This is a genomic window from Kitasatospora sp. NPDC057904, assembly GCF_042887925.1.
Taxonomy (GTDB): Bacteria; Actinomycetota; Actinomycetes; order Streptomycetales; family Streptomycetaceae; genus Kitasatospora.
Map to the genome: position 1 here is coordinate 110,197 of NZ_JBHVOL010000013.1, position 115,343 is coordinate 225,539.

Here is a 115,343-nt window from a genome sequence, read left to right on the forward strand (position 1 = left end):
GTGATCATCCTGGCGCTCGGCACCCTCGTCCTCGGCTACCACCCGCGCGGCGGGGCCGGCGCGGTCGCCGCCTCGATCGGGCTGACGCTGTTCATGAGCTGGGCGCTCGGCTGGCTGTTCATCGCGGCGGCGGCCTGGCTGCGCCGCGCCGAGCCGATCCAGAACCTCGCGATCATCGCCGTGCTCCCCCTGATGTTCGCCTCCAGCGCCTACGTCCCGACCGCCGACCTCCCGGACTGGCTCGCCGCCGTCGCCCACGTCAACCCCCTGACGTACGCCATCGATTCGACGCGCGCCCTCGCCCTCGGCCTCCCGGGGACGGGCACGGCGGTGCCGGCCCTGCTGCTCGGCACCGCCGTGGCGGCGCTCGGCGCATGGCTGGCGGTGACGGGCTTCCGCAGGCCACTCACCCCACGCTGAGCAGCGCAGCCGGTGCGCAGGAAGTCGAAATAGCCGACTTCCTGCGCACCGGCATTCCGTGATCCGGCGACACCAACCCCGCCACTCCGCGCCACCCCGACCCGAGCACACTCACAGGAAGTCGACCCGCCCGACTTCCCACGCACCGGCACTTCGTGATCCGGCGACAGCAGACGGGCTTGGGCGGAGCAGGACACGAACGTCAAAGCGCGGTTGCGGCGGCCGCTTCCCGCAGAGCGAAAGCCGCACGTTGGGCGATCGGGTCGCCATGCTCGAAGGCCGCCGTTTCGACCTCCCGCTCAGCAAGCCGACGCAGTGACCGGATCGCTCGGACGCGGTCGGTGTCGAAGGCGCCCGGCATGGTCCGGCCGATGGCCGAGCCGGTGTGGCCCCGTGCCAGTGCGTCAGCACGATTCGCCGCGGTCGCCGTCCACCAGCACCTCCTCGATCCGCGCCGCGCAGCCCGTCGGTGCCGGGTACCTCGTGGCGGCCGTGCCACGCCCTTGACCTCAACCGCGCTTGAGGTCCTAGCTTGGCGATCATGACGACCGCAAACACCCCGAAGAACGGCACCACCGCCCTCGGCCAACGGCCCATCGCCCTGGTCGCCTGGGGCGCCACCGAGGCGATCCTGCGACACTCGCAGGCGGCCCTCGCACGCATCGACGTGACCCAGCCCCAGTGGTGGGCGCTCAACAACATCGTCCGGGCCGAGCAGGGCCTCGCCAGGGAGGAGATCCGCGCCGTGGCCGTGCCCTACGGCATGGGCCCCGAGGTGATCGTCCACGCCGTGGACGCCCTCGTGCACAGGGGCTGGCTCGGCATCGGCACGGACGACCGGCTGACCCTCACGGAACAGGGCCGTGAGGGCCTGACGACGGCGAAGGAACACATGAACCGGGTGCGGACGGATTTCCTCGGCGACATCACGGAGGCGGAGTACGCGGCTGCGGTCGCCGTGCTCCAGCGCATCACCGACAACCTGGCCCAGGAGCCGTTGTAGCAGTACTGGGCCCAGCGCCGTGCGCAGGAAGTCCACCGGGCCGACTTCCTGCGCACCCGCATGCGGGACCATACGGTCATGGAATTCCTCTGCTACCACCGCGACCGGACCGGTTCCCTGCCGCTGCGCCACGAACTGCTGGAAGACCACTGGTCCTACATGGACCGGTTCGCGGAGGAGATGATCGCCCGCGGCCCGACCCTCGACGACGACGGCGCGCCGACCGGCAGCCTGCACATCGTCGACCTGCCCGGCCCCGCCGCCGCCCGTGCGTTCGCCTTCGAGGAGCCGGGCTACCAGGCCGGCGTCTACCGGGACGTGCTGCTGCGGCGGTGGCGCAACCTGCTGGGCCGCACCATGTGGGACTTCCCGGGCGGCCGGACCGGCGGCAACCGGTACCTGGTGCTCGGCCTCGGCACGGGCGAGGCGGCCGACCTCGCCGTCCCGGCCGACCGGGACGAGCTGATCGCCTACGGGCCGCTGCTGTCCGACGACGGAGCCACCTGGCTCGGCACGGCGGCGCTGCTCCGCGCGCCGGACCGGGAGACGGCACGCGCCGTCCTGACCCCGGACCGGTACGCCCACATCGAGGTGCACGCCTGGCAGTTCGGCGGGCGGCGCTGACGACCCCGGGTGCTCGCCGACTACGAGCTGCACGGGGACCCGCTTGCGCGGGTCGGTCTCCGGTGGTTCTAGAACGCTTTCGCGCGGCGACGCGCCTGCACGGCCCGTCTTGATCAGCCACCTGAATCTCCAGACCACCCGCGGCTACGTCGCCGTGTTCGACGAGGACGTCGTGCGCCACTACATGGCCTACCTCGCCGAGCGGCGCGAGGTCAGGCCCTCCGAGGAGTACCGCGAGGCCACGACCGCCGAGTGGGAGGAGTTCGAGGAGCACTTCGACAAGCGCAAGGTCGAGCTCGGCTCCTGCGCCCGTCCCTATGGCACCCCCTGCCAGCACGAACACGCCTGCATCCGTTGCCCGATGCTCAACGTCAACCCCAAGATGCTCGGCCGGCTGAACGAGCTCGAAACCGACCTCCTCACCCGCCGCGAACGCGCGGAGGCCGAAGGCTGGTTCGGGGAGATCGAAGGTCTGGACCTCACCTTGCGCTCCTCCGCTCGATTAGGGACGAAACGGAGCGATTCACTCGCAGGCCCGTCATCGACCTCGGCATTCCCGCGCCACGAACAACCCCATCCCCACCGAAGACAGTTTGAATGCCGACATAGCCACGTTCGCCGCAAAGCGCTTTGCCCACTGGTCAGTTCATGTTCGTGAAGACAATCACATCATGGGGTAGATCTGGAAGACTGCTGCCCGGCGCGAGCTGGCGTCAGGGCAGGGAACCTGGAGGAGGGGGAGAGCCGCTGTGGAGCCGGTCCTCATCGTTCTGATCATCTTGGTGGCACTCGTCATCAGGACGTTGTTCAAAACGGTTTACATCGTTCGGGAGGCCAGCGCCGCCATCGTGGAGCGCTTTGGGCGCTACACCCGCACGCTAGACCCCGGTCTGAACTTCGTCATCCCGATCATCGACAAAGTTCGCTTCCGGGTCGACCTGCGTGAACAGGTCATGGCGGTTCCGCAGCAGCAGGTGGTCACGCAGGACAATCGACGCGTCGACATCGACATCTTTGTCTCCTACCAGGTGTCCGATGCAAGGGCCGCCACCTACGGCGTGACCAGCTACGTCCAGGCAATCGAGCAGCTCACGGTCGCCACGATGCGCCGCACCATCGACGGCATGGACCTCGAACGGGCCTTGAACTCCCGAGAGGAGATCACCATGGACCTGCTCGCTGCGCTTGATCGGGACACCGCCCGCTGGGGTATCCGGGTCCACCGAGTCGAGTGCAAGATGGGCGCACTGCCTACGCTCATCCAGGATCCGACACCGCAGCAGGCTCACGCTGACCGGTACAGGGGTCCCGTCGCCCCGACACATGGTGATGGGGTGGCGCCTGGTACGCCGCAATCGCTCGTGCGGTCGGGCATCGCCCCCGGGCACCGTCCGCTGCGGCAGGATGATCCTCGCCGTATCGGCCGCTACCGGCTGACGGCGGTACTGGGGCAAGGCGGAATGGGCACGGTCTACCTCGGCCAGTCGCCGGGGCAGCGCCTGGTCGCGGTAAAGGTCATCCGGCGGGAGCTCTCCGAGGATACGACCTTCCGGAAACGCTTCGCCCGCGAGATCGAAGCCGCAGGCCTCGTCGGTGGGTTCCACACCGCGTCAGTGGTCGACGCCGATCCCCACGGCGACCCGCCCTGGCTGGCCACCGAGTACATCCCCGGCCCATCACTGCACGAGGTCCTCAGCCAGCAAGGGGCCCTGCCCCCGAGGACCCTGCACACCCTCGCTGTCGGCGTCGCCGAAGCGCTTGAGCGCATCCACGCCCGCGGCATTGTCCACCGCGACCTCAAGCCAAGCAACGTCATCATCTCCAGCTCGGGACCCCGCATCATCGACTTCGGCATCGCTCGCGCCCTCGACAGCATCGGACTCACCAGTACCAACTATGTCCTCGGCACGCAGGGGTTCCTCGCTCCGGAACAGCTCACAGGCGCGCCGATCACACATGCCACGGATCTCTACGCCTTCGGCATGGTGTTGTGCCATGCCGCAGGAGCCGCGCCGCTCCCGGACGGCGAATCCCTGGAATCTGCTCTCAGCTTGTTACCCTCTCGGTTTGTCGGTGTCATCACCCGGTGCCTCGACCACGATCCCAGCCGCCGTCCGACTGCGACCGACGTACTCGAACTGCTATCCCGAAGCGACCAGTCGACAGGCGATTGGTTGCCGCTCCCAGTGCGCACGATGGTTGACCTGTACAACCCTCTTACCATCGCAGCACCTTGAAGCCCCCGCGCGTTCGATGGTGATCAATCTGCGGATTCGCCCTCCCAGTGGGCTCTGATCCGGTAGACCGCCTTGCGCGGCGCGAGTGCACCTGACGGACACCGTGTTGCATCGGAACCCAGGTGATCACCGGTGAGAGAACATTCGCCGCCGAACCGGCCCGCCGCATCGCTTGATTGAGTGAAGTGCAGAGAAGCGCCCCACGTCGTAACTGTGGCGCTGCTGCTCGGCGTCAGGGCCTTCCGTCGGCTCCCCGCCGATCGGGGCCGGGAGCGCGGAGCGGCGGCGGCCGCGCAGCCCGGTCGCGGCGGACAGGACGACGGGGGCCGCGGCCAGGGCGAAGCACACGGGCAGGGGCAGCCGCCCCACCAGCAGCCCGGCGCCGGCCGTCGCCGACGACGAGCCGGCGTTGAGGGCCGTGTTCACCCATGCGCCCGCCTTGGTGCGCGCGCCCGGGCGGGCGCACTCGTCGGCGATCAGATACGCCGTCGTGACGGCCGGGGCCACGAAGAGCCCGCCCAGTGCCGCACCGACGATGAGCACGTAGGGGTGGGGCGACAGACCGGTCGCCGCCAGGACGAGCCCCAGCGCGACCGCGAGCACCGACAGCCGGAGCCTGCTGGAGCTGCGCCACGGGACGGCGCCGTAGACGAGACCGCCGACGGCACTGCCCGCCGACAGCGCCGCCAGGACCCACGGCACCGCGTCCGGGACGTGCCGTGCGTCGGCGACCGCGATCACCAGGAGGTCCAGGGCTCCCAGGGCCACGCCCACGCCCGCCGCGACGGCGATCGCCTGCCCCGGCCCGGGACGGCCGCCCGGCCGGCCGGGCGTTCCGCCGTCCTCGGTCTTCCCCGCAGCGGCCCAGCCGCCGGCCGCCGGGGAGGTGGCCAGCGCGAGTGCTCCCGTCAACGCGAGGGCGGCGCTCACCGCGAGACCCACCGACGGCACGGCCACCTTCACCAGCACACCCACCAGCAGGGGTCCGGTGACGAACAGGAGCTCCTCGGCCACCCCGTCCAGGCTGTACGCGCGCTGCAGCAACCCCCGATCAGGGACGAGGGCGCTCCACAACGACCGCATCACCGGACCGAGCGGCGGTGTGGCGGCCCCGGCGGCGCCGGCGAGGACGCCCAGCACGACCGCCGACGCGCCCGACCACGCAGTCGCCAGCGCCAGCGCGGTCAACAGCGCCGCGTAGCCGGCGGCCATGACCGGCAGCACGCGGCGCGGTCCGTACCGGTCCACCAGGGCAGCGCGGGCTGGAGAGAGAAAGACACTGGTGAGGCCGAACACGGCCATGACGCCGCCGGCCGCGGCGTAGGAGTCGGTGGCCCGTCGGACCGCCAGGACCAGTGCGAGAGAGACCATTCCGTACGAAAGGCGGCCCAGCAGCGCCGCGCCGAACGTGCGGCGGGCGTAGGGGATCCGCAGCACGGCCGCGTACGACCGTGCCGTGAGAGGCGAAGACATGAACGTGTTCCTCGGGAATGCGCGAAGACGTGTGCGTGGGCAGCAAAAGGCCGCGCCCGGACGGGACGCAGCGACGGCGGCTTCTACGCACAGAGGAGGAACATGCCTGCGAACGTATCAGATCTTGCAGCCGAAAGAGACCGGGGCGCCTCCCGCACTGTGCGCGCACGGTGCGGGAGGGGCCCGGCCGTTGGCGTTCTCAGGCCTCGGTCCGGACGGCCGAGGAGTACAGCGGCCAGCCGTCCTGGTCCGGGCGGCACGTCACCTCGGCGAAGCGGCCGGACTCCCGCAGCAGCGCCGGCACCGTCGCGCCGTGCAGGTGCCCGTGCTCGACCACCAGCGCGCCGCCCGGCCGCAGCATCCCGGCCGCCGCCTCCACCACCTGCCGCACGACCCGCAGGCCGTCGGCGCCGCCGAACACGGCCTGGCGGGGCTGGTAGCGGCCGAATTCGTCCGGCACGTCGGCCGTGTCCGGCATGAACGGCGGGTTCGCGAGCACCAGGTCGGCCCCGGCCGCCAGGCCGGTGAGCGCGCCCGCCCGGTCCGCCGGGCCCTCGTGGACGGTCACCCCGGTGTCCCCGAGCGCGGCCCGACGGGCCGCGTTGCGGCGGGCGAAGTCCGCGGCGACCGGATCGAACTCGACCGCGTGCACCCGGGCGTCCGGCCGCGCGTGGGCGAGGGCCAGCCCGATCGCGCCGGAGCCAGCGCACAGGTCGACCACCGTCGGCGCCTGCGTCTCCGCGACGGCCTCCAGGCCCGCCGCGAGGACGAGCTCGCTGTGCACCCGCGGCACGAACACCCCCGGCCCGACGAGGAGTTCCAGCCCCCCGAACACGGCCCGCCCGGTCAGGTGGCCGAGCGGCACGCCGTCGGCTCTCCGGCCGACCAGGTCCCGCAACCGCCGCACCGATCTCCCGTCGAGCTCCCGCCGCGGATCCAGCCCGCCCGGCTCCACCCCGAGCACCCGCGCGGCCAGCTCCTCCGCCTCCCGCCGCGCGTCCGGCCCCACCGCGCCCTTCTCAAGTATCAGCACGGCCTCGTCGAGCAGATCCCCGAGCATCGTCGTCCCCATCCGTAGCCTCCAGGCCCCACCGCACGGCACCCACCGCCGCACGCTACCGCCAACTGTGCGGCCGCGGTGGCTAGGTGAGCGTCCAAATCTCTTGTCCTGAACGGTGGTTGGACGCTCGGGAACCTACGGTCGGCCTGGAGTCCCGGCCGTTCGCCTGCCTCCGAAACATCATCTGCGTGCCCTCAGGCTCACTCGCATGAGCTCGATCAGAGCCTCACGGCTCGCGTAGTGGTCGGCTTGCGGTCGGCGAAGTGCGCGCGGACCGCGTCAAACCGCGACGTCGCGGGAGCCCGGGGTGGGCTCCCGCGACGCGGGGGTGGGTGCGGGCGGGCCGGGGTCAGTCGGAGAGGCCCAGTTCGTTGTCCAGGAGGTCGAACATCTCGTCGTCCGACGCCGAGTCGAAGTCGAAGGCGTCGGCTTCGGAAGCGGCGGTACGGGAGGCGAGCCACTTCGTGCGCAGGACCTCCAGGCGGGCGGTGACCTGGGCGAACAGCTCGTCGTCGGAGACGTCGAGCTCCGTCGTGCCGAACGCCTGCTCCAGGCGGTCGAGTTCGGCCAGCAGGGCGGCCGGGCCCTCGGTGGGTTCGGGCCGCAGGCCGAGGCGGTCGAAGAGGTGGTCGGCCAGTTCCGCCACCGTCGGGTGGTCGAAGACCAGGGTGGCCGGCAGCCGCAGGGCCACCAACGCGCCCAGGCGGTTGCGCAGTTCGACCGCCGTCAGGGAGTCGAGGCCGAGGTCCTGGAAGGCCCGCTGCGGGTCCACCCCGGAGGCGTCGGTGTGGCCGAGGACCGCGGCCACCTGGCGACGGACCGCCTCCAGCAGCGCCTCGCGCCGTTCGGCGCCCGGCAGTTCGGACAGCCGCCGCACGAACTCGGCGCCGCCGCCCGTCCCGCCGTCCGCGCCCGCGGCCGCGCCGCGCCGCACCGGCACCCGCACCAGGCCCCGCAGGAGCGGCGGAACCTCGCCGCGCCGGCTCAGGCCGGCCGGGTCGAGGCGCAGCGGCAGGACGGCGGGTGCCGTGCCGGCCGTGGTCGCGTCGAACAGGGCGAGGCCGAGGTCCGGCGTGAGCGGCGGCATGCCGGCCCGGGCCAGTCGTTCGGCCTCGGCCTCGGTGAGGGTGCCGGTCATGCCGCCGGTGCCGGTCCAGGGGCCCCATGCCAGGGAGACGGCAGGCAGGCCGAGGGAGTGGCGGTGGCGGGCGAGGGCGTCCAGGAACGCGTTGGCGGCCGCGTAGTTGCCCTGGCCGGGGTTGCCGAGCGTTCCCGCCGCCGAGGAGAACAGGACGAAGGCCTCGACGCCCTCGGCGGCCCGGTGGAGGTTCCACGCGGCGTCCGCCTTCGGGCGCAGGACGGCGCCGATGCGCTCGGGCGTGAGCGAGCCGATCGTCCCGTCGTCCAGGACGCCGGCGGTGTGCACCACCGCGCGGACGTCGTGGCGGGCGAACAGGCCGGTGACGGCGGGCCCGTCGGCGACGTCGCAGGCCTCGACGGCCGTCTCGGCGCCGAGGTCGGCCAGTTCGGCGACCAGTTCGGCGACGCCGTCGGCGGCGGCGCCGCTGCGGCTGACGAGGAGCAGGCTGCGCACGCCGTGCTCGGCGACCAGGTGCCGGGCCACCAGGCGGCCCAGGCCGCCGGTGCCACCGGTGATCAGCACCGCGCCCTCGGTGGGCCAGCTCGGGGCCTCGGCCGCGAGCTCCGCCCGTGCGAGGCGGGCGGCGGACAACTCGCCGTCGTGCAGCAGGAGTTGCGGTTCGTCGACGGCGAGGGCGGCGGGCAGGAGCCGCGTCTCGGCGGTGGCCAGGTCGAGCAGGCCGAACCGGCCGGGCTCCTCCGAGGCCGCCGAGCGGACGAGGCCCCAGGCCGCCGCACCGGCGAGGTCGGTGCCGGACACCGCGCCCCGCGTGACGAACACCAGCCGCGAGGCGGCGAACGCGTCCTGCGCGAGCCACGTCTGGACCAGCTCCAGGACGGCGGTCACCGTGAGGTGCACCGACTCGGCGCCGCCGGAGGGGAGTTCGGCCAGGACGACCGGCGGCACCTCGGACGTCGCCGCGAGTTCGGTCAGCGCCTGCGCGGTCGGCTCGACGGCCGCGAACGCCACGTCCGCGTCGGCGGGCATCTGCACCGGCACCCAGTCGAGGCGGAACAGCGCGTCGTGGCCCGCCGGGCGGGCGGCCGCGCCGAGTTGTTCGGCGGCGATCGGCCGGACGGTGAGCGAGCCGACCGACGCCACCGGCCGGCCTTCCGGGTCGGCCGCGGCGAGCGCCAGCCCGCCGGACGCCGACGGCGTCAGCCGGACGCGGAGTGCGGACGCCCCGGAGGCGTGCAGCGCGACGTCCTCCCACGCGAACGGCACCCCGGCGCCGCCTTGCCCGGCAACGCTCGCCTCACGACCGGCGCTCACGGCGAGCGTGTGCAGGCAGGCGTCGAACAGGGCCGGGTGCAGGCCGTAGGCGCCGCCCTCGACGCCCTCGGGCAGAGCGACGTCCGCGAAGAGCTCGTCGCCCCGGCGCCAGACCATCCGGAGACCCTGGAACGCGGGACCGTACCCGAACCCGGCCTCCGCCAGGCCGTCGTAGAGGCCGGTCAGGTCGACCTGCTCGGCGTCGGCCGGCGGCCACACCGAGGCGTCGAACTCCGCCGGTGCCGCGCCCGTCCCGAGCACGCCGCTGGCGTGCAGGGTCCACGGGTGCAGGCCGCCCGAGCCGGGCCGCGAGTGCACGCTCACGGACCGGCGGCCCGCGTCGTCGGGCGCCCCGACGGCGACCTGGAGCTGAACGGCTCCCGTCCCCGGGAGGACCAGCGGCGCGGCGAGCGTCAGTTCCTCGACGGCGTCGCAGCCGACCTCGTCACCGGCGCGCACGGCCAGCTCGACCAGGGCCGTGCCCGGCACCAGGACCGAGCCCATGACGACGTGGTCCGCCGCCCACGGGTGGGACCGCGCCGACAGGCGGCCGGTGAACAGGAGGCCGTCGCTGTCCGCCAGCTCCAGCGAGCCGGTGAGCAGCGGGTGTTCGGCGTTCCTGAGCCCGGCGGACTCGGCTCCGCGGCCGGCGGGCAGGCCGCTCGGCCAGTAGTCGCGGTGCTCGAACGGGTAGGTCGGGAGTTCGGCGAGGTGGCGGCCGGCTCCGGCGAGCAGCGTGCGCCACTCGACCTTCGCGCCGTGGACGTGCAGGCTCGCGAGGGCCTGGACGAGGTTCGCCTCCTCGGGGCGGTCCTTGCGGAGCGCGGGGGTGGCCACGGTGTCGGCGTCCTCGGGCAGCGCGCCCGCCGTGAGGGCGGTGAGGACGGCGCCGGGGCCGAGTTCGAGGTAGCGGCGGACGCCGGCCTCGTGGAGGGTCCGGATGCCGTCGGCGAAACGGACGGCCTCGCGGACGTGGCGCACCCAGTAGTCGGGGGTCGTGATGTCCTCGCCCAGGGCACCGGTCAGGTTGGAGATCACCGGGAGCGAAAGAGCGCTGTACGTCAGCCCGTTGAGGACCGTACGGAAGTCCTCCAGCATCGGGTCCATCAACGGCGAGTGGAAGGCGTGGGACACGCGCAGGCGCGTGGTCCGGCGGTCGGCGAAGTGCTCCTCGATCGCCGCGACGGCGTCCTCCGCTCCCGAGACGACGATCGAGCGCGGGCCGTTGACGGCGGCGATCGACACGAACTCGCCGATCAGTGGCAGGACTTCGTCCTCCGTCGCCTGTACGGCGAGCATCGCGCCACCGGACGGCAGCGCCTGCATGAGCCGGCCACGCGCGGTCACCAGGGCGCAGGCGTCGGCCAGGCTGAACACCCCGGCCACGTGCGCCGCAGCGACCTCACCGATCGAGTGCCCGGCCAAGAACTCGGCCCGCAGGCCGAGGGATTCGACGAGCCGGTAGAGCGCCACCTCGACGGCGAACAGCCCGGCCTGGGCGTACGCGGTCTGGTTCAGCAGTTCCTCGTCCGAGCCCCACACGACGTCCCGAACGGGAAGCTCCAGCGCCTCGCACACCTCGTCGAAGGCCTGGGCGAACACCGGGAAGCGGTCGTACAACTCCCGCCCCATGCCCAGCCGTTGCGAGCCCTGACCGGAGAACAGGAACGCGCTCTTGCCGTCGCCCGCGACCCCCCGGGCCACCTCCACGCCGTCGACGAGCACCGTGCGGTGCGGCAGCGCCGACCGCCCGGCCAGCGTGAACGCCACATCCGCCGAAGGCAGTTCCTCGGCATCCGTGAGCCGCGCGAGCTGTGCGTCCAGCGCCGCCTCCGACTTGGCGGACACCACCCACGGCACGAGACCGGGTGCGGCCCCCTTGTCCGGCTCCGCCGACTCGGGCAGTTCCAGGATGACGTGGGCGTTGGTGCCGCTGATCCCGAAGGACGACACGCCCGCCCGGCGCGGGTGGCCGGTGGCCGGCCAGTCGATGCGCTCGGTGAGCAGCTCGACGGCGCCGGCCGTCCAGTCCACGTGCGAGGAAGGCGCGTCCACGTGCAGCGTGCGCGGCAGCACGCCGTTCTGCATTGCGAGCACCATCTTGATCACGCCGGCGACACCGGCCGCGGCCTGGGAGTGGCCGATGTTCGACTTGATCGAGCCGAGCAGCAGCGGGACTTCGCGGTCCTGACCGTAGGTCGCCAGCAGCGCCTGCGCCTCGATCGGGTCACCGAGTGTGGTCCCCGTGCCGTGCGCCTCGACGGCGTCCACGTCGCCGGACGTCAGCCCGGCGCTCGCCAGCGCCTGCCGGATCACGCGTTGCTGCGACGGACCGTTCGGCGCCGTCAGACCGTTGGACGCACCGTCCTGGTTGACGGCACTTCCCCGCAGCACTGCGAGGACGCGGTGGCCGTTGCGGCGGGCGTCCGACAGGCGCTCCAGCACCACCATGCCGATGCCCTCGCCCCAGCCCACACCGTCCGCCGCCTCGGCGAAGGCCTTGCTGCGGCCGTCGGCGGCGAGGCCGCGCTGCCGGGAGAACTCGACGAACGTCGCCGGGGTGGACATCACCGTCACACCACCGGCCAGGGCCAGCGTGCACTCGCCGCTGCGCAGGGCTTGCGCGGCCAGGTGCATCGCGACGAGGGACGACGAGCAGGCCGTGTCGACCGTCACCGCCGGGCCCTCCAGGCCGAGGGTGTACGAGACGCGGCCCGAGGCCACGCTGCCCGCGCTGCCGCTGCCCTGGTGGCCCTCGAACTCACCGCCGCCGAGCAGGTTCGCGTAGTCGGCGTACATGACGCCCGCGAAGACGCCCGTCCGGCTGCCGCGCAGGGACACCGGGTCGATGCCCGCCCGCTCGAAGGCCTCCCAGGAGGTCTCCAGCAGCAGACGCTGCTGCGCGTCCGTCGCCAGCGCCTCGCGCGGGCTCATCCCGAAGAACGCCGCGTCGAACGCCGCCGCCTCCCGCAGGAACCCGCCCGTCCGGGTGTAGGACGTGCCGCTGTGGTCCGGGTCCGGGTCGTACAGCGTCTCGACGTCCCAGCCGCGGTCGGCCGGGAACTCCGACACCGCGTCCACGCCGTCGGCCACCAGCCGCCACAGGTCCTCCGGCGACGCCACGCCGCCCGGATAGCGGCAGGCCATCCCGACGAGCACGATCGGATCATCGGACGGGACGGGCACGGCCGCCGGAAGCGGTTCCGCCGCCTCCGAGGCGCCGAACAGGCCCTCCAGCAGGAAGCCGGCGATCGCGTGGGCGGTCGGGTAGTCGAACACGACGGTGGCCGGCAGCTGGAGACCGGTCACGGTCCGCAGCCGGTTGCGCAGTTCGACCGCCGTCAGCGAGTCGAAGCCGAGGTCCTGGAAGGCCCGCGACGGATCCACCGTCGACCGGCCCTCGTGGCCGAGCACGAGCGCGATCTGGTCGCGCACCAGCTCCAGGACGGCCTCGCGCCGCGCGTCGCCGCCCAGCCCCGACAGCCGCCGGGTCAGGTCGACCGCGGCGGGGGCCGTGGCCGCCCGGCGCGCCGGGGCCCGGACCAGGCCGCGCAGGAGGGTGGGGACGTCACCCCGGTCCCGCAGGGCGGGCAGGTCGAGCCGGACGGGCAGGACGGCCGGCTCGGCGCCGGTGGCGACCGCGTCGAACAGCGCCAGCCCGTGCTCCGGGTCGAGCGGCGGCACGCCGGCGCGGGTCATCCGCTCCCGCTCGGCGTCGGTGAGCGTGCCGGTCATGCCCGCCACGTCGGACCACGGGCCCCAGGCGAGCGAGACGGCCGGCAGGCCGAGGGCGCGGCGGTGGACCGCCAGGGCGTCCAGGTAGGCGTTGCCCGCCGCGTAGGCGGCCTGGCCCGCATTGCCGAACGTACCGGCCATCGACGAGAACAGGACGAACGCTTCGACGTTCCCGGCGGCCCGGTGCAGGTTCCACGCCGCGTCCGCCTTCGGGCGGAGGACGGCCGAGAGCCGCTCGGGGGTCAGCGAGCCGATCACGCCGTCGTCAAGGACGCCCGCCGTGTGGACGACGGCACGGATGTCGTGCCGGGCGAACAGGTCCACGACAGCGGCCTCGTCGGCCACGTCACAGGCCTCGACCCTCGACCCCGCGCCCAGCTCCGCCAGCAACTCCTCGACGCCCTCGGCCTCCGCACCCCGGCGGCTCACCAACAGCAGGTCACGCACGCCGTGGTCGGCCGCCAAATGCCGGGCCACGAGCTTCCCGAGACCTCCGGTACCACCGGTGATCAGGACCGTGCCCTCACTCGGCCACGCCACCGCCGTCTCGGCCGCTGCTTCCGTACGCACCAGGCGCGCAGCCAGGACTTCACCGTCGCGGACGAGCAGCTGCGGCTCATCCAGGCCCAGAGCCTCCGGCAGAAGCACCTCGTCCCCCGCCAGATCCACCAGACCGAACCGGCCCGGCTCCTCCGACACCGCCGACCGCACCAAACCCCACACCGCCGCACCGGACAGGTCCTCGCCCGCCACCACACCACGCGTCACGAACACCAGACGCGAACCCGCGAAACGCTCCTCCGCCAGCCAGCCCTGCACCAGCTCCAGCACCCGCGCCGTCCGCGCGTGCACCTCACCAGCAGCCGCCTCGAAAACGACCACCGGCGGCACATCCTCCGGCACCTCCGCCAACGACCCGACCGCCACGAACGCCGAAGCAGCGCCCGCCTTCACCGGCACCCAGTCCACCCGGAACAGCGAGTCCCGGCCAACCCGCGTCCCGGCCGCGAGCTGCTCGGCGGCGATCGGGCGCACCGTCAGCGCGCCGACCGAGGCCACCGGCCTGCCGTCGGCGTCGGCCACGGCGAGCGCCAGGGCACCGGAGGCCGACCGCGTCAGCCGCACCCGCACCGCCGAAGCACCGGTCGCGTGCAGCGCCACGTCCTCCCACACGAACGGCACGCCGCCGCCCTCGCCGGACCCCGCCAGGGCGAAGCCGTGGAGGCAGGCGTCGAAAAGAGCAGGGTGCAGGCCGAAGCCGCTGCCGTCGGTGCCCTCGGGCAGGGCGACCTCCGCGAAGAGCTCGTCCCCGCGCCGCCAGGCGGCCCGGAGGCCCCGGAACGCGGCGCCGTACTCGAACCCGGCCTCCGCGAGGCCCTCGTACAGTCCGGCCGCGTCGACCGCCTCGGCACCGGCCGGCGGCCACACCGACGCGTCGAACGCCACCGGCACCGCGCCCGAGCCCAGCGCACCGCTCGCGTGCAGCGTCCAGACCGGCTCCGGACCGGTGTCCGCCGTGGAGTGGATGCCGACCGCGCGGCGCCCGGAGTCGTCCGGCTCGGCCAGGCGCACCTGGATCCGGACTGAGCCGTCCTCGGGCAGCACCAGCGGCGCGGCCATGGTCAGTTCCTCGACCAGGTCGCAGCCGGCCTCGTCCCCGGCCCGCACGGCCAGTTCGACCAGCGCCGTGCCCGGCACCAGCACCGAACCCATGACGACGTGGTCCGCGAGCCACCCGTGCGACCGGGCCGACAACCGGCCGGTGAACACCAGCCCGGCGGTCCCGGCCAGTTCGAGCGAGCCGGTGAGCAGCGGGTGGTCGGCATCGCGGAGCCCGGCGGACTCGGCCGTCGGGAAGAACGCCGGGGCGTCCGTCCAGAAGCGGCGGTGCTGGAACGCGTACGTCGGCAGGGCGACCCGGCGGGCGCCCGTCCCGGCGTGGAAGGCGGACCAGTCCACCGGGACGCCGAGCACGTGCAGGCGCGCCAGCGCCTCGACGACGGTCCGCTCCTCGTCGCGACCGCGGCGCAGCGCCGGGACGGCTTCGGCCTCGCCGTCGGGCAGCGCACCCGCGGTGAGGGCGGTGAGGACGGTGTCGGGGCCGAGTTCGAGGTAGCGGCGGACGCCGGCCTCGTGGAGGGTCCGGATGCCGTCGGCGAAGCGGACGGCCTCGCGGACGTGGCGCACCCAGTAGTCGGGCTCCTGGAGGCCTTCGGCCAGTCCGCCGGTCAGGTTGGAGACCACCGGGATCGAAGGCACGTTGTACGTCAGCCCGTCGAGAACAGCGCGGAAGTCCGCCAGCATCGGGTCCATCAGCGGCGAGTGGAACGCGTGCGAAACCCGCAGCCGCGTCGTCTTGCGATCGGCGAAGTGCGCCTCGATCTCCGCGACAGCCTCCTCCGCGCCGGAAACGACGACGGAGGTCGGGCCGTTGACCGCAGCGATCGACACGAACTCGCCCAGCAGCGGCAGGACTTCCTCCTCAGTCGCCTGTACGGCGAGCATCGCGCCGCCGGACGGCAGCGCCTGCATCAGACGGCCACGGGCACTCACCAGCGCACACGCGTCGGCCAGCGAGAACACCCCCGCCACGTGCGCCGCAGCCACCTCACCGATCGAGTGCCCCGCCACGAACTCGGCGCGGACGCCCAGCGATTCGACGAGACGGTACAGCGCCACCTCGACCGCGAACAGCCCCGCCTGCGCGTACTCGGTCCGGTTCAGCAGCTCCTCGTCCGAACCCCACACCGCATCCCGAACGGGAATCTCCAGCGCCTCGCACACCTCGTCGAAGGCCCGGGCGAACACCGGGAAGCGGTCGTACAACTCCCGCCCCATCCCCAGCCGCTGCGACCCCTGCCCCGAGAACAGGAACGCCGTCCGGCCGCTCGTGGCGACGCCGGTCGGCGCTTCGCCGTCCGCCACCGCCCTCAGGCCGGCCAGGAGTTGCCCGGTCCCGTCGCCGACCACGGCCGCGCGGTGTTCGAGCGCGGCGCGGGTCGTCGCCAGCGAGTACGCGACGTCCGCCGGGCGGGCGTCGTCCACGGCCGCGATGAGCCGCTCCGCCTGCGCGCGCAGCGCCTCCGGGGTCGCGGCGGACAGCAGCCACGGCACGACCCCCGGTTCGACCTCCGGCACCTCCGTGGACGGCGCCGCTGCCGGGGCCTCCTCGATGATCACGTGGGCGTTGGTGCCGCTGATCCCGAAGGAGGAGACGCCCGCGCGGCGCGGACGGTCGCCCGGGGCCCACGGCCGGGGCTCGGTCAGGAGCCGGACGGCCCCCTCCGACCAGTCCACGTTCGCGCTCGGCTCGTCGACGTGCAGCGTCGACGGCAGCTCGCCGTTGTGCATCGCGAGCACCATCTTGATCACGCCGGCGACACCAGCCGCGGCCTGGGTGTGCCCGATGTTCGACTTGATCGAACCCAGCAGCAGCGGCTGTTCCCGGTCCTGCCCGTACGTCGCGAGGAGCGCCTGGGCCTCGATCGGGTCGCCCAGCGTCGTGCCCGTGCCGTGCGCCTCGACCACGTCGACCTGGTCGGCGCCGAGGCGGGCGTTGGCGAGCGCCTGGCGGATCACCCGCTGCTGCGACGGCCCGTTCGGCGCCGTCAGGCCGTTCGACGCGCCGTCCTGGTTGACGGCGCTGCCGCGCACGAGCGCCAGCACCGGGTGCCCGTTGCGCAGTGCGTCCGACAGCCGCTCGACGACCAGGAAGCCCGCGCCCTCGGCGAAGCCCGTGCCGTCGGCGGCGGACGCGAACGACTTGCACCGCCCGTCGGGGGCGAGCGCGCCCTGGCGGCCGAACTCGGCGAACACGCCCGGCGTGGCCATGACCGTCACGCCGCCGGTGATCGCGAGCGAGCAGTCGCCCTGGCGCAGCGCCTGGGCGGCCAGGTGCAGGGCGACCAGGGAGGAGGAGCAGGCGGTGTCGACGGCGACGGCCGGGCCCTCCAGGCCGAGCTTGTACGAGACGCGGCCGGCCACGACGCTGCCGTTGCCGTCGCTGCCCGGGTAGTCGTGGTACATCACGCCGGTGAAGACACCGGTGCGGGTGCCGCGCAGGCCGCTCGGGTCGATGCCGGCCCGCTCCAGGGCCTCCCAGGAGAGCTCCAGCGTGAGCCGCTGCTGCGGGTCCATGGCGAGGGCCTCGCGCGGGGAGATCCCGAAGAAGCCGGGGTCGAACTCGGCGGCGCCGTCGAGGAATCCGCCCGCGTGGGTGTGGGACGAGTCCCCGGCGCCCCCGCTGTCCTCGGTGCGCAGCGTCGAGAGGTCCCAGCCGCGGTCGGCGGGGAACGGCGCGATGGCGTCCGCGCCGGACGTCACCAGCTGCCAGAGCTCCTCGGGCGTGGTCACCCCGCCCGGGTAGCGGCAGGCCATGCCGACGATCGCGATCGGGTCGTGGCGGACCTCGGCCGCCGCCCCGGGGTTGTCCGTCGCAGCGTCGGTCTCTTCGCCTGCGGCACGGATCCGGTCGTCGGTGAGGTCGAGCAGGGCGTCGACCAGGCCCGCGTCGCGCAGACGGCGGGTCGGGATCGACTGCAGCGCGGCCCGCAGGTCGGCCTCGGCGCGGGACGCCTCGCCGCTCGCGGCGGCGGTCCGCACGCCCAGCTCGGTGACGATGAGCTCCGTGACGGCCTCGGCGTTCGGGTGGTCGAAGGCGAGCGTGGCGGGCAGGCGCAGGCCGGTGAGGGTGTTGAGCTGGTTGCGCAGGTCGGTCGCGGCGAGGGAGTCGAAGCCGAGCTCCTGGAAGGCACGGTCCGGCTCGATCGCGTCGCCCGACTCGTGGCCGAGCAGCCCGGCCACCCGGGCCCGGACGAGGTCGAGGACGGTCCGCCGCTGCTCCGCCTCCGTCAGCCCGGCGAGCCGGGCCGCGAGGCCGTCCGCCGGGGCGGCCGGTGCCAGGGCGTGCGCCGCCGTGCGGCGGGCGGCCGGGACGAGGGCGCGCAGGAGTGCGGGGACCTCGTCGGTGCGGGCGCGCAGGGCGGCGGCGTCGACCCGGACCGGGACGACGGCGGCGCGCTCGCTGCGCAGACCGGCGGCGAACAGCGCCAGACCGGCTTCCCGGGTGAGCGGCGGGACGCCCTGGGCGGCCATGCGGTTGCGGTTGAGCTCCAGGAGCTGCTCGCCGAGGCCGGCGCCGACGTCCCACATGCCGTAGGCCATGGAGGTGGCGGGCAGGCCGGCGGCGTGGCGGTGGGCGGCGAGGGCGTCGAGGAAGACGTTCGCGGCCGCGTAGTTGCCCTGGCCCGCGGTCAGCACCAGGCCGCCGGCGGAGGAGAAGAGCACGAACGCGGTCAGGTCGAGGTGACTGGTCAGCTCGTGCAGGTACCAGGCGCCGTCGGCCTTCGGGGCCAGGACGGCATCCATCCGGTCCGGGGTGAGCGCGCCGACCAGACCGTTGTCACCGACACCGGCGGCGTGGACCACGGCGCTGAGCTCCGGGATCGCGTCGATCAGCGCGGCCACGGCCGCGCGGTCCGCCATGTCACAGGCACGCACGTCGGTGGTAGCGCCGAGGGCGGACAGCTTCGCCACCAGCTCCACCGCGCCCGGCGCCTCCAGGCCACGACGGCTCGTCAGCACCAGACTGCGGACGCCGCACTCGGCGACCAGGTACCAGGCCACGACGGCCCCCAGACCACCCGTACCACCGGTGATCAGCACCGTGTCATCCGAGCTGATCGGCAGCGGGCCCTCCGGCTGCGGCAGCCGGCTCAGACGCGGGACGCAGACAGCCCCGCCACGCACGGCCGACTCCGGCTCAGCGGTGACGATCACCTGCCCGTCCGTGTCCAGCAGGACGAAGCGGCCAGGGTTCTCCGCCTGCGCCGCCCGGACCAGACCCCACACCGGAGCCTGCGCCAGATCCACCGGCTCACCTTCACGCACGGCCACCGCACCCCGCGTCACCACCACCAGACGCGACACCGCGAACCGCTCCTCCACCAGCCACGCCTGGAGGACCTCCAGCACGGCGTGGACGTTCACACGGACACCGCTCGGGACGTCCTCGGGGCCCATGAAGCCGCCGCAGTCGAGGACGACCACGCCGGGCACCGGCTCCGAGGACTGCGAGACGTCCTCCCACAGCGCCCAAGAGCTCTCGGAGCCGGCCGGACCGGACAACTCCGCCCACTCGATCCCGTAGAGCGGGTCGACCGAGCCCAACTGCTCCGCCGACACCGCCCGGCCCACCATCGAGGCCACGGCCAGCACCGGGCCGCCCGCCGGGTCGGCGAGGTCGAGCCGCAGCCCGCCGCCGCCGCCGTCGCCGTCGCCGAGCCGGACGATCCGCACCCGCACCGCCGAGGCGCCGACGGCGGACAGGGTTACGCCGGTCCACGCGAACGGGATCATGGTCTCGCGCTCGCCGCCACCGGCCAGGATCGCGGCGTGCATGGCGGCGTCGAGCAGCGCCGGGTGGACGCGGAAGCCGTCGGCCGCCACCCCCTCCGGCAGCGCGACCTCGGCGAACAGCTCGTCGCCGCGCCGCCAGGCCGCCCGCAGCCCCTGGAACACCGGGCCGTAGCCGAACCCGGCCTCCGCCATCCGCTCGTACGCGCCCTCCACCGGCAGCGACTCGGCGCCGGCCGGCGGCCAGACGTCGAACGCCTCCGCCTCGACGGCTCCGCCGACGGCCAGCGAACCGGCCGCGTGCTGGACCCACCCGGCGTCCGGATCCCCGTCCAGGCGGGAGTGGATGGTGACCGCGCGCCGTTCCGAGGCGTCCGGGCCACCGACCCGCACGTGCAACTGGACGGCGCCGCGCTCGGGCAGCACCAGCGGTGCGGCGAGCGTCAGTTCCTCCACCACCTCGTACCCGACCTCGGCCGCGGCCCGCAGTGCGAGCTCGACCAGCGCCGCACCCGGGACCAGGACGGTGTCCAGGACCCGGTGGTCGGCCAGCCACGCGTGCGAGTCCAGCGACACCCGGCCGGTGAGGAGGAACCCGTCCGTGTGGGACAGGTCGACGGCCGCGCCCAGCAGCGGGTGCGCGAAGGCGCCCACGCCGACCGCGCCCAGGTCGCCGAGCGGGGTCGTCGCGTCGAGCCAGAACCGGCGGTGCTGGAACGCGTAGGTGGGCAGTTCCACCGTGCGGGCGCCGGTGCCGGCGAAGAGGACGGACCAGTCCACCTCCGCCCCGGCCGTGTGCAGCCGGCCGAGCGCGCCGACCAGGCTCGCCTCCTCGTCCCGGTCCGCGCGCAGGGCGGGCACGACGCACGTGCCCACGGCGGTCGGGTCGTCCAGGACGCCCTGCACCAGTCCGGACAGGACGGCGTCGGGGCCGAGTTCGAGGTAGCGGCGGACACCCGCGGCTTCCAGCGTTCGGACCCCGTCGGCGAAACGGACGGCCTCACGGACGTGACGCACCCAGTAGTCGGGGGTCGTGACGTCCTCGCCCAGGGAGCCGGTCAGATTGGACACCACCGGGAGCGAAGGAGCACTGTACGTCAGCCCGTTGAGGACTTCGCGGAAGTCCTCCAGCATCGGGTCCATCAACGGGGAGTGGAAGGCGTGGGACACGCGCAGGCGCGTGGTCCGGCGGTCGGCGAAGTGCTCCTCGATCTCCGCGACGGCGTCCTCCGCTCCCGAGACGACGATCGAACGCGGGCCGTTGACGGCGGCGATCGACACCACGTCGCCCAGCAACGGCAGGACTTCGTCCTCCGTCGCCTGTACGGCGAGCATCGCGCCGCCGGACGGCAGCGCCTGCATCAGACGGCCACGCGCGGTCACCAGGGCGCAGGCGTCGGCCAGGCCGAACACCCCGGCCACATGCGCCGCAGCGACCTCGCCGATCGAGTGCCCCGCCACGAACTCGGCGCGGACGCCCAGCGATTCGACGAGACGGTAGAGCGCCACCTCGACGGCGAACAGCCCGGCCTGGGCGTACTCCGTCCGGTTCAGCAGCTCCGCGTCCGACCCCCACACCACGTCGCGCAAGGCCGGATCCAGCTCCGCGCAGACCTCGTCGAAGGCCTCGGCGAACACCGGGAAGCGGTGGTACAACTCCCGTCCCATGCCCAGCCGTTGCGCGCCCTGACCGGAGAACAGGAACGCCGTCGCCCCACCCGCCCGGGCGGACGAGGTGGCCGCGCCCGGGGCGGTTTCGCCCCGGCTCAGCGCCTCCAGCCCGGCCAGCAGTTCCTCCCGGTCCGCGCCGAGCAGCACCGCGCGGTGCTCCAGCGCGGGCCGGGTCGCGACGAGCGAGTGGGCGACGTCCAGTGCGGCGAGCTCCGGCCGCGCGCCGACGAAGGTCGCGAGCCGCTCGGCCTGCGCCCGCAGGGCCTCCGGCGTCGCCGCGGCGAGCAGCCACGGCAGCGTGCCCGACTCCCGCCCACCGGTGGACGGTTCGACCACCGGCTCGGGGCCCTGCTCGACGATCACGTGCGCGTTGGTCCCGCTGATCCCGAAGGCGGACACGCCCGCCCGGCGCGGACGGCCGGTGGCCGGCCAGTCCCGGGCCTCGGCCAGCAGCTCGACCGCGCCCTGCGACCACTCGACGTGCGGCGAGGGCCGGTCGATGTGCAGCGACTTCGGCAGCACGCCGTGCTGCATCGCCAGCACCATCTTGATCACGCCGGCCACACCGGCCGCCGCCTGCGCGTGCCCGATGTTCGACTTGACCGAGCCGAGCAGCAGCGGGAGTCCACGGTCCTGCCCGTAGGTGGCGAGGACCGCCTGCGCCTCGATCGGATCGCCCAGCGTGGTGCCGGTGCCGTGCGCCTCGACGGCGTCGACGTCCGCCGCCGACAGACCGGCGCTCGCCAGCGCCTGGCGGATCACCCGCTGCTGGGACGGACCGTTCGGCGCCGAGAAGCCGTTGCTCGCGCCGTCCTGGTTGACGGCCGTACCGCGGATCACCGCGAGCACCCGGTGGCCGTTGCGCTCCGCGTCGGACAGCCGCTCGACGAGCAGCACCCCGACGCCCTCGGACCAGCCGACGCCGTCCGCCGCGCCGGCGAACGCCTTGCACCGGCCGTCCGCCGAGAGGCCCCGCTGCCGCGAGAACTCGATGAACATGCCCGGCGTCGACATCACCGTCGCGCCGCCCGCGAGGGCCAGCGAGCACTCGCCGGTGCGCAGCGCCTGGACCGCCAGGTGCAGGGCGACGAGCGAGGAGGAGCAGGCCGTGTCGACGGTCACCGCCGGGCCCTCCAGGCCCAGCGTGTAGGACACCCGGCCCGAGACGACGCTGCCGCCGCTGGTGCCGGAGGGGTTCGTGTTGAGGGCGTAGTCGTGGTACATGACGCCCGCGAAGACGCCGGTCCGGCTGCCGCGCAGGGACAGCGGGTCGATGCCCGCCCGCTCCAGCGCCTCCCACGAGGTCTCCAGGAGGAGCCGCTGCTGCGGGTCCATGTAGAGGGCCTCGCGCGGCGAGATCCCGAAGAAGCCGGGGTCGAAGTCGCCGGCGTCGTGCAGGAAGCTGCCGTGGCGGGTGTAGCTGTGGCCCTCCTTGCCGGGCTCGGGGTCGTAGAGGTGCTCGATGTCCCAGCCGCGGTCGGTCGGCAGTCCGGTGACGGTGTCGACGCCGTCCGCCAGCAGCCGCCACAGCTCCTCGGGCGTGGTCGCGCCGCCGGGGTAGCGGCAGGCCATGCCGACGATCGCGATCGGCTCGTCGGAGGTGAGCGGGCGGGCCGCGGTGCCGGTCGTCGGGGTCGCCTCCGGGCCCGTGCCGGCCAGGTCGAGGAGGTGCTCCGCGACGGCCCGCGCGTTGGGGAAGTCGAAGGCGAGGGTGGCGGGCAGGCGCAGGCCGGTGCGCTTGTTGAGGCGGTTGCGCAGGTCGGTCGCGGCGAGGGAGTCGAAGCCGAGCTCCTGGAACGCGCGCTCCGGCGCGATCGCCTCGGCGGAGGCGTGGCCGAGCACGGCGGCGACCTCGGTCCGGACGAGCTCCAGCGCCAGGCGCCGGCCCTCGCTCGCGCCCAGTGCGGCGAGGCGCCCGGCCAGGCCGGTCCCGGTCGCGCGGCCGCTCGCGGGCAGCTCGGCCCGCCGGCGCGGCGCGGCGAGGGCGCGCAGGAGTGCGGGGACCTCGTCGGTGCGGGCGCGCAGGGCGGCGGCGTCGACCCGGATCGGGACGACGGCGGCGCGCTCGCTGCGCAGGGCGGTGGCGAAGAGGGCGAGGCCGGTCGCGTGGTCGAGGACGGGGACGCCCTGGGTGGCCATCCGTGCCCGGTCGACGTCGGCGAGGTCGCGGCCGAGGCCGGCGCCGACGTCCCAGAGGCCGTAGGCCATGGAGGTGGCGGGCAGGCCGGCGGCGTGGCGGTGGGCGGCGAGGGCGTCGAGGAAGACGTTCGCGGCCGCGTAGTTGCCCTGGCCCGCGGTCAGCACCAGGCCGCCCGCGGAGGAGAAGAGCACGAACGCGGTCAGGTCGAGGTGACTGGTCAGCTCGTGCAGGTACCAGGCGCCGTCGGCCTTCGGGGCCAGGACGGCATCCATCCGGTCCGGGGTGAGCGCGCCGACCAGACCGTTGTCACCGACACCGGCGGCGTGGACCACGGCGCTGAGCTCCGGGATCGCGTCGATCAGCGCGGCCACGGCCGCGCGGTCCGCCATGTCACAAGCACGCACGTCCGCGACAGCACCGAGGGCGGACAGCTCCGCCACCAGCTCCACCGCGCCCGGCGCCTCCAGACCACGACGGCTCGTCAGCACCAGACTGCGCACGCCGCACTCGGCGACCAGGTACCAGGCCACGACGGCCCCCAGACCACCCGTACCACCGGTGATCAGCACCGTGTCATCCGAGCTGATCGGCAGCGGGCCCTCCGGCTGCGGCAGCCGGCTCAGACGCGGGACGCAGACGGCTCCGCCGCGCACGGCCGACTCCGGCTCAGCGGTGACGATCACCTGCCCGTCCGTGTCCAGCAGGACGAAGCGGCCAGGGTTCTCCGCCTGCGCCGCCCGGACCAGACCCCACACCGGAGCCTGCGCCAGATCCACCGGCTCACCTTCACGCACGGCCACCGCACCCCGCGTCACCACCACCAGACGCGACACCGCGAACCGCTCCTCCACCAGCCACGCCTGCACCGCGCGCAGCACGTGCTGCGTCACCTCGCGCACGGCCGCCGGAACATCGCCGTCCGGAGCAGGCACGGCCGAGCAGTCCAGGACGACGGTCTCCGGGGCCGCGCCCTCGGCGGGCAGGGCGTCCCAGGCCGTCCACTCCGCGCCCGCGTCCGGGGCGGCCGGCAGCTCCGCCCACTCGACCGCGTACAGCGGGTCGGCCGAGCCCAGCTGCTCCGCCGAGACCGCACGGCCCTTCACGGAAGCCACCGTCAGCACCGGGCCGCCCGCCGGGTCGGCGAGGTCGAGCCGCAGCCCGCCACCGTCGAGCCGCACCAGGCGCGCCCGCACCGCCGACGCGCCGACGGCGCGCAGCGCGGCGCCCGTCCACGCGAACGGGACCACGGTGTCGTCGCTCCCGGCGTCCACGATGGCGACATGCATGGCCGCGTCGAGCAGCGCCGGGTGCACGCCGAAGCCGTCGGCCTCGACGTCCTCGGGGAGTTCGACGTCCGCGAACAGCTCGTTCCCGCGCCGCCAGGCCGACCGCAGGCCCTGGAAGGCGTGGCCGTAGCCGAACCCGGCCTCCGCCATCCGCTCGTACGCGCCCTCCACCGGCAGCGACTCGGCGCCGGCCGGCGGCCAGACGCCGAACGCCTCCGCCTCGACGGCTCCGCCGACGGCCAGCGAACCGGCCGCGTGCTGGACCCACCCGGCGTCCGGATCCCCGTCCGGCCGGGAGTGGATCGTGAGCTCCCGGCCGCCGGTGGCGTCCGGCGTTCCCACGCGGAGCTGGAGCTGGAGCGCACCGTGCTCGGGCAGCACCAGCGGCGCGGCCAGCGTCAGTTCCTCGACCTGCTCGCAGCCCACCTCGGCGGCCGCGCGCAGCGCGAGTTCGAGCAGGCCGGCGCCGGGGACCAGGACCGTGCCCTGGACGACGTGGTCGGCCAGCCACGGGAACGCGGCCGTCGACAGCCGTCCGGTCAGCACCAGCCCGTCCTCGTCGGCCAGTTCGACGGCGGCGGCGAGCATGGGGTGCGTGGTGACGCCGAGGCCCGCGGAGCGGACGTCGCCGCCACGGGCGGCGAGGGGCGCGGGCCAGAAGCGGCGGCGCTGGAAGGCATAGGTCGGCAGGTCGACGGGCCGGGCGCCGGTGGCGGCGAACAGAGCGGCCCAGTCCACCGTCGCGCCGTGGACGTGGAGGCGGGCGAGGGCGTCGACGAGAGTGCGCTCCTCGGCCCGGTTACGGCGGAGCGCCGGGATGGTTTCGGCCTCGCCGTCGGGCAGGGCGCTCGCGGTGAGGGCGGTGAGGACGGCGTCGGGGCCGAGTTCGAGGTAGCGGGTGACGCCGGCCTCGTGGAGGGTCCGGATGCCGTCGGCGAAACGGACGGCCTCGCGGACGTGGCGCACCCAGTAGTCGGGGGTGGTGATGTCCTCGCCCAGGGCGCCGGTCAGGTTGGAGATCACCGGGAGCGAAGGAGCGCTGTACGTCAGCCCGTTGAGGACCGTACGGAAGTCCTCCAGCATCGGGTCCATCAACGGGGAGTGGAAGGCGTGGGACACGCGCAGCCGGTTCGTCTTGCGGTCGGCGAAGTGAGCCTCGATCGCCGCGACGGCGTCCTCCGCTCCCGAGACGACGATCGAACGCGGGCCGTTGACGGCGGCGATCGACACCACGTCGCCCAGCAACGGCAGGACTTCGTCCTCCGTCGCCTGTACGGCGAGCATCGCGCCACCGGACGGCAGCGCCTGCATCAGACGGCCACGCGCGGTCACCAGGGCGCAGGCGTCGGCCAGGCCGAACACCCCGGCCACATGCGCCGCAGCGACCTCGCCGATCGAGTGCCCGGCCACGAACTCCGGCCGCAGGCCGAGGGATTCGACGAGCCGGTAGAGCGCCACCTCGACGGCGAACAGCCCGGCCTGGGCGTACGCGGTCTGGTTCAGCAGTTCCTCGTCCGAGCCCCACACGACGTCCCGAACGGGAAGCTCCAGCCCGTCGCACACCTCATCGAAGGCCTGGGCGAACACCGGGAAGCGGTCGTACAACTCCCGCCCCATCCCCAGCCGTTGCGAGCCCTGACCGGAGAACAGGAACGCGCTCTTGCCGTCGACCGCGACCCCTCGGGCTACTTCGGAGCCGTCGACGATCACTGCTCGGTGCGGGAAGAGCGACCGCCCCGCCAAGGTCAACGCCACGTCTTCGGAGGGACGTTCATCAAGCTCCGCGAGCCGCGCGAGCTGCGCGTCCAGTGCCGCCTCGGACTTGGCGGACACCACCCAGGGCGTCACTCCCGCCGTCACCGTGACGTCCAGCCCGGCCTCGGGCTCGGCCTGCTCCAGGATCACGTGGGCGTTGGTGCCGCTGATCCCGAAGGACGACACGCCCGCCCGGCGCGCGTGACCGGTGGCAGGCCACTCGGTGCGCTCGGTGAGCAGCTCGACGGCGCCGGCCGTCCAGTCCACGTGCGAGGAAGGCGCGTCCACGTGCAGCGTGCGCGGCAGCACGCCGTTCTGCATCGCGAGCACCATCTTGATCACGCCGGCGACACCGGCCGCGGCCTGGGAGTGGCCGATGTTCGACTTGATCGAGCCGAGCAGCAGCGGCAGTTCGCGGTCCTGCCCGTACGTCGCCAGCAGCGCCTGCGCCTCGATCGGGTCACCGAGTGTCGTACCCGTGCCGTGCGCCTCGACGGCGTCGACGTCGGCGGTCGACAGCCCGGCGCTCGCCAGCGCCTGCCGGATCACCCGCTGCTGCGACGGCCCGTTCGGCGCCGTCAGACCGTTCGACGCGCCGTCCTGGTTCACCGCGCTGCCGCGCAGGACGGCCAGCACGCGGTGCCCGTTGCGGCGGGCGTCCGACAGCCGCTCCAGCACCACCATGCCGACGCCCTCGCCCCAGCCCACGCCGTCCGCCGCGTCAGCGAACGAGCGGCACCGGCCGTCCGCCGACAGGCCGCCCTGCCGCGAGAACTCCACGAAGGTGTTCGGCGTCGACATCACCGTCACGCCGCCCGCGAGCGCCAGCGAGCACTCGCCGCCGCGCAGCGCCTGCGCCGCCAGGTGCATCGCCACCAGCGACGACGAGCACGCCGTGTCCACCGTCACCGCCGGGCCCTCCAGGCCCAGCGTGTACGAGACGCGGCCCGAGGCCACGCTCCCCGCGCTCCCGCTGCCCTGATAGCCCTCGAACTCACCGCCGCCCAGCAGGCTCGCGTAGTCCGCGTACATGACGCCCGCGAAGACGCCCGTCCGACTGCCGCGCAGCGACACCGGGTCGATGCCCGCCCGCTCAAACGCCTCCCACGAGGTCTCCAGCAGCAGTCGCTGCTGCGCGTCCGTCGCCAGCGCCTCGCGCGGGCTCATCCCGAAGAACTCGTGGTCGAACTCCCCTGCCGTGTGCAGGAATCCACCGGAGCGCGTGTAGGAGGTCCCGGTGTGCTCCGGGTCCGGGTTGTAGAGGGTCTCGACGTCCCAGCCGCGGTTCACCGGGAAGCCGGACACCGCGTCGACGCCGTCGGCCACCAGGCGCCACAGGTCCTCGGGCGACTCGACGCCGCCCGGGTAACGGCAGGCCATGCCGACGATGACGATCGGATCGTCCGACGGCGACGGCAGAGCCTCGGGGACGTGGACGACGCTCTCGGTGCCGAACAGACCCTCCAGCAGGAAGGCGGCCAGCGCGCTCGCCGTCGGGTAGTCGAACACGACGGTGGCCGGCAGCTGGAGACCGGTCACCGACTTGAGCCGGTTGCGCAGCTCGACCGCCGTCAGCGAGTCGAAGCCGAGGTCCTGGAACGCCTTCGACGGGTCGACCGCCGCGCCGGCGTCGTGGCCGAGCACGAGCGCGATCTGATCGCGCACCAGGTCGAGGACGGCCGCCCGGCGCTCGGCCTCGCCCAGACCCGACAACCGCTGCGCCAGGCCCGCCGACACGGCCGAACCGGCGACGGCGGCGCGCCGGACGCGGCCCCGCACCAGGCCGCGCAGCAGGGTGGGAACCTCGCCGTGCGCGGCCATCGCCGCCACGTCGAGGCGGACCGGCAGCACGGCCGGGTGTCCGGCGGCGAGAGCCGCGTCGAAGAGCGCGACGCCCTGTTCCGGGGCGATGGCCGGCAGGCCGAGCCGGGCGATGCGCTCGGCCTCGGCGCCGGTGAGCGTGCCGGTCATGCCGGCCACGTCCGACCACGGACCCCAGGCGAGCGAGACGGCGGGCAGGCCGAGGGCGCGGCGGTGGACCGCCAGGGCGTCCAGGTAGGCGTTGCCCGCCGCGTAGGCGGCCTGACCTGCGCTGCCGAGCGTGCCGGCGACGGAGGAGAAGAGGACGAACGCTTCGACATTCTCGGCGGCCCGGTGCAGGTTCCACGCCGCGTCCGCCTTCGGGCGGAGGACGGCCGAGAGCCGCGAGGGGGTGAGCGAGCCGATCACGCCATCATCGAGCACACCGGCGGTGTGGACGACCGCACGGATGTCGTGCCGGGCGAACAGGTCCGCGACGGCAACATCGTCGGCCACGTCACAGGCCTCGACCTTTGCCCCCACGCCCAAGTCCGCCAACAGCTCCTCGACGCCCTCGGCCTCCGCACCCCGGCGGCTCACCAACAGCAGGTCACGCACGCCGTGCTCGGCCACCAAGTGCCGAGCCACGAGCTTCCCCAGGCCACCGGTACCACCGGTGATCAGGACCGTGCCCTCACCCGGCCACGCCACCACCGTTTCGGCCGCTGCTTCCGTACGCACCAGGCGCGCAGCCAGGACCTCACCGTCACGGACCAGAAGCTGCGGCTCGTCCACGCCCAGAGCCTCCGGCAGAAGCACCTCGTCCCCCGCCAGATCCACCAGACCGAACCGGCCCGGCTCCTCCGACACCGCCGACCGCACCAAACCCCACACCGCTGCGCCCGGCAGGTCCTCACCCGCCACCACGCCACGCGTCACGAACACCAGACGCGAACCCGCGAAACGCTCCTCCGCCAGCCAGCCCTGCACCAGCTCCAGCACCCGCGCCGTCCGCGCGTGCACCTCACCAGCAGCCGCCTCGAAAACGACCACCGGCGGCACATCCTCCGGCACCTCCGCCAACGACCCGACCGCCACGAACACCGGAGCAGCGACCGCCTTCACCGGCACCCAGTCCACCCGGAACAGCGAGTCCCGGCCAACCCGGCTAGCCTCGCCCGCCGCCACCGGGCGCACGACCAGTGACCCGACGGTCGCCACCGGGCGTCCCTCGGTGTCCGCGATCGCGAGCGCCATCCCGCCACCCGCCGCCGGCGTCAGCCGCACCCGGACCGCCGACGCGCCGGAGGCGTGCAGCGCCACGTCCTCCCACGCGAACGGCACGCCGCGCTCGTCGGAGCCGGTCAGCGCGAACGCGTGCAGGCAGGCGTCGAACAGCGCCGGGTGCAGGCCGAAGCCCGCGCCCTCCGTGCCCTCGGGCAGAGCGACCTCCGCGAAGAGCTCGTCCCCGCGCCGCCAGGCCGCACCGAGCCCCCGGAACGCCGGGCCGTACCCGAACCCGGCCTCCGCCAGGCCCTCGTACAACCCGGTCAGGTCGACCGCCTCGGCACCGGCCGGCGGCCACGCGGCCGCCTCGAAGGGCACGGGCGTAGCGCCCGTCCCCAGCACACCGGTGGCGTGGAGGGTCCAATCCGTCCCGTCCGCTTCGTCCGGCCGGGCGTGCACCGTGAGCGCACGCCGCCCGGACGCGTCCGGCTCGCCGACCCACACCTGCACCCGCACGCCGCCCCGCTCGGGCAGGACCAGCGGGGCGGCCAGCGTCAGCTCCTCGACCAGGTCGCAGCCGACCTCGTCGCCCGCGCGCACCGCCAGCTCGACCAGCGCCGTGCCCGGCACCAGGACGGAACCCATGACGACGTGGTCCGCGAGCCACCCGTGCGACCGGGCCGACAGCCGGCCGGTGAACAGGTAGCCGTCCGTGTTGACGAGCTCGACGGCCGCACCCAGCAGCGGGTGCTCGGCGGCACCGAGGCCTGCGAGCCGGACGTCGCCGCCGCGCGCGAGGGTGACCGCCGGCCAGTAGTGCCGGTGCTGGAACGCGTACGTGGGCACGTTCACGGCGCGGGCGCCGGTGCCGGCGAAGAGGGCGGCCCAGTCGACGTGCGCACCGGTGACGTGCAGGCGTGCGAGGGCGGCCAGGACGGTCGTGTCCTCGGCCTGGTCCTTGCGGAGGGCGGAGGCCAGCACGGCGTCGTCGGAGAGCGAGGAGGCCGCGAGCGCGGTGAGGACACCGTCGGGGCCGAGCTCCAGGAAGCGCGTGACGCCCGCGGCCTCCAGCGTACGGACGCCGTCGGCGAAACGGACGGCCTCGCGGACGTGACGCACCCAGTACTCGGGCGAGGTCAGGCCATCCGCCAGTTCGCCGGTCAGGTTGGAGACCACCGGGATCGACGGCGCGTTGTACGTCAGCCCGTCGAGAACGGAACGGAAATCCGCCAGCATCGGGTCCATCAGCGGCGAGTGGAACGCGTGCGAGACGCGCAGCCGCGTCGTCTTGCGGTCCGCGAAGTGCGCCTCGATCTCCGACACGGCCGACTCGGAACCAGAGACGACGATCGAGCGCGGGCCGTTGACGGCGGCGATGGACACGAACTCGCCCAGCAGCGGCAGGACTTCGCCCTCCATCGCCTGCACGGCCAGCATCGCGCCACCTGCGGGGAGCGCCTGCATCAGACGGCCACGGGCACTCACCAGCGCACACGCGTCGGCCAGCGAGAACACCCCGGCCACGTGCGCCGCAGCGACCTCACCGATCGAATGACCGGCCACGAACTCCGGCCGCACACCAAGGGATTCCACCAGACGGTACAGCGCTACCTCGACCGCGAACAGCGCAGCCTGCGCGAACTCCGTCCGGTTCAACAGCTCCGCATCCGACCCCCACACCACCTCACACAGGGCCGGATCCAGCTCCGCGCACACCTCGTCGAAAGCCGACGCGAACACCGGGAACCGGGCATACAACTCCCGCCCCATCCCCAGCCGCTGCGACCCCTGCCCGGAGAACAGGAACGCCGTCCCGCCCTCGCCCGCGAGCCCCCGGGCCACCTCGACGCCGTCGACGAGCACCGCCCGGTGCGGGAAGGCCGTGCGCCCCGCCAGCGTGAACGCCACCTCCGCAGCCGGGAGTTCACCGAGCTCTCCGAGTCGCGCGAGCTGCGAGTCCAGCGCTGCTTCGGACTTGGCGGATACCACCCAGGGCATCGCCCCCGCCGTCACCGGGGCGTCCCCCGCAGCCTCGGGCTCGGCCTGCTCCAGGATCACGTGAGCGTTGGTGCCGCTGATCCCAAAGGACGACACGCCCGCCCGGCGCAGCCGGCCGGCCTCCGGCCACTCCTGGGCCTCGGCCAGCAGCTCCACCGCGCCGGCCGTCCAGTCCACGTGCGAGGAAGGCGCGTCCGCGTGCAGCGTGCGCGGCAGCACACCGTTCTGCATCGCCAGCACCATCTTGATCACGCCGGCCACACCGGCGGCCGCCTGCGCGTGCCCGATGTTCGACTTGATCGAACCGAGCAGCAGCGGCAGTTCGCGGTCCTGCCCGTAGGTGGCCAGGAGCGCCTGGGCCTCGATCGGGTCACCGAGTGTCGTACCCGTGCCGTGCGCCTCGACGGCGTCGACGTCGGCGGTCGACAGACCGGCGCTCGCCAGCGCCTGCCGGATCACCCGCTGCTGCGACGGACCGTTCGGCGCCGTCAGACCGTTCGACGCACCGTCCTGGTTGACAGCGCTCCCCCGCAGCACCGCGAGCACGCGGTGCCCGTTGCGGCGGGCGTCCGACAGCCGCTCCAGCACCACCATGCCGACGCCCTCGCCCCAGCCCACGCCGTCCGCCGCGTCAGCGAACGAGCGGCACCGGCCGTCCGCCGACAGGCCGCCCTGCCGCGAGAACTCCACGAAGGTGTTCGGCGTCGACATCACCGTCACGCCGCCCGCGAGCGCCAGCGAGCACTCGCCACCGCGCAGCGCCTGCGCCGCCAGGTGCATCGCCACCAGCGACGACGAGCACGCCGTGTCCACCGTCACCGCCGGGCCCTCGAAGCCGAAGGTGTAGGACACCCGGCCGGAGGCGACGCTGGGGGCGCTGCCGTTGCCCCGGAAGCCCTCGAACTCCTCGCCGTCGAGGAGCGAGCGGTAGTCGGTGTACATGATGCCCGCGAAGACGCCCGTCCGGCTGCCGCGCAGCGACACCGGGTCGATACCGGCCCGCTCGAACGCCTCCCACGAGGTCTCCAGCAGCAGGCGCTGCTGCGCGTCGGTCGCCAGCGCCTCGCGCGGGCTCATCCCGAAGAACTCGGGGTCGAACTCCCCCGCGTCGTGCAGGAACGCGCCGCGCCGGGTGTACGACGTGCCCGGGACGGACCGGTCCTCGCTGTAGAGCGAGTCGAGGTCCCAGCCTCGGTTCGCCGGGAAGTCGGAGACCGCGTCGACGCCGTCGGCCACCAGCCGCCACAGGTCCTCGGGCGACTCGACGCCACCGGGGTAGCGGCACGCCATGCCGACGATGACGACCGGGTCGTCCGACGACACCGGGAGCGCCGACGGGAGCTCCTCGGCCTCCTCGGCGCCGAACAGGCCGTCCAGGACGAAGCCGGCCAGCGCGCTCGCCGTCGGGTAGTCGAACACCACCGTGGCCGGCAGCTGGAGACCGGTCACCGACTTGAGCTGGTTGCGCAGTTCGACCGCCGTCAGCGAGTCGAAGCCGAGGTCCTGGAACGCCCGGGACGGGTCGACGACCGAGCCGCCCTCGTGGCCCAGGACCACGGCGATCCGATCGCGCACCAGCTCCAGGACGGCCGCCCGGCGCTCGGCCTCGCCCAGGCCCGACAGGCGCTGCGCGAGGCCGGCCGAGGCGGCCGAGCCCGCGACCACCGCGCGCCGGACCCGGCCGCGCACCAGTCCGCGCAGCAGGGCGGGCACCGAGTCCTGGGCCCGCAGTGCCGCGAGGTCCAGGCGGACGGGCAGGATCGCGGGCTCGCCCGCCGCGAGCGAGGCGTCGAACAGGGCGGCGCCCTCGGCCGGGGTGAGCTCCGGCATGCCCGAGCGGGCGATCCGGTGCAGGTCGACGTCGGCGAGCGTGCCGATCATGCCGCCGTCGCGGGTCCACGGGCCCCAGGCCTGCGAGACGGCGGGCAGGCCGAGCGAGCGGCGGTGCACCGCGAGCGCGTCGAGGTAGGCGTTGCCCGCCGCGTAGGCGGCCTGGCCGGGGCCGCCGAAGACGCCGGAGACGGAGGAGAACAGGACGAAGGCCGCCAGCGCGCGGTCCTTCGTGGCCTCGTGCAGGTTCCGGGCCGCGTCCGCCTTCGGGCGCAGGACGGTGCTGACGCGCTCGGCGGTCAGGGAGCCGATCACGCCGTCGTCGATCACCCCGGCCGTGTGGACGACCGCGCGGATCTCGTACCGGGCGAACAGGCCCGCCACCGCCGCCGGATCGGCGACGTCACACGCCTCGACGACGGCCTCCGCACCGGCCTCCGCGAGCTCGGCGAGCAGTTCGTCCGTGCCCTCGGCGTCGACGCCCCGGCGGCTGACCAGCAGCAGCTGCCGCACGCCGTGCTCGACGGCCAGGTGCCGGGCGATGACCCGGCCCAGGCCACCCGTGCCGCCGGTGATCAGGACGGTGCCCTCGCCGGCCCACACGACCGGCTCGCCCGCCGCTTCGGCGCGCACGAGCCGCGCCGCGAGGACCTCCCCGTCGCGGACGAGCAGCTGCGGCTCGTCCAATCCCAGGGCAGTGGGCGGCAGTTCCTCCGAGCCCGCCAGATCCACCAGGCCGAACCGGCCCGGCTCCTCCGACATCGCCGACCGCACGAGACCCCACGCCGCCGCGCCCGGCAGGTCCTCGCCCGCCACCGCACCACGCGTCACGAACACCAGACGGGAGGCCGCGAAACGCTCCTCCGCCAGCCAGCCCTGCACCAGCTCCAGCACGTGCGCCGCACGCGCGTGCACGTCGCCGTCCGCCGGTCGGATCACCACTACCGGCGGCACGTCCTCCGGCACCTCCGCCAGGGACTCGACCTCCGCGAACTCCGGTGCGGCAGCGGTCTTCACCGGCACCCAGTCCACCCGGAACAGCCCGTCCCGGGCCGCTGCCGGCTCCCCGCCCGCCACCGCGCGCAGGGCCAGCGACCCCACCGACGCCACCGGCAGGCCCTCGGCGTCGGCGACCGCCACCGCGACGGACCCCTCGCCGGTCCGGGTGACGCGCACGCGCACCGAGGACGCGCCGGAGGCGTGCAGCGACACGTCCTCCCACGAGAACGGGACGACACCGTGCGGCAGCCCGTTGACGGCCGTCACGTGCAGGGCGGCGTCGAGCAGCGCCGGGTGCAAGCCGTAGCCGGTGCCTTCGGTGCCCTCCGGGAGGGCGACGTCGGCGAACACCTCGTCCCCGCGCCGCCAGGCCGCCCGCAGGCCCCGGAACACCGGGCCGTACGCGTAGCCGCCGTCGGCCATGCCCTCGTACAGCCCGGTCAGGTCGACCGCCTCGGCGCCGGCCGGCGGCCAGACGGTCGCGTCGAACGGGGTGCGCGTCTCCCCCGCGGCCAGGACGCCGGTCGCGTGCTGGTCCCAGGCGCGACCGTCGGCGCCCTCGGGCCGGGAGGCGATGGTGAAGGTGCGGCGGCCGGTCTCGTCGGCCGCGCCGACGCGCAGTTGCAGTTGGACGCCCTCGTGCTCGGGCAGGACGAGCGGTGCGGCCAGGGTCAGTTCCTCGACGCGGTCGCAGCCCGCCTCGTCCCCGGCGCGGACGGCCAGTTCGAGGAACGCGGTGCCGGGCAGCAGGACGTTGCCGCGCACGACGTGGTCGGCGAGCCAGGGGTGGGACCGGCGAGAGAGCCGGGAGGTGAACAACAGGCCATCGTCGTCGGAGAGTTCGAGCGAGGCGGAGAGCAGCGGGTGGTCGGCGCTGTCGAGGCCTGCGGCGCCGAGGTCACCGGCCGCTTCGGCAGCGGCGTCGGGCCAGTAGCGACGGTGCTGGAAGGCGTAGGTCGGCAGGTCGACCGGGCGGACGCCGGTGCCGGCGAAGAGCGCGGCCCAGTCGACGTGCGCACCGGTGACGTGCAGGCGTGCGAGCGCAGCGAGCACGGTCGCGTCCTCGGCCTGGTCCTTGCGGAGGGCGGAAGCCAGCATGGCGTCGTCGGCGAGCGAGGAGGCCGCGAGTGCGGTGAGGACACCGTCGGGGCCGAGCTCCAGGAAGCGCGTGACGCCCGCGGCCTCCAACGTCCGGATGCCGTCGGCGAAGCGGACTGCCTCACGGACGTGGCGCACCCAGTACTCGGGCGAGGTCAGGCCATCCGCTAGTTCGCCGGTCAGGTTGGAGACCACCGGGATCGACGGCGCGTTGTACGTCAGCCCGTCGAGAACAGCGCGGAAGTCCGCCAGCATCGGGTCCATCAGCGGCGAGTGGAACGCGTGCGAGACGCGCAGCCACGTCGTCTTGCGATCGGCGAAGTGCGCGCGGACCGCGTCAACGGCCTCCTCCGCGCCGGAGACGACGACGGAGGTCGGGCCGTTGACGGCGGCGATCGACACGAAGTCCGTGAGCAGCGGCAGGACTTCGTCCTCCGTCGCCTGCACCGCCAGCATCACGCCACCCGAGGGCAGCGCCTGCATCAGACGGCCACGGGCACTCACCAGCGCACACGCGTCGGCCAGCGAGAACACCCCGGCCACATGCGCCGCAGCCACCTCACCGATCGAGTGACCCGCCACGAACTCTGCCCGGACGCCCAGCGATTCGACGAGACGGTACAGCGCCACCTCGACCGCGAACAGCCCCGCCTGGGCATACTCCGTCCGGTTCAGCAGCTCCGCATCGGAACCCCACACCACCTCGCGCAAAGCCGGATCCAGCTCCGCGCACACCTCGTCGAAGGCCGACGCGAACACCGGGAACCGGGCATACAACTCCCGCCCCATCCCCAGCCGCTGCGACCCCTGCCCCGAGAACAGGAACGCCGTCCCACCGCCCCGGACCGCGCCCTCGACGACCGCGCCCTCGACTCCCCTGCCCGAGCCCGCCGCCAGCGCGTCGAGCCCGCGCAGCAGCGCGTCCCGGTCCGAACCCACCACCACGGCCCGGTGGTTGAGCATCGAGCGGCTCGTGATCAGTGCCACCGCGATGTCGGCGGCGGGCCGGCCCGCCGCGATGTCGCGCAGGCGGGCGGCCTGGGCGCGCAGCGCCTCCGGCGTCCGGCCGCTCAGCACCCACGGCAGGACGGCCGAAACCGGGGCGGCCTCCGCGGGCTCGTCCGCCGCGACCTCGTCCGCCTGCTCCAGGACCACGTGCGCGTTCGTCCCGCTGATGCCGAACGCCGAGACGCCCGCCCGGCGCGGACGCCCGGTCCGCGGCCAGTCGCGGGCCTCCGTCAGCAGCTCGACGGCGCCCGCCGTCCAGTCCACGTGCGAGGACGGCTCGTCGACGTGCAGCGTGGCCGGCAGCACGCCGGCGCGCAGCGCCATGACCGTCTTGATCACGCCCGCGACGCCGGCCGCCGCCTGGGCGTGGCCGATGTTCGACTTGACGCCGCCGAGGTAGAGCGGCCGGTCGGCGGGCCGGTCCTGGCCGTACGTGGCGAGCAGGGCCTGGGCCTCGATCGGGTCGCCGAGCGTCGTGCCGGTGCCGTGGGCCTCGACGGCGTCGACCTGGTCGGGGGTGAGGCGGGCGTTGGCGAGCGCGGCCCGGATGACGCGCTGCTGCGAAGGGCCGTTGGGGGCGGTCAGGCGGCTGCTGGCGCCGTCCTGGTTGACGGCGGTGCCCCGGACGACGGCGAGGACCTCGTGGCCCAGGCGCCGGGCGTCCGAGAGCCGCTCGACGAGCAGGACGCCGACGCCCTCGGCCCAGGAGGTGCCGTCCGCGCCCTCCGCGAAGGGCTTGCAGCGCCCGTCGGGGGCGAGTCCGCGCTGGCGGGAGAACTCGGTGAACAGACGGGTGGTCGGCATGACGGCGACGCCGCCGGCGACGGCCATCGAGCACTCGCCGGCGCGCAGCGCGCGGACCGCGAGGTGGAGGGCGACGAGGGCCGAGGAGCACGCGGTGTCGACGGTGACGGCCGGGCCCTCCAGGCCGAGGGTGTAGGCGATGCGGCCGGAGAGGACGCTGACGGCTCCGCCGGTGAGGAGGTGGCCCTCGGTCTCCTCGGTCCGGCGGGCGAGGGAGCCGTAGTCGGTGTCGGCGCCGCCGATGAACACGCCGGTGTCGCTGCCGCGCAGGGCGGCGGGGGCGATGCGGGCGCGCTCGACGGCCTCCCAGGCGGATTCGAGGAGGAGCCGCTGCTGCGGGTCCATGGCGAGGGCCTCGCGGGGGGCGATGCCGAACAGCTCGGCGTCGAAGTCGGCGACGCCGTCGAGGAAGCCGCCGTGGCGGACGTAGCTCTTGCCGGGGGTGCCGGGGGTGGGGTCGTAGAGGCCCCCGGTGTCCCACCCGCGGTCCTCCGGCAGGTCGCCGATGGCGTCGGCGCCGTCGGCGACGAGCCGCCAGAGGTCCTCCGGGGTGCGGACGCCGCCGGGGTAGCGGCAGGCCATCCCGATGATCGCGATCGGCTCGGCGTCCCTCGCCTCGACGGACTCCAGGCGCTGCTTCGTGCGCCGCAGGTCCGCGGTGACCTTCTTGAGGTAGTCGCGGAGCTTGTCCTCGGAGGTGCTGGCCATGGGTGGGAAACCTCGCAGTTCGGAAGGGTGGTACGGGCCGGCGTCTTACGGGGTCGCCTCAGGCGAGTCCGAGCTCGCGGTCGATCAGGTCGAACATCTCGTCGTCCGTGGTGGCGTCGAGCGCGTCGTCCGGCCCGTCGGCGGCCGCGGGCGACTCGGTGGTGTCGCCGTCGAGCCGCCACTGGAGGCTCTTGAGGCGGGCGAGGAGGCGGGTGCGGGAGTCGGCGTCCAGTTCGGTGGCGCCGAGCGCGCTCTCCAGCTCGTCGAGTTCGGCGAAGACGGGCCGGGCGGGCGCCGTGGTGCCGGCGGGTGCGCCCACCAGGTCGCGCAGGCGCCCGGCGAGGGCGGTGGGCGACGGGTGGTCGAAGATCGTCGTGGTGGGCAGCCGCAGGCCGAGTTCGGCGTTGAGGCGGTTGCGCAGCTCGACGGCGGTCAGGGAGGACATCCCGAGGTCGAGGAAGCCGCGCTCGGGTTCGACGGCCTCGGGCGAGCCGTGGCCGAGGACGGCGGCGAGGTGGCCGACGACGACGTCCAGCAGCAGCTTCTCCTGCTGGGCGGCGGCGAGGCCGGGCAGCCGGTCGAGCACGCCCCGATCGCCGGTCGCCGTGCTCCCGGCCGGGCCGGCGGCCGTGCGCCGGGCGGCGGCTCGGCGGGGCGCGAGCTCGGCGAACAGCGGTGGTGCCCCGGCCGTGGCGAGGGCGTGCCGGTCGAGCCGGATCGGGGCGAGGTGCGGTCGGTCGACGCCGCTCGCGGCGTCGAGCAGGGCGAGGCCCTGGACGGCCGTGAGCGGCAGCATGCCGGAGCGCGCGAAGCGGGCGATGTCCACGGCGTCCAGCGTGGACGTCATTCCACTCGATTCTCCCCAGTATCCCCACGCGAGGGAGACGGCCGGGCGGCCTTCGGCGCGGCGGAGGTGGGCGAGGGCGTCGAGGAAGGCGTTGGCGGCGGCGTAGTTGGCCTGGCCGGGGCCGCCGGCCGTGGCGGCGAAGGAGGAGAACAGGACGAAGGCGGAGAGGTCGAGGTCGCGGGTCGCGTCGTGGAGGTTCCACGCGGCGTCGACCTTGGGGCGCAGCACCTCGGTGAGCTGCTCGTCCGTCAGGCTTTCGAGCAGTCCGTCGTGCAGGACGCCGGCGGCGTGGACGACGCCGGTGAGCGGGTGGTCGGCGGGGACGGTGGCGAGGAGCGCGTCGAGGGCGGCGCGGTCGGCGGTGTCGCAGGCGGCGACGCGGGCGTGGGCTCCGAGGGCCGCGAGGTCGGCGACGAGCTCGGCGGCGCCGGGGGCGTCCGGGCCCCGGCGGCCGGTGAGCAGGAGGTGGCGCACGCCGTGCTCGGTGACGAGGTGGCGGGCGACGAGGGTGCCGAGGGTGCCGGTGCCGCCGGTGATCAGGACGGTGCCGGCGGGGTTCCAGGACCACGCGCGGTCGTCCCCGCCGGAGGGCAGCGCGCGCAGCCGGGGGGCCGTCACCTCGCCGCCGCGGACGGCCAGGCGCGGCTCGTCGGGGACGGCGAGGGCGGTGGGCAGGGACGCGGCGGAGGCCGCGTCCTCGTCGAGGTCGACGAGGAGGAAGCGGCCCGGGTTCTCGGACTGGGCGGAGCGGATGAGTCCGTGGGCAGCGGCTTGGGCGAGAACGGTGGCGTCGGTGGAGGGGGCCGCGGCCTCGGCGCCGTGCGTGAGCAGGGCGAGGCGGGCGTCGGCGAGCCGGGGCTCGCCGAGCCAGGCGCGGGCGAGGCCGTGGGCGGCCCGGACGGCGCGGTGCGCGGCGGTGACGGGATCGGCGTCGTCGGCCGCGGTGAGGCGGTGGACGACGGTGGCGGGTGCGGGCTCTCCGGCGTCCAGGGCGGCGGTGAGGCCGGCGAGGTCGGCGTAGGAGCGGGCGCCGAGGGTGGCGGCGAGCGCGTCGTCGCCGCCGAGGACGGCCGTGTCCTCAAGGCCGGTGGCGGACACGGCGCTGTTCGGTGTCGGAGCCCACTCGACCGCGTAGAGCGGGTCCGCCACCGGGGCGAGGTGCTCGGCGGCGATCGGGCGGACGGTGACGGCTCGGGCGGTGAGCACGGGGGCGCCGTCGGCGTCGGCGGCGGTGAGCGCGTGGCCGCCGTCGGCGGCCGGGGTGAGCCGGACGCGGAGCAGGGCGGCGCCGGTGGCGTGGACGGTGACGCCGCGCCAGTCGGTGGGCTGGGCGGGGTCGGTGCCGCCCGGGAGGGCGGCGAGCAGGGCTTGGAGGAGTCCGGGGTGGACGCGGAAGCCGGCCGTCTCGGTGCGGTGCTCCTCGGGCAGGGCGACCTCGGCGAACAGCTCGTCGCCGCGCCGCCAGCGTGCGGCGACGGTGCGGAAGCGCTCGCCGTACTCGGCGTCGTCCAGGGTGTCCACCGCCTCGGCACCGGCGGGCGGCCATGCGGTCAGGGACGCGCCGTCAGCGCTCTCAGCGGTCAGGGTGCCGCTCGCGTGGCAGGTCCACGGGAGGTCGTCCGGCGCGCCGGTCGGGCGGGCGTGGACGGTGAGGGCCCGTCGGCCGTCGGCGTCGGCGGGTCCCGCGGTGAGCTGGAGGTCGACGGTCCCGTGGTCGGGCAGGGTCAGCGGGGTGAGCTCGGTGAGGTCGGCGACGGCCGGGCAGCCCGCCTCGTCGCCGGCCCGCACGGCCCAGTCGAGCAGCGCGGTGCCCGGCACGACGGCGGTGCCGCGCACGCGGTGGTCGGCCGTCCAGGGGTGCGTCCCGGTGCCGATCCGGCCGGTGAGCAGGACGCTCCCCGAGCCGTCCGCGAGCCGGACGACCCCGTCCAGCCCGCTGGGTTCGAGGGGCGCGCCGGTACGGGCGGCGCCCTGGGCGAGCCAGTAGCGGCGGCGCTGGAAGGCGTAGGTGGGCAGGTCGGCGGGCCGGCCGCCGGCGAGGGCGGGCCGCCAGTCGATCCGCACGCCGTGCACGTGGGCCTCGGCGAGGGAGGCGAGCAGCCGGTCCTGGCCGCCGTCCTCGCGCCGGACGGTGCCGAGCACGACGGCCCGGACGCCCGCGTCGGCGGCGGTGTCCTCGACGGCCATGGCGAGCACGGGGTGCGGGCTGCATTCGAGGAAGGCGTCGTGGCCCTGGGCGAGCAGGGCGCGGACGGACTCCTCCAGGCGGACGGTCCGCCGCAGGTTGCGGTACCAGTATCCGGCGTCGAGCGGGGTGTCGCCGAGCCAGTCGGCGGTGACGGTGGAGAAGAACGGGATGCGGGCCTCGCGCGTGGTCAGTCCGGCGAGTTCGGCGAGGAGGGTCTCCTCGATCCGTTCGACCTGGGCGGAGTGGGAGGCGTAGTCGACGGGGATGCGCTTGGCCCGGACGCCGTCGCGGGCGCAGTCGGCCAGGAGGTCGTCGAGGGCCGCGTTCTCGCCGGAGACGACCACGCCGGACGGGCCGTTGGCGGCGGCCACCGAGATCCGGCCGCCGTGGGGCTCGATCCGGGCGAGGACGTCGGCGTGCGCCAGCGGCACCGACACCATGCCGCCGTGGCCCGAGAGGCCGCGGGCGATGGCCTGGCTGCGCAGGGCGACGACCTTGGCGCCGTCCTCCAGGGAGAGCGCGCCGGCCACGCAGGCGGCGGCGATCTCGCCCTGGGAGTGGCCGAGCACGGCGGCGGGGGTGACGCCGTGGGCCTGCCAGCAGGCGGCGAGCCCGATCATGGTGGCCCACAGCGCGGGCTGGGCGACGTCGACGCGGTCGAGTGACGGCGCCTCGGCCCGGCCGCGCAGGACGGCTTCGAGGGACCAGTCCGTCCAGGGGGCGAGGGCCCGTTCGCAGGCGGCGATCCGCTCGGCGAACTCCGGGGAGGCGTCGAGCAGTTCGGCACCCATGCCGACCCACTGGGAGCCCTGGCCGGGGAAGACGAGGACGGCCCGGCGGTCGCGGCCGGCGCCGTGCCGGCCGGTGACGACGCCCGGGGCGGGCGTGCCGTCGGCGAGCGCGGCGAGCCCGGCGCGCAGGTCCTCGATGCCGGTGCCGACGACGGCGGCGCGGTGCTCCAGGAGCGCGCGGCCGGTGGCGAGGGAGTACGCGAGGTCGAGCGGCGCGGCGCTGCTGGCGGCGAGGTGGTCGAGCAGCGCGCGGGCCTGGCCCCGCAGGGCCTCGGCGCTGCGTGCGGAGAGCAGCCAGGGCAGGGCGGGGCGCTCGGGCCCGGGTGTCGAGGAATCGGGCTGGGACTCCTGCTGGGGGGCCTGTTCGAGGATCACGTGGGCGTTGGTGCCGCTGAGTCCGAAGGAGGAGACGCCGGCGCGGCGGGGCCGTCCGGTGGCGGGCCAGTCACGGGCCTCGGTGAGCAGGTCGACGGCGCCCTCCGTCCAGTCGACGTGCGTGGTGGGCCGGTCGATGTGGAGCGACACCGGCAGCTCGCCGTGCCGCAGGGCGAGGACGGTCTTCATCACGCCGGCGACGCCGGCGGCGGCCTGGGTGTGGCCGAGGTTGGACTTCACCGAGCCGACGAGGAGCGGGTGTTCGCGCTCCTGGCCGTAGGCGGCGAGCAGGGCCTGGGCCTCGATCGGGTCGCCGAGGCGGGTGCCGGTGCCGTGCGCCTCGACGGCGTCGACCTCGGCGGGCATCAGACCGGCGTCGGCGAGGGCGGCCCGGATCACGCGCTGCTGGGACGGGCCGTTGGGGGCGCTGAGCCCGTTGCTGGCGCCGTCCTGGTTGACGGCGGAGCCGCGCACGACGGCCAGCACCGGGTGCCCGTTGCGCCGGGCGTCGGAGAGCCGCTCGACGAGCAGCACGCCGACGCCCTCGGAGAAGCCGGTGCCGTCGGCGGCGTCCGCGAAGGGCTTGCAGCGCCCGTCGAGGGCCAGACCGCGCTGGCGGGCGAAGTCGACCGGGATCATCGGCGTCGACATCACGGTGACGCCGCCCGCCAGGGCGAGCGTGCACTCGCCGCCGCGCAGCGCGCGGACGGCCAGGTGGAGCGCCACGAGGGACGACGAGCAGGCCGTGTCGACGGTGACGGCCGGGCCCTCCAGACCGAGCGTGTAGGCGACGCGGCCGGAGATCACGCTCGCCGCGTTGCCGGTGCTGACGTACGGCGCGGCCTCGTCGGGGATGCGGGCGACCCGGTCGAGGTAGTCGCTGGAGGACAGGCCGGCGAACACGCCGGTGCGGCTGCCGCGCACCGTGCCGGGGTCGATGCCGGCGCATTCGAGGGCCTCCCACGAGGTCTCCAGGAGGAGCCGCTGCTGCGGGTCCATCGCGAGGGCCTCGTTGGGGCTGACGCCGAAGAAGGCGGCGTCGAAGCCGGCGGCGTCGGCGAGGAAGCCGCCCTCGCGGGTGCGGGAGGAGTCGGGGTGGTCGGGGATGCCGTCGTAGAGGCGGTCGAGGTCCCAGCCGCGGTCGGCGGGGAAGGGGGCGATGGCGTCGGTGCCGGCGGACAGCAGGGTCCACAGGTCGTCGGGGGTCGCGACGCCGCCGGGGAAGCGGCAGGCCATGCCGACGATCGCGATCGGCTCGTCGGCCGCCTGGAGCGCGCCGCCGGTCCCGGGCGCCGCGGCGGTGCCGGTGAGGCCGTCCGCCAGGTGCCCGGCGAGCGCCCCGGGGGTGGGGTGGTCGAACACGAGGGTCGCGGGCAGCCGCAGGCCGGTCGCGGTGTTGAGGCGGTTGCGCAGTTCCACGGCGGTCAGGGAGTCGAGGCCGAGGTCGCGGAACGTCCGCGCGGCGTGGACCTGCTCGGCCGAGGAGTGGCCGAGGACGGCCGCGGTGCAGCCGCTCACCAGGTCGAGCAGCGCCGCGGCGCGGTCGGCCGCGCTGAGCCCGGCCAGGCGGGCGCGCAGCCCGTCGGCGGCTTGGGCGCCCTGCGCGGCACGGCGGGCCGGAGTACCCCCGAGGGAAAAACGCAGCAGGGAGCGCAGCAGGGCGGGGAGTTCGGCCGCGCCGCGCGAGCGCAGGGTGGCGGTGTCGAGGCGGACGGGGACGAGGAGGGCGCGGTGGTCGGCGAGGGCGGCGTCGAACAGGGCGAGGCCGTCCGGGGTGCTGAGGGTCAGTGCGCCGGACTGCTCGGCGCGGGCCCGGTCGCCCGCGCCGAGGTGGGCGGTCATGGTGCTGGCCTGCGCCCACAGGCCCCAGGCGAGCGCGGTGGTGGGCAGGCCGGCGACGCGGCGGTGCTGGGCGAGGGCGTCGAGCCAGGCGTTGGCGGCGGCGTAGTTGCCCTGGCCGGGCGAGCCGAAGACGCCGGCGGCGGAGGAGAACAGGACGAGGTCGGCGAGGTCGAGGCCGCGGGTGAGCTCGTGCAGGTGGCGGGCGGCGTCGGCCTTGGGGCGCAGCACGGCGGCGAGCCGGTCGGCCGTCAGGCCTTCGACCACGCCGTCGTCCAGGACGCCGGCCGCGTGGACGACGGCGGTGAGCGGGTGTTCGGCGGGCACGGCGGCCAGCAGGGCCGCGAGCGCGGCGCGGTCGGCGGTGTCGCAGGCGACGACGCGGGCGTCGGCGCCGAGGGCCGCGAGGTCGGCGAGGAGTTCGGCCGCGCCGGGGGCGTCCGGGCCGCGCCGGCTGGTGAGCAGCAGGTGGCGGACGCCCCGCGTGGTGACCAGGTGCCGGGCGAGTTCGGCGCCGAGGGTGCCGGTGCCGCCGGTGATCAGGACGGTGCCGTCGGCGGCCCAGGGGCGCGGGACGGTGAGCACGATCTTGCCGGTGTGCCGGGCCTGGGCCATGTACCGGAAGGCCTCGCGGGCGCGGGTGACGTCCCAGCAGGTGAGCGGGAGGGGCTGCAGCGCGCCCTGTTCGAACAGCTCGACCAGGTCGGCGAGCATCCGCCCGATCCGCTCGGGCCCGGCCTCCTGGAGGACGAAGGCCTGGTAGCGGGCGCCACCGTGGGCGGCGGCGACCTCGGCGGGGTCTCGGACGTCGGTGCGGCCCATCTCGATCAGCCGTCCGCCGGGCCCGAGGAGGCGCAGCGAGGCGTCGACGTACTCCCCCGCGAGGGAGTTGAGGACGACGTCCACGCCTTCGCCGCCGGTCGCGGTGCGGAAGCGCTCCTCGAAGTCGAGGGTGCGGGAGGAGGCGATGGCGGTGTCGGGCAGGCCGTCGGCGCGCAGGAGGTGCTGCTTGGCCTCGCTCGCGGTGCCGTAGACCTCGGCGCCCCAGAGGCGGCCGAGCTGGGTGGCGGCCATGCCGACGCCGCCGGTCGCGGCGTGGACGAGGAGGCGTTCGCCTTCCCGGAGGTCGGCGAGGTCGCGCAGGGCGTAGTAGGCGGTGAGGAAGACGACGGGGACGGAGGCGGCCTGGGCGAAGGTCCAGCCCCGGGGGACGCGGGCGAGCACGCGGTGGTCGGCGACGGCGAGCGGGCCGAACCCACCGGTGACCATGCCCATGACGTGGTCGCCGACGGCGAGTCCGGTGACGCCGGGGCCGAGTTCGCGCACGACGCCGGCGGCCTCGGCGCCGAGGAAGCGGGCGCCGCCGGGGTACATGTCGAGGGCGTTGAGGACGTCGCGGAAGTTGAGGCCGGCGGCGCGGACCTCGATGCGGACCTCGCCCTCGGCGAGCGGCGCGGCCGCGTCGGGGCTCGGCAGGAGTTCGAGGTTGTCGACGGTGCCCTTGGTGCGGATGTCGAGGCGCCACGGGCCGTCGGGCACGGGCAGCGGCCCGGCGCTGTGGGCGCGGGCCAGGCGGGGGGCGTGGGCGGTGCCGTGGCGCAGGGCGAGCCGGGGTTCGCCGGTGGCGAGCGCGGCGGGCAGGGCGCGCCAGGAGGCGGGGTCGTCGTCCAGGTCGGCGAGGACGATGCGGCCGGGGTGCTCGCTCTGGGCGGAGCGGACCAGGCCGTGGACGGCGGCGGCGGGCAGGTCGTGGACGTCCTCGGCGGGGTCGGCGGCGACGGCGCGGCGGGTCAGGACCAGCAGGGGACGGTCCTCGGCGAGCTGGTCCTGGAGGACGGCGAGGGCGCGTTCGAGGGCGGCGAGCGGGTCGTCGCCGCTCAGCTCCACGACCGTCAGATCGGCGTCGGCGGCGTCCGTCAGGGTGACGCCCGCCTCGGCGAGGGCCGCCGCGTGGGCGGGCGGCTCGCCGAGGACGGTCCAGCGGGCGGGGGCCGGCCCCGGCTCGGGGAGGGTCAGGGCCGGCCAGTCCAGGTGGAAGAGCGCCTCGCGGGCCACCCGGGCGGCCGGGTCGAGGGCGCCCTCGGCGAGCGGGCGCACGGCCAGGGCCTCGATGGCGGCCACCGGGCGGCCGGCCGGGTCGGCCATCGCGACGGACACCGCGTCGGGCCCGGCCGGGGTGAGCGTCACCCGCAGCGCGGTGGCCCCGGCGGCGTGGAGCGTGACGCCGGTCCAGGCGAAGGGCAGCCCGGGGCGGCCCGCCAGCGGGCCGAGCCCGGCGGGGTGCAGGGCGGCGTCGAGGAGGGCGGGGTGCAGGCCGTAGCGGGCGGCGTCGGCGCGGGCCGGCGCGGGCAGCTCGACCTCGGCGTGGACGGCGTCGCCGAGGCGCCAGGCCGCGCGCACGCCCTGGAACACCGGGCCGTAGCCGTAGCCCTGTTCTCGCAGGCCCGGGTAGAAGCCGTCGACGTCGATCGGCTCGGCGCCGGCGGGCGGCCAGGCGGCGGCCGTCGGCGCGGGTTCGGCCCCCGCGGGGGCGGGGGCGCGGTCGGGGGCGACGCCGCCGTCGGCGTGCCGGGTCCAGCCCTCGGGCGCGTCCGCGTCGGCCGGGCGGGTGTGCAGGGCGACCGGGCGCCGGCCCGTGTCGTCCGGGGCGCCGACCTCGATCTGCACCTGGAGCGCACCGCGCTCGGGCAGGAGGACGGGGGCGTGCAGGGTCAGTTCCTCGATGCGCCCGCAGCCGAGCTCGTCGCCGGCCCGGACGACCGCCTCGACCAGCGCGGCGCCGGGCACCACGACGGTGCCCGCGACGGCGTGGTCGGCGAGCCACGGGTGGGTGTGCAGCGACCAGCGGGCGGTGGCCACCAGCCCGCCGCCCTGGGCGAGTTCGACGGCGGCGCCGAGCAGCGGGTGCTCCGGCGCGGCCAGGCCCGCCGTGGTGACGTCGCCGCCGGTACCGCCGGGGCGCGGCCAGTAGCGCTGCCGCTGGAACGGGTACGTCGGCAGCTCGGTGGCGCGCGCGCCGGTGCCGGCGAACAGGAGGTCCCAGTCCACCCGGGCGCCGTGGTTGCGGGCGTCGGCGAGGGCGAGCAGGAAGCGGCCGGGGCCGCCCTCGTCGCGGCGCAGCGTGCCGAGGGCGGCGGCGGGCAGGCCGCTGTCCTCGATGGTCTCCTGGACGCCGGTGGTCACCACGGGGTGCGGGCTGACCTCGACGAACACCCCGTGTCCCGCGGCCAGCAGGGTGCGGGTGGCCTGCTCGAACTCCACGGTGTGGCGCAGGTTGCGGTACCAGTAGGCGGCGTCGAGTCCGGCGGTGTCGATCACGGCGCCGGTGACGGTCGAGCAGAACGGGACGTCGGCGCTGCGCGGGGTGATCGGCGCGAGGAGGTCGAGCAGCTCGTGTTCGATGCGCTCGACGTGCGCGGAGTGCGAGGCGTAGTCGACGGGGACGCGGCGGGCCCGGACGCCGGCCCGCTCGCAGTCGGCGATCAGCTCCTCCAGGGCCTCGGGGTCGCCCGAGACCACCACCGAGCCGGGGCCGTTGACGGCCGCGACGGAGATGCGCTCGTCCCAGCGCGCGAGGCGCTCGCGGACGGCGGCGACCGGCTCGGCCACCGAGACCATGCCGCCGAGGCCGGCGAGCCGCCGGATCGCCCGGCTGCGCAGGGCGACGACGCGGGCGGCGTCGTCCAGGGAGAGCGCGCCGGCCACGCACGCGGCGGCGATCTCGCCCTGGGAGTGGCCGAGTACGGCGGCCGGTTCGACGCCGTGCGCGCGCCACAGTTCGGCGAGCGACACCATGACGGCGAACAGCACGGGCTGCACGACGTCGACGCGGTCGAAGCCGGGTGCGCCGGGCTCGCCGCGCAGGACGTCCGTCGCCGACCAGTCGGTGAACGGTTCGAGGGCCGCCGCGCACTCGGCGAAGCGCTGCGCGAACACCGGTGCGGTGTCCAGGAGTTCGACGGCCATGCCGGCCCACTGGGAGCCCTGGCCGGGGAACACGAACACCGGTGCTCCGTCCCCCGCGGCCTGTCCTTCCAGGACGGCGGGGGTGGCGCGGCCGTCGGCGAGCGCGTCCAGGCCGTCCAGGAGCCCGGCCCGGTCGGGCGCGACGACGGCGGCCCGGTGCTCCAGGGCGGCGCGGGTGGTGACGAGGGAGCGGGCGACGTCGTCCGGGGCGGGCTCGGCCGCACGGACGTGGGCGGCGAGGCGGCGGGCCTGCTCGCGCACGGCCTCGGGGGTCCGGGCGGAGAGCAGCCAGGGCAGCGGGCAGTCGGCGGCCGGGCGCTCGGGCAGCGGCTCGGGCGCGGGGGCCGCTTCGAGGATCACGTGGGCGTTGGTGCCGCTGACGCCGAAGGAGGAGACGCCGGCGCGCGGCGGCCGTCCGGTCTCGGGCCAGGTGCGGGCCTCGCTCAGGAGCTCGACGGCGCCGGCGGTCCAGTCGACCTGCGCGGTCGGCTCGTCGATGTGCAGGGACTTCGGGAGCTCGCCATGCTGCATCGCGAGCACGGTCCTCATCACGCCGGCGACGCCGGCGGCGGCCTGGGTGTGGCCGAGGTTGGACTTCACCGAGCCCAGGAGCAGTGGGAGTTCGCGGTCCTGCCCGTAGGCGGCGAGCAGGGCCTGGGCCTCGATCGGGTCGCCCAGGCGGGTGCCGGTGCCGTGCGCCTCGACGGCGTCGACCTCGGCGGGCGTCAGACCGGCGTCGGCCAGCGCGGCCCGGATCACCCGCTGCTGCGACGGGCCATTGGGCGCCGTCAGCCCGTTGGAGGCACCGTCCTGGTTGACGGCCGAACCGCGCACGACGGCCAGCACCGGGTGCCCGTTGCGCCGCGCGTCGGAGAGCCGCTCGACGAGCAGCACGCCGACGCCCTCGGCCCAGCCCGTCCCGTCCGCCGCGTCCGCGAACGGCTTGCAACGGCCGTCGGGGGCCAAACCGCGCTGGCGCGAGAACTCGACGAACACCTGCGGCGTGGACATCACCGTCACGCCGCCCGCGAGCGCGAGCGTGCACTCGCCGCGGCGCAGCGCCTGGGCGGCCAGGTGCAGGGCGACCAGCGAGGACGAGCACGCGGTGTCGACCGTGACGGCCGGGCCCTCCAGGCCGAGCGTGTAGGCGACGCGGCCCGAGATCACGCTGGCGGCGTTGCCCGTCATCACGTGCCCGGCGACGCCCTCCCGGGCCGGGTCCAGCAGCAGGTGGTAGTCCTGGAAGTTGGAGCCGACGAACACGCCCGTCCGCGAGCCGTGCAGGGCGCCGGGGTCGATGCCGGAGCGCTCGACGGCCTCCCAGACCGTCTCCAGCAGGAGCCGCTGCTGCGGGTCCATCGCGAGGGCCTCGCGCGGGGAGATGCCGAAGAAGGCGGCGTCGAAGTCGGCCGGGGCGGTGAGGAAGGCGCCCTCGGCGACGTAGCTGGTGCCCTCGTGGTCCGGGTCCGGGTGGTGCAGGCGGTCGGTGTCCCAGCCCCGGTCGGCCGGGAACGGGCCCACCGCGTCGCGGCCCTCGGCAAGCAGCCGCCAGAGGTCCTCCGGCGACTCGACGCCGCCGGGGAAGCGGCAGGCCATCGCGACGATCGCGATCGGCTCGTCGGCGGCGACGGCGGCCACCGGCTCCAGGACGGCGGCCGTGCCCGCCAGTTCGGCGCGCAGGTGCGCCGCGACGGCGGCCGGGGTCGGCCGGTCGAACAGCAGGGTGGCGGGCAGGCGCAGACCGGTCGCGGCGGTGAGGCGGTTGCGCAGCTCGACGGCGGTCAGCGAGTCGAACCCGAGGTCCCGGAACGCCCGGGCGGCGTCGACGGTCGCCGTCGAGACGTGCCCGAGGACGGCGGCGGCCTCCGTGCGGACGAGCTCCAGCAGCAGGCGTTCCTGCTCGTCGGCGCCGCGGCCGCGCAGCTGCTCGGCCAGCGGGGAATCCTTCTCGGTCGCCAGGGCGGGGGTGACCGCGCGACGCACCTCCGGCAGGTCCGCGATCAGTGCGCTCGGCCGGGCGGCGGTGAGCACGGGGGCGAGGGCGCTCCAGTCGACGTCCGCCACGGTGAGGCCGGACGCGTCCGCGAGCAGGGCCCGGCGCAGCGCGGCGACCGCCCGCTCCGGGTCCATCGGGGCGAGCCCGCTGCGCCGCATCCGGCCGGTGAGGCCCGGGTGGTCCCCCGCCATGCCGGCCCCGGCCCACGGGCCCCAGGCGACGGCGGTGGCGGGCAGTCCGGCGGCGCGGCGGTGCTCGGCGAGGGCGTCGAGGTAGGCATTGGCGGCGGCGTAGTTGGCCTGGCCGGGGTTGCCGAGGACACCGGTGATCGAGGAGAACAGGACGAACAGGGCGAGGTCGTGCCCGGCCGTCAGCTCGTGGAGGTTGCGGGCGGAGACCGCCTTGGCGCGGAGCACCGTGTCGAAGCGGTCGGCCGTGAGGCCCTCCAGGACGCCGTCGTCGAGGACGCCGGCGGCGTGGACGACACCGGTGAGCGGGTGCTCGGCGGGCACGGCGGCGAGGAGGGCGGCGAGCGCGTCGCGGTCGGCGACGTCGCAGGCGGCGACGGTGACGCGGGTGCCGAGTCCTTCGAGCTCGGCGCTCAGCTCCTGCGCGCCGGGGGCCCCGGAGCCACGGCGGCCGACGAGGAGGAGGTGCTCGGCGCCGGCCCGAGCCAGCCAGCGGGCGACATGGGCGCCGAGGGCGCCGGTGCCGCCGGTGACGAGCAGGGTGCCCCGGGGGGCGGTCCAGCCGTCGGGGGCGTCCGGCGCGCTCGGCTGCGCCGCTTCACCGGCCGGACGGCCGGCGGCCGCACCGGTGTCGGGCCTGGCATCGACACCGGTGCCCGACGCGTTCCGCTCCACCACGTCGTCACCCGGACGGTCCGACGGCACGGACAACTCCGCCACCCCGCGCCCTCCGGAGGCGGGCCGCGGCAGGCCGGCCGCGCGGCCCGGGACCGGCGGCAGGTGGCGGCGGGTCAGGCGGCGGGCGTAGGCGCCGGAGCCGCGCAGGGCGAGCTGGTCCTCGGCGGTCTGGGCGAGGAGCCCGGCCAGGCGCACGGCGGTGCGGGCGTCGGGAGCGGCGGGCAGGTCGATCAGGCCGCCCCAGCGCCGCGGGTGTTCCAGCGCGGCCACCCGGCCGAGGCCCCACAGCTGCGCCTGCCCGGGCTCGCTCACCCGGTCCGCGCCCTCGGCCGCGACGGCGCCCCGGGTGAGGCACCAGAGCCTCGCCGGACCGCCGGCGGCCTCCAGGGTGCGCAGCAGCTCGACGGTGGCGGGCAGGTAGCGGGGGACGAGGTGGTGGTCGGGGTGCGGGCGGCCGTCGGCGGCGAGGAAGGAGAGGACGCCGGCGAGCGGCTCGCCGACGCCGTCCGCGAGCACCTCGGCCAGGGCCTCGGTCCCCGCTACTCGCTCGATCCGCAGACCGCGCTCGGCGAGGGCGCCGAGGACGGCCTCGGGCCATTCGCCTTCCGCGCTCTCCGGTACGACGGCGAGCCAGCGCCCCGCCGGGACGGCGTCGGTGAGGCCGCGCACGGGCACCCAGCTCGTCCCGTACGTCCACCCGTCCAGCGCGCCGAGCAGGCGCCGCTGACCGCGCCAGGAGGCCAGGACGGGCAGCAGGCGGTCCAGCGAGGCCTCGGCGGCCTCCTCCGCGATCCCGAGGACGGCCGACGCCTCCTGCAGGTCCCCGGCCTCGACGGCCGTCCAGAACGCGTCCTCGACCGGGTCGGCCGCCGGCGTGCCCGCGTCGCGGCGCTGGAGCTCGGGCAGCCAGTAACGCTGCCGCTGGAACGCGTACGTGGGCAGGTCGACGCGGCGGCCGCCGGACCCGGCGAGCACCGCCGCCCAGTCCGGGCCCGCTCCGCGCACGTGCAGGCGGGCGAGGGCTTCCAGGATGGCCGGCTCCTCGGGGCGGTCCTTGCGGAGCACGGCGGCGAGGGCCGCGTCGGCGGGCAGCGACTCGGCCGCCAGCGCGGTGAGGACGCCGTCCGGGCCGAGTTCGAGGAAACGCGTGACACCGGCGGCGTGCAGCGTGCGGATGCCGTCGGCGAAGCGGACGGCCTCGCGGACGTGGCGCACCCAGTAGTCGGGGGTGGTGAAGTCCTCTCCGAGGCCGAGGGCGCCGGTCAGGTTGGAGACCACCGGGATCGAAGGCGCGTTGTACGTCAGCCCGTCGAGAACAGTGCGGAAGTCCGCCAGCATCGGGTCCATCAGCGGCGAGTGGAACGCGTGCGAGGCGCGCAGCCGCGTCGTCTTGCGATCGGCGAACTGCGCGCGGACCGCGTCAACGGCCTCCTCCGTGCCGGAGACGACGACGGAGGTCGGGCCGTTGACGGCGGCGATCGACACGAAGTCCGTGAGCAGCGGCAGGACTTCGTCCTCCGTCGCCTGCACCGCCAGCATCGCGCCACCCGAAGGCAGCGCCTGCATCAGTCGGCCACGGGCGCTCACCAGCGCACACGCGTCGGCGAGCGAGAACACCCCGGCCACATGCGCCGCAGCCACCTCACCGATCGAGTGCCCCGCCACGAACTCCGGCCGCACACCGAACGATTCGAGCAGGCGGAACAGCGCCACCTCGACCGCGAACAGCCCGGCCTGGGCGTACGCGGTCTGATTGAGCAGCTCGGCGTCCGAGCCCCACACGACCTCGCGCAGGGCCGGGTCGAGTTCCGCGCACGCCGCGTCGAAGGCCTCCGCGAAGACCGGGAACCGGGCGTACAACTCCCGCCCCATCCCCAGCCGTTGCGCCCCCTGCCCGGAGAACAGGAACGCCGTCGCCCCCTTCTCCGCCACGCCCGTCACCAGGCCCGCTCCCCCGCCCCCGACCGCCAGGGCGTCCAGGGCGCGCAGGCGCTCCTCCGGGTCCGCCGAGACGACGACGGCCCGGTGCGCCATGGCCGTCCGGCCGGTCGCCAGGGAGTGCGCGACATCGGCCGGGTCGAGCGGTCCGCGCGTCCGGAGGTGGGTGGCCAGGCGTCCGGCCTGGGCCCGCAGGGCCGGCCCGCTACGCGCCGACAGCACCCACGGCAGCGTTGCCCCCGGCCCCTCGTCGGAGCCGTCCCCATCCTCGGCGCACGCGTCGATGCCACCCACGCCCGACGCAGACACCGCCGCACGGCCCGATACAGCCTCGGGCGCGGCCCCCGAACCCGACGCCGCGCCCGACCCGGCGCTCACGCCCGACGCAGACACCGCCGCACGGCCCGGCCCGGCATCGGGCTCGGCCTCCGCCAGCCCAGCCCCCGACCCCGACCTAGCACTCACACCCGTGCCCGCGCGCGAACCCGACGCAGACACCGCCGCATGACCCGACCCGGCCTCCGTCGGCGCCGCCTCCAGCACGACGTGCGCATTGGTGCCGCTGACGCCGAAGGAGGACACGGCCGCCCGCCGGGGCCATGCGTTGGCGGGCCATTCGCGGGCCTCGCCCAGGAGTTCGGCGGAGCCGGCGGTCCAGTCGACGTGCGGGGTCGGGGCGTCGAGGTGCAGGGTGCGCGGCAGCAGGCCGTGCCGCATCGCGAGCACCGTCTTGATCACCCCGGCCACGCCGGAGGCGGCCTGGGTGTGGCCGGTGTTGGACTTCAACGCGCCGATGTACACGGGCCGTTCGCGGTCCTGCCCGTAGGTCGCGAGCAGAGCGTGGGCCTCGATCGGGTCGCCGAGCCGCGTGCCCGTCCCGTGCGCCTCGACGGCGTCGACATGACCCGCCGTCAGGCCGGCGTCGGCCAGCGCGGCCCGGATCACCCGCTGCTGGGACGGGCCGTTGGGCGCCGTCAGCCCGTTGGAGGCACCGTCCTGGTTGACGGCCGAGCCACGCACGACGGCCAGCACCGGGTGGCCGAGGCGCCGCGCGTCCGAGAGCCGCTCGACCAGGAGGACGGCGGCGCCCTCGCTCCACGCGGTGCCGTCGGCCGCCGCCGCGAAGGGCTTGCACCGGCCGTCGGCAGCGAGGCCGCCCTGCCGGGAGAACTCGGTGAACATCTGCGGGCTCGACATCACCGTCACGCCGCCCGCGAGCGCCAGCGAGCACTCGCCGCGGCGCAGCGACTGGACGGCGAGGTGCAGGGCGACGAGGGAGGAGGAGCACGCGGTGTCGACCGTGATGGCCGGGCCTTCGAGGCCGAGGACGTAGGAGATGCGGCCGGAGGCGACGCTGACGGTGTTGCCGGTCAGGAGGTGTCCGGCGGCGGTCTCGGCGACCTGGCCGCCGGCGGTGGAGGCGCTGTCGTAGCCGCCGTGCCCGGTGCCGACGAACACGCCGGTCTGCGTGCCGGTGAGCGTCCCGGGGTCGATGCCGGCCCGTTCGACGGCCTCCCAGGCGGTCTCCAGGAGGATCCGCTGCTGGGGGTCCATGGCGAGGGCCTCGCGCGGCGAGATGCCGAAGAACCCGGCGTCGAACTCGCCGGCGTCGTGCAGGAATCCGCTCTCGCGGGAGGTGACGGCGCCCTCGGGGAGGTCCCAGCCGCGGTCGGCGGGGAAGGCGGAGACGGCGTCGACGCCGTCGCGCACCAGGTCCCACAGCTCCTCCGGGGAGGCGACCCCGCCGGGCAGCCGGCAGGCCATGCCGACCACGGCGATCGGCTCCCGGTGCTGCTCGGTCGCCTCGCGGAGCTGCTCGCGGGTCTCGTGGAGGTCCGCGATCGCCCGCTTCAGGTAGTCGCGGAGCTTGTCTTCGTTCGACATCGGGACGTCAACCTCTCCGGGGATCTGCCAGGGAACGCCGTGCGGGTGGGGCCCGGCCGGACGCCCGGTGCGGCGCCGCGCGCGAACTCCCGACGTCGGGTCCGACCCGTCGCCCGCCCAGTCTCGCCACGGACGGCCCCGGTTTTCCCTAGACGAATGGGCCTGCAAGGAGGGCCTGACGTCGTGACGCGCGTGTGGGCCCGGGACGCCCCAGCGCCCGGGCCCAAACATTGGAGCGGTCAGACCCAGGTGTAGTTCTGGTCGGTGACCGGCTCCAGCTCGAACGCCGGCAGCGGTGCGTACGGCGAGGGCAGCTGGGCGAGGGCCTTGCCGATCGGCGGGAACAGGGGCAGGTCACCGACCTTGCGGTAGTCGATCCACTCGATGGTGCCGACCTCGTGGCTGCCGTCGGGCAGTTCGTCGAACTCTTGGGTCGCCAGGGTCGCGCGGACCTCCGGGGTGACGTGGGTGCGGTAGATGAGGTGGATCTTGCGCGGCGGTGCCGTCGGCCCGGGCCGGGTGACCCGGGCGTCCGCCATCGCGACCAGCTCCAGGTCGGCAGCCTGCTCGGGGGCGAGCCCGAGCTCCTCCCGCAGCTCCCGCGCGGCGGCGTCGCGGAAGTCCTCGCCCGCGGCGACATTGCCGCCGATGGTGGTGTAGTGCGTCGAGTCGGTGCGGTCCCGGCGCAGCAGCGCGACGTCGTCGCCGCAGAAGACAAGGCCGGTCACCCGGACCTTGATCCTGCTGAACGGCTTCTCGGTCGTCGCTTCGGTGGTGCTCATGGGTGTGGATCTCCTTGGTGGACGTGGCCAGGCCAGTTGTGCCCGGCAGTGCCTCCCGGTCCAACGACCGGGAGGAGTAGGGGGTTTGGCGTCTATTCCTAGAGTGCCCCGGGGAAGCCGTGGAGAGTGCGGGCTTCACTCTGCGGGACGTGTTCGATCTCGACGCCGGTGAGGGGGATGCGCCGCAGGCGGCAGCCGGTGGCGCGAATGACGGGGGACAGATGGCAGGGGTCCATCTCCTCCACCATCAGCGTTGGGCGAGCAGTGCGGGTGTTCTTGCCTCCGGTGATGGCGAGCGGCAGGTGCCCGCCTCCGAAGGGCATCGGGGTGATCCGCCAGATCGGCCCTCGGTCGCTGGACACGCTCGCCTGCCCGAAGCCGCGCTCCTCGCGCAGGGTCATCGGCTCGCCGTTGGTGCCCGTCAGGCCACGGAACAGGGCCTCAGCGCGGCCCTGGTTGACGATCTGTCCGGTGTCGATCGTGAATTCGCGGGAGAAGAACGCGGAGGCGGGGTAGCCGGCCTTGAGCAGGGCGCGGACGTAGACGCTCACCTGGGGCAGGACCTGCTCGCGCAGGTGCGCAGCGGCCAAGTGGTCGACGGGGTCGAGGGCCATGGCCAGCTGGCGCAGGGCGGTGAGGACGCCGTCGATGTCAGCCGGGGTCGAGGTCAGGAAGCTTCCGCGCCGGTCGATCCGGCGGGCGGTCTTGTATGCCAGCAGGGTGTTGAGGAAGTGCCGGGTGGTGTCGGTGTACCCGCTGGCCTTGCGCTGGTCGGTGGCCGGGTAGAGGTTGAGGGCGGTGAAGCGGCCGTCGGGGTGGAGGTCCGGGTCGGCGGCGAAGTAGTCGCCGTCCGCGTTGTGCAGACGGTGCAGCCGGATGGGGATGGCGCGGTGCTGGACGGGCAGGACGCCGTCCAGCGCGTCCCGGACGGTTTGCGTAGTGGGCTCGGCGGCGTCGGCCGTCACGTGCAGGTAGAGGCGGCCCTGCTCGGACAGCACCGGCTGGTTGCGCTCGTCCAGGCGCGTGATCTCGGTGTAGGGCAGCTCGTCCGTGCCGGGCTGGGCGGCGATGAGCAGGTGAGGGCCGCAGGCGAGGACGTGGTGGCCGTCGATGTGGGTGTCGAGGAGTTCACCGAGGCCGACGAGCGGGGCGAACCGCAGCTCGACGGCGGCGGTGGCCGCGCCGTGGCCGAGGTGGTCGAACAGCGACCGGTAGGTCCGCAGGACGTGGGCGAGGTCGTCGGCGTAGCGGTCGCGGCTGGTGCCGGGTGACTTGCCGACGTAGCCGGTGGCGTACGGAGTGAGCGAGATGCGGATGCCGTCGAAGACATCCTTGAAGTCCTCGGCCAGGCGACGGTGCATCGCGGCGAGGTGGCCGGCGTCCTCGGACCAGCCGACGGTGGAGATGCGGATCTTCACGCCGAGGACGTCGCGGGCGAGCCGGGCGTAGGTGTCCAGGTAGGGGTAGGACGCGATGTCGTTGTCCAGGTAGGGGAACAGCACGCCCGGGCGGTGGGCCCGGCCGCCGCCGATCCGCACGCCCCGCTCGGAGGCCTCCTCGGCGAGGGCGTGAAAGAGGTCGCCGAGGCCGTGCTCGGTGAGCTGCCAGATGTCGCTGCCGGCGGCCTGGCTGCACATCGCGCACCGGTTGACGCAGCCGACCGCCGGCGGCAGGTACTGCAGGTTGGTGAACGCCTCGGTCGGCAGGGTCCGCAGCTGGTCCCTCAGCCGGGGCATGGTCTGAGTGGTCACGGTCTCGCTCCTTCAGGGGGTGGGAAGGTCGGTGGGGATCAGGTGCTGGTCGAGGGCGCTCAGCAGCGCGCGCCCGACGGGGGAGAGCCGGTGCGGTCCGGCGAACGGGCCGCCGCCACACGGCGTGACGGCTTCAGCGGTGCCGAGCTCCGCGCCCGGCAGGCACAGCACGCCCGGCTCGGGGAGGTTGGCCAGCAGCACCTCCCCAGTGGCGGACTCGGCCGGGTGGGCCCCGGGGCCGACCCAGCGCAGCCGGCCGCCGTGGACGCGATAGCGGCCGGGGCGGGCCAGGTCCTGGTCCAGGACGACTGGCGTTTGCCCCCGGTGGCGGAGTTTCAGGTAGTAGGGGCCCGGCACCGTGGAGGCGGCGGCTCGCACCGTGGCGGCGTTGAAGTCGTCCGGGTCGGGCAGCCAGTCCACCCGCCCGCCGAGCAGGGTGGTCAGGTGGGCGACGACGAACGGCGGCAGGCCGCGCAGCTGCTGGTTGACCGCCGAGACCTCGGTGGTGCCCTGGTTGCGGCAGTTGATCTCGTTGAGGAACACCCGGCCGTCGTCGGTGAGGATCGCGTCCAGGCCGAACAGCCCGGACATGCCATGGCGGCGCCAGGCCCAGCGGGCGACGCGCTCGGCCGCGTCCACGACGGCAGCCGCGGCCGGCTCGGGCCAGGCGACGGACCAGCAGTTGCCCGCGCTCTTTCCGGGGCCGATCCCGGCCTCCGGCACCCCGACGGCCTTGTGGGAGGGCCGGTCGACGTAGACCCGCAGGTCGCCGCGGTGGTCCGGCACGGACAGCACGGTGACGTTCGAGGACCAGCCGGGGGTGAACGCGGTGACCCGGTACGGGCCCGGCATCCGGGCCGCTCTGGCCAGGTCGGGCTCGTCGTCCACGAAGACCGTGCCCCGGCCGCCGGAGTCGGCGCCGCACTGCACCACCAGCCGCACGGCGCCGACCCGGCGACGGAGCTCCGCCAGGCCCGGAAGCGGGCCGTCGACCCGCACCCCGGCCAGGTGGAGGGCGGCGGGCACCTGGGCGCCGCGCAGCAGCTCGCCGAAGTGGGCCTTGTCCTCGATCCGGGCGCGCAGATCGTGGTCGATCGCCGCGACCACGCCACGCGGCCCGGCCCACGAGCGCAGCCGGTCGGTGCCGTACCAGGCGGAGACGACCACCGGCTGGTCCAGTGCGGCGATCGCAGAGCGGGCCAGCCGGTCGATGCCGGCCATCCAGTTGCGCCGCTGGGCGACGCCGCGCACCCGGGTGCCGCTCTCGGCGGCGAGCACCCGCAGCGGCGCGGCCTGCGGCCAGGGCCGGTAGCAGCCGATCGCCAGCGCCGGGCGGGCCGCTTCCAGGGGGAACGGGCCCGTGTAGGTCGTCCGGCCGGCCGTGGTGAACCGCTCGACGCTCACGAGGACGCTGCGGCCCAGCGCGGTGGTGAGGCCGCGGGCGGCCTCACCCCACACTCCGGCGTCCACGGTGGTGGGCGCACTGGTCACGCGATCCTCCCGGCCGCCATCACGGAGCTCTCCTCGGCAGGCGCCCTGCGGGGCGCCTGCACCGTGAACGCCAGCCCGGCCTTGGCCAGAACGTGCTTGGCGATCTCCTCGGGCCTGTGCTCGGCGGTGTCGAAGACCAGCAGCCGCTCCCCGTGGCGACGGCCCATGCCATGCAGCAGTGCCGCGTTGAATCGCGCCGCGAAGGCCTCGTCCTCGACGCTGCGCCGGTCGGCGGAGTCCACCTCCTCGCGGCCTTCCATCCGCGTGCGCCGGACCTCGGGGGAGGCGTGCAGGTAGACGGCGACGTCGAACGGGGCGAAGTAGCGCGCCCCCCAGAGGCTGAGCACGGCGGTCAGGTAGGGGCCGCCAGCGATGCCAAAGGCCGCGGTCCGGTCGGCATAGCCGTCCTGGATGAGGACCGCGCCGCCGGTACGGGGCGGGTCGACACGTACCAGCGCGGCGTCCAGGGCGTACCCGCCGACCAGGAAGGCGGCGGTGATGGCGCTGGACTCGGCCTGGCGGACGAGCGGGAGCCGCTTGAGCAGTGGCTCGATCGGGTGGTGCTCGGCGAGCATGCCGCGGTGACGTATGGCCGGGATGCCGCAGCCGTCGAACAGGGAGATCAGGGCCTGGACCGTGGTCGTCTTTCCGGACATGTCGAGCCCGTCCACAAGGATGCGCACGACTGCCTCCTTCACTGTCGTGAGGACGGCGCCTGATGTGGCGCCAACCGATAGCCTGGCGTGACGGCTTGGTCGCTTGTAGTGAGAGATCGCCGCCCGGCCAGGGCGAAGTCACCGCCCGTTCGAGGCGGCGGCCTCGGCCACGCAAGGACGGTTCGAACAGCCGACGGCAAGGCACATCCGGGGAGCAGAGCGACGCCGCGCAAGGGAGCGGGCAGCGCTGACAAGGGGAGGTCACCGATGACCGTCACCAGCACCACGGCACCGGACGGCGCGCACTCGGCCGCCTGCGGGCGCCGGATCAGAGAGCGGACGCTCGGTCAGGCCGGGAGCCCGGAGCCGGTGCCGCACGACCTGGCCGAGCTGATCGCCAAGGAGATCGCGGCGCACTGCGGCCACCGCCCGCTCAAGGCCTTCCGGATGGCCATGGGTTGGACCGTCGCCGAGGCGGTCCGGGCGGCGCACGACCTGGTCGAGCGGGAGAACCTGCGCAAGGTGGGGCTCACCGAACGCTCCTGGAAGGACTGGGAGGCGGGCAAGGCGCCGAGCCCGGAGTACCAGGACCTGCTGTGCCGCCTCCTGTCTACGGGCCCGGTCCAACTCGGGCTGGCCGCCGACTACACGCCCGGGTCGGCCTGGGCCGACAGGCCGGACAGTGCGACACTCCCAGCAGGACCCGCCGACGCGGGAGCGGGGCTGGAGGGGGTGACGGCCACGAAACGGCGAACCGCGCTCATGCTCACCGGGCTCGCCCTCGCGGCGCCCGCCACCGCCGCCCAGGTCCTCGACCAGGCCGCCGCCGAGGCACTGGAGTTCACGCGCCAGGCCGAGGCCAGCTCCCTGGGCGCCGGGACGCTCGACCACCTGGACCTCGCCGTCACCGACTTCAACGACGCCTACTCCATCAAGCCCCCGCAGCAGGTGTTCGCCGAGGCGCTGGACTACCGCCGCAAGGTGGACGCGCTGTTGAAGGCCCGACACACCCACGAGCAGGGCCGCGAACTGCTCGCCTACGCCGGGTGGCTCTCCGAACTCCTCGCCTGGCTCGCCCACGACCTCGGCAATCCCCGCGCCGGTCTCGCCTTCGCCAACGATTCCTTCGTCCACGGCCGGCAGGCCGGCCACGGCGAACTGTGCGCCTGGGCCATGGACGCCGCCGCCTCCATCAACCTGTACGAGCACCGCGCCGACCGGGCGCTCGCCGCCGCCCTCCGCGGCCTCACCCAGGCGCCGGCCACCCATCCGCTGACTGTCCGTCTCCACGCCCAGGCCGCCCGCGCGGCGGCGGCGGACGGCGACGCTGACGGCTTCACCGCCTCCCTACGTGCCGCCGAGGACGCCCACCGCTTCCTGCCCGTCCGGATGGCCCACCGCTTCGGCCTGGACCCGCTGCCGCTCGCCGACTACGCCCTCACCTCCTACCCGGCCACCGCCTACATCCGGCTCGGCCAGGCCGAGAACGCCCGAAGGCATGCCGAGCACGCCCTGCAGGTCTACGAGGCCGCCCCGGCCGCATCCCGCTCGCCCAGCCGCGAGGCCATCGCCCGCATCGACCTGGCACTCGCTCACGCCCAGCTCGGCGCCCCCGACGACGCCGTCGCCCTCGGCACTGAAGCACTCGGCTCCGACCGCGTGGTGGACTCCGTACGCAACCGCGCCACCGACCTCACCACCTACCTCGCCCGTCGCTACCCCGGCCACGGCCCCGCCGGTGAACTTCGCGAGCGCCTGTCCGCCCTGTCCACCCCGGTGTAGAAAGAGAGCTCATGCCCGAGCAGGACCGCGTCATCCAGATCCGCCGCCCCTACCTCGACCTGATCGCCGACGGCACCAAGACGATCGAGGTCCGCGTCGGCTACCCGAGCATGCGCAGGATCCACCCCGGCCAGGCCCTCGTCTTCGAGTCCGGCGGGACTCGCTGCCGTACCCAGGTCGTCAAGGTCACCGAGTACCCGACCTTCGAGGCGATGCTCGACGCCGAAGACAACGAGGCGATCGGCAGCGAGGGCATGGTTCGGGCCGAACTGCTCGCGGCCTGCCGCGAGATCTACCCGCCGGAGAAGGAAGCGCTCGGCGTCCTCGCGATCCACCTGCAGCTCACCCCCACCACCGAGGACGATGTTGCGCGCCGAGAGTGACCGTGCCCGGGTCGACGGGCGGCTCGTCGGGCCGAGCACGACCCGCAACGAATGACCCCCACAACGACGACGGGCGCGCCGGACACCTCGGAGGGTGACCGGCGCGCCCGCTCGAAGGCGTCACTCCCGGCCGCGCAGCCACTCCTCGACGATCTCGGCGGTGAGGGCCGAGTCCTCGCGGATCATCGACAGGTGGTCGGCGGCGACTCCGCGCACCTGGGCGCCCGGCACGAGGGGTTCGGCCTGGGCGCGCTGCTCGATGGGGGCCTCGTCGACGCCGGTCAGGGCGCGGTCGCAGGTGACGAGCAGGACGGGGGCCGTGGTGTGGTGGACCTCCAGGCGGTTGAGGAGGACCATCCAGCGGCCCATGGCGGACAGGCGGGAGTTGGTCAGCCGCACCGGCGAGTCGGCGCCGGTGAAGTTGAGCCGCATCATGCCGGTGTAGTCGGTGCCCTCGTCGGCGTTGTGCTGGAAGCTCAGCGTGTCGAAGAGGACGACGCCCGCCGGGCGGATGCCCCACGTGTGCTCCAGCAGGCCGGCCGCGGCGTAGGCGAAGGAGCCGCCGGAGGAGTGGCCGGCGAGGACGAACGGGTGGCCGTCGCTGGCGCGCAGGGCGCTCTCGGCGATCACCCGGGTGGCGACCTCGGGGGTGGCGGGCAGCCGCTCGCCGGTGGCGAAGCCGACCAGCGGGAGCGCCGACACCTCGCGCTCGCCGCGGAAGTGGGCGGCGAGCCGGGAGTACTGGTGCACGCCCGCGTTGGCCGTCGGCGCGCTGACGCAGATCAGCCGGGTCGGGCGGGGCCCCTCGGCGAGGCGGGTCGCCCAGGGCAGGTCCTCCAGTTCGGCGGTCGCTTCGAAGGTGGGCCGCAGGGCGGCGACGGTGGCGAGCATGCGCTGGGCCTCGGGCACCTTGCCGTTGGCCAGGGCGTCGGTGAACAGGCGCTCCAGGGAGTCGAGTTCGGGTTCACCGCTGGAGACGAGGACGGGTGCCCCCTCGCCGTCCTCGGTGCGCTGGTTGGCGAGCTCGCTGCGGATCCAGGTGGCGAGCTCGACGGGCGAGCGGCTGTCGAAGACGACGGTGGCGGGCATCCGCAGGCCGGTGACGGCGGCGATCCGGTTGCGCAGTTCGACGGCGGTGAGCGAGTCGAACCCGAGCTCGTAGAAGTCGCGTTCGGCGTCGACGGCCTCCGGGGAGGGGTGGCCGAGGACGGCGGCGGCTTCGGCGCGGACGGTGTCGACGAGGTAGCGCATGCGGTCGCGCTCGTTCAGGTCGAGCAGCTGCCGGGTGAAGTCGGCGGCCGCGTCGGCACCGCCGGCGCCGGCGCCGGAGGCGGTGCGCCGGGCGGCGCGCCGGGCGGCGCGGACGAGTCCGCGGAACAGCGGCGGCACGTCGCCCTGGGGGCGCATGCCCCCGGCGGCCAGGCCCATCGGGATGACGAGCGGTTCGGCGGAGCCGAGGGCGGCCTCGAACAGGGCGAGGCCCTGCTCGACGGAGAGCGGCGGGATGCCGCCGGACTGCATGCGCCGCATGTCGGTCTCGCTGAGCTCGCTGGTCATGCCCGCCTCCTGGGCCCACGGGCCCCAGGCGAGCGAGGTGCCGGCGAGGCCGAGCGACCTTCGGTGGTCGATCAGGGTGTCCAGGAAGGCGTTGGCCGCGGCGTAGTTGCCCTGGCCGGGGCTGCCCATGACGCCCGCGATGGACGAGAAGACGGCGAACTGGGCGAGGCCGAGGTGGCGGGTGAGCTCGTGGAGCTGCCAGACGGCGTCGACCTTGGGCCGCAGGACGGCCGACAGGCGCTCGGGGGTGAGCGCGGTGACGATGCCGTCGTCCAGCACACCGGCCGTGTGGATGACGGCGGTGAGCGGGTGCTCGGCGGGGATGCCGGCGAGCAGCGCCTCGGTGGCGGCGCGGTCGGCGGTGTCGCAGGCGACGACACGGGCCTCGGCGCCGAGGGCCGCCAGGTCGGCGAGGAGTTCGGCCGCGCCGGGGGCGTCCGGGCCGCGCCGGCTGGTGAGCAGCAGGTGGCGGGCGCCGGTGACGGCGAGGCGGCGGGCGAGGTGGCGGCCGAGGGCGCCGGTGCCGCCGGTGATCAGGACGGTGCCGTCGGGGTCGCGCTCCACGGGCATCGTGAGGACGGTCCGCTTGTCCGGGTCCCCGGCGGTGCGGGCGTCGCGGATGTCGCGCGCGGCGACGGGCGGCGCGGTGAGTTCGCCGCGTCCGGCGAGGGCGGCGAGTTCCGCGAGGATCGCGGCGGTCTCGTCGGCCTCCGGTGCGGGCAGGTGGGCGAAGGCGTCGGCGTCGAGGACGAGGTCGGTGCCCGCCGCCGCACGCCCGAGGAGTCGCTCCGGCGGCAGGCCGTGGCCGAGCAGGGTCTCGCGCAGGCCGTCGGGGGCCGTGGCGGAGACGTCGGCGCCGAGGAGCAGGGCGAGCTGGACGGCGGCGGTGGCCGGTCCGGTGGCCGTGGCGTGCACGTGGACGGTCCAGCCGGTCCGGCCGGCCTGAGCGGCCGGGCCGCCGAGGGCCTGGCGGGCGGGGACGAAGTCGGCGGCCAGGGCGGCGGCGGCCCCGAAGGACCAGCCGGCGGGCAGCGGGGCCAGCAGGCGCCGGTCGGCGACCGCCTTCGGCCCGGCGGCCAGCACGCCGAACACCTCGTCGCCCGGGCGCAGGTCCGGCACGCCGTCACCGACCGCCGTCACCACGCCGGCCGCGCCGGTGCCGTGTCCGTGAACCGCGGCGGCCTTCACGGCGACGGCGACCTGCCCGGTCGCGGGCGGCCCGGCCGCCTCGGGCGACGGGACCAGGGCCACGTCCTCGGCGACGTCCAGCCGCCACGGCGTGCCCGCCGGGGGCAGCAGCCCCGCGGCGTCCGCGAGCCGGGCCAGCCGGCCCACCCGCAGGGCGCCGCCGCGGACGGCGAACTGGGCCTCGCCGTCGGCCAGCAGGCCGGGCAGCAGCGGCAGCACCGCGGCCACGTCCTCGGTCCGTTCGACGTCGAGCAGGGCGAAGCGGCCGGGGTGCTCGGAGTTCGCGGTGCGGGCCAGGCCCCAGGCGGCGCCGCCGGGCAGGTCGCGGACGGTCTCGCCGTCGGCGGCCCGGACGGCGCCCCGGGTCACGAACACCAGCCGGGAGGCGGCGGCGCGGTCGTCGGCCAGCCAGTCCTGGACGAGGGCGAGCACGCGCGTGGTGTGCGCGTGGACGGCCTCGGGGACGTCGCCGGCCGGGCCGTCCAGGGCGACCAGGACGAGGTCGGGCACCGGGCGGCCGAGGTCCGCGAGAGTCGCGGCCGAGGATCCCGTGCCGTAGGCGTCCCGGCCGAGCGCGGTGCAGCTCGGCGTCGTGGCGGCGGGCGGCGTGGCCGGGGCGGGGACCCACTCGATCCGGAACAGCGGGTCGCGGCCGGTGCGGGCGGCGGCAGCGGCGGCCTGCGGGGCGCGCAGGACGACCGAGCCGACCGTCAGCACCGCGCCGCCCGCCGGGTCGGTGGCGGTGACGGACACCGTGTCCTCCCCGAGGCGGGCGACGCGCACCCGCAGGGCGGCCGCTCCCCCGGCGTGCAGGGCCACGCCCTGCCAGGCCCGGGGCTGCGGCAGCTGCTCCTCGGTGCCGACGCCGATCAGGACGGCGGCGTGCAGGGCGGCGTCGAGCAGGGCCGGGTGGAGGCCGAAGTAGCGGGCGTCATCGGCGGGTTCGCCGTCGAGCTCGACCTCGGCGAACACCTCCTCGCCGCGCAGCCAGGCGGCGCGCAGCCCCCGGAACGCCGGGCCGCGCCCGGGCTCGCGGTAGAAGCCGTCCAGGTCGACGGCGAGCGCGCCGGCTGGCGGCCAGGCCGCCTGGGCGTAGTCCGGCAGGTCGGTGTCCTGGGGCACGAGGGTGCCGGTGGCGCAGCGCGTCCACGGCTCGTCGGGGGCGGCGTCGCCGGGGCGGGCGTAGCAGGCCACCGGGCGGGCGCCGGTGTCGTCGGGCGCGCCGACGCGCACCTGCACGACGGGTTCGTCGTCCTCGGCGAGCGGCAGCGGGTCGCCGAGCGTCAGCTCCGCGATCCTGCCGCAGCCGACCTGGTCGCCGGCCCGGACGGCCAGTTCGACGAGGGCGGCGGCGGGGAAGGCGAGCCGGCCGCCGATCCGGTGGTCGAGCAGCCACGGGTGGACGCGCAGGGCGAGACGGCTGGTGAACAGCACGCCGTCGGTGTCGTCGGCGAGCGGCACCGCGGCGCCGAGCAGCGGGTGGTCGGCCGGGACGAGGCCGACGGAGGCGACGTCGCCGGAGAGGGCGGCCGGGCGCGGCCAGTAGCGGCGGTGGTCGAAGGCGTAGGTGGGCAGGTCGACCCGGCGGGCGCCGGTGCCGTCGAACAGGGCCGCCCAGTCGACCGGGACGCCGGCCGTGTGGAGTGCGGCGAGGGCGGTGAGCAGGGTGCGCTCGTCGGCGCGGTCCTTGCGCAGGGCGGCGGCGCGGACGCAGTCCGCGTCCTCGCCGAGGCTCTGGTCGGCGAGGGCGGTGAGGACGCCGTCGGGGCCGAGTTCGAGGAAGGCGGTCGCGCCGGCCTCGCGCAGGGCGCGGACTCCGTCGGCGAAGCGGACGGCCTCGCGGACGTGGCGCACCCAGTAGTCGGGGCTGGTGAACTCCCCGCCCAGCGCGCCCGTCAGGTTGGAGACCAGTGGGATCGACGGGGTGCCGTAGGAGAGGCCGTCGAGGACGGTGCGGAAGTCCTCCAGCATCGGGTCCATCAGCGGCGAGTGGAAGGCGTGGGACACCCGCAGGCGGGACGTCCGGCGGTCGGCGAAGTGCGCCTCGATCGCCGCCACCGCTTCGAGAGAGCCCGAGACGACGACGGAGGCCGGACCGTTGACGGCCGCGATCGAGACGAACTCGGTGAGCAGCGGCAGGACTTCGTCCTCCGTCGCCTGCACGGCGAGCATCGCGCCGCCGGACGGCAGCGCCTGCATCAGCCGGCCGCGCGCCGCCACCAGGGCGCACGCGTCGCCGAGCGAGAACACCCCGGCCACATGCGCGGCCGCGATCTCGCCGATCGAGTGGCCCGCGACGAAGTCCGGCCGCAGGCCCAGGGATTCCACCAGCCGGTACAGCGCCACCTCGACCGCGAACAGCGCGGCCTGGGCGTACGAGGTCCGGTTCAGCAGCTCCGCGTCCTCGCCCCACACGACCGCGCGCAGCGGCTGGTCCAGGTGCTCGTCCAGCACCGCGCACACCGCGTCGAAGGCGTCCGCGAACACCGGGAAGCGCGCGTACAGTTCCCGGCCCATGCCGAGGCGCTGCGAGCCCTGGCCGGAGAACAGGAAGGCCGTCGAGCGGTCCGCCGCGACGCCGCGGGCCACCTCCGTCAGGCCCTCGCTGCACGCGAGCAGCACGGCCCGGTGCTCGAAGGCGGAGCGTCCGGCGGCGAGCGAGAACCCGATGTCCAGCGGGGAGAGTTCGAGCGCGCAGGCGCGGGCGAGGTGGGTCTCCAGCGCGTCCTCGGAGCGGCCGGAGAGCACCCACGGGACGACGGCGGGCAGCACCCGCTGGTCGTCGGTGGGCTCGGCCGCGGCGGGCGCCTGTTCGAGGATCACGTGCGCGTTGGTGCCGCTGATCCCGAACGAGGACACCCCGGCGCGCCAGGGCCGGTCGACCTCGGGCCACGGCCGCGCCTCGGTGAGCAGGTCGATCGAGCCCGCCGTCCAGTCCACGACGGCGGACGGCCGGTCGATGTGCAGGGACTTCGGCAGCACGCCGTGCCGCATGGCGAGCACGGTCTTGATCACTCCGGCGACCCCGGCGGCGGCCTGGGTGTGGCCGATGTTCGACTTCAGCGAGCCGAGCAGCAGCGGCCGTTCGCGGTTCCTGCCGTAGGTGGCGAGGAGCGCCTGGGCCTCGATCGGGTCGCCGAGGGCGGTGCCGGTGCCGTGGCCCTCGACGGCGTCGACCTCGGCGGCGGACAGTCCGGCGCTCGCGAGGGCCTGGCGGATGACGCGCTGCTGGGACGGGCCGTTGGGCGCGGTGATGCCGTTCGAGGCGCCGTCCTGGTTGACGGCGCTGCCCCGCACGACGGCGAGCACCGGGTGCCCGTTGCGGCGCGCGTCGGACAGCCGCTCCAGGACGACCATGCCGACGCCCTCGGACCAGTTGGTGCCGTCGGCGGCGTCCGAGTAGGCCTTGCAGCGGCCGTCCGCGGCGAGGCCGTTCTGGACGGTGAAGCCGGCGAAGCTCACCGGCGTGGTCATCACCGTCACGCCGCCGGCGAGCGCGAGTCCGCACTCGCCGTTGCGGAGCGCCTGGGCGGCCCAGTGCAGGGCGACCAGGGACGAGGAGCACGCGGTGTCGACGGTGACGGCCGGGCCCTCCAGGCCGAGCGTGTAGGAGATGCGGCCGGACAGGACGCTCGACGCGAGGCCGGTGCCGGCGTGGCCGCCGATGTCCTCGCGCGAGTTCATCATGAGCGTCGCGTAGTCGAGGCCGTTGGTGCCGACGAAGACGCCGGTGCGGCTGCCGCCGAGCCGCTGCGGGTCGACCCCCGCGCGCTCCAGGGCCTCCCAGGAGGTCTCCAGGAGGAGGCGCTGCTGGGGGTCCATCGCGAGGGCCTCGCGCGGCGAGATGCCGAAGAAGGAGGCGTCGAAGTCGGCGACGGCGTCGATGAAGCCGCCTTCCAGGGTGGCGCTGCGGCCGCGGCCGTCGCGGTCGCCGACGAGCAGGGTCCGCAGGTCCCAGCCGCGGTCCTCGGGGAAGCCGGCGATGCCGTCGCCGCCCTCGGAGACCAGGCGCCACAGCTCGTCGGGCGAGGTGACGCCGCCGGGCAGGCGGCAGGCCATGCCGACGATCACGATCGGGTCGGCGTCGTCGGCCGCGGCCCGCGGGGCGGGCAGCAGCGGGTCGGCGGGGGTGTCGAGGAGCTCGGCCAGCAGGTGCTCGGCGAGGGCCTGGGCGGTCGGGTAGTCGTAGACGGAGGTGGCGGGGAGCTTGAGGCCGGTGGCCGCGCCGAGCCGGGCGGGCAGCTCGACGGCGGTCAGCGAGTCGAAGCCGAGGTCGCGGAACTTGCGGTCCGGGGCGACGGCGGAGCGGTCGGCGTAGCCGAGCACGGCGGCGACGTGGGTGCGGACGAGGTCGGTGAGCAGGGCGGTGCGCTCGGCCGGGGTGAGGGCGCGCAGGCGGCCGGTGAGCTCGGAGGCGGCGCTCGCGTAGTCGCGGCGGGCCGCGGCGGCGGCCTCAAGGGCGGGCCGGGCGGCCGGGAGGTCCCGCAGCAGCGGGTTGCCGCGCAGGCCGACCAGGCTCTCCAGGACCTGCGGCTGCGTCAGGTCGAGCAGCACGAGCGCCGGGGCCGGGCGGGTGACGGCCTGGCGCAGCGCGGCCAGGGCGAGCTCGGGGTGCAGGGCGGGGACGGCGGCGCGCTGGGTGCGGCCGTCCTCCTCGGCCGGGGCGCCCGCGTCGGGGCCGGTGTACTCGGCGCCGATCCAGGCGCCCCAGGCGATCGAGGTGGCGGGCAGGCCCTCGGCGCGGCGGCGCTGGGCGAGCGCGTCCAGGACGGCGGCCGGGCCGGCCAGGGTGGCGCGGCCGGGGGTGCCGACGGCGCCCGCGACGGAGGAGCAGAGCACGAAGGCCGTCAGGTCGAGGCCGCGGGTCAGCTCGTCGAGGTGGAGGGCGGCCCCGGCGCGGACCCGGTGGACGGCGGCGAGGCGCTCGGGCGTCAGGTCGTCGAGGACGCCGTCGTCGACCGTGCCCGCCGCGTGGACGACGGCGGTGAGCGGGGCGTCGGCGGGGATCGCGGCCAGCAGGGCGGCGAGGGCCTCGCGGTCGGCGACGTCGCAGGAGGTGATCGTCACGGCGGCGCCCAGGCCGCTCAGCTCCTCGGCGAGGTCGGCGGCGCCGGGGGCGTCGGGGCCGCGGCGGCTCGCCAGCAGCAGGTGGCTCGCGCCCGCGGCGGCGAGCTGCCGGGCCACCGCGGCGCCCCGGCCGCCGGTGCCCCCGGTGATCAGCACCGTGCCCGGGGTCGCCCCCGGTGTCCAGCCCGCGTCGGCTGCGCCGGCCGGGGCCGGGACCAGGCGGCGGGCGTGGACGGCGGCCGTGCGGATCGCGATCTGGTCCTCGGCGTCCGAGCCGTCCGGGCCGTCCGCGCCGGCGAGGACGGCGGCCAGCCGGCGCACCGCGGTCTGGTCCGGTGCCCCGGGCAGGTCGACGAGGCCGCCCCACTGCTGGGGGTGCTCCAGCGCGGCGACCCGGCCGAGGCCCCACACGGCGGCCTGCTCGGGCGCGGTCGGCACGTCGGTGCGGGCCACGGCGACCGCGCCGCGCGTCAGGCTCCACAGCGGCGCGGTGACGTCCGCGTCGCCCAGGGCTTGCAGGAGGGCGAGGGTCACCGCGGCCGGGTCGGTGCCGCGGCCGAGCGCGAGGAGGGACAGGACGCCGGTGAACGGGCGCCCGGTCGAGGGCAGTTCCCGCAGCAGCGCGGCGAGCTCGGCGCGCTGCGGGGCGGGCACGGACAGGAGCAGGGCGTCCGGTCCGACGGCCTCGCAGGCCGCCTCCGTCCACGCCTCGTCGCCGTCCTCGGCCGGCGTGACCACCAGCCACGGGCCGGAGGGCCGGGCCGTCGAGCCGCCCGGCAGCGCGCGCCAGGACTCGTGGAAGCGCAGCGCGTCCAGCAGGGACTGGTCGCGGTGGTGGCGCCGCCAGGCGGACAGGGCGGGGAGCACCGCGCCGAGCGCGTCGCCGTCCACGGCGAGGTCGGCGGCCAGCGCGTCCAGGTCCTCGCCCTCGACGGCGGCCCAGAAGCGGGCGTCCAGCGGGTCGTCCTGCACGGCGGCGCCGGGGCCGGCGGCCGGGGCGTACGTCTGCGGCCAGTAGCGCTCGCGCTGGAAGGCGTACGTCGGGAGGTCGGTGCGGCGGGCGCCGGTGCCGTCGAACAGGCGTGCCCAGTCGACGGGCACGCCGACGACATGGAGACGGGCCAGCGCGGTCAGCAGGACGGTCTCCTCGGGACGGCCACGGCGGCCGGCCGGCTCGACGACGGCCTCCGGGGCGTCCGCGAGGGTCTGACGGACGGCCGGGGCGAGGGCCGCGTCGGGGCCGAGTTCCAGGAAGTCGGTCGCACCGGCGGCGTGCAGCGTGCGGATACCGTCGGCGAAGCGGACGGCCTCGCGGACGTGGCGCACCCAGTAGTCGGGGGTGGTGACGTCGCCGTCCAGGGAACCGGCCAGGTTGGAGACCAGCGGGATCGAAGGGGCGCCGTAGGCAAGCCCGTTGAGGACGGTGCGGAAGTCCTCCAGCATCGGGTCCATCAGCGGCGAATGGAACGCGTGCGAGACCTTGAGCCGCGTGGTCCGCCGGTCGGCGAAGTGCTGCTCGATCGCCGCCACCGCTTCGAGAGAGCCCGAGACGACGACGGAGGTCGGACCGTTGACGGCCGCGATCGACACGAAGTCACCCAGCAGCGGCAGGACTTCGTCCTCCGAAGCCTGCACGGCGAGCATCGCGCCACCCTCCGGCAACGCCTGCATCAGCCGGCCGCGAGCACTCACCAGCGTGCAGGCGTCCTCCAGCGAGAACACCCCGGCGACGTGCGCGGCCGCGATCTCGCCGATCGAGTGGCCCGCGACGAACTCGGCCCGCACACCCAGCGATTCGACGAGCCGGTACAGCGCCACCTCGACTGCGAACAGCCCGGCCTGGGCGAACTCCGTCCGGTTGACCAGCTCCTCGTCCGAGCCCCACACCACCTCGCGGACGGGCAGATCGAACTGCGCGCACACCGCATCGAAGGCCTCGGCGAACACGGGGAAGCGGGCGTACAATTCCTGCCCCATTCCCAGGCGTTGGGCGCCCTGTCCGGAGAACAGCAGTGCCGTCCTGCGCTCGCCGTCGGCGACGCCCCTGGCCACCTCGGCGCCGTCCAGCAGCACCGCCCGGTGCGCGAACCGCGACCGCCCGGCGGCCAGCGAGAGGCCGACGTCGACCGGCGAGGCGTCCAGCCCGACCAGTCGTGCGAGCTGCGCGTCCAGCGCGGCCTCCGACTTGCCCGCCGGCACCCACGGCACCACGCCCGGCGCCACCGACGGCTCCGGCGCGGGGGCCTCGGCCGGCGGCGCCTGCTCGACGATCACGTGCGCGTTGGTGCCGCTGATCCCGAAGGCCGACACGCCCGCGCGGCGCGGCCGGCCGGTCTGCGGCCACTCCTCCGCCCGCGTGAGCAGCCGGATGTCACCGGCCGTCCAGTCGACGTGCGAGGACGGCGCGTCCACGTGCAGCGTGCGGGGCAGCACACCGTGCTGCATCGACAGCACGGCCTTGATCACGCCCGCCGCGCCGGCCGCGGCCTGGGTGTGGCCGATGTTGGACTTCAGCGAGCCGAGCAGCAGCGGGCGTTCGCGCTCCTGCCCGTAGGTCGCGAGGAGGGCCTGGGCCTCGATCGGGTCGCCCAGGGTCGTGCCCGTGCCGTGGCCCTCGACGAAGTCGACGTCCGCCGCCGACAGGCGCGCGTTGGCGAGGGCCTGGCGGATGACGCGCTGCTGGGACGGGCCGTTGGGGGCGGTGAGGCCGTTGGAGGCACCGTCCTGGTTGACGGCGCTGCCGCGCACGACGGCCAGCACCGGGTGCCCGTTGCTGCGGGCGTCCGAGAGGCGCTCCAGCACCAGCACGCCGGCGCCCTCCGACCAGCCCGTCCCGTCCGCGCCGTCCGCGAAGGCCTTGCAGCGCCCGTCCGGGGCCAGCCCGCCCTGCCGGGTGAAGCCGGGGAAGCCGAGCGAGGACGACATCACGGTGACGCCGCCCGCCAGGGCCAGGGTGCACTCACCGCTGCGCAGGGACTGCGCGGCCAGGTGCATCGCCACCAGGGAGGAGGAGCACGCCGTGTCGACGGTGACCGCCGGGCCCTCCAGGCCGAAGGTGTAGGAGATCCGGCCGGAGACCACGCTCGCGGCCAGGCCCGTGCTCGCGTGGCCCTCGATGTCCTCCCGGGCGTTCATGACGAGCGTCAGGTAGTCCTGGCCGCCGGTGCCGACGAAGACACCGGTCCGGCTGCCGCGCAGCGCCGTCGGGTCGATCCCGGCGCGCTCGATGGCCTCCCAGGACGTCTCCAGCAGGAGCCGCTGCTGCGGGTCCATGGCGAGGGCCTCGCGCGGCGAGATGCCGAAGAAGGAGGCGTCGAAGTCGGCCACCCCGTGCAGGAAGCCGCCCTTGGCGGTGGCGCTGCGCCCCCGGTCGCCGGGGCCGCCGCCGAGCAGGGTGTCGAGGTCCCAGCCGCGGTCGGTCGGGAAGTCGGAGATGCCCTCGCGGCCCTCGGCGACCAGCGCCCACAGCTCCTCGGGCGTGCCGATCCCGCCGGGCAGGCGGCAGGCCATGCCGACGATCGCGATCGGGTCGTCGGCGGTGGCGGCGGCCGCCGCGGCCGGGGCGAGCGGCTCGTCGTGCTGCCCGAGCACCTCCGCGAGGACGAGGTCGGCGATCGCGGCGGGGGTCGGGTGGTCGAAGACCAGGGTGGCGGGCAGGCGCAGGCCGGTGACGGCGGTCAGGCGGTTGCGCAGTTCGAGTGCCGTGAGGGAGTCGATGCCGAGGTCGTGGAAGTCGCGGTCGGCGGCGACGGCCTGCGGCGAGGCGTGGCCGAGGACGCCGGCGGCCTCGGTGCGGACCAGGTCGACGACGTGGCGCAGGCGGTCGGCCTCGCGCAGCTCGTAGAGGCGGGCGGCGAGGGCCGTCATGGTGGCGGCGCCGGTGCCGGTCGCGGAGGCCGTGCGGCGCCCGCCGGGCAGCAGGGCGCGGAACATCGTCGGCACCTCGCCGCGCGGGCGGGCGCCGGTGGCCATGCGGCCGGTCGCGACCAGGTACGGCTCGTCGACGGCCATCGCGGCGTCGAGCAGCGCGAGACCGTCCTCCTCGGTGAGGGGCGGGACGCCGGAGGCGTGGAGGCGGTGCAGGTCGGCTTCCGAGAGGGTCCCGGTCATACCGGCGGTGGGCATCCAGGCGCCCCAGCCCAGGGACTGGGCGGGCAGGCCCTGGTGGCGGCGCCAGTGCGCGAGGGAGTCCAGGTAGACGTTGGCCGCGGCGTAGTTGCCCTGACCGGCCGTACCCATCACACCCGAGATGGAGGAGAACAGGACGAAGGCCTTGAGGTCCTGGTCCTTGGTCAGCTCGTGCAGGTTCCAGGCGGCATCGACCTTGGGACGGAGAACGGTCGACAGGCGCTCGGGGGTCAGCGCGGTGACGATGCCGTCGTCCAGCACACCGGCCGCGTGCACGACACCCGTGATCGTCCGGCCGTCCAGAGCCTGCGCGAGCGCCTCGCGGTCGGCCGCGTCACAGGCCACGACCTCCGCACGGGCACCCAGCCCCGCCAGCTCCTCCACCAATTCGGACGCGCCACCACGGCGGCTGAGCAACAGCAGTTCCCGCACGCCGTGTTCGGTGACGAGATGCCGGGCGACGAGACGACCCAGACCGCCGGTGCCACCCGTGATCACCACGGTGCCCGTGCCCCAGCCCGTCGAGGGTTCGCCAGGAGCCACCCGGGCCAGCCGGCCCACCCGGACGACGCCGTCGCGGACCACCACCTGCGGCTCACCCACGGCGAGCACCGCGTCCAGCGGGAGCTCGCCGTCCGCATCCACGAGCACGAACCGGCCCGGGTTCTCCGACTCGGCCGCCCGCACCAGGCCCCACACGGCAGCACCGGCGAGGTCCGACACCTCGTCGACCGCACCCCGGGTGACGAACACCAGGCGCGTGTCCGCGAACCGCGGCTCCGCCAGCCACTCCTGGACCAGGCCCAGCGACCATGCCGTCACCTCGTGCACCCGCTCGGGCGTCGAACCGCCCGCCACCGGGACCACCACGGCACCCGGCACGTCGTCGGTCAGGTCGGCGAACGACGGCACGTCCGCGCCCAGCGTCACCGCCGTCACGCGCTCACCCGCACGCGACGGCGCGGGCACCCACTCCAGCCGCAGCAGCGAGCCCGCCGCGGCCGCTCCCTGCACCACGGCGGCCGGCTCGGCCAGCGTCACGGCCTCGGCCGACAGCACCGGCTCCCCGGCGGCGTCCACGACGGCGAGCGCGAGCGTCTCCTCGCCCGTCCGCACGATCCGCGCACGCACCACGGACGCGCCCGAGGCGTGCAGCGACACCCCGGACCACGCGACCGGCACCAGCCCCTGGCCGTCCGCCCGCACCACGGCCGCCAGCAGCGCCGGGTGCACGCCGAACCCGGCGGCCTCGTCGGCCGCGTCGCCCGGCAGGGCCGCCTCGACGAAGGTCTCCTCGCCGCGCCGCCAGACCGACCGCAGCCCGTCGAAGGCCGGACCGAGGTCCGCCTCCTCCCGGATCCCGGTCAGGTCGGCGACGACCGAGCCCTTCGGCGGCCAGACCGAGGCGTCGAAGTCGGCGGTGCGCTCGCCGCGGACGAGCTCGCCCGAGGCGTGCTCCGTCCACTCGGCGTCGGAGTCGGCATCCGGCCGGGAGAAGATCCGCACCGGGCGGGCGCCGGAGGCCGCCGGGGCGTCCACCTGGATCTGGACGACGACGGCGCCGTCCTCGGGCAGCACCAGCGGCTCGGCGAGCGTCAGCCGCTCGACCCGGTCGCAGGCCACCTGGTCACCGGCGCGGACGGCCAGCTCCAGGAACCCCGTCGGCGGGAACACGGCCACGCCGCCCACCCGGTGGTCGCCCAGCCAGGGCTGCGCCTTCAGCGACAGCCGGCCGGTCAGCAGCGTGCCCTCGGCGTTCGCGAGCGCGACGGTCGCGCCCAGCAGCGGGTGCTCGGCGGGCGAGAGGCCGGCGCCGGTCACGTCGCCGATGCGGCGGGACGGGCGCGGCCAGTAGCGCTCGTGCTGGAAGGCGTACGTCGGCAGGTCGACGCGGCGGGCGCCGGTGCCCTCGAACAGCCGGGCCCAGTCGACGGAAACGCCGGTGACGTGCAGGCGGGCCAGGGCGGTGACGAGGGTCTGCTCCTCGGGCCGGTCACGGCGCAGCAGCGGCAGGGCGGGGGCGTCCGACTCGTGCTGGGCGAGGGCGGCGAGGACACCGTCCGGACCGAGCTCGACGAAGGCCGTGGCGCCGGCTGCGCGCAGGGCGTCGAGGCCGTCGGCGAAACGGACGGCCTCACGGACGTGACGCACCCAGTAGTCGGGGGTCGTGACGTCCTCGCCCAGGGAGCCGGTCAGATTGGAGACCAGCGGGATCGAAGGGGCCTGGTACGTCAGCCCGTTGAGGACCTCGCGGAAGTCCTCCAGCATCGGATCCATCAGCGGCGAGTGGAACGCGTGCGAGACCTTCAGCCGCGTGGTCTTGCGGTCCGCGAAGTGCGCCTCGATCACCGCGACCGCTTCGAGAGAGCCCGAGACGACCACGGAGGTCGGACCGTTCACCGCCGCGATCGACACGAAATCGCCCAGCAGCGGCAGGACTTCGTCCTCCGAAGCCTGCACCGCCAGCATCACGCCACCGGACGGCAGCGCCTGCATCAGACGCCCACGAGCACTCACCAGCGTGCAGGCATCCTCCAGCGAGAACACCCCGGCCACATGCGCAGCCGCGATCTCACCGATCGAATGCCCCGCAACGAACTCCGGCTCCACACCCAACGATTCGAGCAACCGGAACAGCGCCACCCCGACCGCGAACAACCCCGCCTGAGCGAAGTCCGTCCGATTCAGCAGCTCGGCGTCGTCACCCCACACCACCTCGCGCAAGGGCACGTCCATCGCGACACACACCGCATCGAACGCCGACGCGAACACCGGGAACCGGGCATACAACTCCCGCCCCATCCCCAACCGCTGCGACCCCTGCCCCGAGAACAGGAATGCCGTCGACCGCTCCCCCGCCACCCCGCGCGCAACCTCGACCCCGTCCACCAGCACCGCCCGGTGCCCGAGCCGCGAGCGGCCCGCGAGCGCGAGGGCGACGTCCACGGGGGAACCGCCGACTCCGGCGAGCCGCTCCAGCTGCGCGTCGAGCGCCTCCTCCGACTTCGCCGAGACCACCGACGGCACCACGCCGGGCACGACCGACGGGTCATCGGCCGCGGCATCCTCCTCCACGGCCTCCTCGACGATCACGTGCGCGTTCGTGCCGCTGATCCCGAACGCGGACACGCCCGCGCGGTGCGGCCGGTCCGCCTCCGGCCAGGACCGGGCCTCGGTGAGCAGCTCGACGGCCCCCGCCGACCAGTCCACCTCGGCGGACGGCGCGTCGACGTGCAGCGTCTTCGGCAGCACGCCGTGCCGCAGCGCCATCACCGTCTTGATCACGCCGGCCGCGCCGGCCGCGGCCTGGGTGTGGCCGATGTTGGACTTCAGCGAGCCGAGCAGGAGCGGCTGTTCACGGTCCTGCCCGTAGGTGGCGAGGAGTGCCTGGGCCTCGATCGGGTCGCCGAGCGGCGTGCCCGTCCCGTGACCCTCGACGGCGTCGACCTCGGCGGCCGACAGCCCGGCGGCGGCCAGCGCCTGGCGGATGACGCGCTGCTGGGACGGGCCGTTGGGCGCCGTCAGTCCGTTCGACGCGCCGTCCTGGTTGACGGCCGAGCCGCGCAGGACGGCGAGCACCGGGTGCCCGTTGCGGCGGGCGTCCGAGAGCCGCTCCAGCACCAGGACGCCCGCGCCCTCCGCCCAGCCCGTCCCGTCCGCCGCGTCGGCGAACGCCTTGCACCGCCCGTCCGGCGCCAGCCCGCCCTGCCGGGAGAACCCGGAGAAGCTCATCGGCGTCGACAGCACGGTGACGCCGCCCGCGAGGGCCAGCGTGCACTCGCCGGCCCGCAGCGCCTGCGACGCGAGGTGCATCGCCACGAGCGACGAGGAGCACGCCGTGTCGACGGTGACCGCCGGGCCCTCCAGACCGAAGGTGTACGACACCCGGCCGGACAGCACGCTCGCCGTCAGGCCGGTGGTCGCGTGGCCCTCCATGTCCTCGTCCGAGTTCATCACCACGCCGACGTAGTCGACGCCCGCCGTGCCGACGAACACGCCGGTGCGGGTGCCGCGCAGGCCCGCTGGGTCGATGCCCGCCCGCTCGAAGGCCTCCCAGGACGTCTCCAGCAGCAGGCGCTGCTGCGGGTCCATCGCGAGGGCCTCGCGCGGCGAGATCCCGAAGAAACCCGCGTCGAACTCGCCGGCCGCGACGAACCCGCCCTCGATCGCGGCGCTGCTGCCGCTGCCCTCGCCGAGCAGCGCCGCGATGTCCCAGCCGCGGTCGGCGGGGAACCCGGTGATGCCGTCCTGCCCGTCCGCGACCAGCCGCCAGAGCTCCTCGGGGGTGGTCACCCCGCCCGGCAGGCGGCACGCCATGCCGACGATGGCGATCGGCTCGTGCCGGCCCGACTCGGCCTCCAGCAGTCGTTGGCGTGTCTGGTGCAGGTCGGCCGTGACCCACTTGAGGTAGTCAACGAGCTTGCTGTCGTTCGACATGGGGGATGGTGCCTTCCTGTGATGAGGCAGGGTCGGTCAGCGGTCGCTCAGACGGCCGAGCTCGTTGTCGATGAAGGCCAGGACCTCGTCCGCGCTCGCTGCTTCGAGCCGCTCCGCAATGGCGTCCTCGGCATTCTGCGCGTCCTGGTTTCGCAATTTCTCCAGCATTCGGCGCAGCCGGAGGGAAACCGCGTTGCGGGTCGCCTCGTCGGTGTCCGCGTCGGCCAGGGCCGCGTCCAGGCGGTCGAGTTGGCCGAACAGCGCGGCGCCGTCCGCCGCTTCCTGCTCGTCGAGGAGCACGCCGAGCAGGTGTGCGCCGAGGACGGCGGAGGTCGGGTGGTCGAAGACCAGGGTCGCGGGCAGGCGCAGGCCGGTGACGGTGGTCAGGCGGTTGCGCAGTTCGAGTGCCGTGAGGGAGTCCACGCCGAGGTCGTGGAAGTCCCGGTCGGCGGCGACGGCCTGCGGCGAGGCGTGGCCGAGGACGCCGGCGGCCTCGGTGCGGACCAGGTCGACGACGTGGCGCAGGCGGTCGGCCTCGCGCAGCTCGTAGAGGCGGGCGGCGAGCGCGGCCACCGCGCCGGTGCGGCCGCCGGAGGACTCCGCCGTGCGGCGGGCGCCGCGGACGAGGCCGCGCAGCAGCGCGGGCACGGTGCCGGGCATCCGGGCCGGGCCGGTGGCGCGGCCGATGGGGACGAGGTAGGGCTCGTCGGTTCCCATGGCGGCGTCGAGCAGGGCGAGGCCCTGTTCCTCCGTGAGGGGCGGGACTCCGGTGGCCCGGATGCGGCGCAGGTCGGCCTCGGTGAGCGTGCCCGTCATGCCGGCCGTCGGCACCCAGGCGCCCCAGCCCAGGGACTGGGCGGCCAGGCCCTGTTGACGGCGCCAGACGGCAAGCGCGTCGAGGTAGACGTTGGCTGCCGCGTAGTTGCCCTGGCCGGCCGTACCCATCACGCCCGAGATGGACGAGAAGAGGACGAAGGCCTTGAGGTCCTGGTCCTTCGTCAGCTCGTGCAGGTTCCAGGCGGCATCGACCTTGGGACGGAGGACGGCCGACAGGCGCTCGGGGGTCAGCGCGGTGACGATGCCGTCGTCCAGCACACCGGCCGCGTGCACGACACCCGTGATCGTCCGACCGCCCAGGGCCTGCGCAAGCGCCTCGCGGTCGGCCGCGTCACAAGCCACGACCTCCGCACGGGCACCCAGCCCCGCCAGCTCCTCCACCAGCTCGGACGCGCCACCACGGCGGCTCAGCAACAGCAGCTCCCGCACGCCGTGTTCGGCGACGAGATGCCGGGCGACGAGACGGCCCAGACCGCCGGTGCCACCCGTGATCACCACGGTGCCCGTGCCCCAGCCCTTCGAGGGTTCGCCAGGAGCCACCCGGTCCAGCCGGCCCACTCGGACGGCTCCGGCACGCGCAGTGAACTGGAAGTCGCCGCCGTCCAATTGGGCGCAGAGGACGGGCAGCGCCGCCTCGACGTCCGACGCACGCTCGACGTCGAGCAGGGCGAACCGGCCCGGGTTCTCCGCCTCGGCCGCCCGGACGAGACCCCAGACCGCGCCGCCGACGAGGTCCGCGACCTCGCCGCCCGGCACCGCGCCCCGGGTGACGAACACCAGGCGGCCGTCGGCGAAGCGCGGCTCGGCCAGCCACTCCTGCACCAGGCCCAGCGCCCACGCCGTCACCTCGTGCGCCTGCTCGGGCGTCGAACCGCCCGCCACCGGCACGAGCACGACCTCCGGCACCGCTCCCGTCACGTCGGCGAGCGACGGCACGTCCTCGCCCAGCGTGACGGCCCGCACGGGCGCGGTGGCGCGCGCCGGTACGTCCACCCAGTCGAGCCGCAGCAGCGCCCCGGCCAGGTCGGCTCGCTCGGCCACGGCGGCCGGCTCGCCCAGCGTCAGCGACCCGGCCGACAGCACGGGACCGCCCGCCGCGTCGGCGACCTCCACGGACACCGCGTCCTCGCTCGCCCTCGCGACCCGCAGCCGCACGACGGCCGCACCGGTCGCGTGCAGCGCCACGTCGCGCCAGTCCGTGGGCACCAGCCGCGCGCCGTCGTCCGCCCCAATGAGGGCGGCGATCTGGACGGCCGCCTCCAGCAGCGCCGGATGCAGCCCGTACGGCGCCGCGTCCTCGGCCCGCCCCGGCAGGACGGCCTCCGCGAACACCTCGTCGCCCCGCCGCCACACCGCCTGCAGCGTGCGGAACGCCGGGCCGTGGTCCAGCGGGTCGTGGCAGGACGCCGGATCCACCGCCACCGCGTCCACCGGGGGCCACGCGGAGGCGTCGAAGTCGTCTTCCCGCTCGCCCACGGCCAGCGTGCCGGTGGCGTGACAGGTCCACGGGCCGTCCACGGCCTCCGCCGGCCGGGCGTAGCAGCTCAGAGAACGCGTCCCGGCCTCGTCCGGCGCGCCGACCGCCAGCTGGACGACGACGGCGCCGTCCTCGGGCAGCACCAGCGGCTCGGCCGGCGTCAGCCGCTCGACCCGGTCGCAGGCCACCTGGTCGGCGGCCCGGACGGCCAGCTCCAGGAACCCCGTCGGCGGGAACACGGCCACGCCGCCCACCCGGTGGTCGCCCAGCCACGGCTGCGCCTTCAGCGACAGCCGGCCGGTCAGCAGCACGCTGCCCGAGTCGGCCGGGGAGACCACCGCGCCCAGCAGCGGGTGCTCGGCCGACTGCAGGCCCGCGCCGGTGACGTCGCCCGTGTGCGCGGCCTGGGCGGGCCAGTAGCGCTCGTGCTGGAAGGCGTACGTCGGCAGGTCGGTGCGGCGGGCGCCGGTGCCGTCGAACAGCCGGGCCCAGTCGACAGGCACGCCGGTGACGTGCAGGCGGGCGAGGGCGGTGACGAGGGTGTGCTCCTCGGGCCGGTCGCGGCGCAGCGCGGGGACGGCGACGCGGTCGGCGCCCTCGTCGAGGTTCTGCACGGCGAGGGCGGTGAGCACGCCACCGGGGCCGAGCTCCAGGTAGTCCGTGGCACCGGCTGCGTCGAGGGCGAGGATCCCGTCGGCGAAGCGGACGGCCTCGCGGACGTGGCGCACCCAGTAGTCGGGGGTGGTGACGTCCTCGCCGCCGAGCTCACCGGTGAGGTTGGAGACCAGCGGGATCGAAGGGGCCTGGTACGTCAGTCCGTTGAGGACCTCGCGGAAGTCCGCCAGCATCGGATCCATCAGCGGGGAGTGGAACGCGTGCGAGACCTTCAGCCGCGTGGTCTTGCGGTCGGCGAAGTGCGCCTCGATCGCCGCCACCGCTTCGAGAGAGCCCGAGACGACGACGGAGGTCGGACCGTTGACGGCCGCGATCGACACGAAGTCGCGCAGCAGCGGCAGGACTTCGTCCTCCGAAGCCTGCACGGCCAGCATCGCGCCACCGGAAGGCAGCGCCTGCATCAGACGCCCACGAGCACTCACCAGCGTGCAGGCGTCCTCCAGCGAGAACACCCCGGCCACATGCGCAGCCGCGATCTCACCGATCGAGTGCCCGGCCACGAACTCGGCCCGCACGCCTAGCGATTCGACGAGCCGGTACAACGCCACCTCGACCGCGAACAACGCGGCCTGGGCGAACTCCGTCCGGTCCAGCAGCTCCTCGTCCGAACCCCACACCACATCGCGGACGGGCAGATCGAACTGCGCACACACCGCGTCGAACGCCTCCGCGAACACCGGGAACCGGGCATACAACTCCCGCCCCATCCCCAGCCGCTGCGACCCCTGCCCCGAGAACAGCAGCGCGAGCCGCCGCTCTCCCGCCGTGCCACGCGCCACCTCGGCGCCGTCCAGCAGCACCGCCCGGTGCCCGAACCGCGACCGCCCGGCCAGCGACAACCCGACGTCCGCCGACGAGCCGGCCACCCCGGCGAGCCCGGCCAGTTGCGCGTCCAGCGCGTCCTCCGACGCTCCCGAGACCACCCATGGCACCACGCCGGGCACCGAGCCCGGCGCCTCCGCGCCATCCACGACAGGCGCCTGCTCGACGATCACGTGGGCGTTCGTCCCGCTGATCCCGAACGACGAGATCCCGGCCCGGCGAGGGTGCCCGGCCTCGGGCCACTCGCGCGCCTCCGTCAGGAGCTCCACCGCGCCGGCCGACCAGTCGACGTGCGAGGACGGCGCGTCGACGTACAGCGTCTTCGGCAGCACGCCCGCCCGCATCGCCTCCACCATCTTGATCACGCCCGCGACCCCGGCCGCCGCCTGGGTGTGCCCGAGGTTGGACTTCACCGAGCCGAGGAACAGCGGGAGTTCACGCTCCTGCCCGTACGTGGCGAGCAGCGCCTGCGCCTCGATCGGGTCCCCGAGCGTCGTTCCCGTGCCGTGCGCCTCGACGGCGTCGACCTCTCCCGCCGACAGCCCCGCGTTCGCCAGCGCCTGCCGGATGACGCGCTGCTGGGACGGGCCGTTGGGGGCGGTGAGACCGTTGGAGGCGCCGTCCTGGTTGACGGCGCTGCCGCGCACGACGGCCAGCACCGGGTGCCCGTTGCTGCGGGCGTCCGAGAGCCGCTCCAGCACCAGCACGCCGGCGCCCTCCGACCAGCCCGTCCCGTCCGCACCGTCCGCGAACGCCTTGCAGCGCCCGTCCGTCGCGAGCCCGCCCTGCCGGGTGAAGCCGAGGAAGCTCATCGGTGTGGACAGGACGGTCACGCCGCCGGCCAGGGCCAGGGTGCACTCGCCGCTGTTCAGGGACTGCGCGGCCAGGTGCATCGCCACGAGCGAGGAGGAGCAGGCGGTGTCGATCGTGAGCGCCGGGCCCTCCAGGCCGAAGCAGTAGGACACCCGGCCCGAGATCACGCTGTTGGCCAGCCCGGTGCTCGCGTGGCCCTCCACCTCCTCCCGGGAGTTCATCACCAGCGAGGCGTAGTCCTGGCCCGTCGTGCCGACGAAGACGCCGGTCCGGCTGCCGCGCAGCGCGGTCGGGTCGATGCCCGCCCGCTCGAAGGCCTCCCAGGACGTCTCCAGCAGCAGGCGCTGCTGCGGGTCCATCGCGAGGGCCTCGCGCGGCGAGATGCCGAAGAAGCCCGCGTCGAAGTCCCCGAGGCCGGCGAGGAAGCCGCCCTGGCGGGTGGCGCTCACGCCGTGGCCGGTGCCGAAGAGCGCGTCGAGGTCCCAGCCGCGGTCGGTCGGGAAGTCGGTGATGCCGTCGCGGCCCTCGCTCAGGAGCCGCCAGAGGTCCTCGGGGGTCCGCACGCCGCCCGGCAGGCGGCAGGCAATGCCGACGATCGCGATCGGCTCCCCGGCGTCGGCGGTGGTGGCCACCGGGGCCGCCACGTCGTCCTCATCGTCGAGGAGGTCCCCGAGTAGGTGCGCGGCGAGGGCGTGCGGGGTCGGGTAGTCGAAGACCATGGTCGCCGGCAGCCGCAGCCCGGTGACGTCGGCAAGGCGGTTGCGCAGCTCGATCGCGGTGAGGGAGTCGAAGCCGAGGTCCCGGAACTCGCGCGCGGGGTCGACCGCCTGGCCCGAGGCGTGGCCGAGGACGCCGGCGGCCTCCGCGCGGACGAGGTCGACGAGGTGGCGCAGGCGGTCGCCCTCGCGCAGCTCGTGCACGCGGGCGGCGAGGGCCGTGCCGGTGGTGCTCACGGCGGTACGGCGCCCGGCGGGCAGGAGGGCGCGGAACATCGTCGGCACCTCGCCGCGCGGGCGGGCGCCGGAGGCCATGCGGCCGGTCGCGACCAGGTACGGCTCGTCGACGGCCATCGCGGCGTCGAGCAGCGCGAGACCGTCCTCCTCGGTCAGGGGCGGGACGCCGGAGGAGCGGATGCGGTGCAGGTCGGCCTCGGTGAGCGTGCCCGTCATGCCGGCGGTCGGCACCCACGCGCCCCAGCCGAGGGACTGGGCGGGCAGGCCGTTCTGACGGCGCCGGACGGCAAGCGCGTCGAGGTAGACGTTCGCCGCCGCGTAGTTGCCCTGGCCGGCACTGCCCAGGACACCGGAGATGGACGAGAAGAGGACGAAGGCCTTGAGGTCCTGGTCCTTGGTCAGCTCGTGCAGGTTCCACGCCGCGTCGACCTTGGGACGCAGGACGGCAGCGAGTCGCTCGGGCGTCAGTGCGCTCACGACGCCGTCGTCCAGCACACCGGCCGCGTGCACGACGCCCGTGATCGTCCGGCCCTTCAGGGCCTCGGCGAGCGCCTCGCGGTCGGCGGCGTCACAGGCCACGACCTCGACGTCGGCGCCCAGCTCGCGCAGGTCCTCCAGCCACACACCGACGCCCCCGCGGCGGCTCAGCAACAGCAGGTCCCGGACGCCGTGTTCCGCCACCAGGTGGCGTGCGACGAGACGGCCAAGACCGCCAGTGCCGCCCGTGACGACGACCGTTCCCTCGCCCCAGCCCGCGGACGACCCACCGCCGGGAGCGCGGGTCAGCCGGCCGACGCGCACGGCACCCTCGCGGATCACCACCTGCGACTCGCCGGTCGCCAGCACGGCGTCCAACGGCAGCTCGCCGTCCGTGTCCACGAGCACGAAGCGGCCCGGGTTCTCCGACTCGGCCGCCCGCACCAGACCCCACACGGCAGCGCCCGCGAGGTCCGACACCCCGTCGACCGCGCCCCGGGTGACGAACACCAGGCGGGCATCCGCAAAGCGCGGCCCCGCCAGCCACTCCTGCACCAGGCCCAGCGCCCACGCCGTCACCTCGTGCACCCGCTCGGGCGTCGAACCGCCCGCCACCGGGACCACCACGACCTCCGGCACGTCGTCGCCGAGCTCGGACAGCCCGGCGACCTCCACGGACCGAACGCCCACCGGCCGGACGGGCGTAGCCGCGATCCACTCCAGCCGCAGCAATGACCCGTTCGCCCCGTGAGAGGCGGCGGCCGGCTCACCCAGCTCCACGGACTCCGCCGAGAGCACGAGCTCGCCCGCCGCGTCGGCGAGGGCCAGCGACACCGTGTCCGCGCCCGTCCGCACCAGCCGGGCGCGCGCCACCGTGGCGCCCGTGGCGTGCAGCGACACCCCGGACCAGGCCACGGGGACGAGCCCCCGGCCGTCCGCCCGCAGGACGGCGGCCAGCAGCGCGGGGTGCAGCCCGAACCCGGCTGCCGTGCCCGCCAGTTCGGCCGGGAGCTCGGCCTCGGCGAAGGTCTCCTCGCCGCGCCGCCAGACGCCGGTGCCGTCCGTGACCGCGTCGTCCGCGACCGCGCCGGCCGGCGGCCAGACCGCCGCGTCGAAGTCGGCGGCGCGCGCTCCCGTGGTCAGCACCCCGGTGGCGTGTTCGGTCCAGGGCTCGTCGAGCCCGCCGTCGGGGCGCGAGAAGAACGTCACCGTCCGCGCCCCCGACCCGTCCGGCGCACCGGCCCGGACCTGGAGCATGGTGCCCGCGTCCAGCGCGAGCGGCCGGGTCACGGTGAGCCGCTCGACCCGGTCGCAGCCGACGTGGTCGCCGACCCGGATCGCCAGCTCCAGGAACCCGGCCGACGGGAAGACGTCCGCGTCGCCGTCCCACACCGCCGTGCCGGGCGCGAGCCGGCCGGTGAAGACGACGCTGTCCGTGCCCGCGAGCGGCACAGCGGCCCCGAGGAGCGGGTGGTCCGCCGCCAGCAGACCGGCGGAGGCGACGTCGCCGACGCCGCTGCCCAGGGCGGGCCAGTAGTGCTCGTGCTGGAAGGCGTACGTCGGCAGGTCGACGCGGCGGGCGCCGGTGCCCTCGAACAGCCGGGCCCAGTCGACGGAAACGCCGGTGACGTGCAGGCGGGCCAGGGCGGTGACGAGGGTCTGCTCCTCGGGCCGGTCACGGCGCAGCAGCGGGAGGGCGGGGGCGTCCGACTCGTGCTGGGCGAGGGCGGCGAGGACGCCGTCCGGACCGAGCTCGACGAAGGCCGTGGCGCCGGCTGCGCGCAGGGCGTCGAGGCCGTCGGCGAAACGGACGGCCTCACGGACGTGACGCACCCAGTAGTCGGGCGTGGTGACGTCCTCGCCCAGGGAGCCGGTCAGATTGGAGACCAGCGGGATCGAAGGGGCCTGGTACGTCAGCCCGTTGAGGACCTCGCGGAAGTCCTCCAGCATCGGATCCATCAGCGGCGAGTGGAACGCGTGCGAGACCTTCAGCCGCGTGGTCTTGCGGTCCGCGAAGTGCGCCTCGATCGCCGCCACCGCTTCGAGAGAGCCCGAGACGACCACGGAGGTCGGACCGTTCACCGCCGCGATCGACACGAACTCGCCCAGCAACGGCAGGACTTCGTCCTCCGAAGCCTGCACCGCCAGCATCACGCCACCGGACGGCAGCGCCTGCATCAGACGCCCACGAGCACTCACCAGCGTGCAGGCATCCTCCAGCGAGAACACCCCGGCCACATGCGCAGCCGCGATCTCACCGATCGAATGCCCCGCAACGAACTCCGGCTCCACACCCAACGATTCGAGCAACCGGAACAGCGCCACCCCGACCGCGAACAACCCCGCCTGAGCGAAGTCCGTCCGATTCAGCAGCTCGGCGTCGTCACCCCACACCACCTCGCGCAAGGGCACGTCCATCGCGACACACACCGCATCGAACGCCGACGCGAACACCGGGAACCGGGCATACAACTCCCGCCCCATCCCCAACCGCTGCGACCCCTGCCCCGAGAACAGGAATGCCGTCGACCGTTCCCCCGCCACCCCACGCGCAACCTCGACCCCGTCCACCAGCACCGCCCGGTGCCGGAACCGCGACCGCCCGGCCAGCGACAGCCCCACGTCCACCGGCGAGCCGACGACGCCGCCGAGCCGCTCCAGCTGCGCGTCGAGCGCCTCCTCCGACTTCGCCGAGACCACCCACGACACCACGCCAGGCGCCGAGCCCGGCGCCTCCGCCTGATCCACGACAGGCGCCTGCTCGACGATCACGTGCGCGTTCGTCCCGCTGATCCCGAAGGAGGACACCCCCGCCCGTCGCGGCCGCTCGTCCCCCGGCCACTCGCGCGCCTCGGTCAGCAGCCGCACCGCGCCCGCCGACCAGTCCACGCGCGAGGACGGCGTGTCCGCGTACAGCGTCTTCGGCAGCACACCGTGCCGCAGCGCCTGCACCATCTTGATCACGCCCGCGACCCCGGCCGCAGCCTGGGCGTGGCCGAAGTTGGACTTGACCGAGCCCAGCCACAGCGGCCGCCCGTCCTCCCGGCCCTGCCCGTACGTGGCGAGCAGCGCCTGCGCCTCGATCGGGTCGCCGAGCGGCGTGCCCGTCCCGTGGCCCTCGACGGCGTCGACGTCGGCGGCCGACAGCCCCGCGTTCGCCAGCGCCTGGCGGATCACCCGCTGCTGCGAGGGCCCGTTGGGCGCGGTGAAGCCGTTGGACGCGCCGTCCTGGTTCACCGCCGAGCCCCGGACGACCGCGAGCACCGGGTGCCCGTTGCGCCGCGCGTCCGACAGCCGCTCCAGCACCAGCACGCCGACGCCCTCGGCCCAGCCCGTCCCGTCGGCCCCGTCGGCGAACGCCTTGCAGCGCCCGTCCGAGGCCAGTCCGCCCTGCCGGGAGAACTCCATCAGCGAGCCGGGCGTCGCCATCACGTTGACGCCGCCCGCGACGGCGAGCGTGCACTCGCCGGCCCGCAGCGCCTGGACCGCCCAGTGCAGGGCGACCAGCGAGGACGAGCAGGCGGTGTCGACCGTCACCGCCGGGCCCTCGAGACCGAGGGTGTAGGAGAGTCGGCCGGAGAGCGCCGAGGCGGCGATGCCGGTGCCGATGTCGCCGGTGGCGTCGGCCAGGGAGCGCACCAGCAGGTACGCGTAGTCCTGGCCGTTGGTGCCGAGGAAGACGCCGGTGCGGCTGCCGCGCAGGCCCGCCGGGTCGAGGCCGGCCCGCTCGAACGCCTCCCACGAGGTCTCCAGCAGCAGGCGCTGCTGGGGGTCGGTGGAGACGGCCTCGCGCGGCGAGATGCCGAAGAAGTCGGCGTCGAAGCCGGACACCGAGTCGAGGAAGCCGCCGCGCCGCGAGACGCGGGTGCCGCGCTCGTCGACGCCGGCGTCCGCCAGCGCGCCGAGGTCCCAGCCGCGGTCCTCCGGATAGCCGCCGGTGGCGTCGGTGCCGCCCGCCACGAGGTCCCAGAGGTCCTCGGGCGAGGCGACGCCGCCCGGGTAGCGACAGCCCATGCCGATGACGGCGACGGGCTCGGCGGCCGCGTCCAGGAGCTGCCGGTTCTGCTTGCGCAGCCGTTCGGTCTCCTTCATCGAGGACCGGAGAGCGGCGACTACCTTGTCGTGGGGCGTGGTCATGGGTGCTCTCCGTCAGTCCTGGGCGTGGTCGGGGTCGTTGCGCAGGGCGGCCTGCACCAGGTCGTCGAGGTCCATGGCGTCGATGGCGTCGGCCTCCTCGGCCTCCTGGGCATCCTGGGCGGACGCGCCGTCGGCGAGCCTCAGCAGCGCGTCCAGGACCCCGCTGCGCCGCAGGCGGTCCAGCGGGACGGACTCGACGAGCGCCCGCAGGCGGTCTCGCTCGGGGTCCCCCGGCTCCACGGCGTCCCCGTCACCGGCCAGCAGGCCGAGCAGGTGCGCGGCGAGCTCGGTCGGGCTCGGGTGGTCGAAGACCAGCGTCGGGGACAGGTCGAGGCCGGTAGCGGCGCCGAGCCGGTTGCGCAGCTCGATCGCGCCGAGCGAGTCGAACCCGAGGTCGCGGAAGGCCTTCTCGGGGCCGACGGCCTCGATGCCGGGCAGTCCGAGCACCTCGGCCGCGCGTCCGCGCACCAGCCCGAGGAGGGCGGCGGAGCGGCGGGCCGGGCTGAGCGCGGCCAGTTCGGCGCGCAGCTCGCGGCCGTTCCCGTCGTCCTCGCCCGAGCTCTGCACGTCGGCGTAGCCGGGGAGTTCGGCGAGCAGCCGGCTCGGGCGGACGGCGGTGAAGGCGCGGACGAAGCGCTCCGGGTCGACGTCGGCGACCAGGGTGGTCGGCGCGGTGTCGAGGACGGCGCGGCGCAGCGCGGCGACCGCGACGGCCGGGTCGAGCGGCCGGATGCCGGTGCGGCGGGCGGCCTCGCCGGCCCGGGTGTCGGCGGCCATGCCGCCGCCGGCCCAGGCGCCCCAGGAGAGGGAGGTGGCGGCGAGTCCGTCGGCGCGGCGGCGTTCGGCGAGGGCGTCGAGGACGGCGTTGGCGGCCGCGTAGTTGCCCTGGCCGGGGTTGCCGACGGCCGCGGAGGCGGAGGAGAACAGGGCGAAGACGGCGAGGTCGTGGTCCCTGGTCAGCTCGTCGAGCAGGAGCGCCGAGGTGGCCTTGGCGCGGTAGACGTCCTCGAAGCGGTCGAGGGTGAGGCCGTCGATGACTCCGTCGTCGAGCACTCCGGCGGCGTGGACCACGGCGGTCAGCGGGTGCTCGGCGGGCACGGCGGCCAGGACGGCGGCGAGCGCCTCCCGTTCGGCGGCGTCGCAGGCCGCGAGGGTGACCGCCGTGCCGGTGGCGGCGAGTTCCTCGCGGAGCTCGGCCGCCCCGGGGGCGTCCGGGCCCCGGCGGCTGAGCAGCACGAGGTGCCGGGCGCCGGCGGCGGCGAGGCCGCGGGCGACTTCGGCGCCGAGGGCGCCGGTGCCGCCGGTGATCAGGACGGTGCCGGTCGGGTCCCAGTCCGCCGGATCGCTCACGGATCCGCCCGGTGTGGCGGCCAGGCGCCGGCCGAGGACCCCGGCGGGCCGGACGGCCAGCTGGTCCTCCCCGTCCGGGTCGGCGAGGACGGCGGCGAGCAGGGCCGCGGTGCGCCGGTCGAGGATCGCGGGCAGGTCGATCAACCCGCCCCAGCGCTGCGGGAGTTCGAGCGCGGCGACCCGACCGAGGCCCCAGACGGCCGCCTGGGCCAGGCCGGTGACGCGGTCGCCGGGGGCAGCCGCGACGGCGTCCCGGGTGAGGCACCACAGGGGTGCGCCGATCCGGGTGTCGCCGAGGGCCTGCACCAGCGCGGCGGTGCGGACGAGCCCGGCGGGGACGGAACCGTCCACGGACTCGTCGAGCGCCAGGAGGGACACCACCCCGGCGATCTCCTCGGCCGCGTAGGGAAGTTCGGCGAGCTGCTTGGCGAGACCGGCCCGGTCGGCGTCGGCCTCGACGGTCAGCCGGACGGCGTCCGTACCGAGCGCGGCGAGGACCTCGTCGGTCCACGCCGGGTCGCCGTCGCCGGCGGGCACGACGGCGAGCCAGGTGCCGGCCGGGGCCGCGGCACGCGGCCGGTCGAGCGGCTTCCAGACGATCCGCCGGCGGCGGGCGTCCACGGCGGCCTGCTCCTCGCGCCGGTCGTGCCAGTCGCGCAGGGCGGGGAGCACCTGGGCGAGGGCGTCGCCGTCGACGTCCAGGGTGCCGGCGAGCGCGTCGAAGGACGCGGTGCGCAGCGCCGTCCAGAACTCCCCGTCCGAGGCGGACGGAGACGCACCCGGGGACGCCGCCGAGGCGAACGACTGCTCGGGCCAGTAGCGCTGCCGCTGGAACGGGTAGGTGGGCAGGTCGACCCGGCGGGCGCCGGTGCCGGCGAAGACGGCCGCCCAGTCCGGCGCGAGCCCGTCGGTGTGCAGGCGGGCGACGGCGGCGAGCAGGGTCGTGCGTTCGTCGCGGCCGTGGCGCAGCGCGGTGGCGGTGACCACCGGGCGGGCCGGGTCGGCGTCCTCGGCCGTGTTGGCCTGGACGAGTGCGGACAGCACGCCGTCCGGGCCGAGTTCGAGGTGGCGGCGCACGCCGCGGGCGGTGAGGGCGGCGACGCCGTCGGCGAAGCGGACGGCCTCGCGGACGTGGCGCACCCAGTACCGCGCCCCGAGCTCCGCCCCGGTGCCGCCGGTGACGACGTCGCCGGTCAGGTTGGACACGAGCGGGATGCGCGGGGCGGCGTAGGCGATGCCCCGGGCGGTCCGCTCGAAGTCGTCGAGCATGGCGTCCATGTGTACGGAGTGAAACGCATGGCTCACCCGCAAACGCCTAGTCCTGCGTCCGTCGGCGGCGAATCCGGCGGCGATGCGCTCGACGGCGTCGGAGTCTCCGGAGAGGACGACGGCGCGCGGGCCGTTGACGGCGGCGATGGAGACGCCGTCCGTCAGCAGCGGCAGCACCTCCGCCTCCGTCGCCTCGACGGACACCATCGCTCCCCCACCGGGGAGTTCGGACATCAGCCGAGCCCGAGCAGCCACCAGCGAGCAGGCATCCTCCAGCGAGAACACCCCCGCCACGTGCGCCGCAGCGATCTCACCGATCGAATGCCCGACCACGAAATCGGGCCGCACACCCCACGACTCCACCAGCCGGAACAACGCCACCTCCAGCGCGAACAGCGCCGGCTGCACATACCCCGTGTCATCCAGCAGCGCGGCCTCCGCCGACCCCTCCACCGCGAACAGCACCGGGCGCAGCGGCCCGGCCAGCCGTCCCTCGAAACCGGCGAGGACGGCGTCCAGCGCGTCGGCGAACACGGGGTGGGCGGCGTACAGCTCCCGCCCGGCGCCGGGGCGCTGCGAGCCCTGGCCGGGGAAGAGGAAGGCGGTCTTCCCGCCCAGGGCCGAGCCCTGGACGAGCTGCGGCGCGGCCTGGCCGTCGACGAGGGCGTGCAGGCCCTGCGCCAGCTCGGCGCGGTCGGCGGCGAGCACGGCGGCCCGGTGGTCGTGCAGCGTGCGGGTGGTGGCCAGCGAGTGGCCGAGGTCGCGGACCGCCAGCTCCGGGTGCGCGGCGAGGTGGCCGAGCAGCAGGGCGGCCTGCTCGCGCAGCGCGGCGGGCGTCGCGGCGGAGAGCGGGACGGGCAGCGGCCGGTCGTCCGGGCGCTCCTCGGCCGGCTCGGCCGCGGGCGGCGCCTCGACGATGACGTGGGCGTTGGTGCCGCTCGCGCCGAAGGCGGAGACGCCCGCCCGGCGCGGGTGGCCGGTGGCCGGCCACGCGGTCTCCTCGGTGAGGAGCTCGGCGGCGCCGGCCGTCCAGTCGACGTGCGAGGACGGCGTGCCGACGTGCAGCGTGCGCGGCAGCACGCCGTTCTGCATCGCCAGCACCATCTTGATCACGCCTGCCACGCCGGAGGCCGCCTGGGTGTGGCCCAGGTTCGACTTCAGCGCGCCGATCAGGACGGGCCGTTCACGGTCCTGGCCGTAGGTGGCGAGGAGCGCCTGGGCCTCGATCGGGTCGCCGAGCTTCGTGCCGGTGCCGTGCGCCTCGACGGCGTCGACCTCCGCGGGCGTCAGGCCCGCGTTGGCCAGGGCGCGGCGGATGACGCGCTGCTGGGACGGGCCGTTGGGCGCGGTGATGCCGTTCGACGCGCCGTCCTGGTTGATCGCGGAGCCGCGCAGGACGGCCAGCACGCGGTGGCCCCGGCGCTCGGCGTCCGAGAGCCGCTCCACCACCAGGACGCCGACGCCCTCGGACCACGCGGTGCCCTCGGCGGCGTCGGAGAAGGTGCGGCAGCGCCCGTCCGGGGACAGCGCCCCCATCTCGCCGAACTCGACGAACCCGACCGGGCTCGACATCACCGTCACGCCGCCCGCCAGGGCCAGCGAGCACTCGCCCGACCGCAGGGCCTGGGCGGCCAGGTGCAGGGCTACCAGCGAGGACGAGCACGCGGTGTCCACGCTGACCGAGGGCCCTTCCAGCCCGAGGGTGTAGGAGAGCCGGCCGGACAGCAGGCTCGCGGACTGCGCGGTCTCGACGTGCCCGAGCTGGCCGATGGCCGGCCGGTAGTCGCCGCTGCCGCCGCCGATGAACACGCCGGTGTCGCCGCCGCGCAGGCCCGCCGGATCGATCCCGGCGCGCTCCAGCGCCTCCCATGCGGTCTCCAGCACGAGCCGCTGCTGCGGGTCGACGACCATCGCCTCGCGCGGGGAGACCCCGAAGAAGGCGGCGTCGAACTCGGCCGCGTCGTACAGGAACCCGCCCTGCTGGGTGACGCTGCGCCCGCGCCCGTCGCGGTCGCCGTGGGCCAGCCGGTCGAGGTCCCAGCCGCGGTCCGCCGGGAACGGGCCGATCGCGTCGGCGCCCTCCCGCAGGAGCCGCCACAGGTCCTCGGGCGAACGGACGCCGCCCGGGTAGCGGCAGCCCATGCCGACGATCACGATCGGGTCGTCGGTGTCCGCGGCGACGGCCGAACGCTCCGGCTCCTGCGCCTCGTCGAAGAGTTCGGCGCGGAGGTGGGCGGCGAGGGCGGCCGGGGTCGGGTAGTCGAACACGAGGGTCGCGGGCAGGCGCAGACCGGTCGCGGTGGTGAGCCGGTTGCGCAGGTCGACGGCGGTCAGCGAGTCGAAGCCGAGGTCCTTGAACGGGTGCCCGGACGGCACGTCGTCGGCGTCGGCGTGACCGAGCACGGCCGCCGACTCGGCCCGGACGATCGCCAGCAGCGCCTCGGTGCGCTCGGCCGCCGACCGCTCGCGCAGACCGGCGCGCAGCCTGTCAGTGCGGCTCGCGGTCTCCTCCTCGGGCTCCGCGGCGACGCGGGCCTCGGGCAGGTCGGCGAAGAGCCGGGTCGGCCGGGTTTCGGCGAAGGCGGGCGCGAAGCGCTCCCACGCCACGTCGGCGACGGTGACGGCGGAGCCGTCGAGGGCGGCGGCGAGGGCCGCCAGGGCGCGGCCGGGGGCGACGGGCGGCAGCCCGTTGGCCCGCAGGTGCGCGGCCAGCGAGTCGGGCGTGCTGCCCGCCCAGGCGCCCCAGGCGACGGCGGTGGCGGCCCGCCCGGCGGCGCGGCGGGACTGGGCGACGGCGTCCAGGAGCGCACTGGCGGCGGCCTCGTCGGCCCGGCCCTTGACGCCCCAGGTGCCGGCGATCGACCCGAACAGCACGTAGGCGTCGAGCTCCCGGTCCGCGAGCGCCTCGTCGAGCGCCGCGAGGTCGGAGAGCAGGCCGGAGAGGTGGTCACCGGGCTCGCCGGAGCGGCCGGTGTAGAGGACGGCGGAGAGGTCCGGCAGCTCGGGGAGGGAGTCACCGGGAGTGCCGACGACGAGGGTCAGGTCGGTACCGGACTCGCCGAGCTCGGCCCGCAGTTCCATCCCATCCACGCCGATCCGATCACCGGCCGCATCGAGCACCCCGGCCGCATCGGGCGACTCGTCGCCACGCGCACCGGCCACCGGCACCGACTCTCCCGTCAGCACCACCACGTGCTCGGCACCCGCCTGGGCGAGCCAGCGGGCCGTCGGGGCCGCGTGGCCCTCCGGGTCGCCGACCACCAGGACCGTGCCGCGCGGGGTCCACGGCCGTGCCGTGTCGGCCGTCGTGGCGCGCACGAGCCGGCGGGCGAAGGCCCCGGCCGTACGCAGCGCCAGCTGGTCCTCGCCATCGCCCGCGGCGAGCAGCGCCCGCAGCCGGGCCGCCGTACGGGCGTCGTCGGGCGCCTCCGGCAGGTCGATCAACCCGCCCCAGCCCTCCGGGTGTTCGAGCGCCACCACCCGGCCGATGCCCCAGACCGCCGCCTGCGCGGCGTCCTGCGGGGCCTCGGTGTCGCCGACGGCGACGGCGCCGCGGGTGAGGCACCACAGCGGGGCCTCGACGCCGGCCTCACCGAGGGCGGCGAGCAGGGCGTCCGGCCGGGCGAGCCCGGTGGGCACGCCGCCGGAGGCGGCGAGCAGGGACACCACCCCGGCGATCGGCCCGGCGATCGGGGCCAGACCCACGGCGTCGACCGTCACCCGCTCCACATCCGCGCCCAGCGCGGCGAGCACCGCGGACGTCCAGGAGTCGTCCTGCCCCTCCGCCACGAGCGCCAGCCACGTCCCCGGCAGGGCGTCCGGCCCGGCAGGAGCCGCGTACGGCTTCCAGACCGCCCGGTAGCGCAGCCGGTCCGCGTCCGTCCGCTCGGTCCGGCGGCGGCGCCACGCCGAGAGGGCGGGTAGCAGCGCGCCGAGCGACGTGTCGTCGTCCAGGCCCAGCGTCGTGCCCAGCGCAGCGGTGTCGGCGCGCTCGACGGCGGACCAGAACGCGGCGTCCGCCGGGTCGCCGGCGGCGACGGGCTCGGGTGCGCGCTCGGGCCAGTAGAGCTCGCGCTGGAACGGGTAGGTGGGCAGGTCGACCCGGCGGGCACCGGTGCCGTCGAACAGCCGCGTCCAGTCGACCGGCACGCCCGCGACGTGCAGGCGGGCCAGCGCCGTGACCAGGGAGTGCTCCTCGGGCCGGTCGCGGCGCTGCAGCGCGGCGACGGGGCCGTCCACGGTCCGCTGGACGAGCGCCGACAGCACGCCGTCGGGGCCGAGCTCCAGGAAGGCGGTGGCACCCGCCTCTTCGAGCGCCCGGACGCCGTCGGCGAAGCGGACGGTCTCGCGGACGTGCCGCACCCAGTACTCGGGCGACTCGACGCCGTCGGCGAGCGCGCCCGTCAGGTTGGAGACCAGCGGGATCGAGGGCGCCGTGTACGCGAGCCCGTCGAGGACGGCCCGGAAGCCGTCCAGCATCGGCTCCATCAGCGGGGAGTGGAAGGCGTGCGAGACGCGCAGGCGCGTGGTCCGCCGGTCGGCGAAGTGTGCCTCGATCGCGGCGACGCCCTCGGCAGCGCCCGACACCACCACGGACGTCGGACCGTTCACCGCCGCGATGGAGACGAACTCGCCCAGCAGCGGGAGGACTTCGTCCTCCGAAGCCTCCACGGCGAGCATCGCTCCACCCTCCGGGAGCGCTTGCATCAGCCGGCCGCGCGCAGCCACCAGGGCACACGCGTCCTCCAGCGAGAACACCCCGGCGACGTGCGCCGCCGCCACCTCGCCGATCGAGTGCCCGGCCACGAACTCCGGCCGCACGCCGAGCGATTCGACGAGCCGGAACAGCGCCACCTCGACCGCGAACAGCCCGGCCTGGGCGTACTCCGTCCGGTTCAGCGGCTCCGCGTCGTCGCCCCACACCACGTCGCGCAGCGGCCGGTCCAACAGCTGGTCCAGCCGTGCGCAGACGCCGTCGAAGGCCTCGGCGAACACCGGGAAGCGGGCGTACAGCTCCCGTCCCATGCCGAGCCGCTGCGAGCCCTGCCCGGAGAAGAGGAACGCCGTCGAGCGCTCTCCCGCCACCCCGCGCGCGACCTCCGCACCGTCCAGCAGCACCGCCCGGTGCCCGAGGAGCGCACGCCCGGCGGCCAGCGAGTGGGCGACGTCCAGCGCGGACGGCCCGTCCACGTCGGCGAGGCGCGCGAGCGAAGCGTCCAGCGCGGCCTCCGACTTGGCGGAGACCACCCACGGCGCCGCGCCCACGGCCGACACCGAACCGGCTGCCTCAGGATCGGCAGGCGCCTGCTCCAGCAGGACGTGCGCGTTGGTGCCGCTGACGCCGAAGGCGGAGACGCCGGCCCGGCGCGGACGGCCGGTGGACGGCCAGTCGCGGGCCTCCGTCAGGAGCTCCACGGCGCCGGCCGTCCAGTCGACGTGCCGGGAGGGCGCGTCGACGTGCAGCGACTTCGGCAGTTCCCCGTGCTGCATCGCGAGCACCGTCTTGATCACGCCGGCGGCGCCCGCGGCGGCCTGGGTGTGGCCGAGGTTGGACTTCACCGAGCCGAGCAGGAGCGGGAGTTCGCGGTCCCGTCCGTAGGCGGCCAGCAGGGCGTGCGCCTCAATCGGGTCGCCGAGGGCGGTGCCGGTGCCGTGCGCCTCGACGGCGTCGACCTCGGCGGCGGTCAGGCCCGCGTCGGCGAGGGCCGCGCGGATCACCCGCTGCTGGGCCCGGCCGTTGGGGGCCGTCAGCCCGTTCGAGGCGCCGTCCTGGTTGACGGCGGATCCGCGCACGACCGCGAGCACCGGGTGCCCGTTGCGCCGCGCGTCCGAGAGCCGCTCCAGCACCAGGACGCCCGCGCCCTCGGACCAGGCGGTCCCGTCGGCGGCGTCGGCGAAGGGCTTGCAGCGGCCGTCGGAGGCCAGTCCGCCCTGCGCGGTGAACTCGACGAAGGCGTCCGGGCTGGACATCACCGAGGCGCCGCCGGCCAGGGCCAGCGAGCACTCCCCGGCGCGCAGCGCGCGGGCGGCCAGGTGGAGCGAGACGAGGGCGGAGGAGCACGCGGTGTCGACGGTGACGGCCGGGCCCTCCAGACCGAGGGTGTAGGAGAGGCGGCCGGACAGGACGCTCGCCGTGTTGCCGGTGGCGGCGTGGCCGCGGACGTCGGCGGTGCCGCGGCGCAGCACGGTCAGGTAGTCCTGCCCGTTGGTGCCGACGAAGACGCCGGTGTCGCTGCCGCGCAGCCGGTCGGGGGCGATGCCGGAGCGCTCCAGGGCCTCCCAGGAGGTCTCCAGGAGGAGGCGCTGCTGGGGGTCCATGGCGAGGGCTTCGCGGGGCGAGATGCCGAAGAAGCGGGCGTCGAAGCGGCCGACGCCGTCGAGGAAGCCGCCGTGGAGGGTGGCGGAGCCGCCGCGGCCGAGGGCGTCGAGGTCCCAGCCGCGGTCGGCGGGGAACGGGCGGATGGCGTCGGCGCCGTCGCCGAGCAGCCGCCAGAGGTCCTCCGGGGACTCGATGCCGCCGGGGAAGCGGCAGGCCATGCCGACGATGACGACGGGGTCCTCCGAGACGTCCCGCGGGGCCGGGGCCCGGTCGGGTTCGGGGAGGGTGCCGAGGAGTTCGGCGAGGAGGTGGGCGGCCAGGTCGGCCGGGGTCGGGTGGTCGTAGACCAGGGTGGCGGGCAGGCTCAGGCCGGTGGCGGCGGTGAGGGCGTTGCGCAGTTCGACGGTGGTGAGGGAGTCCATGCCGAGGTCGGTGAAGGGCTGGTCGGCGCCGACGCGTTCGCCGCCCGCGTGGCCGAGGACGGCCGCGACGCGGGTGCGCACGAAGTCGAGGACGAAGCGCTCCCTGGCCTGCTCGGACAGTTCGGCGAGGCGCTGCCGCAACCCGGACTCCGGGGCGGCCGCGGCCGGCCGGCCGGCCGCTCCGGCCAGCGGGGCGATCAGCGGGACGGGCCGCTGCGCGGTGAAGACGGCGGCGAAGCGCTGCCAGTCGATGTCGGCGACGGTGAGCGCGGTGTCGTCGTGGTCGAGGGCGTGTCCGAGGGCGGTCAGGGCGCGCTCGGGCGCCATCGGGCCGTAGCCGCCGCGGCGCACCCGCTGTTCGACGCCGGCCCCGGCCATGCCGTCGCCCGCCCACGGGCCCCACGCGATGGCGGTGGCCCGCAGGCCACGGGCGCGGCGCTGCTCGGCGAGGGCGTCCAAGGAGGCGTTGGCGGCGGCGTAGTTGGCCTGACCGGCGGCGCCGATGGTGCCCGCGGTGGAGGTGAAGAGGACGAAGGCGGCGAGGTCGGCGTCGCGGGTCAGCTCGTCGAGGTGGTGCGCGGCGTCGACCTTGGGACGGAACACCTCGGCGAAGTGCTCGGCGGTCAGGGTGTCGAGGGTCCCGTCGGCGACGACGCCGGCGGTGTGGAAGACCGCGGTGAGCGGCCGGTCGGCGGGGACTGCGGCCAGGACGGCCGCGAGGGCGTCCCGGTCGGCGGCGTCGCAGGCGGCCAGGGTGACGTCCGCGCCGAGCGCGGCGAGGTCGGCGCGCAGTTGCTCGGCGCCGTGGGCGTCCGCGCCGCGGCGGCTGAGCAGCAGCAGGTGCGGGGCGCCCTGGGCGGCGAGGCGGCGGGCGAGCTGCCCGCCGAGGCCGCCGGTGCCGCCGGTGATCAGGACGGTGCCGGCGGGTGCGTACGGCCGGGTGGCCGGGCGCCCGCCCGACGGGTGGCCCAGCGGGTGAGCCAGCGGGTGGCGCACGAGGCGCCGGGCGAAGGTGCCGGAGGCGCGGACGGCGAGCTGGTCCTCGCCGTCGGTGCGGGCGAGCGCGGCGGCCAGGCGGCGCAGCGCGGTGTCGTCGAGCTGCTCCGGCAGGTCGATCAGCCCGCCCCAGCGGGTGGGCAGTTCGAGGGCGGCGGAGCGGCCGAGGCCCCAGACGGCGGCCTGCCGGGGGTCGGCGGGCCGGTCGGAGCGGCCGGTGGCGACGGCGCCGCGGGTGAGGCACCACAGCGGGGCCTCGACACCCGCCTCGCCGAGGGCCTGGACGGCGGCGACGGTGGCCGCGAGCGGGTCGTCGCCCGGGGCGGCCGGGGAGCCGAGGGCGAGCAGGGACAGGACGCCGGTGACGTCACCGAGCTCCGCCTCGCGCAGCTGTGCGGCGAGCGCGGCCCGGTCGGTCGAGGCCCGGAGAACCACCCCGTCGACCAGCCCGTCCGCCCACGGCGCGTCGTCCGACGCGAGCACCAGCCAGCGGCCGGAGGGCCGGGCCGCGGCGTCGCCCGTCGCGTCGAGCGGCGTCCAGGAGGCGCGGTAGCGCCAGGCGTCCACGGTGGTGCGCTCGCGGCGGGCGCGGCGCCAGGTGGAGAGGGCGGTCACGGTGTCGGTGTCGAGGTCCAGCCCGGCGCCGAGCGCCCCGAGGTCGCCGCGGTCGACGGCGGCCCAGAACTCGGCGTCCACCGGGTCGGAGCCCGCCGACGGGACGGGCCGGGACTCCGGCCAGTAGCGCTCCCGCTGGAACGGGTAGGTGGGCAGGTCGGCGCGGCGGGCGCCGGTGCCGGCGAAGACGGCCGCCCAGTCGAGGCGCAGGCCGCCGACGGCCAGCCGGGCGAGCGCGGCCGTGAGGGCCGGCGCTCCGGGCCGGCCGCGGCGCAGCGCGGGCACGCCGGTGAGGCGGGCGCCGTCGCCGAGGGTGTCGCGGGCGGCGGCGGTGAGGACGCCGTCCGGGCCGAGTTCGAGGAAGGCGGCGGCGCCGTGGCCGGCGAGGGCCTGGACGGCGTCGGCGAAGCGGACGGTGCCGCGCACCTGCCGGGCCCAGTAGTCGGGTGCGGCGAGCTCGTCGGCGGTGGCGGGGGCGCCGGTGACGGTGGAGATGAGCGGGATCGCCGGGGCGTCGTAGGTGAGCGTGGCGGCGACGCGGGTGTAGGCGTCGAGCATCGGCTCCATGTGCGGCGAGTGGAAGGCGTGCGAGACGCGCAGGCGCTTGGTGCGCCTCCCGGCGAACTCCCCTGCGATGCGGAGGACTTCGTCCTCGTCGCCCGCGAGCACCACCGCCGTGGGCCCGTTGACGGCGGCGATGGAGACGCCGTCCGTCAGCAGCGGCAGCACCTCCGCCTCCGTTGCCTCGACGGACACCATCGCTCCCCCACCGGGGAGTTCGGACATCAGCCGAGCCCGAGCAGCCACCAGCGTGCAGGCATCCTCCAGCGAGAACACCCCCGCCACGTGCGCCGCAGCGATCTCACCGATCGAATGCCCGACCACGAAGTCCGGCCGCAGACCCCACGACTCCACCAGCCGGAACAACGCCACCTCCAGCGCGAACAGCGCCGGCTGCACATACCCCGTGTCATCCAGCAGCGCGGCCTCCGCCGACCCCTCCACCGCGAACAGGACGTCCCGGACGGGCCGTTCGTAGCCGAGGTCGAAGCGGGCGAGGACGGCGTCCAGCGCCTCCGCGTACACCGGGTACCGGTCGTACAGCTCCCGGCCCATGGCCGGGTACTGGCTGCCCTGACCGGTGAACAGGAAGGCCAGGCCGCCGCCGACCGCCCGGCCGGTGACGAGGGCGGCGTCCGGCAGGCCGTCGCGCAGGGCGGCGAGGGCGCGCTGGAGCTCGGCGCGGTCGCCGGTGGTGACGGCGGCCCGGTGGTCGAGCGCGGTGCGGGTGGTGGCGAGGGAGAACGCCAGGTCGGCGAGCGGCAGTTCGGGCCGCTCGTCGAGCGCGGTCAGCAGTCGCACGGCCTGGGCGCGCAGGGCCTCGTCGGTGCGGGCGGACAGCGCGAAGGGCACGGTGTCGCCGTCCGCCGGCGCGGCCGGGACCGCGGCGGCCGGGGCCTGTTCGAGGATCACGTGCGCGTTGGTGCCGCTCAGCCCGAAGGAGGAGACGGCGGCACGGCGGGCCCGCCCGGTCTCGGGCCAGTCGCGCGCCTCGGCGAGGAGCTCGATGGCGCCCTCCGTCCAGTCGACGTGCGTGGACGGCCGGTCGATGTGCAGGCTGGCCGGGAGCACGCCGCTGCGCAGCGCGAGCACGGTCTTGATGACGCCGGCCACCCCGGAGGCCATCTGGGTGTGGCCGATGTTGGACTTCACCGAGCCGAGGAGCAGCGGCAGTTCGCGGTCCTGGCCGTAGGTGGCGAGCAGCGCCTGCGCCTCGATCGGGTCGCCGAGCTTCGTGCCGGTGCCGTGGCCCTCGACGGCGTCGACCTCGCCCGGGGCGAGCCGGGCGTTGGCGAGCGCGGCGCGGATCACGCGCTGCTGCGCGGGCCCGTTGGGCGCGGTGAGGCCGTTGGAGGCGCCGTCCTGGTTGACGGCGGAGCCGCGCAGGACGGCGAGCACCGGGTGGCCGAGCCGCTCGGCGTCGGAGAGGCGCTCGACCAGGACGAGGCCGACGCCCTCGGCGAGGCTCATGCCGTCGGCGGCCTCGGCGTAGGCCTTGCAGCGGCCGTCGACGGCCATCGCGCGCTGGCGGCTGAAGCCGACGAAGGCGTTGGGCGTGGCCATGACGCTGACGCCGCCGGCGAGGGCGAGCGAGCTCTCCCCGTTGCGCAGCGACTGGCAGGCCAGGTGCAGCGCGACGAGCGAGGACGAGCACGCGGTGTCGAGCGTGACGGCCGGGCCCTCGAATCCGAAGGTGTAGGAGAGCCGGCCGGACAGGACGCTCGGGATGGTGCCGGTGACGAGGTGGCCCTCGGCGCCGTCCTGGGCGGAGTCGCCGGGGCTGTAGTCCTGGTAGCTGGCGCCGATGAAGGTGCCGGTGAGGCTGCCGCGCAGGGCGGACGGGTCGAGGCCGGCGCGCTCCATGGCCTCCCAGGCCGTCTCCAGGAGGAGACGCTGCTGCGGGTCCATGGCGAGGGCCTCGCGCGGGGAGATGCCGAAGAACGCGGCGTCGAAGTCGGCGACGCCCTCCAGGAAGCCGCCGCGCACCGAGTAGGTGCGGCCGGGCGCGTCCGGGTCCGGGTCGTACAGCCCCTCGGTGTCCCAGCCGCGGTCCGCCGGGAACTCGGTGATGGCGTCGCCGCCCGAGGTGACGAGCCGCCACAGGTCCTCGGGCGAGGCGATCCCGCCGGGGTAGCGGCAGCTCATGCCGATGATGGCGATCGGCTCGTCCGGCGCGGCGCCCGCCACCGTGGCGGCGGGGCCGCCGACGGCGGCGCCGGCGATCTTCTCACGCAGGAAGCGCACCAGGGCGAGCGGGTTGGGGTGGTCGAACACGAGGGTGCTGGGCAGCGTGAGCCCGGTCGCGGCGGCCAGCCGGTTGCGCAGGTCGACGGCGGTCAGCGAGTCGAAGCCGACGTCGCGGAAGGCCCGCTGCTCGGACAGCACGTCCGGCGAGGCGTGGCCGAGCGTGGTGGCCGCCTCGGCCCGGACCAGGTCCAGCAGCCGGCGCTCCTGCTCGGCGGCCGGCAGGGTGCGCAGCCGGGTGGCGAACTCGCCGTCCCCGGCGGGGCGTTCGGCGGCCTCGGCGAGCCGGCGCACCTCGGGGACGTCCTCGAACAGGGCGGTCGGGCGGCCGGAGGTGAAGACCGGGTGGTAGCGCTCCCAGTCGACGTCGGCGATCGCGAGCACCTGCTCGTCGGCGTCCAGGGCCTGGCGCAGCCCGTCCAGGGCGAGCGAGGGGTCCATGAAGACCAGGCCGCTGCGCCGGATCTGGCCCGGGTCGACGCGGCCGAGCTTCAGGTCGTCGGACCAGATGCCCCAGGAGATCGCGGTGGCCCGGCCGCCGCGGGCGCGGCGGTGCTCGGCGAGCGCGTTGAGGTAGGCGTTGCCCGCGACGTAGGCGGCGTGCCGGCCGCTGCCCCACATGCCGGCGGTGGAGGAGTACAGCACGAAGGCGTCGAGCTGGTCGTCGGGCAGGAGCTCGTCGAGGTGGCGGGCGCCGGCGGTCTTGGCGTGCAGGACCTTGGCGAAGGCCTCGTGGGTGGTCTCCTCGATCGACAGCAGCTCGATGACGGCCGCGGTGTGCACGACGGTGCGCACCTCGTGGCCGGCGGCGGCGAGCTCGGCGAGCATCCGCGCGACGGCGTCGCGGTCGGTGAGGTCGCAGGCGGCCATCTCGGCCGCGCAGCCCGCGGCGGCGAGCTCGGCGAGCAGTTCGGCGGCGCCCGGCGCGGTGGCGCCGCGGCGGCTGGTGAGCACGATCCGCTCGGCGCCCTCGGCCACGAGGCGGCGGGCCAGGTGCGGGGCGAGGGTGCCGGTGCCGCCGGTGATGAGCACGGTGCCGCGCAGCGGCCCGGCCTCCCGGCGGGCGGCGGCCTCGGCGCGCACGATGCGGCGGGCGTAGGCGCCGGAGGGGCGGATCGCCACCTGGTCCTCGTCGCGGGCGGCCAGCACGGCGGCCAGCCGCTCGCCGGCGCGCCGGTCGAGCGCGTCGGGCAGGTCGACGACGCCGCCGAAGCGCTGCGGGTGCTCCAGGGCGGCCGTCCAGCCGAGGCCGTGGACCTGCGCCTGCACCGGGTTGGCGACGGCGTCGGTGCGCCCGGCGGCGACGGCGCCGCGGGTGACCAGCCACAGCGGCGCGTCCTGCCCGGCGTCGCCCAGGGCCTGGACCAGGGCGAGCGTGAGCGCGACGCCCTCGGGCAGGGCGGGGTGGCGCTCGCTCGGCCGCTCGGCGGTGGCGAGCAGGGAGACGATGCCCGCGAGTTCGCCGTGCGTGAGCAGCGCGGCGAGGCGCTGCCGGTCGGTGCAGGCGTCGTCCAGGACGAGCCGCTCGACCGTCGCGCCGTGCGCGGTCAGCGCCTCGGCGATGTCCTCACCTGCGGCGGCCTCGCCCTCGCCGTCGCCGTCCCGAGCGGTGACGAGCAGCCAGGTGCCGTCCAGGCGGGCGGTCGCGACGGTCAGCGGCTTCCACGTCGCCCGGTAGCGCCAGGAGTCGAGCGTCGAGCGCTCCCGCCGGCGGCGGTGCCAGTCGGACAGCGCGGGCAGCACCGGTGCGAGCGCGCCGCTGTCGATGCGCAGCCGGGCGGCCAGCGCCTCGACGTCGGCCTCCTCGACGGCGTTCCAGAACTCGCCGTCCTCCGGCTCCCCGCCGGGGCGCGGCGCGACGGCCCACAGGTGCTCGTGCTGGAAGGCGTAGGTGGGCAGCGGCACGCGGCGCCCGCCGGCGGTGCGGGCGGACCAGTCGGCCCGGCCGCCGCGGACGAAGGCCTCGGCGAGCGAGGCGAGGAAGCGGTCGGTGCCGCCCTTGTCGCGGCGCAGGGTGCCGACGGCGGTGGCGCGGTCGCCGCGGTCCTCGGCGGTGGCCTCGATCGCCATGGTGAGCACGGTGTGCGGGCTGACCTCGACGAACAGGCCGTGGCCCTGCGCCATCAGCTCCCGCACGGCCGGGTCGAAGCGGACCGGGTTGCGCAGGTTGCGGTACCAGTAGCCGGCGTCCATGGCGGTGGTGTCGAGCCAGTCGCCGGTGACGGTGGAGAAGAACGGCACCTCGGCGGCGCGCGGGCGCACGGGGGCGAGGTCGGTCAGCAGGTCGTCCCGCAGGAGTTCGACCTGGGCGGAGTGCGAGCCGTAGTCCACGCTGATCCGCCGGGCGCGCAGGCCCTCGGCCTCGAACTCGGCCATCAGTTCGTCGAGTTCACCGGCCGGACCGGCGACGACGACGGTCCGCGGCCCGTTCACGGCGGCCACGGCGAGCCCGTCGAAGCGCGAACGCAGCCGCTCCTCGGCCTCCTCGGCGGACAGCGGCACCGAGACCATCCCGCCGGAGCCCGCCAGGACCCGGCCGATGAGCCGGCTGCGCAGGGCGGCCACCCGGGCGCCGTCCTCCAGGGAGAGCGCCCCGGCGACGACGGCGGCGGCGATCTCGCCCTGGGAGTGGCCCACCACGGCGTCCGGGTGGATGCCGTGGGCGCGCCACAGGTCGGCGAGGGCCACCATGACGGCGAAGGTCGCGGGCTGGACGACGTCGACCCGGTCCAGCGCGGGCGCGCCCTCGGCCTGGCGCAGCACGTCGAGCAGCGACCAGTCGACGTGCGCGGACAGGGCCGCCGCGCACTCGGCGATGCGCTCGGCGAACACCGGCGACTCGTCGAGCAGCCGGGCGCCCATGCCGGCCCACTGGGAGCCCTGGCCGGGGAAGACGAAGACGGTGCGGCCGCCGTCCTCGGCGAGGCCCTGGACGGCGTTCGGCGCGGAGGCCCCGGCGGCGAGCGCGGCGAGGCCCTCGCGCAGTTCGGCGGGGTCGGCGCCGAGCACGACGGCGCGGTGCTCGAAGAGGGCGCGGGTGGTGAGCAGGGTGTGGGCGACGTCGTGCGGGCGAAGGTCCGGCTCGGCGTCGAGGTGCTCGGCGAGGCGTGCGGCCTGCGCGCGCAGGGCGGCGGGGGTACGGGCGGAGAGCACCCACGGCAGGACGCCGCCGGGCGCCTCGACGAGCGGAGCCGGGACGGCGACCGGCGCCTCCTCCAGCACGACGTGCGCGTTGGTGCCGCTGATGCCGAAGGAGGAGACCGCGCAGCGGCGGGTGCGCTCGCCGGCCGGCCACGGCGTGGCCTCGTCGAGCAGGGTGACGGTGCCCGGCGTCCAGTCGATGTGCGAGGACGGCTCCCCGGCGTGCAGGGTGGCCGGGAGCACGCCGTGGCGCAGCGCCTGGACCATCTTGATCACGCCGGCGACGCCCGCCGCCGACTGGGTGTGGCCGATGTTGGACTTGACCGAGCCGAGCAGCAGCGGACGCTGCGGGTCGCGGTCGCGCCCGTAGGCGGCCTGGAGGGCCTGGGCCTCGATCGGGTCGCCGAGGGCCGTGCCGGTGCCGTGCGCCTCGATGGCGTCGACGTCGTCGGGGGTGAGGCCCGCGTTGTGCAGGGCCTGGCGGATGACGCGCTGCTGGGAGGGCCCGTTGGGCGCGGTGAGCCCGTTGGAGGCGCCGTCCTGGTTGATCGCGGAGCCGCGGATGACGGCGAGCACCTCGTGGCCGTTGCGCTCGGCGTCGGAGAGCCGCTCCAGGACGACGACGCCGACGCCCTCGGCGAGGGTCATGCCGTCGGCGGCCTCGGAGAAGGCCTTGCAGCGGCCGTCGGCGGCGAGGGCGCGCTGGCGGCTGAAGGCGATGAACGCGTTCGGGTTGGTCATGACGGTGGCGCCGCCGGCGAGCGCGAGGGAGCTCTCGCCGCCGCGCAGCGACTGGCAGGCCAGGTGCAGCGCGACGAGCGACGAGGAGCACGCGGTGTCGACGGTGACGGCCGGGCCCTCCAGGCCGAACAGGTAGGCCAGGCGCCCGGAGAGCACGCTCGGGCTGGTGCCGGTGACGGCGTGCCCGGCGGAGCTGTCGTCCATGCCGAGCCCGTACTCCTGGTACGTGGACCCGATGAAGGTGCCGGTCGCGCTGCCGTGGACGGAGGTCGGGTCGATGCCCGCGGATTCGAGGGCCTCCCACGTGGTCTCCAGCAGCAGGCGCTGCTGCGGGTCCATGGCGAGGGCCTCGCGCGGGGAGATGCCGAAGAACGCGGCGTCGAACTCGCCGGCCTCGTGCAGGAACCCGCCCTGGGTGGAGTAGGTGCGGCCGGGGGTGTCGGGGTCGGGGTCGTAGAGGCCGGTGTCCCAGCCGCGGTTCTCCGGGAACTCGGAGATGGCGTCGGTGCCCTCGGCGACGAGCCGCCACAGCTGGTCGGGGCTTCCGGCGCCGCCGGGGAAGCGGCAGCCCATGCCGACGATGGCGATCGGCTCGTCCGGGTCGGCGGCGGCGACCGGCGGCGCCGTCACGTCCTGCGGCCCGTCGAGCAGTTCGCCGCGCAGGAAGGCGGCGAGCGCGACCGGCGTCGGGTGGTCGAAGGCCATCGTGCTGGGCAGCGGCAGGCCGGTCAGCGCGGCGAGGCGCTTGCGCAGCTCGACGGCGGTGAGCGAGTCGAACCCGGCGTCGCGGAAGGCGCGCTTCTCGGGCACGCCGTCGACGGAGCCGTGGCCGAGCACGGCGGCGGCCTCGCGGCGCACCAGGTCGACGAGCAGGCGGTCGCGCTCGGCCGCGGAGAGGCCGCGCAGGCGGCGGACGAGGTCGGAGGCGGCCCCGGCGTCGGCGGCGGCGCCGCGGGCGAGGGCGCGGACCTCGGGCAGCTCGTCGAACAGGACGCTCGGCCGGGCGGCGGTGAAGACGGGGGCGTAGCGCTCCCAGTCGACGTCCGCGACGGTCACGGCGACGTCGTCGTGGACGATCGCGCGGCGCAGCTCGGTGAGCGCGGTCTCCGGGGCGAGGAAGCGCAGGCCCTGGCGGCGCAGGCCGTCGGAGACGGCCTCGTGGGCGGCCATGCCGGCGCCGGCCCACGGGCCCCAGGCGATCGAGGTGGCGGTCAGGCCGCGGGCGCGGCGGTTCTCGGCGAGGGCGTCGAGGTAGGCGTTGGCGGCGGCGTAGGCGCTCTGGCCGGCGCTGCCCCAGATGCCGGCGACGGAGGAGAACAGGACGAAGAAGTCCAGGTCGTGGTCGGCGAGGAGGGTGTCGAGGTGGGCGGCGCCGTGGAGCTTGGCGGCGGTGAGCGCGGCGACCTCGGTGACCGGGGTGTCCGAGAGCGGGGCGGCCTGGCCGACGCCGGCGGCGTGCACGACGCCGGTCAGCGGGTGCTCGGCCGGGACGGCGGCGAGGACGGCGGCGAGCGCGTCGCGGTCGGCGACGTCGCAGGCGACGACGGCCGCGGTGGCGCCGTGCTCGGCGAGTTCGGCGACGAGTTCGGCGGCGCCGGGGGCGTCCGGGCCGCGGCGGCCGGTGAGCACGAGGTGCCGGGCGCCGCTGCGGGCCAGCCAGCGGGCGACCTCGGCACCGAGCGCGCCGGTGCCGCCGGTGACGAGGACGGTGCCGTCGGCGGTGAACTCCTCGGCGCGGGGCAGCTCGTCGACGGCGTGCCGCACCAGGCGGCGGCCGTAGGCCGCGCTGCCGCGCAGCGCGATCTGGTCCTCTCCCCCTCGGCCACCTCCGGCCAGGACACCGACGAGGCCCTGCACGGTCGGCGCGTCCAGCACCGGCGGCAGGTCGACCAGCCCGCCCGGCGCCTGCGGGCGCTCCAGGGCGGCGACCCGGCCGAGACCCCACGCGGCGGCCTGGACGGGGTTGGTGAGCGGGTCGGCGGGCCCGGTGGAGACGGCGCCGCGGGTGACGGTCCACAGCGGCGCGGCGGAGCGCAGGTCGCCGAGGGCCTGGGCGAGGACGACGCCGAGCGCGACGCCCGCCGGCAGGCCGGGCCCGGGGACGGGCCGGTCGGCCAACGCGACGAGCGACAGGATGCCGCTGAGCTCGCCGAAGTCCGCGATGCGGCGGGCGAGTTCGGCGCGGTCGCGGCAGTCCTCGCCGAGCGCCAGGCGCTCCAGGCGGGCGCCGTGGCCGCGCAGGGCGTCGAGGAGTTCGGCGTCGTCGACGGCCTCGGTGGTGACGACCAGCCAGGTGCCGTCCAGCACGGGCGCGGCCGCCGGGCGGACGGGCCGCCAGTGGACGCGGTAGCGGGCGGCGTCGAGCTGGGCCTTCTCGTGCCGGGTGCGGCGCCAGTCGGCGAGGGCGGGCAGGAGGGCGTAGAGGCCGGCGTGCTGTTCGTCGCGCAGGCCGAGCAGGCCGGCGAGTTCGGCGGCGCTGCCGCGCTCGACGGCGCCCCACAGCGCGGAGTCGGCCGGGTCGGCGACCGGGGCGGCCGCCTCGGGCTCGGCCTCGGGCCAGTAGCGCTCGTGCTGGAACGCGTAGGTGGGCAGGCCGGTGCGGCGGGCGCCGGTGCCCGCGTACAGCGCGGCCCAGTCCAGGGCGTGGCCGCGCACGTGGAGCGCGGCGAGGGCGAGGGCGGCGGTCCGCTCCTCGGGGCGGCCGGCGCGCAGCAGCGGGACGGCCGCCACGGCGCCGTGCTCGATCGGTTCGGTCTCGGCCAGGACCTCCTCGGCGAGCGCGGACAGCACGCCGTCCGGCCCGAGTTCGAGGAAGGTGGCGGCGCCGGCCGAGCGGGCGGCGCGGACGCCGTCGGCGAAGCGGACGGCCCGGCGGACGTGCTCGACCCAGTACTCGGGCGAGCACAGCTCCGCCTCGGTGGCGAGCTCGCCGGTGCTGTCGGAGACCAGCGGGATGGCCGGGGCGCGGAACTCCAGCTCCGCGACGGTGCGCCGGAACTCCTCCAGCATCGGCTCCATCAGCGGCGAGTGGAAGGCGTGCGAGACGCGCAGCCGCTTCGTCCGGCGGCCCTCGGCCGCGAACTCCCCGGCGATGCGCAGGACTTCGTCCTCCAGGCCGGAGACCACCACGGCCCGCGGCCCGTTGACGGCCGCGACGGACACGCCGGGCACCAGGCGCGGCAGCACCTCGTCCTCGGTGGCCTCGACGGAGACCATGGCACCGCCCTCGGGCAGCGCGTCCATGAGCCGGGCCCGGGCGGCCACGAGCGCGCAGGCGTCGGCGAGCGACAGCACCCCGGCGCAGTGCGCGGCGGCGATCCCGCCGACGGAGTGGCCGAGCAGCACGTCGGCGCGCACGCCGAGCGAGGCGACCAGGCGGAACAGCGCGACCTCGACGGCGAAGATCGCGGGCTGCGCCCAGCCGGTGCGGTTCAGCAGCTCTTCGTCGTCACCGTGGAGGACCTCGCGCAGCGGGCGCTCCAGCCGGGGGCCGAACTCGCCCAGCACCTCGTCCAGCGCCTCGGCGAACACCGGGTAGCGCTCGGCGAGTTCGCGTCCGGTGCCGAGGCGCTGGGCGCCCTGGCCGGCGAACAGCACGGCGAGCTTGCCGGCGCCGGCCTCGCCCGCGACCAGCCCGGCGGCGGACTCGCCCGCGGCGAGGGCGGCCAGGGGGGCGAGCAGTTCGTCGCGGTCGGCGCCGACGGCCACCGCGCGGTGGTCGAAGCCGGAGCGGGTGGTGGCGAGCGAGAGGCCGAGGTCGGCCGGGCTCGCCGCCGGGTCCGCGGTGGCGAACGCGCGCAGGCGGGAGGCCTGGTCGCGCAGCGCGGCCGGGCTGCGGCCGGCCAGCGGCCAGAGCAGGACGGGCTCCGCCACGGCGGGAACGGTGTCCCGCGAGACGACGGCCGGGGCCTGTTCGAGGATGACGTGGGCGTTGGTGCCGCTGAAGCCGAAGGAGGACACGCCGGCCCGGCGCGGGCGGCCGGTCTCCGGCCAGTCCGCCTCCTCGGTCAGCAGCTCCACCGCGCCCTCGTCCCAGTCCACGTGGGAGGACGGCTCGGCCGCGTGCAGCGTGCGGGGCACGACGCCGTGCCGCATCGCCAGCACCATCTTGATCACGCCCGCGACGCCCGCGGCGGCCTGGGTGTGGCCGAGGTTGGACTTCACCGAGCCGAGCAGCAGCGGGAGTTCGCGGTCCTGCCCGTAGGTGGCGAGCAGCGCCTGGGCCTCGATCGGGTCACCCAGGGAGGTGCCGGTGCCGTGCGCCTCGACGACGTCGACGTCGGCCGTGGCGAGCCCGGCGGTGGCCAGGGCCTGGCGGATGACGCGCTGCTGGGACGGCCCGTTGGGGGCGGTGAGCCCGTTGGAGGCGCCGTCCTGGTTGACGGCGGAGCCGCGCACGACGGCGAGCACCTGGTGCCCGTTGCGGCGCGCGTCCGAGAGGCGCTCCAGCGCGATCACGCCGACGCCCTCGGACCAGCCGACGCCGTCGGCCCGGTCGGAGAACGCCTTGCAGCGCCCGTCCGGGGCGAGGCCGCGCTGGCGGGAGAACTCGATCAGCGAGGTCGGGGTGGACATCACGGTGACGCCGCCGGCCAGGGCGAGGGTGCACTCGCCGGCGCGCAGGGCCTGCATGGCCCAGTGCATGGCGACCAGCGACGACGAGCACGCGGTGTCGACGGTGACGGCCGGGCCCTCCAGGCCGAGCGTGTAGGACACGCGGCCGGAGGCGATGCTGGGCGAGGTGCCGCTGCCCTGGTGGCCCTCGAAGCGCCCGCCCGCGAGCAGCGCGGAGTAGTCGTTGTACATCACGCCGGCGAACACGCCGGTGCGGCTGCCGCGCAGCGACACCGGGTCGATCCCGGCCCGCTCGACCGCCTCCCAGCAGGCCTCCAGCAGCAGGCGCTGCTGGGCGTCGGTGGCCAGCGCCTCGCGCGGGCTCATGCCGAAGAAGCCCGGGTCGAAGTCGGCGGCCTCGTGCAGGAAGCCGCCGAAGCGGGTGTAGCTGGTGCCGAGGTGGTCCGGGTCCGGGTGGTAGAGCGACTCGACGTCCCAGCCGCGGTCGGTGGGCAGGCCGGAGATCGCGTCGGTGCCCTCGCGCAGCAGGCGCCACAGGTCCTCGGGCGAGGCGACGCCGCCGGGGTAGCGGCAGCTCATGCCGACGATGACGATCGGGTCGTCGTCGGCCGCCGCCCGCACGGGGGCCGCGGCGGCCGGCGCCTGCGCGCCCGTCAGGCCGTCCAGGACGTGCCCGGCGAGGGCAGTGACGGTCGGGTAGTCGAAGACGACGGTCGCGGAGGTGCGCAGCCCGGTGGCGGCGCTCAGGCGGTTGCGCAGCTCGACGGCGGTGAGGGAGTCGAAGCCGAGGTCCTGGAACGGGCGGTGCGGGTCGACCTCGGCGGCGTCGGCGTGCCGCAGGACGGCGGCCACCTGGGCGCGGACCAGGTCGACGACCGCCTCGGTGCGGGCGCGCTCGTCCAGCCCGGCGAGCCGGCGGGTGAGGGCGCCGGCCGCCTCGGTGGCGGTCACGGCGGCGCGGCGGGAGGGGGTGCGGATCAGGCCGCGCAGGAGCGGCGGCACCTCGCCCCGGGCGCGCAGCGCCGGGAGGTCGAGGCGGACGGGCAGCAGGACGGCCTCGGGGCGGGCGAGGGCGGCGTCGAACAGCGCGGTGCCGTCGGCCGCGGAGAGCGCCGGGGTGCCGAGCCTGGCGAGGCGGTCGAGGTCGGCGTCGGTGAGCCCGCCGGCCATCCCGCCGGTCAGGCCGCCGACGGGGGCCCACGGGCCCCAGCCGAGCGAGAGTCCGGGCAGTCCGGCGGCGCGGCGGGTGCGCACGAGCGCGTCCGCGAAGGCGTTGGCGGCGGCGTAGTTGGCCTGGCCGGCCGCGCCGACGGTGCCGGAGAAGGACGAGAAGACGACGAACGCGGCGAGGTCGAGGCCGCGGGTGGCCTCGTGGAGGTGCCACAGGGCGTCGGCCTTGGGCCGCAGGACGGCGGCGAGCCGTTCGGGGGTGAGCTGCTCGACGACGCCGTCGTCGAGCACACCGGCGGCGTGCACCACGGCGGTCAGCGGGTGCCCGGCGGACACGCCCGCGACCAGGCGCTCGACGGCGGCGCGGTCGGTGAGGTCGCAGGCCTCGACCGCGACCTCGGCGCCCGCCTCGGCGAGCTGCGCCGCCAGGTCGGCGGCGCCCTCGGCCGCAGCGCCGCGGCGGCTCACGAGCAGCAGGCGGCGGACGCCGCGCTCGGCGACCAGGTGCCGGGCGAGGACGGCGCCGAGGCCGCCGGTGCCGCCCGTGATCAGGACGGTCCCGTCCTGGTCCCACGCGGCGCCGGCGCCGGTCGCGGCCACCGCGCCCGCGCGGGCCAGCCGGGCCGCGAGCACGGCGCCGCCGCGCACGGCCAGCTGCGGCTCGTCGCCGCCGAGGGCGCGCTCGGGCAGCGGGCCGCCCGCCGGGTCCAGGTCGACCAGGCCGAACCGGCCCGGGTGCTCGGCCTGCGCGGAGCGCACCAGGCCCCACACGGCCGCGGCGGCCGGGTCGGTGACCTCGTCGTCCGCCGTGGTGGCGACGGCGCCCCGGGTCACGAAGACCAGCCGGCCGTCCGTGTCCGCGGTGAGCCACTGCTGGACCCGGGCCAGGGCCAGGGCCGTCAGCGCGTGGGCCGAGGCGACCGGGTCGGCCGGGTCGCCCGCGAGCGGCACGAGCACCACCTCGGCAGGTCCCTCACCGACCGTCGGCAGCACGCCGAGGCCGAGCGGGTCCGCGTCCGGCACGGCCACCGAGGCGGGCGCCTGCGCGCCGCCGCGCGGCCGGGACCAGCGCAGCTCGAACATCGCGTCCCGCACCGGCCCGGCGCCCGCGCCGGCCAACGCCGGGAGCGCCCGCAGCAGCAGCGAGCCGACCGAGGCGACCGGGCCGCCCGCCGCGTCGGCGACCTCGACCGCGACCGAGTCGTCCCCCGTCGCGGACAGCCGCACCCGCACCACCGACGCGCCCGCGGCGTGCAGGCTGACGTCCTGCCAGGAGAACGGCACCCCGCCGAGCCCCAGGAACGCCGTCGCGTGCAGCGCCGAGTCCAGCAGCGCCGGGTGGATCCCGAACGCGCCGGCCTCGCCGCTCGCGCCCTCGTCCAGCGCGACCTCGGCGAACACGTCCTCGCCGCGCCGCCAGGCCGCGCGCAGCCCGCGGAAGGCCGGGCCGTAGTGGAAGCCCGCACCCGCGAGGCGCTCGTCCAGGCCGTCCAGGTCCAGCGCCTCGGCGCCGGCCGGCGGCCACTGCGTGAACTCCGTCGCAACAGCGCCCTGTTCGCCCGGCACGAGGATGCCGTCGGCGTGCTGCGTCCACGGGGCGTCCTCGTCGCCCTCGGGACGGGCGTAGACGCCGACGGTGCGCCGCCCGCTCGCGTCGGCCCGTCCGGCCCACACCTGCACCTGCACGCCGCCCTGCTCGGGCAGCGGCAGCGGCGCGGTGAGCGTCAGCTCCTCGACGCGTTCGCAGCCGACCTCGTCGCCCGCGCGCACGGCGAGCTCCAGGAAGGCCGTGCCGGGCAGCAGGACGGTGCCGTCGACGGCGTGGTCGGCCAGCCACGGGTGGGTGCGCAGCGAGAGCCGGCCGGTCAGCAGCAGGCCGTCGGTGTTGGCGAGCGAGACGGCGGCGGCGAGCAGCGGGTGGTTGGCCGAGCCGAGCCCGGCGGCGCGGACGTCGCCGGTGCGCGAGAGCGCGCTCTTCGGCCAGTAGCGCTTGTGCCGGAAGGCGTAGGTGGGCAGCTCGGCATGGCGGGCACCGGTGCCCTCGAAGTAGGCGTCCCAGCGCACCGGAACGCCGCGCACGTGCAGTGCGGCGAGGGCCTCGGTGAGCGCCTCGGTCTCGTCGCGGCCGGGGCGCAGCGCGCCGACAGCGGTCACCGGCTCGTCGAGAGCGCCCTGGGCGAGCGCGGCGAGGGCGCCGTCCGGGCCGAGTTCGAGGAACAGGGTGGCGCCGTGGCCGCCGAGCCAGCCGGTGGCGTCGGCGAAGCGGACGGCCTGGCGGGCCTGGTCGGCCCAGTAGCCGGCGGAGGTGAGCTGCTCGACGGTGGCGAGCGAGCCGGTGAGGGTGGAGACGATCGGGATCGCGGGCGCCTGCGGGTCCAGCGCGGCGACGACGGCGCGGAACTCGTCGAGCATCGGGTCCATGAGCGGCGAGTGGAAGGCGTGCGAGACGCGCAGGCGCCGGACCTTGCGCCCGAGTGCGGCGAAGTGCGCGCCGACGGCCTCCGCCGCGGCGGTCTCGCCCGCGACGACGACGGCCCGCGGGCCGTTGACGGCGGCCAGCGACACGCCGTCGCCGAGCAGCGGGAGGACCTCGTCCTCGTCCGCCTGCACCGCGACCATCGCGCCACCGGCCGGCAGGGCCTGCATCAGGCGGGCCCGGGCGGCGACCAGCGCGCACGCGTCGGCGAGGGTGAACACCCCGGCGACGTGCGCGGCGGCGATCTCGCCGACCGAGTGGCCGGCCAGGAAGTCCGGGCGCACGCCCCACGACTCCAGCAGCCGGTACAGCGCGACCTCGACGGCGAACAGCGCGGGCTGGGCGTGGCCGGTGCGGTTCAGGGCCTCCTCGTCGGCGCCCCAGACCACCTCGCGCAGGGCCGGGTCGAACCCGGCCAGCACCTCGTCCAGCGCGGCGGCGAACGCCGGGAAGCGGGCGGCCAGTGCGCGGCCCATGCCGAGGCGCTGCGAGCCCTGGCCGGCGAACAGGAAGGCGAGCTTGCCGCGGCCCTGGGTGGTGCCCAGGACGGCCCGGCCGTCGCCCTCGCCGGCCGCGAGCGCGGTGAGCGCCGCGACGGCCTCGTCGCGTCCGGCCGCGGTGACGACGGCCCGGTGCTCCAGGGCGGCCCGGGTGGTCGCGAGCGCGTGGGCGAGGTCGGCGTCGGAGCCCTCGGCGTCCGCCGCCAGGAACGCGACCAGCCGCTCGGCCTGGGCGCGCAGCGCCTCGGGGGTGCGGCCGGAGACCAGCCAGGGCAGCGTCCCGGCGTCGACGGCCGCCTCCGCCTCCGGCGTCTCCTCCGCCGGCGGGGCCTCCTCGATGATGGCGTGCGCGTTGGTGCCGCTGAGGCCGAAGGACGAGACGCCCGCCCGGCGCGGCTCGGCGCCCTGCGGCCACGGCGTCGCCTCGGTCAGCAGCCGGACGGCGCCGGACTCCCAGTCGACGTGCGTGGACGGCTCGTCCACGTGCAGGGTGCGCGGCAGCAGCTCGTGCCGCAGCGCCAGCACCGTCTTGATCACCCCGGCCATGCCGGCCGCGGCCTGGGTGTGGCTCAGGTTCGACTTCACCGAGCCGAGCAGCAGCGGGCGCTGCGGGTCCCGCCCGCGCCCGTAGGTGGCGAGCAGCGCCTGGGCCTCGACCGGGTCGCCGAGGACGGTGCCGGTGCCGTGCGCCTCGACCGCGTCGACCTGGTCGGCGGAGAGCCGGGCGTTGCGCAGCGCCTGCTCGATGACGCGCTGCTGGGACGGCCCGTTGGGCGCGGTGAGCCCGTTCGAGGCGCCGTCCTGGTTGACGGCGGTGCCGCGCACGACGGCCAGCACCCGGTGCCCGTTGCGCCGGGCCACCGACAGCCGCTCCAGGACGAGCACGCCGACGCCCTCGGCCCACCCGGTGCCGTCCGCGGAGTCGGCGAAGGAGCGGCAGCGGCCGTCCGAGGCCAGGCCGCCCTGGCGGGCGAACTCGACGAAGGTGGTGGGCGTCGACATGACGGTGACGCCCGCGGCGAGCGCCATGCCGCACTCCCCCGCGCGCAGCGACTGCGCGGCCAGGTGGAGCGCGACGAGCGAGGACGAGCACGCGGTGTCGACGGTGACGGCAGGGCCGACGGCGCCGAGGACGTAGGAGAGGCGACCGGAGATCACGCTGGTCGCGTTGCCGGTCAGGACGAAGCCCTGGACGTCGTCGTCCGGCCCGGTGCGGTA

At 75.7% G+C, this 115,343-nt stretch carries 18 protein-coding genes (2 of these 18 only partly in view); 7 read left to right on the forward strand and 11 right to left on the reverse strand.

Going from position 1 to position 115,343, the window contains the following annotated elements:
• From ACFVSN_RS29520 to ACFVSN_RS29540, 5 genes are all read left to right on the forward strand, one after another.
• Positions 1-420, forward strand: the 3' end of a protein-coding gene (locus ACFVSN_RS29520; protein ID WP_387594069.1) for an ABC transporter permease. 429 nt of this gene lie to the left of the window's left edge; 420 of the gene's 849 nt are visible here — the last part of the coding sequence; its start codon lies beyond the left edge, outside the window; the stop codon is at positions 418-420.
• Between the two features lie 541 nt (positions 421-961).
• Positions 962-1,423, forward strand: a complete 462-nt coding sequence (locus tag ACFVSN_RS29525; protein ID WP_387594067.1) for a MarR family transcriptional regulator — start codon at positions 962-964, stop codon at positions 1,421-1,423.
• 78 nt (positions 1,424-1,501) lie between these two features.
• Positions 1,502-2,047 (forward strand): YciI family protein, encoded by a 546-nt coding sequence (locus ACFVSN_RS29530; RefSeq protein WP_380491523.1) that lies wholly within the window; start codon positions 1,502-1,504, stop codon positions 2,045-2,047.
• A 109-nt stretch (positions 2,048-2,156) separates the two neighbouring features.
• Entirely contained in the window at positions 2,157-2,705 is a 549-nt protein-coding gene (locus tag ACFVSN_RS29535; RefSeq protein WP_387594065.1) for a hypothetical protein, read from the forward strand.
• Positions 2,706-2,796: 91 nt separating this feature from the next.
• The gene (locus tag ACFVSN_RS29540; protein WP_387594063.1) at positions 2,797-4,284 is read left to right on the forward strand and encodes an SPFH domain-containing protein; all 1,488 of its coding nucleotides are present in this window, start codon (positions 2,797-2,799) and stop codon (positions 4,282-4,284) included.
• 126 nt (positions 4,285-4,410) lie between these two features.
• Here ACFVSN_RS29540 and ACFVSN_RS29545 read toward each other — a convergent pair whose 3' ends face one another.
• From ACFVSN_RS29545 to ACFVSN_RS29580, 8 genes are all read right to left on the reverse strand, one after another.
• On the reverse strand, positions 4,411-5,757 hold the full coding sequence (locus ACFVSN_RS29545; protein ID WP_387594061.1) for an MFS transporter: 1,347 nt from the start codon (positions 5,755-5,757) through the stop codon (positions 4,411-4,413).
• Positions 5,758-5,956: 199 nt separating this feature from the next.
• Positions 5,957-6,829, reverse strand: coding sequence for a N5-glutamine methyltransferase family protein (locus ACFVSN_RS29550; RefSeq protein WP_387594059.1), 873 nt, complete (start codon positions 6,827-6,829; stop codon positions 5,957-5,959).
• Positions 6,830-7,166: 337 nt separating this feature from the next.
• Complete coding sequence (locus ACFVSN_RS29555) at positions 7,167-37,643, reverse strand: SDR family NAD(P)-dependent oxidoreductase (RefSeq protein WP_387594057.1); 30,477 nt, start codon at positions 37,641-37,643, stop codon at positions 7,167-7,169.
• A 58-nt stretch (positions 37,644-37,701) separates the two neighbouring features.
• Positions 37,702-54,333, reverse strand: a complete 16,632-nt coding sequence (locus ACFVSN_RS29560) for an SDR family NAD(P)-dependent oxidoreductase (protein ID WP_387956877.1) — start codon at positions 54,331-54,333, stop codon at positions 37,702-37,704.
• Positions 54,334-54,572: 239 nt separating this feature from the next.
• The gene (locus ACFVSN_RS29565) at positions 54,573-55,115 is read right to left on the reverse strand and encodes an NUDIX hydrolase (RefSeq protein WP_387594053.1); all 543 of its coding nucleotides are present in this window, start codon (positions 55,113-55,115) and stop codon (positions 54,573-54,575) included.
• Between the two features lie 98 nt (positions 55,116-55,213).
• Positions 55,214-56,866 (reverse strand): hypothetical protein, encoded by a 1,653-nt coding sequence (locus tag ACFVSN_RS29570; protein WP_387594051.1) that lies wholly within the window; start codon positions 56,864-56,866, stop codon positions 55,214-55,216.
• 12 nt (positions 56,867-56,878) lie between these two features.
• A complete protein-coding gene (locus ACFVSN_RS29575) occupies positions 56,879-58,357 on the reverse strand; it encodes a hypothetical protein (RefSeq protein WP_387594049.1) in 1,479 nt (492 codons plus the stop codon).
• Positions 58,354-59,040 (reverse strand): hypothetical protein, encoded by a 687-nt coding sequence (locus ACFVSN_RS29580; RefSeq protein WP_387594048.1) that lies wholly within the window; start codon positions 59,038-59,040, stop codon positions 58,354-58,356. Before ACFVSN_RS29580 ends, ACFVSN_RS29575 begins: the two co-directional genes overlap by 4 nt.
• Positions 59,041-59,280: 240 nt before the next feature.
• On the opposite strand from ACFVSN_RS29580, the gene ACFVSN_RS29585 reads away from it, so the two are divergent.
• Complete coding sequence (locus ACFVSN_RS29585; RefSeq protein WP_387594046.1) at positions 59,281-60,795, forward strand: tetratricopeptide repeat protein; 1,515 nt, start codon at positions 59,281-59,283, stop codon at positions 60,793-60,795.
• 11 nt (positions 60,796-60,806) lie between these two features.
• The gene (locus ACFVSN_RS29590) at positions 60,807-61,178 is read left to right on the forward strand and encodes an ASCH domain-containing protein (RefSeq protein ID WP_387594044.1); all 372 of its coding nucleotides are present in this window, start codon (positions 60,807-60,809) and stop codon (positions 61,176-61,178) included.
• Positions 61,179-61,298: 120 nt separating this feature from the next.
• On the opposite strand, the gene ACFVSN_RS29595 is transcribed toward ACFVSN_RS29590, so the two are convergent.
• The 3 genes in view from ACFVSN_RS29595 to ACFVSN_RS29605 are tightly spaced (at most 36 nt apart) and all read right to left on the reverse strand, a layout consistent with a single transcriptional unit that may run on beyond the window.
• Positions 61,299-77,555 carry a type I polyketide synthase gene (locus tag ACFVSN_RS29595; protein WP_387956878.1) on the reverse strand — a complete coding sequence of 5,419 codons (16,257 nt, stop codon included), beginning with the start codon at positions 77,553-77,555 and terminating at the stop codon, positions 61,299-61,301.
• A gap of 36 nt (positions 77,556-77,591) precedes the next feature.
• On the reverse strand, positions 77,592-87,746 hold the full coding sequence (locus ACFVSN_RS29600; RefSeq protein WP_387956879.1) for an SDR family NAD(P)-dependent oxidoreductase: 10,155 nt from the start codon (positions 87,744-87,746) through the stop codon (positions 77,592-77,594).
• Between the two features lie 12 nt (positions 87,747-87,758).
• Positions 87,759-115,343 carry the 3' portion of a type I polyketide synthase gene (locus ACFVSN_RS29605; RefSeq protein WP_387956888.1) on the reverse strand. The gene runs 456 nt beyond the window's last position, so 27,585 of the gene's 28,041 nt are visible here — the last part of the coding sequence; its start codon lies off the right edge, out of view; it ends in the stop codon at positions 87,759-87,761.

What these genes read in the sequence shown, in the direction of transcription:
- ACFVSN_RS29525 (WP_387594067.1), top strand. Translation starts at nt 962, where the DNA reads ATGACGACCGCAAACACCCCGAAGAACGGCACCACCGCCCTCGGCCAA.
- ACFVSN_RS29545 (WP_387594061.1), bottom strand. Translation starts at nt 5,757, where the DNA reads ATGTCTTCGCCTCTCACGGCACGGTCGTACGCGGCCGTGCTGCGGATC.
- ACFVSN_RS29555 (WP_387594057.1), bottom strand. Translation starts at nt 37,643, where the DNA reads ATGGCCAGCACCTCCGAGGACAAGCTCCGCGACTACCTCAAGAAGGTC.
- ACFVSN_RS29600 (WP_387956879.1), bottom strand. Translation starts at nt 87,746, where the DNA reads ATGACCACGCCCCACGACAAGGTAGTCGCCGCTCTCCGGTCCTCGATG.
- ACFVSN_RS29585 (WP_387594046.1), top strand. Translation starts at nt 59,281, where the DNA reads ATGACCGTCACCAGCACCACGGCACCGGACGGCGCGCACTCGGCCGCC.
- ACFVSN_RS29595 (WP_387956878.1), bottom strand. Translation starts at nt 77,555, where the DNA reads ATGTCGAACGACAGCAAGCTCGTTGACTACCTCAAGTGGGTCACGGCC.
- ACFVSN_RS29560 (WP_387956877.1), bottom strand. Translation starts at nt 54,333, where the DNA reads ATGTCGAACGAAGACAAGCTCCGCGACTACCTGAAGCGGGCGATCGCG.
- ACFVSN_RS29530 (WP_380491523.1), top strand. Translation starts at nt 1,502, where the DNA reads ATGGAATTCCTCTGCTACCACCGCGACCGGACCGGTTCCCTGCCGCTG.
- ACFVSN_RS29565 (WP_387594053.1), bottom strand. Translation starts at nt 55,115, where the DNA reads ATGAGCACCACCGAAGCGACGACCGAGAAGCCGTTCAGCAGGATCAAG.
- ACFVSN_RS29550 (WP_387594059.1), bottom strand. Translation starts at nt 6,829, where the DNA reads ATGGGGACGACGATGCTCGGGGATCTGCTCGACGAGGCCGTGCTGATA.
- ACFVSN_RS29590 (WP_387594044.1), top strand. Translation starts at nt 60,807, where the DNA reads ATGCCCGAGCAGGACCGCGTCATCCAGATCCGCCGCCCCTACCTCGAC.